This is a genomic window from Streptomyces sp. NPDC092369, assembly GCF_044755245.1.
Lineage (GTDB): Bacteria > Actinomycetota > Actinomycetes > Streptomycetales > Streptomycetaceae > Streptomyces.
In genome coordinates, this window is record NZ_JBIVQP010000009.1 from 109,931 (window position 1) to 223,260 (window position 113,330).

Below are 113,330 nucleotides of genomic sequence, written 5' to 3' on the forward strand. Positions count from 1 at the left end.
TTTTTGTATCGCTTTCGGGGGGGGGGGGGGGGGGGGGCCCCACGCTCATTTCCACGCGGCGCGCGGGCGGGCCGGGGCCGCGGCCCTCTCCGCGGGGGGGGGGGGGGGGGGGCCCCCCCCCCCCCCCCCACTTCTGGGCTGGTGTGAGGTCAGACGACTCGCTGAGTCTCGTAATAGCTGGCCACCTGCTCGTGGTAGCCGGCGTCGCCGATGTGCTTGTCCTTGTCGAACTCGGGTGACTCCCTGATCTGGTCCCTCGTGAGGCCGACGTAGATCTTGCGCTCAGCCTGGTCGATCGACTTCACGGTTCCGGCGGGTAGCAGGACGTGCATGCCGAAGATCCACACGCCGGTGTCGACGACGAGGTAGGAGGAGGCGACGTCGTCCGAGTGCTTGTCGACCTTGCCGATGCTGCCATCGGTCGCCTCGACCGTGTATCCGATCAGGTCGATGCCCGTGGTGTGGCCGGTGATCGGCTGATAGCCCCAGATGTTGTCACTCATAAAGAACGGCTCCCTCATCGAGATTCTTTGTTGCTCCCGCACGTGAACTGTGAATTTGGGCAGCCACCCGCAAATTCAGTGACGCCGCTTCAGGCCTTCGGAATCCCGGATGCCCTGGCCAGGTGGCCCCATACATCCCCATCGGGAGGAATGCGGATGGTCTGAGGTACCCCTCCAGAACATGATGGATGCCCGCCTACCAGCGGTACCAGCGGCCTCGCTTGCCGCCGCTCGCCGCGGGGCGGATCACAAAGCCGAGGACCCATACGATGAGCACGATGACGGCGATCCACCACAGGGCCTTGAGTGCGAAACCGGCACCGAAGAGGATCAGGGCAAGCAGAAGAACAAGAAGAACAGGAACCATTGTTATCAACCTCCGATCCCTCGCTTGCCCTGTCGAGCGATCTTCACTCCTGAGAGATTTTGTGTGTTTCTTAGGCAGCCCGGAGCTGCTGAGGGTAGGTGCGGTAACCGTCCGGTTTGGAGGTGGCGGCACTTGCCTCCCTCGATCACACCGATCCGCGCGTCTGACACTCAGTCGAACGCTCTTGCGAGCCCTGCACGTCACGACAAGCCCATCGGACGACAGCCTTAGCCTCGAAGTTTCATGACGGTCCGCCGACGAAGTCGGTGGGCCGCGTTCTCCAGCCAGATGCGGTTTTGGGCGGTGCTGTGCAGGGGCAGGTTGCGCAGGCCGGTGGCGCGGGCGCTTCGGCCCGGGCAGCACGGACGGCCGCCAGAGCCTTCTCGTCGGAGGAGGCGAGGGTGTCGATGAGGCGGGAGATTGTCGGGTCGGAGGCCACCGGCCCGAACACAGCCGGCTCCGCCCGCAGCATGCCGGCATCCGCGAGGCAGTCACCGCCCAAGGCGACCGCCAGGGCCACGTCCAGGAGGACCTTGCCCGGATCGTGGACGGCCCTCGGCTTCCGCCACGGCATCAGCGCCGCTGATATCGCGGTGTCCAAGCCGGCCTCGCGTGCGGTCTCGACCAGCAGCACGCCCCCGGCCTGCGAGACCACCGTCCGACCGCCGCTCTCGAGGCGGACACGCGGGTACGACCCGATACGTTTCTCCACCAGGAGTACCTCTTTCCGTGCAGCCAACAGGGCCCTAAGAAGAGTCCAAACGTTGCAGTTCAGGAGCGCTCTCTGCTTATTTGATCAAGCCTCGGTGCTCCAACTCGTGAGAGCGCGAGGCTCAACGTGTGCGCCCTGTCGTTCCAAGACTCCGCACCGCACTGACCGCCTCAGGTGACACGGAAGACCGGCCAGCCGATCTCGGTGCGCCACGCAGCGGGATCGCTCGTGTCACGGGGGCCGACAACGTAGACCTCCCGCACCGGCCCGGCCACCGACATCGCGTTCTCCACCACCCAAGTCCCGAGTTCGCCATACGTGACCTCGATGCCGTCGTGCTCGCCGACATGGGTGGTGACCGCAAGTTCCGCGGCCGGCAGACTCACGGGGTGCACGCGTCCGGTGCGAGGTGGCGCAGCTGACGGCAGGTAGACGAGCGCGTGACCGCGCTCCTGCTCGAAAAGGGCGTTGTCGTAGCTGCCGCCCGGCGGTCCGGTCACGTCGGCGCCGACGGCCGCCTCCAATTCGGCCATCGCGCCTGCGTACCAGGTCTCGATGTCGCGATGCCCGACTACGGCCTCCACCGCCGCGACCGTCCGTGCGGGCTCCGCACGTAGCTCGACGTCGATGGGCGCGGGATCGGGCCGCAGCAGGCGGCGCAGCGACACGACTGCGGCCCGGGTGCGGTCGAGCGCATCCTCGAGACGTTGCAGGTGCTCCGCGACCAGCGCCGCCCGGACACCAGGGTCGGGGGTCCGCAGGATCTGCTGCACATCGCTCAGGGGGACGTCGAGCGAGCGGAGCCGGTGGATGACCTGCGCGGTCGGGATTTGATCGACGCCGTAGTAGCGGTAACCGGTGGTCTCGTCCACTACGGCAGGTTCCAGCAGGGCCGCCTCGTGATACCGGCGCAGGGTCCGCACGCTCAAGTGGGTCAGCCGCGAAAACTCGCCAATGGTCAGCATCCCCTCATTCTGAACGTTCCCCCTGGGGGAGAGTCCACGGCTTGACCCTCCCGCATCGCGAGGTCACACGGTGGGCGCATGACACAGCACACCGATCTTCCGTCCGATCTGCTCCCGACCGCCGTGCGCCAGTTCCTGGTCGCCCACATCGTCCGCGACGCCGACACCGCCTCGTCGTACCTCGCCGAGGGTGCGGTGATCGTCGACCAGGACGAGACCTTCCGCGGCCGGGAGGAGACCTACGCGTTCCTGCGGGACGCCGGGTCCGAGTTCGAATACACGACCGAGCAGATCGGCGCTCACCGCGTCGATGACATCCACTGGGTGGTAACCGTGCGGCTCGAAGGCACCTTCCCGGGAGGCGTCGCCGAGCTCGACTACCGGTTCGCGCTGCGGGACGACCTCATCGCCGAACTCGTCATCGCCAGCCACCCGGCCTGACCGAACCCGCACCACCTCAATCTTCAGTGGAGAGAAAAATGTCTAGTTCAGACCGCGACCGTCTCAACGGCCGCCGGGCGCTGGTCACGGGCGGTTCGAAGGGCTCGGGCAAGGCCGTCGTAGAGAGACTGCGAGAGATGGGTGCCGACGTGTGGACCACGGCACGCACTATGCCCGGCGGCTACGAGCGCCCCGACCGGTTCATCGAGGCGGACACTTCCACGGCGGGCGGTGTAGAGGTTGTAGTGTCCAAGATCTCTGAGGGAGGTGCGCTGGACATCCTGGTGCACGTTGTCGGAGGATCCTCAACCCCGCCTGGCGGATTCGCTGCAGCGACTGAGGAGCACTGGCTGGCGGAGCTCAACCTGAACTTCTTGGGAGCTGTCCGACTGGATCGAGCACTGCTGCCGGCAATGGTGGGGGCGGGATCAGGAGTAGTTGTCCACGTCACGTCGATCCAGCGTCAGATGCCGTTGCACGACGCGACGTTGCCGTACGCGTCAGCGAAGGGTGCCCTGCGTACGTACAGCAAGGGTCTCGCTAACGAACTGGCCCCACGAGGAGTGCGAGTAAACACCGTCAGCCCCGGGGGGATTCAGACCGGAGCGTATGCGGGCTTCATCGACCAGCTCGCTAAGGGCAACGGAAGGACCCGCGAAGAGGCGGAGCAGAGCCTGATGGATTCCCTCGGAGGGGTTCCAATCGGAAGGTTTGCAACGACGGAGGAGGTCGCGGACCTGGTCGGCTTCCTCGTGTCGGACCGAGCCTCATCCATTGTGGGCGCGGAGTACGTCATCGACGGCGGCACTGTTCCCACCGTCTGAGCCTGACACCGGTTCCGAGTAGTCACTCGCGAACAGCTCGATCCGGTAGCGGAACCCCCTCCTTCACAAGGACCACGCGGGTACGACCCGATAGGCTTCTTCACCTGGAGAGCGCCTCTTTCCGTGCAGCCAGCAGGGCCCTAGAACAGTCCAATTGTTGCAGTTCAGGGGGTGCTCTCTGCTTATTTGATCAAGCCTCGACGCCCCAACTCGTGAAAGCGCGAGGTTAGGCGGCCCGGAGCTGCTGAGGGTAGGTGCGATAACCGTCCGGCTTGGAGGTGGCGGCACTTGCCTCCCTCGATCGCACCGACCCGCGCGTCTGACTCACGACAAGCACGTCGGACGACAGCCTTAGTTGTACCGCCGATCAGATGCAGGGCTCGCAAGAGCGTTCGGCTGAGTGGCTGCAAACAGAGTGAGATGCCGCCCAAGCGTGATCCGAAAGAGACGGCCTGGCCGAGGCTGCTGTGCAGTCGGTGCAAGTTGTACCAGCCCTCGATGAAGTCGAAGATCGCGGTGCGGGCGGTGGTGCGGCTGGTCCAGGCGGTGGTGCCGGGCAACTCTCGTTTGATGGTGGCGAAGAACGACTCGGCGAGCGCGTTGTCCCGTCTCTCTTGCCGCTGTCCCGGTCTGTGTCGCGATCGCACGGCGGCGCTAGGCTGAACTGCTCTTCGCCTGGCTGTTCGTCCTCATCTCACCTGGAAACAGGAGGCGCCGTGCAAGGTAGGGGTGTTGTCGCAGACCAGGTTGATCAGAGTCGTGCGACGGAGTGGGGTTGGTTCCTGGCATGGCTTGCGGTCGGGGGATGTCTGGCCTTCGGTCTGGCGGCCTTGCTGACAGCGGGCATCGCCCTCATCGCCGTGGCTGCGATAGCCGCGGTGTTCCTGCTCCGGAGAGGGTCCAGGGCCGCCATCGTCGGAGGTGTCGCGGGCTTGGCCCTGCCGGTCTTCTATCTCGCTTACCTGAACAGGGAAGGTCCCGGGACCGTATGTCACGCGACGGTTGGCGGGAGCACGTGCACCGAGGAGTACGCGCCGGTGCCGTTCCTTGTCGTCGGAGCAGTTCTGTTCGTCGCAGGCTTCCTGATCTTCCTGGTCCTCGAACGTCGACGCAGGGGCAACGGCTGACCGACCTGGCTCCTGGCGGAAAACCTGGGAACAGGTGGACTGCTTCAGCCGGAGCCCACTTCTCCGCGCCGTTCGGTGAGGTCTTTCGGTAAAGCTGCTGAGCGGGTGACGGAGTTGAGATGCGCACCGCATGAGGCTCCGGTGGTGTGGGGAGGTGCTGGAAGTCTCAACTCGCAGACCCAGGGTCACGTTGGCTTCGTACGCTGCCGCACCTGATGGAAGACCGCTGGGCATGACCACGGCCCACGGGATCAAAGGGGCGGGTTGACAGGCGGAGGACAGGACCGCGGACTGCTGGTCGTTCGCGCCGCCTGAGAAGCATCATTGACACGGTCAACGCCTTGTGCCTCGCGCTGTGACCGGAGTCCTCGACGCCTCACCCCGACCAAGCGCGAACTCGACAGGGGGTGTGGACAACGCTCACTTCCGGCTGCGCTCGTAGGGTTGATCATGACGACCGCCCGGACCGTCCCGACAGCCGGGCGCCGTTGGAACGCCCCTGTGAGGGTGCGAGATTCGGGCCGACCGGGCGAAAAGGATGACAAGTCGCAAAATGGGGCCCATCATGGCGGGGTGAGGGGGGCAACTTCGCGCGTTCGAGGTGTGCGCTGCCGTGGCCATGTGCCGCCTGTGGCGGTGATGGCGGCCGCCCGGGCGGGGATGTTTTCCCTGTTGGCAACCCTGGTCACGGCGTTCGTGCATGACCTGGCTTTTGAATCGAAGCCGTCTGGACTCGTGCAGGCGTTGACGGTTTGTTTCCTGTTCGCCGTAGCGCTGCCAGGTGCTGGGAGTGACAAGTCGCTGCGTACACGGGGGCTGTTGGCGTTCAGCGCTCAGGCCGTCATCGGGTACGGGTTTGTCCCTGCTGACAGTTCTGGCTGTTCTTGCGGGGTGGCACGTGATGATGGCCGCAGCGCGCCGGCCGTGCTCCGCGCTGGCCTGTTGCATGGGCTCGACGACGGTGCGTGGCGGGTTCTGTACGCAGCCGGGAAGGAGTGGTGCGCGCTGCGCGCGCTGCTGCGCAGGCTCCTGGTTGTTGGCTTTACTCCTTACGACGTGACAGACGTCGAGGCCGCTTGGCGCGTGGGTTCCGGGCCAACTCGGGCTCCTCCCTTATCAGTTATGCCGGACGCCGCGAAGGTGCGCCGCGGCCCGCCGCCTCTTCCGCTGCCGTACGCCGCCGCCTGATCTGCCACGGCGGTACCCGTACGGCCTCCGGTGAGCTCACTCGTCCCTGTCGGGGACGGTTCTGTCCGCTATTTCGGCACGTGGGCTCAGCGTGAGTCCTGTGCCAGGGGGAGTCCCATGAACCGCATGTCACATGAGACGCGAGCGCCTGCGCCCGTCGTCGCGGCGCGCCTTGCAGACCCGTCCACTGCAGCGCACTTGAAGGTCCGAGGTCATGTTGCTGCCCGGGGCCTCGCTGAGCGCGTCCGTGCTTCCTCAAGGAGTACGTACGAGTTGTGCACCGAGCGGGGCCGGGTGGCAAACGCCTGCCCCCGCTGGAACACCGGGTGGGGTTCCTCGGCCCCGAAATGCTCCTTCACCGGGTTCCGGGTGGCGGCACTGGCGGCCGGGGGAGGGGTGGACCGATGACGGCAGCAGACAGGGCGAAGTCCGCCGTGAAGTCCGGGTCGAAGCGGCTCCTGGAGCGCGCCGGCTTCCACCTTGTGCGCAGCACCACGCCCAGCGGTGGGGTCGATGATTTCATCCCGTTCGAGCCGACGATGCGGGCCGCGCGGGCGGCCGGTCTGTCGGTGGGGGACTACATCGACGAGGTCATGAACGGGACCCCGGGGGCCACCCAGTCCACCGTCGACGAACTTCGGGCCCTCGGTGTCTTCGCCGCGGCACCTGACACGGTGCTGGAAATCGGTCCCGGGTCCGGACGGTACCTGGAGAGGACGCTGAAGGAGTGCGTGCCGAGCCGCTACGAGATCTACGAGACGGCAGAGCCCTGGGCCGACTACCTGGTGGTCACCTTCGGAGTGATCGCCCAACCGGTGACAGGATTCAACCTCGACGCGACACCGGACAACAGCGTCGACCTCGTCCAGGCCCACAAGGTGTTCAACACTCTGACCTTCCTCGGTGCCTGCCGCTATTTCTTCGAGATGGCCCGCGTCACGAGGCCGGGCGGGCGGATCGTCTTCGACGTCATGACGGAGACGTGCCTCGACCCGGAGGCGATGCGTATCTGGGCGACCAAGGGCGGCGCGGGTCACGACTCGTTCCCGGCCGCCATGCCTCGCCGTACGTGCGTGGACCTCTTCACGACACTCGGCTTCAGCCTTGAGGCCGCCTTCCTGGCTCCCCTGGGCGTAGCGTTCACGGAGGTGCTTGTCTTCAAGCGCGACGCCTAAAGACACCACCCTTCTCCACAAATCCTCACCGTGAACGTCGGCCGGCGGCCTCGGCGGAGGCCTACGGCAGGGGTTGACTCGGCAATGCCTACTCTTTGATCAACACTTGACGGGTCAGTCCGCCCCTCCCCGAGGGTTGATCGCCGCTCGGCGATGCCCGAGATGAGTCGTCGCCTGTCAGTCCGGGTCCGGCATGGAGCGGCGCTCGTCAGCAGTGACGCACTGCGGAGACACACCTGGTGTGGATACGTCCCGCCGCGACCGCTCGTCCGGACGAGCTCGGACGTCGAGCCGCACCAGCGGTGGTCGTGACTCGTGTGGGATGGGCGTTCGTGAACACGGGCAGTGGTCCCGGGCATCTCCAACGCGTCGCTGGCAACGCCCAGTTCACGTGCGTGCTACGCCCTGGTCCGCCTACTCCAACTACCTCCTGTCCCGCGTCCGCTCCTTTGTTCTGCCGTTCGCCGACGAGCCCGGCCCGCCGTACAGGAGTGGGTGGGCCGAGCTCGTGCACTGTGCCACTCAGGTCCAGCGGTTGGTGCAGCCGGAGGACCAGCGATGGGAGCTGATGGCGTTGGAGGCGCGGACGCCGTTGTTGAAGACGTTGTCGCGCAGGTCGTCCACGTAGAGTTCCCCCCTCGCCAGACAGCCGGTGCCGCCTCCGTAGTTCGCGTTTTCGTAGAACTGGACGTTGTTGACGCCGCCGGAGTAGGTGCCGGTGTTGAGGATCGACCAGGCGAAGTCGTCGTCGGCTCCGGTGAAACTCCCCGACCCGTCGCCCCAGTTCGCGTCGTTGCCCGAGGCCGTGCCGAGTAGCGTGCTGCAGTCCGTCAGGAGGTAGGCGCGCATGTTGCCGTCTTCACGGTGCGCGTTGTACTGGGCGTCGCAGTTGGGTCCTTGGGCGCCGGTCGGCGCTGCCTGAGCCGTGCTGGGCAGTGCGGTGCCCAGTACGACCGCCATCGCGGCAGCCGTGAGGGCAGCATGGAGCTTTCGCATGATCTCTCCTTCGGGGTGATCTCTTCGTAGGGTGTGAATGGGCGTGAATGATCGCGAAAGGTCAGTTCGCGGTGATACGCAGGGTGTCGGCCTCGGCGAGCGCGGCCAGGCGCATGCGTTTGCCGGTGCGGATGTCGTCGGCGTACTGCCGGCGCACCGGGGCGCCGTATTCGACGTCCAGATGTCGTGCGGTGGTGGCCAGCGTGGACGTGCGCGCGCAGATGGCCTCCGCCACCGCCAACTTCCGCTCCAGGGCGTCCGCCTTCCGATCGCTCAGCCCCTCAGTCCGCCCGGGAAGATCGCTTTGCACGGCCTGCGGATCGGCGTAAGCTCGCCCGGCTCTACGGCCCATGCACTGCGACCAGGCATGCAGCGCCTGGGTGAAACGCCGGTCCTTCATGAGCCGGGGTGCGTACAGGGGAATGAGATTGGTGGCGATCTTGTCGGCGCGGAAGTACGCCTCGACATCTCCGTACAGCTTTTTCCTGGCTTCGAGTTCGCAGCCGCCGACCGCCGTCCGGATGGAGCCGGCGGCCGGCAGGCGGACGGAGAAACGGCGGGAGTCGGACCCGCCGTTCAGGGCCGTCAGGTAGCGGGCTCGAACCGTCGGAGTCAGGCTCTTGCGGTAGGCGATGTTCGGGTCCTTCTTCTTCGTCGCGAAGAAGGCGCGCTGAATTGCTCCCCCGTAACCGTGCGCCCGAGCCCAGCCGAGGTCGTCGCGCACGAAGGGATGCTCGAAGGCGCGAAGTCTCTCCGGGGCAAGCGGGGCGATGACCCAGTAGCGGAACCCCTGCCGTTCCATGCATCCCTTGATCAGGATCTGTTCCGCCTGGTCGATGCGGGTCTGCTCGGCCGTGGTCACTTCACGGACCGGGCCGGTGGGGCTTAAGCCGTTGGACGGCCCGGCGCCCAGTGCCGGGCCGTCGGTCATCAGCAGGCCGAGAGCAAGGGCGCCGGCCGCCACGGCGGTCATGGTGGTGGCGAAGACGGTGGTGCGTCGCTGCACGGGGTCCCCCTGTCCCGTCCGGTGGCTCACGGCTCTCTGACCCGCCCCCACAGGTTCCCGTCAGCGGCGCGGGGTGGCTACACGTGGAAGGTGTGCCTTAAGCGTCATGTCGAACCTGCCGGTGGGTGGGCGGCTCGTGGTTCCCTCGAGCAGGGCGAGACCAGCCGGGGTGATGGTGTGCAGCATGATCTTGCTGTGTCGAATGCTCAGCAGCAGACCGGCTTCCCGCAGGACGCTGGTGTGCTGGCTGACGGCGGGTCCGGAGATGCCCAGCTGCTGGGCCAGCTCGCCTGTCGTACGGCCGGACACGACGGCGCCGAGCACGGCGGCACGCGTACGCCCGATGAGTGCGCTGAGGGAACCGTCGCCCGCGCCGGAATCGGGCGCGCCGAGAACGTGATGGAGCGGATACGCGAGCACGGGTGTGCGGTCGGCGTCGACGAGCGTCGTCGGCCTGCGTACGCAGAAGTAGGAGGGCTGCAGCACCAGTCCGCGCCCGTTGAGGCGCAGTACGCGCTCCACCGGGTAGTCGGCCTCCAGCACGGGAGGCTTCCAGCGCAGGACGGGCTGGAAGCTTGCCAAAAGCCCTTCGGCGCCGCCCTCCAGTGCCGCCCGGCCGCGCAGCGCTCGATCGGCCTCGACGTGGGCGCGTATGTGCTCCCAGAAGGGTGCCAACGCGTGCTGGTGATATGCGCGCAGGGCGGCGCCGAGTCTGTCCAGGGCCCGGGGCTCGCCGTCGGCCAGGGCCCGGGCTTCGGCGGGCAGTGGTCGGGTGCGCTGCGCGGCCAGTCGGGACATGTCCGCCCGCAGCCAGGTTCGAGGAACGCTCAGCACCGTGTCGAGCGCGCTCTCCAGATCAAGGGACTTGGGCAGGTGGGGGGTGAGGAAGTCAGGTGTGTAGCCGCGCGGAGGGAGCAGCACGGCGAGGGACCCGCAGGCAGGGGGCAGATGTAATCGCGCCTGCTGCCGCCAGGCGCGAAAGGCAGGTGGGCCCTCCCGTGCGGAGGCGAGGAGCTGGAAACTGTTGGTGATCTCCCACAGCGGATCGGGAGCGGTGGCGACCCGGACCCGGGCGAGATCTTCATTGGTGAAGTGCACCCGCAGCATGAACTCTCCGATGGTGGTGGGTCATCGGTGGGCCGCAATACTGAACGTAGGGGACACGGTCAGACAAGGCGCCATTCGGCCACCTGTTCGACTTCGGTCATGGGTCAGTTTCCGGCGGTCACCGGGTCCACTCGGCTGGGGGCGTCCTCCTCGGGCGTTCGCGGGGCGGGCGAACCAGCAAGGTTCACCTCGCTGCCGACCGCAAGTGTCGTCCGCCGGCATTCGTCCTCACCGCCTGCCAGGCGGCCGACAGCCCGCAGTTCATCCCCGTCCTGAAGAAGATCCGGGTTCGCGCCCGTTGGCCGCCCCCGCACCCGGCCCGACGCCGTCGTGCGCGACAAGGTCTGTTCGTCCTGCGGCAACCGAGTGCACCTGCGCAGACGCGGCATGAAGTCCGTCATCCCGGAGAAAGCCGACTAGGTGTACTGACCCAAGAGGTTGGGGACATGGCTGGCGGGTGGTAGCCCCTTCAGGGCGGTGTGTCTCCGGTGGTGGTTGTAGCCATGCAGCCACACCGGGCACGCGTCGCGACGCTCCTGCTCACTGAGGTAGGGCTTGGCGTAGCCCCTTTGTCGAGGAGGGTGCGGTTGAAGCGTTCAACTTTCCCGTTGGTCTGTGAGCGGTAGGGGCGGGTGTAATCCCTGCGTCGGCCTGTGTGATGGCCCAGGTGCGCGAGCGGTAGCAGGAGCCGTTGTCGGTCAGGACTCGCTGGACGGTGATCCCGGCCCGGCTGAAGAAGCTTTGCGCCTTGGTCCAAAACGCGGACGCGGTTTCCTTCTTCTCGTCGGCGAGGATCTCGCTGCAGGCCAGGCGGGAATGGTCGTCGACAGCGTTGTGAATGTAGCTGTAACCTCCGCCGATCCGGTTCTTGCGACCGGTCTGACGGCCCAGCACCTGATGGCCGCCACCGTTGGGGATGTTGCCGAGCTTCTTGATGTCGACGTGTACCAAGTCGCCTGGTCCGGCGTGCTCGTAGCGTCGGATGACACGGCCGGTGGCACGGTCCAGATGCGACAGGCGGGCGATTCGATACCGGGTGAGTACTCGGTGCACCGTGGAGGGATTGAGGCCGAGCAGGTAGGCGATACGGGCTGGGCCCCAGCGTCGCAGGACGCGGACTTTGATGATGCGCCGTTCGGTGCGAGTCGGCGTCTGACGCGGGCTGAGGTGCGGGCGGCTGGAGCGATCCGTCATTGCAGCGGGTCCCTGCTCGCGGTAGCGGTCTGCCCACCGTTTCGCTGTGGTGGGCGAGACTTGGAACCGTTCGGCCGCGCGACGGAGCGGCCATTGGTCGTCGACCACACAATGCGCCAGGCGAAGGCGGCCGGTTTCGGTCAGGGGAGCGTTGCGGTGGACCATGCGGGTCTTGCTGGCTCGAAGGATGACGATGGCCGGATGCACGAGTGATGTCTCGTGCACCCGGCCGGTGAGGTTCAGCAGGCGCTGCCGAACCTTGGGTGGGCTCGTGTGGAACGCGTGCGCCATTCGCGGGTCGCCTGTTCCCTCAGTCGCGGCTCGCCGATCATGGTGAGCATGTCGGTGTGGTGCGCGGGGGCCACCCCAATTCCTGGCGGGCGCGTGACGCGCTGCTGCGGCTGGACGCGGCCATGATGAGCGCGCCGAACTCGGCCCAGACGCTGGTGCCTCGTCCACGGTGAGGCTTGCGGGTGTCGAGTCCCAGACCGCGGGCGGCTGCTTCAGCTACCCCACCGGTTGGGGATCTCTCCTGCGACCGGGTAGTGCGCACCCGTGGCGCCCTTGTCGAGTGTCGTGGTGAACAGGCGGGCGACGACGTCGACGTGCACACGGCTATTCCCGGCTCGATGGTGAGTCAGGTTGCGATGACGATCTTTCCGATCGTTCGCCCGCTTTCCACAAGTTCGTGGGCGGTGCGCATCGTCTTGGCTGTGAGCCCGTCGAGGACGCGCGTGACGATGGGGTGCAGACGTCCGGAAGCGGCGAGCTCGGCGGCCCTTGAGAGGGTCTGGCCCTGGGCTTTGGCATCGGCCCCGTCGAGGATCCGGCTGAAGACCATTTCCGTGTGCAGCGACAAGGACTTCGCCGCGAGGGCACCCACGTCCAGCGAGGGGATGCCGTCCACCACGGACAGATGCCCGAAGGGGCGGAGGATCTTTGGGATCCAGCTCAGGTGGTCGGCGCTCGCGGCGGTGGAGAGCACCATGTCCACGTGCGGAATGCTGGCTGCGGTCAGTTGAGCAGGGACGTCGCCTGCGTGGTTGAGCACCAGATCGGCTCCCATGTCCGTGCACCACTGTCGGGAGGCTTCTCGTGATGCGGTGCTGATAACGAAGGCGGAAGTCGTAGCTTTGAGGAGCTGGGTGGCCAGTGAGCCGACGGCGCCGGCGCCGCCGAGTACGAGGACGCGGTCCGCGCCCCTCGGCAGCGCGTTCTGATCGCGGAAGAGGGCTTCTGATGCGGTCAGGACGCCGATGGGCAGACTCGCGGCTTCGACGAAGGAGAGCTGATCCGGGATCTTGGCGAGGATCCGATGGTCGACGGCCAGTCGTTCCGCCCAGCTCCCATCGCGTCGGGTGTCCCCGGTCCCGAAGACGCGCTCGCCCACGGTGAAGCCCTGGACGTGATCTCCGACTGCGGTGACCACGCCGGCGAACTCCCAGCCGAGGAGGACCCGGCCGCCGGGCTCAGCGCTGCGTATCCGCCGGATGAAGGCTTCGCCGGGGTTGACGCCGATCGCGCGGATCTCGACCAGCACGTCCTGCTCGCGCACCGTCGGCTCGGAGACGTCAGCAAGTTCAAGGGCGAATTGGGTGATGTCGTGGGCCGTCTCGTACACGAGGGCTTTCATGTGGTGAACCTCCCGCCGAAGGTGAGGTTGATCCCGGCGAGGGGGCCGCCGAGTTGCTGCAGGCGTCCGCCGGTTGCCAGAGAGCCGAGGTCGACGCTTACCAGGCCGGCCTGCTCGATGAGCTCGCTGACCGGCTTCTTCGCCTCGCTGTCGTCACCGGAGATGAACAGGACGGTGCTCGGCTTGGCGGGGGTGAAGTCGGAGATCCAGGACATGGGAACGGAGTTGAACGCCTTGACGACGCTGGCTCCGGGGGCGAGGTCGGCGACGATCTCGCTGGAGGTGCGTCCTGAGAGGTCGCCGAGGGTGAACGGCTCGTAGCCCGCGACCCGGTTGGTCGCGTCGACCAGGACGCGGCCCGACCAGTCGGGAACCGAGAACAGCGCGTTCTGCACGTTGGGCCAGTTGACCGCGAGGACGACGATGTCCTGCTCGGCGGCCTGCTGCGGGGTGCCAGCTGAGGCGCCGGGGCCCAGCTCCGTGAGCAACGGCGTCAGGGAGTCAGGTCCCTTGGTGTTGCTGAGCACGACCTGGTGCCCCAGGGGCAGCATGTGTCGGGCGATGGTCTGGGCGACGACGCCTGCTCCGAGAAATCCGATTCTCATGGACTCACCTTTCTCAGGGTCTTCAGATCGGGAGCGCGGTCAGCGGGCGGCGTATTCGCTGCGCAGGAACTCGGAGGTCGTCGTCGGGCTGTGACCGATGAGCGTCTCCAGGTCGCTGCCTTTGGCTTCCCACTCGCCAGCGTTCATCCCGTGCACCCACGTGAGTACGAACTCGACGGCGAAGTCGGGGAAGCCCACTGCGCGCATGTTGTCGAGGTACTCCTCGTCGGATACGGGGACATAGGGGACCGGGCTGCCGTGGATGTCGGAGAGGATCTTCGCGATCTCAGCGAAGGAGACCGACGGCCCGCCGGTCAGGCGGTACGTCTTTCCCTCGTGTCCCTCCTCGGTGAGGATGGCGGCCTGCGCGGCTGCCAGGTCGTCGCGGGAGGCGGCGGCGAACCGTCCGTCGCCGACGGGGACCCGTACCCCGTTCTCGTACGGGGTCGCTCCCATGTAGGGGGTGATGACGTCGAGGAACGGCGGGTGCTCGGCCAGGGTGTAGGCCAGCCCGGACTCGGCCAGCTTCGCCTGCGTGAACTCGTCCTCGGCGGTGATCTCCTTCATCGAGAACGTCGAGCCGTGATCGCGAATGATGGGCGCGTAGACCAGGTGCCGGACACCGGCGTCGACCGCGGCATCGATCACGTTCGCGTGAGCGATCTTGCGCTCGGTGAAGGCGTGCGTGGGCACCAGCATCAGCTTGTCGACGCCCGTGAACGCCTTACGCAGCGACGCCGGATCCATGTAGTCGCCCGTACGCAGCTCGATGCCCAGCTCCGCCAGGTCCTGAGCCTTGGCGGGGTCGCGCACGAGTCCGACCAGGCCGCTCGCCGGGCGACGGTCCAGCAGGTGCCGGAGGGTCAGCTTTCCTAGCGAACCACTGGCGCCGGTCACAAGGATCTTATTCATGGCAGGTCTTTCTGAAGGGGGTGATGGGTGGTTCACATCGCCTGTAGCGGCGCGGCCGACCCGGATCGGGCCTATGCCGGCCGGGCGACGGCGGAGAAGCCGATCGCCGCGGCTCTCACTAGTAGCGGGGTTCAGTAACTACCCACGTGACAGTACACCCCGCCAAGCGGGATGCAACTCCCGAGCGATCCCGTGGCCACGAGATGCCGCTTTTGAGGCTACTTGCTGATGTATGTCGCACGGGTTGGGGGACGGATTTGAAGGCTTAGGGAATTACTGGCGGTGGTGAGTAACTGTTGGCGGTGTACAGCATTTGGTGGTACGACTGGATGCATGTACACACCTAACAAGCCCATCCCAGGCGAGTTCGCCGGCCGTCGTGCACTGGTGACCGGGGGATCCCGAGGTATCGGCGCGGCCATCGCGCAGCAGCTGCTCGACGAAGGCGCGCAGGTGGTGACCACCGCCCGTTCCCGTGCGGAGACGACCCCGGAAGGCTCGATCTTCATCCCGGCGGACCTGCGATCGGCCGACGCCATCACGAGCCTGGTCGCTGAAGCCGTGCAGGCACTCGGCGGCCTCGATCTGCTGGTGCACAACGCCGGGGCGGCCCGCGTTCACCTCGACGGCTTGGAGTCGATTCCGGAGGAGGAGTGGCAGGACTCCCTGGACATCCACTTCCTGTCCGCGGTGCGCCTGATCAACGCGGCTCTTCCGGCACTGCGCAAAGCCGAGAGCCCGGCGATCGTGAACATCTCCACCAACGGCACCGAGACGCCATCTGGCCCGCTCCTGCACTACGTCACCGCGAAAGCTGCCTTGGACACCTACACCAAGGGCATCGCCCAAGACCTCGCGAAGGAGGGAATCCGCGTCAACCTCGTCACCCCCGGCCCGGTCGATACCCCTGGAGGCTCCGCCATCCTTGAGACCATCGCCGAGGGGATCGGTGCCACCCGCGAAGCCCTGGTCGCCGGAGTCCCTCTCGGGCGCGCCGGTGAACCCGGCGACATCGCCGAGGCTGTCACCTTCCTGCTCTCCCCTCGCGCCCAGTGGATCACTGGCACGAACATCAAGGTCACGGGCGGATCCTGAGACGGCCCGCTGCCTGGCCGCTGACGCGGCCGGGCAGCGCTCCCACTCCGCTGCTTGCAAGATAAGGTCCCGACATGGCCCATCAGACCAGCCAATCGAGGTCCGAAGAACTCGTTGCGCTCTTCACCGAACTCGGCCCCGCCTGGGGGGCCTGGACAAAGGCCTGTACACCGGCCAGTTCGGTCAGCTACATCCGCATGCGGCTGCTGAATGCACTGCACACCGACGGGGCACAGACCATGTCCCAACTCGCCCACGCGCTCGGCGTCACACAGCGGCGTGTCACCGCTCTCGTCGATGCCCTCGACGACGATGGCCTGGTCGAGCGTCGCCCCAACCCCGCTGATGGCCGCAGCACAGTGGTCTCCCTCACGCGAGGCGGAACCGCTCTCCAGAAGTTGACGTGGGACGAATACCGGACAGATATCAGCAGGGCTTTCAACGACCTCAGTCCCGAACAGCAGGAACAGCTGATCGCGATCACCCCGGTCCTTACCGAAGCGCTCCGCCGCCACACCACGGAACGCCCTACGCCGCGCTGAACCCGGCCTGATGAGGTATTGATCTCGATCGCCTCTTACTGAGGTGGCTTGGCCGTACGCCCGGGGTGTGCGGCGGTGACGTAGCGCATGGCGGTCTGCTCGGTTACGCCGGATCACTCGTGTCGTCGACGGATTGGGCAAACGCGGGCTCGTCTGCAAGGAACGCCACAGTCAGGATCGCCGCGGCAATGAGGCGATACCCATCGAAGCCTGACCAAGCGCCATGCAATCGGCCCAGCCCGCACCCGTCCAGCGCCCGCTGTCCGCGTCCTCAGCCAGATTCACCCGGACCTGCTTTCGCCCCTCACCCAGATCTTCGCGGCCCTCACCGAAAATCTGTCCTCGCAGCAGCGCGACGTCGGAGCAGCACACCTATGCCGCCTTGCAGCCCGGGTGAGGGTGGCCGCGACGTGTGATTGATACAGCAGCAGGCACTTGGGCGAGGACTTGCGCGCGCTGGCGCTCATCAGCATTGGGTGTGCCCAGGGGTGGAACGGCCACCACAACCAGGCGGGCTACCTGGCGGAAGGGATCGCGCCGGCGCGCCGGATCGGTCGGCCATGTCGCGAGTTCCCGGGCCTGGCCCACGATCGAGCTGGCCGATCGGCACGGCTGGTCGGACGAGTCGGCGTCAGGCACCGGGTGCATGATCTTCGGCGCAGTTCTCACCAGGCAGGGAAGACCCGGAGGGGCTGAGCCCTGGGGCCAACGAGCTGAGCACACCGCCAGCGATGAGGCCGACCCCGCGGCCGGGCTGGGGGCTCCGCTAGGCCCGCGGGTTCCCAGAGTCTGAGTGTGTGAATCCACGTCGATGTCGCGCTTGCCGAGTTCGTCCCGACCCTCCCGGTCGGGAAGAACTGGCGCTGTGAGCTCAATTTAGCGACAGGGGTGTCCGTTGTCCCTTGTCCAACGCGGGCCGGCTGAGTCCCGGGGCGGGCTCACATCCGGACGGGCGCCTGATCCTCGGAGTGGCGGGAGCCGAAGCGCGCGGCCACCGGATCTCGTCGACCCTAGCGAGATCGGCTCCGGTCAAAGGGACGTTGACGGCGCCGGTGTTCTCCTCGATGCGCTGGGCGCTGCGGGTGCTCGGGTCGGCACGGCAGCCCACGGCCGCCCCCTCAAGCCGCTGAACAGCAGCGACGTACACCGCAAACCTGTCGACAGCCGCCCTACCAGGCCAACAGCCCAGCTCATGCATTCACGCCCCGAGGAATCGAGGTTGGTAAAAGGCTTGGGCCCCGCCCGATAACCCCTGCCGTCGGCACTGAGGGGTCTGCGGCCTTTGGCCGACCGGCCCGGCGTCGCATACGTGTGTGCCGGCGCGGTCAGTCTGTGGTGAAGCTGGACAGCAACGCAGCGGGGTAACGGCTGCCAGCCGAGCCGCGGGGGAGGATCTCGGCGATGCGGGCCAGATCGGCGGCCGAGAGCTGAACGTCGACGGCGCCGGAGTTCTCTTCAAGGCGCTTGGTGCTGCGGGTTCCGGGAATGGGTGCGATGTCCTCGCCCTGGGCGAGCAGCCAGGCCAGCGCGAGTTGGGCGGTGGTGATGCCCTTGGTGTCGGCCAGATTCCTGAGCTGTTCGATGGCGTGCACGTTGTAGGTGTAGTTCTCGCCCTGCCACCGCTCGTCCCAGCTGCGCATGTCGTCCGCGGGGTACTCGCTGGCGGGCTTGACCTGTCCGGCGAGGAAGCCGCGGCCGAGCGGGGAGTAGGGCACCAGGCCGATGCCGAGTTCCCGCAGAACGGGAAGGATCTTCTCCTCGACCTCCCGCTCGAAGAGCGAGTACTCGTACTGGAGCACGGAGACCGGAGTGACGGCGTGGGCGCGGCGGATGTACTGGGGGCCGACGTTGCTCAGGCCGAAGTACGTCACCTTGCCCTCGGCGATCAGTTCCCCGACCACACCGGCGACCTCCTCGACCGGAACGTCGGGGTCGGAGATGTGCTGGTAGAAGAGGTCGATGTGGTCGCTCTGCAGGTAGCGCAGGCTGTTCTCGGCGACCTTGCGGATGTTTTCCGGACGGCTGTTGTAGCCGGGGTTGTGCAGCGGGGCGGTCATGTCGAAGCCGAACTTGGTGGCGAGGACCACCTCGTCGCGGAAGTCCCTGACCGCCTTGCCCAGGAGGATCTCGTTGGCGCCGGTACCGGCGCCGTACAGCTCGGCGGTGTCGAAGAAGTCGATCCCGAGTTCGTGGGCGCGGCGGATGGTCGCGATGCCCTCGTCGTCGTTCGAGGCGCCGTAGGCCATGGACATCCCCATGGTCCCCAGGCCGAGTGCCGAGACGCGCAGACCCTGAGAGCCCAGATTGCGGTGCTGCATGAGTTCACTTCCTCAGTGGTTCATCGGCTTCACCCGCAGAGGTCAAACCGAACTGTTCCGTTTGACTCTACGCGCCGACCGCCCGGATGCCAAACCAATCGGTTCGGTGCTCTATTCTGGGGTCATGTCCCAGTCTCGCGACTCCGGCCGGACCGCAGCGCCCGCAGCAGCCGCCGGCGGCGACACCACGCGCGAGCGCATCCTTACCGCTGCCATGGAGGAGTTCGCCCGCCACGGCATCGCCGGCGCCCGCGTGGACCGCATCGCCAAACTCGCCAAGACGAGCAAAGAACGCGTCTACGCCTACTTCCGCAGCAAGGACGCGCTCTACGCAGCCGTCGCCGCCCAGGAGCACCTCGTCATTGCCGAGGCCACCCAGTTGGACCCCTCTGACCTCCCTGGCTATGCGGGCCGTCTGTTCGACTACTTCGTCGCCCGCCCGGACCACCACCGCCTGATCACCTGGGGGCGCCTCGAACTGCCGGGCACCGCAACCGCTGCCGATGATCACGCCCAGGCATTGATCGCCCGCAAAATCGACCAGCTCCGCCAGGCACAGCAGGCCGGACAGCTCGACTCTGCCTGGGACCCGGCCGACGTCCTGGCCCTGGTCAACCAGATCGCCACGACCTGGGCGGCACAGCCCGAACACGGCAAGGCCGCCGTCGCACACGCCGTGGACCCCACCACAGCCGCTCGCCGCGCCGTGGTAGTGACCGCTGTCGAACGGCTATTCCCCCGAGCGCGCTGAGGCCCCCGGACCGGCGGCAGCCCTGCTCGAACGTTCCCCAAGCGGCGCCGTCCGCCCTTGTCCCTCACCTTCGCCTACGAGCCCGTAGAGCGGCCCGCTCGTGCAGACGCTCGGGGATCCGGGCTTCGTAGCCGTTGCGGGTTGGTTCGTGGTACGTCTCGCGGCTCATGTTCTCGAAAGTGGTCGGCGCCAGAGAAGCTGTGAAAGGTATCGGGGTCGTACTGATAGCCCTTGCCGTAGCCGAGGTCCTTCATCAGCCGGGTCGGAGCGTTGAGGATGTGGGCGGGCGGCAGGAGCAAGCCTGTGCGTCGGGCGGCGTTGAAGCCGCGGTAGACGGCGATGGATTTGAGGGCGGTGGCGAGGTATACGACTGCGCCATCCACGATCTGGCAGCCACACCCAGGGGTCGAGGCTTCCTACCCCTGAGAGATTCATCATTTCTGTTACCGAATAGACTTATGGCATGGATTCCTCGACCGCTCAGCCGGCCAACCGCTTCGAACGCCGCAGGGCCCAAACGCGCCAGGCACTGATCGGCGCCGCTCGCCGCATTCTGGCCGAGCAGGGCGGAACCGAGGTGAGCATCCAGGTGATCGCAGAGCGCGCGGACGTCGGTTTCGGCACCTTCTACAACCACTTCGACACCAAGGACGCTCTCTTCGACGCGGCGGTGGCCGACGCGTTGGAGGAATACGGTCAGCTCCTGGATTCCGCCACCAAAGAGATCGACGATCCGGCGGAGGTGTTCGCCGCCAGCATCCGCCTGACCATGCTGCTGGCCGCCAGTCACCCGGAGATCACCGGCATCCTGCGCTTCCGCGGACTGCAGCACGTCCACAGCGCCAAGGGACTGGGGCCGAGGGCGCTGCGCGACCTGGAAATCGGAAAGGCGTCCGGCCGCTTCGACATCGTCGATGCCCGCGTGGCGCTCAGCGCCGTCGGGGGAGCCCTCCTCGGCCTCGTCCAGCTCGGAGCCACCGCCGAGCTCGACGCCGCAGCCGCAGAGCAGGCGGCCGAGATGATTTTGCGCATGCTCGGCTTGCCCTCCGCCGAGGCGCGGGAGCTGGCGACCAAGCCCTTGCCCGCCTTGGCCTAGAAATAATTCGCTGCTCCCGCCGTCACAGACACCCCCAGTCAGGCTCTCCGGCAGGCGTCCACGCCCTCGAGAGTGTCGACCCGAGGGCTCCGAGTGGGGCCTCCAGCCCGCCGCCGGAGCCGGCGCTCAGCCCCCAGCTTCCGCGTTACACAAAGAAGCTTCCGCACGGCGGCCGGATCGTACGCCGGCGGAGGCGACGGGCTCGCCGACGGAGACGGGATCAGGAGGGGCTCGGACGGGTGACGCTGAACGGCACCCAGAGAGTGCAAGGGAGAACGCGCCGCGCACCCGCCATGAGCCCCTGTGGGGCCGCGACCAGCACCCCAATACCCGTAACCTTCTCGTCGTTCGATCTCCGACAGCACCGCGGAACCGGAACCGATCGTGCGGCGCTGGCAGCATCCAGGCGCCTTCGCCCCCATTCCGCATAGCAGGCCAGGCCATGTGTGCCGGCCCTCCGCCTCGGCCAGGTCGCGGAGCGGACACCGCGGCGTAACACCCTCAACATTCTCACTTTACGATCCCTTGACCTTAAGGTGATGAAACCCTCAGGTACGATCCATTCATCATCAGGGGGTGGGTGTGACCCCCCTTCTCGCCAGGGATGGGTGCCAGCGACGAGCTGCGCTGCCGTGCCCTGCCATGACCCCAGGAGACGCATGTCCACGCGACGTCAGGCGCTCATCGGAATAGGCGGGTTGACTGCAGCCGGCCTAGGTATCGCTCAGGCCGCTCCTGCACAAGGAGCGACTCCCCAAGGTGCAGCCCTCGCGGCGCCCGGGACTGCTTCTTTCGCTCAGGCGATTGACGTGCACGCGCACTACATCACTCCCACCTACCGTCAGGCCCTGCTCGACGCCGGCGCCGGCCAGCCCGACGGGATGCCCGAGATACCGGCCTGGAGCGCCGACAAGGCTTTGCAGCTCATGGGGAGTTCGGGCATCTCGGTGGCCATGCTCTCCGTCTCATCGCCCGGATTCGCCTTGGTCGATCCCCTCAAGTCCCGCGCCCTCGTCAGGCGGGTCAATGAGGAGGGGGCGGAACTGGTGCGGGCCAACCAATCTCGCTTCGGCCTGTTCGCCTCACTTCCCCTGCCGGACGTCGACGCCGCAGTTGACGAGGTGGCGTACGCCTTCGACGCCCTGCACGCCGACGGCATCGCACTGGAAACGAACTACCAGGGCACCTACCTGGGCGACACCTCCTTCCGCCCTCTCTTCGCCGAGCTGAACAGGCGGAAAGCCGTAGTCCACCTGCACCCGACCTCGCCTGCCTGCTGGGCGTCCACGTCGCTCGGGGCCCCGCGCCCCATGATCGAATTCCTCTTCGACAGCACCCGCACCATCACCCAGCTGATCCTCGAGGGAGTGGTCGGCGACTACCCCGGTATCCGCTTCATCGTGCCTCACGCCGGCGCGGCTCTGCCCGTCCTGGCGGATCGGATCGCCGCCTTCTCGCTGCTGAGTCCGAAACCGGTCGATGTGATCGGCGCACTGAAGAGGCTGTACTACGACGTCGCCGGCTTCTCGCTGCCCCGGGCACTTCCGGCGCTGCTGAAGCTCGTCGATTCCCGCAGACTCCTCTACGGCAGCGACTACCCGTTCACGAATGCGGCGGTGGTCGAGGCGCTGGCCGCTCAACTGGCCTCCACCAGCGAACTTTCCGCGCAGGACAAGAAGCGGATGCTTACGGAGAACGCGCTCACCCTCTTCCCGCGCCTCCGTCGAATCTGAAGCGCCGCCGCCATAGTGCCTCCAGCAGGGTGTCGCGTCACTGCTGACGTCCGAGGCACGCGTCCTACCGGAGGGTCAAGGCGGTTGGCTCGGGGGCCCGAGCTGCGTGTCCTCGCAGACCTCAGTGCCCATCGCGGACACCGGGGATCGCCGGCGAATGTCAGCGACGACTGCCCTACGGCATGGTCCTGACCGGCACGGTCACGGGCATCCCGCGAGGCGCAGACTGTGCTGCAGTCGGCCGTTCGCGCCAGCGCGGTCGAGCTGCAGACTCGAGGCCGCCATCAGCAATCAGGGCAGGGACTCGTTCGCTTGACACCCTTCCCCTCCATGATGATGATTTCATCGAAGTTGATAAATCATTTCAGAGAGAGGTGAGGGACATGGCGAGGAACGGGTCGACAGGTGATCCTGTCCGTGCTGAAAGCGGCCTCGAACACGTGGACGTTCTGATCGTGGGTGCCGGACTGACCGGTATCGGGGCGGCGTGGCGTCTTCAGGAAGCGCTCCCGCACATGAGCTACGCGATCCTGGAGGCGCGGGAGGTCAGCGGCGGGACCTGGGACCTGTTCCGGTACCCCGGGATCCGCTCCGACTCCGACATGCAGACGTTCGGCTACGGGTTCCGGCCCTGGCGGGAACCACAGGCCATTGCGGACGGCGCTTCGATCCTGGACTACATTCGCGGCACCGCGGCCGAGGCCGGCATCGACCGGCACATCCGTTATCGGCACCGGATTGTCAAAGCTGAGTGGTCGTCCGCCGACGCCCGCTGGACAGTCACGGTGCGCCAGGGCGGGGACCCCGGCAGCATCACAACGATGACCTGCGGATTTCTGCACATGTGCACTGGCTACTACCGCTACGACCACGGGCACACGCCGTCCTTCGAGGGACAGGAGCACTTCACCGGCCAGATCGTCCACCCCCAGCAGTGGCCGGCAGACCTGGACTACCGCAACAAGCGGGTGATCGTCATCGGCAGCGGGGCAACAGCCATCACGCTCGTTCCCACACTCGCGCGCACCGCCGCCCACGTCACCATGCTTCAGCGGTCGCCGACGTACATTGTCTCGCTTCCGGCGAAGGATCCTCTCGCTAGCGGCCTTCAGAGGCTGATCGGAAAACGCGCCGCTTACCCGGTCGTCCGCTGGAAGAACATCGCGGTCAACGCCGCCTCCTACCAACTCGGACAACGCGCCCCCGGCGTCAGCAAGGCGATCATCCGCGGCCAGCTCAAGCGGCTCCTGCCCAAGGGCTACGACGTGGACACCCACTTCAAGCCCCGCTACAAGCCATGGGATCAGCGCCTGTGCGTCGTGCCGGACGCCGACCTGTTCAAGGCCATCAGCGACGGCCGTGCTTCGATGGCGACCGACCATATCGACGCCTTCACCAAGACCGGTGTGCGACTGGCGTCAGGGCAGGAGATCGCGGCGGACATCGTCGTGACTGCGACGGGCCTCGACCTGCTCGGTATGGGCGGTGCACAGCTCCTGGTCGACGGCACCGAAGTGACCCTCTCCCAGACCACGGCCTACCGAGGCATGATGCTCAGCGGCGTACCCAACCTCGCCTTCACCATGGGCTACACCAATGCCTCCTGGACCCTCAAGGCCGACCTGGTCAGCGGCTTCGTCTGCCGCGTGCTGGCCCACATGGAGCAGCACGGCTACCGCCAGGTCCTGCCCACCGAACCGGCCGGGACGGAGCACCGCCCGCTGCTGGACTTCTCCGCCGGCTACGTCCAGCGGTCCATCGACCGTTTCCCCCGGAGCGGGTCCAAAGAACCATGGCGCCCCGGCAACAACTACCTGCGCGATCTCATCACCTTCCGCCGCGCACGCCTCGACGATGAGGCGCTGCGCTACTCGAACCCCATCGCCGTGCCCCAGCAACCCGCCCGGACCGGCTCATGAGCGCAACCGGCGAGATGCCTCCCGTCTCCTTCCATCGCACCGACGTGACGTTCCCCTCCGAGGGCGGGAACTGCGCAGCCTGGCTGTATCGCCCCGCCGGCGCGCAAGGATCGGGGCCCTGTGTCGTCCTGGCCCACGGCCTGGGAGCCACTCGCGTCGGACGGCTGGACGCCTTCGCCGAGCGCTTCGCCGTGGCAGGCTTCCACGCTCTGGTCTTCGACTACCGCCACTTCGGCGACAGCTCCGGACATCCCCGCCACCTGGTCTCCATCAAGGAGCAGCTCCTGGACTGGAAGGCCGCCGTGGCGTTCGCCCGGACACTGCCAGGGGTCGACTCCGGCAAGATCGCCGTCTGGGGTACCTCCTTCAGTGGCGGGCACGTGGCCGTCACGGCCGCGCGCGACACCACGATCGCGGCCGCGATTTCCATGAATCCCTTCCTGGACGGCCGCACCGCGCTTCGGACCACGCCACCCGCACGTGCCCTGGCGCTCACAGCTGCCGGACTGCGTGATCTTGCCCGCGCCGTGCTTCGGCGCCCTCCCCACCTGATCGCGGCAGTGGGCGGCGCGGGCTCAGGCGCGGCCATGGCAAGCAGCGAAGCGCTGGCCGGCTTCCTGGCGATGTTCCCCGCCGACGATCCGCCCTCGACTGACATCGCCGCGAGGATCATGCTGCGCATGGGCTTCTACCGCCCCGTCACCCGCGCCCCAAAGATCACCTGCCCCTGGCTGCTCCAGGCCGGCACCACCGACGGCATCACTCCAGCCGGCCCCGCACGGCGGGCCGCGGCACAGGCACCACGGGCCCAGATGTCCATGTACCAGGGCGGTCACTTCGATCCGTACGTGGGCGCCGTGTTCGAGCAAGTCGTCGCCGAGCAGGTCCGCTTCCTGACCGCGCAGCTCCACTGACCGGCGGGTGCGTCGGTATCAACGTGCGTGGTCGATTGCCGCACCCGGTGCCATGGCGCGCGGGGCCGGGCACCGCGGAATGACGGTCGACACTATATTGATAACGACATCATTAATGATGTTCTAGTCCGATTGTGGTGCCTGCGTCTCCGGGACGAGACGCGGCCGCCTCCCTCGTAGCCGCAGGAGAGACATGGACTCCACCCCCAGCACGCCGCTGTCGCACACCCCGGACGCGATCGCACCCGTCCCCGATGGCCCCTCCGCACCGTTGAGCGGAGCGGTCGATGTGCACGCCCACTACATCACCCCGACGCTGCGAGAAGCCATGATCGCCGCAGGGTCTAACAGCCCCGACGGGATGCCGGCCATCCCCGACTGGAATGTGCCGGACGCGCTGGACCTCATGGACAGGACCGGCATCGCCGTCTCCATGCTCTCCGTGTCCTCACCCGGAGTGCACTTCGCGGATGCGCGCTCCACCCGGATTCTGGCCCGCACGGTCAACGAGGAAGGCGCCTCGATCGTGCGCGACCACCCCGACCGCTTCGGCCTCTTCGCCTCACTGCCCTTGCCCGACGTGGACGCGGCCGTATCCGAGGCGGGCTACGCCCTCGACGTTCTCCAGGCCGACGGAATCGCCCTGCTGACGAACTACGACAACGTCTACCTGGGAGACCCGGCCTTCGACCCGCTCATGGCCGAGCTGAACCGGCGCCAGGCCGTGGTGCTGCTCCACCCCACCTCACCCGCGGGCTGGCAAGACACCTGTGTCGGGCGACCCCGCCCCATGATCGAGTTCCTGTTCGACACTACGCGCGCTGTCGCCCAGCTCGCCCTGAACCGGGTGCTGGAGAACTATCCCGGCATTCGCTTCATCATCCCGCACGCGGGAGCGGCGCTGCCGGTACTTGCCGACCGGATCGCGGCCTTCGCCTTCCTGGAGTCCGAGCGCCCTGTCGACGTCGTCGCCGCACTGCGCGGGCTCTACTACGACGTGGCGGGCCTGTCTCTTCCCCGGGCGCTGCCGGCCTTGCTGAACCTCGTGGACCCCGACCGGCTGCTGTACGGGAGCGACTACCCCTTCACCGCCGGCTGGATCGTCGAAGGGCTCGCGTCCACCCTCGCCTCGCATGACTTCCCGTCGGCCGACGAGAAGCAGGCACTGCTGTCGGGGAACGCCGCACACTTGTTTCCCCGCCTGAAATTGTGACCACGCCGCCGGGCCGATGATCCCGCCGGACCTTGAAACGTCCGCGGTCCCCGCGTACCGGCGGGCGGGTACGGCTGAGGCGGACCTGGGGCCGGAGGTCACCCACCCCGGGGTCGTGCCGATGGTCGCCCTCCACCGTCTGGGTGAGGCCCACGGCGCTGGCGTCGCGAGCCTCTACCCCCGTCCGGCAGGGCCTGCTCCCCGGACTGTTCATCCGGCGCTTGATGTACTGCTCCCGAAACCGGATGAGCGAACGCGCGGGGCAGCACCTTCATGTGCTCCATGAGCAGCCGCTGTCCCTCGATGAGGGACAGCACCGCGCGGGCCGTCCTGGCCCCTGTGGTGCAGCGGCTGCCGCACGGTGGTCAGACCGGGGGAGTTCTGTGCTGTCTGCGGGAGGTCGTGGAAGCCGACGACGGAGAAGTTGGTGGGGACGTTCAAGCCGCGCGGGCGGCGTCGACCTCGCCGTCGTCCGGGCCCGTCACCGCGTCCGCTCCACGGCGGCGCACGGTCCGACCTCGGCGCTCGAACTCGACGACGAGGACGGGCGGTGCGTCGCGGTCATCTCGCAGTTCCGGATGGTGGGGGAGGACGTGCACGGGGCAGGGGAGTGCCTCGCGGCGTCACGCCCCGACGCCGGACCCGACGCTCGGGGGTCAGTCCGCGGCCGCCCCGCCCGGCCGGATCAGTCCGGTCTCGTAGGCGAGGATTGTCGCCTGCACCCGGTCCCGCAGTCCCAACTTGGTGAGCAGGGCGTTGACATGGGTTTTGACCGTGCCGGTGGTCACGCCCAGAGCGGCCGCGATCTCCGCGTTGGCGAGGCCCGAGGCGATGTGGAGGAGCACTTCCCGTTCGCGCGGGGTGAGCCCGTCGAGGGCGCCGGTGACGGCGGGCGGTGGGGGCGCGCCCTGGGCGAAGGTGTCGATCAGTCGGCGGGTGACGGCCGGCGCGAGGATGCCCTCGCCGGCGGCGACGACGCGTAGGGCGGTCAGGAGTTCGTCGGGGTGGGCGTCCTTGAGGAGGAAACCCGAGGCGCCAGCCCGCAGTGCCTCGTACACGTAGACGTCGAGGTCGAAGGTGGTGAGCACCAGGACCCGGGGCCGGGTCTCCAGCGCGGTGATGAACCGGGTCGCGGCCAGTCCGTCCATGCCCGGCATCCGGATGTCCATGAGGACTACGTCGGGCGCCTCGACAGTGGCGAGCTCCACGGCACTCGCACCGTCCCCGGCCTCGCCGACCACGGTCAGGTCGGGTTCGGCGTCGACTATGGCGGCGAACCCCGCGCGGACCACTGCCTGGTCGTCGACGACCATCACGCGTGTGGCGACGGGGACACCTCCTGGGCAGGGGCCGGCGCCTGACCCGGTCCGGCCGGCAACAGCAGCAACACCCTTACGGTACCGGTCGGTTCGAGAGCGACACGAGCATTGGCGGCGGCGGCCCGCACGCGCAGGCGTTCCGCGACAGGCCCGTTCACCGCCAGGCGTACGCCGGTGATCGTGAGTTGCAGCGCAGCCCGGCGCCGCCGCGGTCCCCTTCCCCGTCGCAGCCGTATTCGCACCGGTCCCCGGTCTCCCGCGCCGAGTGCCGCCTCCAGCATCCGGTACACCGTCAGGATCACCGGCTCCGGCAACCCCTCGGCGGATTCGGGGATTCCACGCACGGTCACCTTCCGCCCCGCACGGCCCGCCGTCCGGCACAGCGCGTCGAGGTCGGCCGCGGTCGGTCGGAGCGCGCGTGGATGTCGCTCGTCCTGCGCCTCGTTGATCTCGTGGAGCAGTTCCCGCATCGCCGCCAGCGCCGCGCGCGCTTCGTCGGCCACCTCGTCCAGCCGTCCCTGGCGGGCGACTTGGACCAGTGCCGAGGTGTGCTGGAGCACCGCGTCCCGCAACCGGGCGGCCAGCCGGTGCCGCTCGGCTCCCGCCGCGGTCCGCGCCTGCCACCGGAAGCTGCTGAGGGCGAAGTCGTCGCGGGCCACGGCGCGCACCCGCCGGCGCCGGACCAGCAGTCCCCCGCTCCAGGCCAGCACGTACACCAGGAACAGCAGCACGCCCAGGGGTACGAAGATCGCCAGGACGGGGAGCGGGGAGACCGCCTCGCCGACCAACTCGCCGTCGGCGGCGGCCGTCGCGACCAGCACACCGGCGTTCGCGCCCGCGGCGACGAACGGCGCGGGCCAGGTGGTCGCGGCGCCAGGGCCGTAGGCCCCCAGGGCGTACACGGCGAGCGTCTCGGTCATCAGACCCCCCGCCAGGAAGGGCGACACCTGCCCGGACAGCGGGGCCGACCCGCAGACCACCGGCCACAGCCACCCCGTGGCCAGCACCGCGGCGAACACCGCCCAGGGTGCGCGTCGCCGCCACAGCAGCGGCAGCGCGTGCAGGGTGAGCAGCGCGGACACCAGGCCGACGCTTAGAGCGCCGGCGGTGGCGTCGCGGTCTCGCCAGTCCTCCGCCGCCACCAGCAGGAAGACCAGAGGGAGCACGGTCGCGGTGAAGACGAGCGCGAGGTCCGTCAGTCGCTGCTCGCGCGGGAAGTCGCGCCGCCGGGGACGGACGGCCACGTGGCGAGGACCGGTGGTGTCGGGCAGTCGGGCGCGCACCCGCCAGCCTCCGTCCGGGTCGGGACCAGCGGTCAGTTCGCCGCCGAGGGCCACCGCGCGCTCCCGCATGCCCGTGATGCCCCGGCCGGATCCCATCCCGCCGTGCTCGACTCCGCCGCGCGGGGCGGTGTTGTCCACGGTCAGCTCCAGCATCCCGCCCCCACCGACGTCCCCTTCCCCGTTCCCGTCCGCCCGGCGTACGACGACTCGTACCGCCGCTCCGGGCGCGTACCGCAGTGCGTTGGTGAGGGCCTCGCGCACGATGCCGTGTGTCGCCTCGGCGGCGGGTCCGGCGAGGTCGGCCGGTAATTCGGTGGCGATCGGGCGGCCCAAGCGGCCGAATCCGGAGACGAGTTCCTGGATGCGCCCGGTCATCGGCCGGACCTCGGCCTGCCCCGTGTCCCGCATCACCGCGATCAACCGCTGGATCGCTGTCAGGGTCTCGCGCCCCGTCCGCTCGGCGAACTCCAGTGCTTCGGCGACGAGTTCCGGCTTGCGCTCGCCGAGTCTGCGGGCCACGTCCACCGTGACCACGACCGAGGTCAGATGGTGCGCGCCGACGTCGTGCAACTCGCGGGCCAGCCGGGCGCGTTCGTCCTCACCGGCCCGCTGCTGGCTCTCCTGTGTCCCGGCCAGCAGCCGGTCCGCCGCCAGCCTCCTGGCCGACCATTGGCGCCGCGCGAGGCCCAGGCCCACGCAGCCGACGCAGATGCCCGTCTGGATGGCCAGTTGGGTGACGAGCGCGGGGTGGAACCCGAACCGCAGGGCCGCTGCGGGCAGGGACGAGGCGACGGCCGCCACCAGCGCACGGGACGTGACCGCGGCGGGACAGCGGACGGCGACGGAATAGAGGGCGACCGACAGCCCGAGATCGGCGTAGTCGTCGTACGCCATCGCCTGGCCCAGCACCGACGCTCCCAGGGCACCCACCAGCGCCCGCACGGGTGCGCGGCGGCGCAGGCCCAGCGCCACGGTCTCCACCGCGACGGCGACGAGAACACCCACGACGCCCACCGGGCCCGGTGGGCGGTTGTCCAGGAGGCCGGCCCCGGGCCACAGCCACAGCAACTGGCCGGCGGCCAGCAGCCCCGGAAGCGCCCAGTTCCGTACCGTCTCCATGTCGGGCACGAGCGTAGGGCCCGGCGCGCACCCAGGACATCCGGCTCGCGGCGACACGAGCGCGGGGTGTCTCTATCCCGGGGTAGAGGAGCCGTTCGTCCGCTGCGCCGACGACTCGCCCGCCGACCGACGGAATGCTGAGGGGCATGGACATCACCTCACTCACCGTCATCCTGAGCGTGGTCGTGATCGTCACGGCCTCGATCCTCGTCGCCTCCAACGAGCCGCCGCTGTGGGTCTACGCACTGACCTGCGCGGGCACCGTGCCCCTGAGCCACGCCCTGCTCGACATGCCGGAGTTCAGCACCGCCGTCGGGCACAGCACTGTCGGCGAATGGGCCGTGCGGCTCGCCGTCACCTCCACCCTCACGGCCGTGTTGAGCTTCTTCGTCGGCAAGGACGGCCGCGAGGGCGTCGACGACGACGCCGACGATCCCGCGACCCCTCATTCGGCCACCTGAGCCCGGCAAAGGGCTGTCGGTTGGATCAGCTCGGTGTCGCGGGCCCTGGCACGCACATCTGGGGCGGCGTAGAAGGCGTTGTCGTCGGCCTTGCCGGAGCCGCGGAAGCCGCTTCCGCCGAGGGCGACCCGGCTGGATCCGTTCAAGCCGTGGATCGACGAGATGCTGCGGGCGGACCTGGACGCGCCCCGCAAGCAGCGGCACACGGTGAAGCGGATCTTCGAGCGGCTGCTGGACGAGCCCAGCGCGGACGAGATCTCGCACCAGATGGTCCGCGGCTACGTGGCCGCGCGCCGTGAAGAGATCCGGATCGAGGCCGGGCGAGGGGCGGTGGACGCGTTCGTCCCGCAGACCCACAGGCCCGGTGCCGAGGCGGAGGTCGACTTCGGGGATGTGACGGTGCGGTTGGCCGGCGAGCCGGTGACCAGCTACCTGTTCGCGTTCCGACTGTCCTACTCTGGCGATCACGTTCGAAGCCAGATGGTGAGGGCTGCCGCGGTGGCCGTGCCGAGGTAGACATAGCCGCGCTTGTCATAGCGGGGGGCCTCAGCCCGGTGCTGCTTCAGTCGGTTGATCTCCCGCTCGACGGTGTTGCGCTTCTTGTACCGCTCTTCGTCGAAGCCGGGGGGCCGTCCGCCGCGTGAGCCGCTGCTGCGGTGTCCTCGCCAGGCGGCGATCATCCTGAAGGCGCGTCCCGGGTCGACTTGCCCCGGGTGACCGCGAGCGCTGCCCCGACGATGGTGATGAGGGCGCCGGCGAGCTGGACCGCCGTGATGGACTCTCCGAGGAACAGTACGGAGGACACGGCCCCGAACACCGGTACGGCGAACATGCTGAGCGTGGCGGTGATCGGGCTCACCGAACGAAGGCCCTGGTTGTAGAAGAGGTAGGCGACCGCTGTGGGTCCCACGGCGAGAAAGCCGACATTGGTCCAGGTGGCCGCCGGCACGGCAGCCCAGTCCGTGCGAGGCACGGACGGGATCGCGGCGACGGTCAGGGCTAGGGCTCCGACACCGGTGGCATAGGCCGTTGCTCGCAGTGGCTCCATACCGCTCAGGACCTTCTTCGAGGTGATGCTGTAAGCCGCCCAGCAGCCGGCGGCGAGCAGGAAGACGAAATCGCCGGCCAGACGCGACCCGGTCACCCCCTTGCCGGTGCCGCCGATGCCGATGAAGAACACCACCGCCCCGGTGACGCCGAGGGCGAGGCCCGCCGCCTGGATCGTGGAGGTCTTCTCGTGTCCTGTCATCAGCAAGGTGATCGTCGTCAGCACCGGGCTCAGCACGGGCACGATGATGCTTCCGTCGATGGCGGGGGCGAGCGAAATCCCCCAGAAAAAGAAGAAGTTGTAGGCGAAGACGCCCATCAGGCCGACCGACCCGGCCCGCACCAGGTCCCGCCAGGCGAAGGTCACGGAGCCCGGTCGCAGCGACAACAACAGGAGGAGGACGAGGGCACCGCCACCGAACCTCAGGGCCGCGGCCACCTCGTGCGGTATCTGCCCGATCACGACCTTTGAACTGGTGAAGGCGGTTCCGAAGAGCGCCATGGTGATGAGGAGATACAGGTGGGCAGCGGTATCGGCGCGCCGCCTTTCAGCGGGTGGTCCGGGCACTGTGACAGTCCTCTGGTGTTGGGGCGAGCAGGGACGGCGGAGGCGAGCAACCGAGCACGGCATCCGCCCAGTTGTGAGGGGCGCACTCGCAGGGATCGATTACTCCCACAGATCCGTGGAGAGGTACTTCAGGCCGGAGTCGGGGATGAGTACGGCGACAGTGGCGCCCGACAGGCTGCCTCGCAGCAGGTGCAGGGCGGCGGCGACGTTGGCACCTGCGGAGAAGCCGGCGAAGATGCCTTCACGCGTGGCGAGCAGGCGCGATGCCGAGCGTGCCTGGTCGCCGCTGACCTGGATGTGCCCGTCGAGGGAGACGCCGCGCAGGTGGGTGAGGTCGAGACGGGAAAAGCCGCCGCCCTGGATCGGATGGCGGGGTTCGACGGCCTGCTGTCCCGCGAGTACCGCCGCTCCCTCGGGCTCGACGGCGAAGCACTTGACGGACGGCTTCCGTTCTTTGAGGGCGCGCGTCACGCCCGCCAGACTTCCGCCGGTCCCTACGAAGTCGACGAAGGCATCGACCTCGCCGCTTGTCTGTGACCAGATCTCGGGCCCTGTGCCGAGGAAGTGGGCGTCCGGATTGCTGCCGCTCTCGAACTGGTCCGAGCGGAAGGCGCCGCGTTGTTCGGCGATTCTCCTCGCTTCCCGCTCGACCAGCCGAAAATCGTCCCCCGTGACCTGGCCGGGCGCGGAGCCCGGCAGTTGGTCCACGAGAACGATCTCCGCGCCCAGCGCGGCGATCATACGGGCGCGTTCGGCGGAACTGCCCTTCGACAGCACCGCCACGAAGGGATGCCCGGTGACCGCGCAGGCGATGGCTAGTCCCGCGCCGGTGTTTCCGCTGGTGCACTCCACCACCGGCTGACCGGGGCGGAGGAGGCCGCTGCGCTCGGCGTCTTCGATGATGCGGGCGGCTACGCGGTCCTTCTTCGACCCGCCGGGGCTGAGGTACTCCAATTTCGCCACGATCGTTCCCCGCACACCTGCCGTGAGCCGGTCCAGTCTGACCATCGGAGTACAACCGATCGTGGCCAGCACCGACGGCAGCACCACGCGAGGAGCCGGTACTGACTGTACGTCGAAAGCGCTATCGTGTATTGTCACATCCTACTGTAGCAGTGAGGAAAAGGCGGTGTGCCGGACGGTGTACGGACCGAACGTTGCGGCAGTTCCTGCGCAGCCTTGAGGTCCGCTCACCTGCCGTGCCTGGCCCGGTACGACCCGCGCCGGCATCACAGCAGCCCATCGAACCGCGCGCGTACGGTTGAGGGTGCCGCGTACGCTCACCGTCGTGCCGCAGCGACGCCGGTACGCGTCGGCGAGGAAGATCCCCCCATCGACAGTGCGCTTTCCGGTCCACGTCGCCATCACCGACCGCCGCCTCACCGGGACCCCACTGCCGGTCCTTCCGGCGAAGTGCGGTGGACTGATGGGCGCGGCCCCCTCGGCCCCGGCCGTCACCCGCCGGCCGCAGAGCGAGGGGGTGGGGGCGCGAACTGCCGTGAAAAGCACTATCCTGAGTGGTGTGAAAAAGGGTAGCAGTTCTGAAAGCATCGCAGCGGCTCTGCGCCAAGAGCTCGGCAGTTACTCCCCGGGAGAAAAGCTGCCGTCCAGCCGCACCCTCGTCGAGCGCTTCGCGGCCAGCCCGGTCACGGTCTCGCGCGCGCTGGCTGCCCTGGCCGCCGAAGGACTGGTGATCACCCGGCCGGGGGCCGGCGCCTACCGCGCCCCCCACAGCGTCGGCGACACCAAGGCCGTCGACACGTCGTGGCAGCAGATCGCACTGACCGCCGAAGACCAGCAAAACGCCGAACCCGCCCCGCGGACCGTCGACGCCTCCAGCATTCTCGCCAGCCTCGCGCTTCCCCCTCCAGGTGTCATCGCCTTCAACGGCGGCTATCTGCACTCTTCGCTCCAGCCCCAGCAGGCTCTCAGCGCGGCCTTCGCCCGTGCCGCCCGCCGCCCGGACGCATGGGACCGGCCGCCCCTGGACGGCCTGACCGCGCTGCGCGCCTGGTTCGCCCGCGAGGTGGGCGGACCCAGCGGAGGCATCATCGCCGCCCAGGTGCTCATCACCGGAGGTGGCCAGGCCGCCCTGACCACGGCCCTGCACGCCCTGACCCCGCCAGGGGCCCCGGTACTCGTGGAGTCGCCCACCTATCCCGGCGTACTGGCCGCCGCGCGGGCCGCGGGCCTGCGCCCCGTGCCCGTGCCCGTGGACGACAACGGCGTGCGCACCGACCTCCTGGAGGACGCCTTCGCCGCCACCGGGGCCCGCGTCTTCTACTGCCAACCGCTCTTCCACAACCCCACCGGTGCGGTCCTCGCTCTCGACCGGCGCCGCCGTGTCACCGAGATCGCACGCGCGGCCGGCGCCTTCATCATCGAGGACGACTTCGCCCGCCGCCTCGGCCACGGCGGACATCTCCCGCCGCCCCTGGTGGCCGATGACGCCCACGGCACCGTTGTGCACGTCAGCTCGCTGACCAAGCCGGCCTCCCCCAATCTTCGCGTCGGCGCGCTCATCGCCCGCGGACCGGTCATGGAGCGACTGCGGGCCATCCAGATGGTCGACAGCTTCTTCGTACCGCGGCCACTGCAGGAGGCGACCCTGGAACTGGTCAGCACGCCTGTCTGGCCGCGTCATCTGCGCACCATTTCCTCGGCCCTGACGGAACGCCGCGAGGCCATGCTCGCTGCGCTGCACCACTACGTTCCGCGCCTGGCCGCCTCCATCCGCGCTCCTGCGGGCGGCTACCACCTGTGGCTCCGTCTGCCGGACGGCACCGACGAGAGCGCACTCACCGCCGCTGTTCTGCGCGCCGGCGTGGCAGTGTCCCGGGGCCGTCCCTACTTCGCCGCCGAAGCACCGGCCCCCTATCTGCGGCTCAGCTTCGCCGACATCGCCGGCACCGAGGAGATCGCCGAGGGCGTCCACCGCATCGCCACCGTATGCGCCGACTCCGGCATCGCCACCGGCGTCTGACGCAGGCGCCGGGAAGCAGACACCCGGCGCCTCAAGCCAGTGCTCCGACGTGCGCTCCCCGCAGGGTGTCGAGCGGCAGCGGCGTGACCTCACAGTGCCACCACGGCAGGCGTCGAAGGTGCGCGTCCGTGGCGAGCAGATGGCGAATTCAGCCGAGGCGCCGGACCTCGCGGATGGCGTCGGCGAATGCCTTGGGCTGCTCCTGGGGGAGGTTGTGTCCGGCGTGCGGGACTTGGTGGTGCACGCGGGGGCCTGTGAACAGTGCCGCCGTGCTCATCCCGTCGGTGGCCGGGAAACTGGCGTCGGCGAGGCCGTCGAGGGTGACTGCGGGTACCGGGATCGGTGGCATCGTGAGCATCCGTGCCACGATGTCGGCATAACGGGGGTCACCAGGCACTTGAAGGAGCCGGCGTCGGTAGTTGTGGATCACGACGTTCACGTAGTCCGGGTTGCTGAAGAACTGGGCCGCACGGTCGAGGTCGTCCTCGGAGTAGTGCCACTCCGGTGAGTTCCTCGTCCACACCGTGCGGGCGACCTCCTTGGGATTCTTCCCCAGGCCCGACTCGCCGTTCGGGGTGAGGAACCAGTAGAAGTAGAAGTGCACCGATTCGAGTTCAGGGGTGTTCGGCTGCACGACGGCGCTCGGATCGAGATTGGTGACCGGATAGCTGTTGACCGCGACGAGGCCGTCGCAGCGCTCCGGCCAGAGGGCCGCGACGATGGTGAGGGCTCCTCCGCCCCAGTCAAATCCGCCGAACACCGCCCGGCGGATTTTCAGAGCGTCCATGAAGGCGAGGACGTCGGCGCCAAGCGCGGCCTGCTCTCCCGACCGGAAGGTGTCGTCGCTCAGGAACCGCGTGGCGCCGAACCCGCGCAGATACGGGAGGTAGACGTGGAAGCCCTGGCGGACCAGGCGGGGAACCACCTCGCGGTAGGAGTCGGGGCTGTACGGCCAGCCATGGCACAGGATCACGGGTTGTCCGCGGGTCCGGCCGGCCTCGTGGTAGGCGATGTCCAGGACACCGGCGCGAACATGGTGAAGAGGTCCCAGCTCGGGCAGTGGGCTGACCGTCGTGTCATGCCCTGAAGCGTGATCACCGTCGGCTGCCGACGCCGGGACGGAAAGGGCCGGCAGTGAAGCTCCTGCTGCCCCTGTCGCGATGAACGCCGTCACGGATCGCCTACTGATCATTTCGGTTTCCCTGGTTGCTTGTTTGTCTGGAACGGTGCGTGCGCGGGCGGAACGCGCTCGCGCACCGGAGGGGGCTGAGGGGCCGTAAGCCTTCTTCGCTCAGGCGCCCACTCCGCTTGCCCTGGCGATGACGTCGGCAATCTGTTCGGGGAACTCCATCGGCAAGAAGGTCCGCCCGCCCGGGACCGCGGTCAGTGTCGCGTGGGGGAACGCCGCGGCGAGCCGCTCCGCCAAGCCGAACTCGAAAAACGGGTCCGCGTCTCCCCAGACCAGCTCAACGGGCTTGTCGAAGCGGCCGAAACGAGAGGAGACGTCGAGCAGCTCATCCGGCCGCATGGCACTCATCAGCTTCGCCGCGTCCCGGCGGATCCGGGCGTCACCCAGCGCGGGTGTGATCCAACTGCGAGTGGTGTCCGGGTCCGGCTCACCGGCGAACAGCGACCCGTAACCCCGGGAACTGTGGCGCACTGCCGTGGGCAGGAGGGCGGCGAACAGCAGTCTCAAGAGAACGGGGTGGCTCCCCGCCTTGATCAGTCCTTCAAAGGCCCGAGGCGGGAAGACCTCGAAGGCATCGCAGTTGGTGAGGACGAGGCGGCCGATTCGTTCGTGGCCGCTGTCGATGGCGAACTGGCACAGCGCGCCGCCGGTATCGCTACCGACGAGGGTGACGTCCGTGAGATCGAGGGCACGGAGAAACCCTTCGATGACCGCCGCCACTCCACGCGGGCTGAGGTCTGCGTCCGGACGCATCGGTACGCGGTGCGAGCCGAGCGGCCAGTCGGGGACGTAACTGTGGATGCCGTGTTCGGCGAGCGCGTCAGCAACCCCGGTCCAGAGCCTGCCGTTTACAAGCAGGCCGTGTACGAAGACCACCGGCGGAAACGAGGAGTCGGCCGGACCGACCACGCGATAGTGGACCGGGCCCTGGGACACCTCGACACGGCGCGGGGGCGGAACGGACACAGGAATGGAGGCCACCGCTGGTTCCTTCGGCTAGATGTGCACAATTCTTCTGGTTCATTCGGGACGCATGATGAGGCAACTGCTGTTTGCGGTCGCGTAAATCCGGTCGTGAGAGTCTGCGATGCGTCCTTCGGCCAGAGCCGTTCGGCGGCCCAGGTGAACAACGGTGGCCTCGGCGAACACGGGTCCTCTGTCGATCGTGACCGGTCTGAGGAACTTCACCGAGAGATCGAGACTGGTGTAGGCCACGCCGGCCGGAAGCCTCGTGTGGACCGCGAATCCGAAAGCCGCGTCGAGTAGGACACCGTAAACACCGCCCTGAACGGAGCCGAGTGGGTTGTAGTGACATTCCTGCGGATCGAGAGTGAGGCGGACACGCCCTTCGTCGAACGACAGATCTGAGATTCCGAGGGTGCTCATGACGGGCGGCAGTGGAAGCCTGCCCTCGGCCATGGCCTGGAACATTTCCATGCCGCTCAGGCCGGCACAGGCGCTGGCCAATGCCAGCGGATCCGCCCAGGTGAAGGTCCGCTCGCGGATCGGCTCTCCTATCGCGTCGCCGCCGTCCTGCGACAGATGCGCTTGATCGATGTGTGCAGCTTCGTAGGTCATCGAACGAACTCCCGTTTTCACGTACTTGATCGCGGCCGGCCCGGTTTTCTGACCGGACGTCAGAGCATTTGCTGGTCGGCGGGTGCGGCAGGAGGCTGTGGCGACAGCGCCGGGTCCCCGGCGGCCCCTGTGGTCTCCGTGACCTCGTCGACGCATGCTGCAAGCGTGTCCATCGCCGCTTCCCGGCCGGTGTCGACGGCCGCACGCAGCAGGTTGGGACGCCGCTCGGTACGGCCGACGGCCGCGCTGCCGAGCGGGGGCCGGATCTGCAGGGTCGCGGGATGCGATGCCAGAAGCAGTTCCTCCTGCGCCCGGACCGCCACGCCGTCCAGCCACGTCTCGAAGGCCCCCGGGGCATGTCGGGCGAACCACCGCGACATCAGCAGACGCACCCCCCGGGACGGGACCGACGTCGTCTCGTCCGTACGCCGTGTGCGCAGCGCGACGATGTGCGTCGCCTTCTGAGCCAGTGCCGTCCGGACGCAGACCGACTCGCTCACCCCGGCATCGACGAACCGGCGCCCCCCGATCTCGATCGGCTCGCCAGCCAGAAGCGGCATTGCCGTGGATGCTCGAAGCGCTGCCTGCAGACTGGCTTGGTCGCTGATCTGCTCATGCAGATCTACGGCCTGACCCGTCAGGGCGTCGGTGGCGATGGGGTGGAATTCGACGGGGCTGTGGAGGATCTCCTGGAACCCCATCGGCATGATCTCGGTGTACACGGTGTGGACGAGGAAACGCGTGTCCACCACCGGTTGCCGGCGCAGAGCCCGCCTCACGTCGATCGTCCCACGCATGATGGTCGCGTCCCACCATGCGTGAATGGTGCTCTCCGCGCGGCCGCACAGCAGCCAAGCGCCGTTCAGAGCTCCCGCCGAACTGCCGTACACGGCATCGAACATGGGCAACAGCCCCAGTCGCTCTATGGCGACTGTCATGCCGCTCGAATATGCACCACGTGAGCTGCCGCCTTCGATGAGCAGTACCAATCGCGCGTCATCGGTGCGGCGCCCGGGAGTGCTTCCCTGCCGTTGGCGGTCACGCAGGAGCTGAAGGACGGCGTCAGACACCTTTCCACCCGCTTTTCGTGTGCGCGGCCGCTTCTGGAGCGTTCCAGCGAAGCGCGGTGTCCAGAAAGGCACGCCCCGGCGGATTCCAGAGGCGCCGGGCGCTCACTCCGAGGCGACCGGGGAGGCGATTTCGTCGCCTTTTCAGTATCGCTACTGGCCGGTAGGGTGTAGCGCTATTCATTAGTCTCATGTTTTACGGTAGCAATCAGCCTTCGAGGGGCGCGAATCATCGAGAAGTGACGTCCGTCACAGTCGTGCCGATGCGGCGGTCACCGGAGACGGGGGCACCGTCGCCCGTCCGCCCCTTGCCGTCTTCTCGCGCGGCCGCGGCGGGGAGGGCGGGGAGTGGGGCGGCACGGCTCCGCGGCGGAAGCCGGTCAGGCCACAGGCTGCAACGTCCACAGCAGGTCGGGCGGGACACCGGCCGTTGTCACCGTCAAGTGGAGTGCGGCCATCGGCTCGTACAGGTATTCCTGGAGTCCGTCCCTGCTGTGCCCGTCCATGAACTCCTACGTCAACGGCCGCTTCTGGCTCAGCCGCCCCGACGGTTCCGGCCTGCTGACTGATCCCGCTGTGCTCGCCGCCGCATTCGGTACAGGCGGACGACTCCCCGGAGAGGCCGTCGGATGAGAACGGACATGAAACCGGCCCCGGCTCTCGGGCTCCCGTGGGATGAACCTGAACCCCCAGCCGGCTGCTACCTGGCCCACCTCGCGCAACAGGGCGTCAAGGCGACCGGTGTCGACCTGTCGCCGCGCATGGTGCAGCGGGCGGGAGAGAAGTGGGCGCATCTCGGTGTGCGGATCGAGCACGGCGAGATCCTCGACTGGCTCTGCGCCGACGAGGGCCGGTATGACGCGGTGTACTCCATCTTCGGCGCGGCCTGGTTCACCGACCCCTCCCGCCTCTTCCCCTCATCGGCGAGCGGCGGAGGCGCACGTCGTGGACGCTCCGACGGCAGGCCATATCGGCACCGTAATCGTGCACGCCCGCGCCTGAAGCCCCACAGCGGGTCAGCTCGGTGTGGGTTCCGCTCGGCGGCGGTTGGCGAGGGCGAGCAGCCCACCTGCGGCGAGGAGGACGGCCTGGGCCGCGTAGCTGTAGGCGGTGAGGGCAGCGAAGCCGAGAGGGGTGATCAGTCCGGTATAGGCGCCGATGAGGGCAGCGGCCAGCAGGACTCCGGGCAGACCCGGCACCATCGCCGCTGCGAGTCCCGCGGCCGTGATGAGAAGTCCGGTGAGCAGTCCGGTGCGGGTGGTCAGGCGTCCGGTGTCCAGGGCTCGGCCCGCCTTGGGCTGGATGATGGCGGCGGTGGCGGCGAGGACGGACACGGCGGCTCCGGTGGCCACGGTGCTCGGCGGCGAGGGAGGCGAGGTCGGGCCAGCCCGCCGCGCCCGCGGCACCACCTGCCAGCGTGGCGAGCGTGACGTCCGTGAGTTTCATTGGCCCGGAACGGCCGTCCGTGCTCGGCAAGGCGCCGTGACCGTCCCATCCCGACTTCTGGCAAAGCCCAGGTGGCCAGGGTCAGGATGTCTGGGCGCGGTAGAGGCCCCGGCCGGCCCGGCGGACACGGGACGTGCCGACCAGGCGGTCGAGCGTGCTGCGCACCGCGTTGATGCTCCCGTTGTCGGTGCCGCGTCCGAGCGCCGTGGCGACGTCGCGCGCGCGGACCTCCGTGTCACCGACCCCGGAGAAGTACTCCAGGATCTGCTCGGTGAGCGCACCGTAGCTGCGCAGCTCGTCGGTCTCTGTGCGCGACGGGGCCGCCGGTTTCTGCGCGGGAGCGCGTTCCGTCTGCCGCGGTGCGGGCCTCTTGTGCGCGGTGCGGGCTGGCGCGGCGTTCTGGGCGCCTGCCGGCACCGGTTTGGTTCGCTCCGCCGTGCGGGGGGCGCCTTCGCCGTCGGCGGCGCGGTCCCCGGCCGGCTCGGCCATGAGGACGGTCAGGGCTCTCAACGCGCGCTGGACGGAGTCGAGGTGAGCGGCGACGGCGGCCAGTTCCCGCTCCAGTGCGCGCTTCTGCACCTGGAGGCGGGAGAGGTCCTCTTGGAGGCGCTCCGTGGTGATCTCAATGTCATGTGCCGCGCGCGCTGCCGAGACCATGTGTTCCTCTCATCCTCAATCTCCGTGCCGCGACGCGTCGACGTCGGTTGCGGTGCCGCGCGGCTCGGACTCTGGGAATCAACGTCGGGTCGTATGCCAAAGCGTACGAGGTCCGAACGCGGAAGACACAAGGTAGTGACGCCGGATTCTGCCCAGGAACAAGGAATTGCCACTGTCTTTCGGTGGCGGATGTCCTGGCCCACCAGGCGCTCTGCTCAGCTCTCCTGCGCGTCCGCCCGGTTCCAGTGCCGAAGTTTGTCCGGGTTGAGGACCGCCCAGATCTGCACGACGTGGTCGCCCGCTACGTCCAGACTGATGACGGCGGCGACCTCGGCGCCGTAGCGCACCACAATTCCGGTGCGGGAGTTGACGGACTGGCAGTGGAGTGTGGTGTGGGGGCGGCCGGCCAGGAGGGTGAGCAGGCTGCGGGTGACACGCCGCGCACCGTGGACGGGCCGGATCAGGGTCCTGACCTTGCCGCCGCCGTCGAAGAACACGGTGGCGTCCGGTGCCAGCAGGGCCGTCAGGCGTGTGGGGTTCTCCGCCATGCAGGCTTGGTGGACGGCTCGTACCACACGGTCGTGCTGCTGTCGGGTGGTGGGGCGTGCCCATCTGGTTCGAAGGCTGTGCCGTGCTCTGGCGGCGAGTTCGACGCATTCGCGTTCCGTACGGCCGACGATGTCGGCGACCGCTCCCGGAGCCATCCGGAACACGTCGTTGAGGACGAACGCGGCGCGCTCGGCCGGTGAGAGGGTGTCGAGCGCCTGGAGAAGGGCCTGGCTCACCGCTCCGTCCAGGTCCCGAGGCGGTGCCGCGCCTACCAAGCCGGGGCCGGACGGTCCGGCCGGCGCCAAGCGCTCCAGGCAGATGCCGCCGACGGTCTTCACCAGCCAGGAGCGGGGTTCGGCGAGCCGCGCCCTGTGACCGTCGGGCAAGCCGTACCAGCGCCGATAGGCCTCCGCCACGACGTCGTCGGACTCCTGACTCCGGCCCAGCAGCCAGTAGGCCACGTCGAGCAGATGGCGGCGCTCGTCGAGCAGCTCCGCGATCGGCATCCCGTGGTCGTCCGGCTCCTGGTCCATATGGCATCACTCCTTCGCGCAGCACCCGACACGGCGGTGCCACCCCTGATGGCGCCAATCTCCGCCGCAGCCGCCCGGGAGGGTGCCCTCCTACGTCCAGCGGTTCGTCAGCAACTCATTGGTGACCGGACAGAGGCGCATCATGTGACACGGTCTTGCGGGCGTATGCCCCGGGCCCGACAGGGTGTTCCGGCGGTCGCGCCCGCTTTCTCACAGGCCGGCGGAGTCGATGTCGGGCCCGTTGCACACCTCCGGGCCCATCGACGCGGGACCCGCCGGCAGTGATGGGCCTACGCCGGCCGCCGCCGTTCCGGAGGTACCCGGTGGGCAACGAGGACCGCGCGTCCGTCCACGAGCGCCCCGTGAGCTGGTGTCGCGAACACGACGACGGCCTGCTGACGGGAGCGTGCCGCCCGTCGACACGCGCGCGCCGGAGGGAAGGCACAGCCCGCCGCCGCCCCACTCGCCGGCGCGGAGCACTAGCGATCAGTGCCCTCCGCCCAGTGCGTTTCCAGGGCGGCGGCGACCTCCGAGGGCCGCTCCAGCACGGTCCAGTGGTTGCAGTCGAGCCTGACGACGCCGTTGGCGTGCAGCGCCCCCCCGAGTGCGTCGCCGAACTCGACCTGGCAGGCCGGATCGCGAGCGCCCCAGAACACCAAGGACGGTGCGGTCACGTTCGACAGGGCCGGTTCCCACTCCGCTCCCATGGTCACGGCCGACCGGTACAGCCGCAGGATGCTGTCCTTCATCGTGTCGTCGACGTGCCGGATCATCTCCTCCACTGGCTCAACGGGCGCGTCGAAGCCGTCGACCAGGTCCTTCGCGAAGGACTCGGGCTCCAGCGCGGCCATGAACCGCTCCCCTTCGACCCTGTCCTGCCAGATCTTCGCCAGCGGATGCCAGACGTAGCGGGAGCTGATCGGCCCGTTGCCACCGGCCCAGGTACGCACCAGGTCGGGGCGGATCGAGGCGACGCGGGCGGTGAGGATGCAGCCCCAGTCATGACCGACCAGATCCACTGGCTCACCGACACGCTCAAGGCGTTCGACGAGCCAATCGACGTACTCCTGCTTGTCGGAGCCGAAGCCCGAGGGCCGGGGAGTCCCGAATCCGGGCAGGTCCCAGGCCTCGACGTCCGAGCGGGACAGATGGCGGCGCACGCCGTTCCACACGCGATGAGTGTCGGGAACGCCGTGAATCAGGATGGCGGGCATGGTGGGTACATCCCTCTCGGTAGGGCGGCGGCCGGAATCTGAGAAGACAGTGCGGCCGACAGTGGACCGGGGCGACGAGCACGGGGTGCCGCGCCGACTACGGACCACATAGTGGCACACCATGTTACGTGTGATCGCAGCACGGTCCCGGGAGAGCCGCGGGGAGGCAGAGATCCTGCGCCTCGGGTTCGTCCCGGGCGGTCCGCGTCCCGTCGTACCGTCACAGATTCAGCGCCGGATCTGTCACTTGGGCATGTACTCCCTTTCGTCCCGGTCGCCCGCGCATCCGACGGGCATGCCTTCAGGAGACGCGTACGCGGTCAGTGCCGAGTTCTACGACGTGCTGCAGGGCGAGGTCGATGCGGCACAGGTCCGGGATCTGTACGGAACGGCGGTGGGAAGCGCACGTCTCGGTGTGCTGGACATCGGCGCGGGCACCGGCCGTGTCACGCTGCTGGGCCTCGCCGCGTCCGAGGTGGCGGTGCACGCCGTCGAGCCGGCGCGTTCCATGCGCTCCGCGCTGATGACCCGCCTCGCCTCCCTGCCCGCCGACGTGCGCGGCCGGGTCACCGTGCACCCCTGTGGTCTCGACGAGGCGCGGCTGCGCGGTGTCGCGGATGTCGCCGTCTGCCACAACACCCTGGCGTGCCTCGACCCCTCCTCGCGACGCCGGCTCTACCCGGCGGTCGCCGAAGCACTCACCCCGGGCGGCGTCTTCCTGCTGCACCTTCCGCCCGCACACCTTCCGCGGATGCCCACCGTCCGCCCCCTGCCTCCCCAGAGACTCGGCCGGCACGAGTACGGCGGCCACATGGTGCTGTCGGCCGAAGCGGGACGTATCCGCACACGTTGTGACTACTGGGTGCGGGACGGGACCGGGGTCGTGCGCGAGCACACCGAGACCTTCTGGATGTGGCCGGCGTCCCGGGAGGACGTGATCGAGGAACTCGCCGAGCACGGATTGACCCGGGTGCCCGAAGCAGGCGACCTCGCGGTGCTGACCGTACGACGTGAGTGACAGCGGACTGACCACACGTCGATGCTCCGTACCGCGGAGCGTGCTCCCGGCCGTGCGGTCGGTGTCACAGGAGGCCTCCTTTTCCTGTCTTTCCTCCTGCGGACCTGGTTGTGCCGTCCTCGGCCGTGATCCGCCCCACCATCCCCAGCGATACGGCGACGGTTCGCAACGACCCGCTCGTCGTGATCAGCAACCGCAAGGACCCCCACATGTGGACCGACGCTCCGTACCCAGCTCTGACCGGCGTCTACACCATCGACCCGACGCACAGCACCATCGGCTTCTCCGTCCGGCACGCCATGATCGCGAACGTGCGCGGACGGTTCGGCTCGTTCGAGGGGCTGGTCAAACTGGACGGGTACCAGCCGGCCCGTTCCGAGGCCTACCTGAGTGTCCAGACCGGCAGTCTCGACACCGGGACTCGCGACAGGGACACCCACCTCATGGGACCGGACTTCTTCGACGCCGCCACGTATCCGCTGATGACGTTCCGTTCCCTCGCGCTCGAGGACTACGGCGACGGTCAGTTTCCGTATGACGGGCCAGCTGAGGATCAAGGACGTCGAACTCCCCCTCCACATCGACCTCGCCTTCGGTGGATCTGCGCGGGACGAGAAGGGTCGCCACCGTGTCGGTTTCTCCGGCACGACCACTGTGCGCCGCTCCGACTGGGGCCTCGGCTGGAACACGCCCATCGAGGCCGGAGGTGTCCTCATCAGTGACAGAGCGAAGGTCAGTCTCGACGTCTCCGCCATCCGCCTCTCCCGCGCGGACGCCTCATGACCGGCGCCCGCCCCACGGCGCCGGCCGCCCGGCACGGCCCCCGCCGGCGGCGATTCCCCTGACACAGATCGGCCCGCACCCGCGGCCGAACCGTACGCACGAAACCCAGGTGAGACCCCCATGAATCAGCAAGACCTCTCCGGCCAGCCCCAGTTCCGCCCGATCACGACGATCGAGGACCTGCGGGAGCACCTGCAATGGGCCATCGAACTGGAACACGCCACGCTGCCGCCCTACCTCACGGCCCTGTACTCGCTCGACCCCGAACGGAACGCCCAGGCCGTCGAGGTGATCAGCAGTGTGTTCGTCGAGGAGATGATCCACCTCGCGCTCGCGGCGAACCTCCTCAACGCAGTCGGCGGACGACCTCGCGTCGACACACCGCGGATACTGGCGCCCCACCCACGGGCCATGCCGCACGCCGATCCCTCCATCCAGTTGTCCCTGCTGCCGTTCGGACAGGAGGCGCTCACGATGTTCCTGCGCCTGGAGCAACCGGCCCAGCCGGGAGATCCGGCCGAGGACGACGGCTACCAGACCATCGGCCAGTTCTATGACGCCGTCAAGAGGGGATTGCGCGACCTCTGCGCCCGGCTCGGCGAGGAGCAGGTCTTCACCGGTGACCCCGCCCGGCAGGTGGCCGCGGGCCCCTTCGGTCACACCGGCGGGCAGCTGAGCCCGGTCACCGATCTCACCTCGGCGCTCGCCGCCCTGGAGGAGATCGTCGAGCAGGGCGAGGGGGCGGCACGCGTCGACGTGTGGGACGGGGACATGGACATGTTCCACGCACAGAGCAAGGCGGTCTCGCACTACTACCGCTTCCAGGAACTGTCCCAGGGCCGGCGATACCAGCCGGGCGACACACCGGAGACCGGCCCCACCGGTGAGACGATCACCGTCGACCCCGCCGGGGTGCGCCCGATGCGTCCCAACCCGCGGCTGGAGGACCATCCGGAGGGCAGCGCGATCCGCACGGCGCAGGAGGCGTTCAATGTCGCGTACGGCAAACTGCTCCAGCTCCTGGAGCAGGCGTTCAACGGCAATCCCGCGATGCTCGGGGTGTCGGTGGGCACGATGTACGCGCTCAAGGGACAGGCGCAGAGCCTGATGGCGATGCCCGACGGCGAGGACATGACCGCGGGCCCGACCTTCGACTACGTCGCCCCGGAGCAACGTTCCTGATCCGCACACGTCTCGGCCCTCTGGACCCGTTGTCCAGGGGGCCGAGACATGGGCCATGTAGATCGGCGACCGTGTGAGGAGACTTGGGGCCGTCGTCTCTGCCCCGTGCCGTCGTCATCCGTGATACCCGCCGGTGATCTCCTTGTACTCCTGCGCGGTGGGCTTGGGGATCTGGGTCCCCTTGCCGTAGAAGCCACGGCTGAGCCGCGCGCGGAACCGTTGCGTCCTGTCGGCTCGGGGCGTGCGGCCGTTCTCGTCGGGCCTTCCCGCTTCGAGGGGTTGGTACTGCTCGTGTGCGGTGAGGACGTGGAGTGCGCGCGCGTCGAGGGGCTGGTGCACCTCGACGTACTCGCCGTTCGGCAGGCGCTTGATGACACCTGTCTCGCGGCCGTGCAGAACCTTGTCGCGATCGCGGCGCTGAAGGCCCAGGGCCACGCGCTTCGTCACGAGGAAGAGGAGGACCGGTACGACGAACAGGGCGATGCGGACCGTCCAGGTCACCGCGTTGACCGACACGTGGAAGGTCAGGGCGATGACGTCGTTCGCGGCCCCGAGCAGCGCCACCAGGTACACACCGATCCACGCCACGCCGAACGCGGTACGCACGGGCCGGTTGCGTGGCCGCTCCAGCAGGTGGTGGTCGCGGTCGTCGTCGGTGACCCAGGCCTCCAGGAACGGATAGGCACCCATGACGAGGAAGAAGCCGAGGCCGGCCAGGAGGGGGATCAGGTTGTCGAGGGCCAGGGTGTGACCCCAGAAGGTCAACTCCCAGCCGGGCATGACGCGCAGCATCCCGTCGGCGATCCCCATGTACCAGTCGGGTTGTGATCCCGCGGAGACCTGATCGGCGCGGTACGGGCCGTACTCCCAGATGGGGTTGATCTGGGCGATCGAGGCGATGGTGCACACGACTCCGGCGACCAGACTGAAGTAGCCGGCCGCCTTGACGGCGTACACCCGCGTCGGCAGGCCGATCACGTTCTTCTCCGTCCGTCCTGGGCCAGGGCGCTGGGCGGGGCGGTGGCGCCGCACCAGGACGACGTGGACGGCGACCAGCGCCAGCATCAACGCCGGAATGATCAGGACGTGGATCACGTTGAAGCGCGGCACGAGATCATGTCCGGGGAACTCACCGCCGAACAGGAACATCGACAGGTACGTGCCGACGATCGGCACCGACAGCAGCGTCCCGTTCACCACGGAGAGCCCGGTTCCCGACAGGAGGTCACCGGGGAGGTCGTAGCCGGTCAGGCCGCCGAACATGCCGAGGACGAGCAGGACGAAGCCCACGACCCAGTTCAGCTCGCGCGGCTTGCGGAACGCGCCGGTGAAGAACACGCGCATCATGTGGGTGAGCACGGCGGCGACGAAGATCAGTGCCGCCCAGTGATGGGCCTGGCGGATGAGGAGCCCGCCGCGTACGTCGAAGGAGATGTGCATCGTCGAGTCGAACGCCTCGGACACCAACTGCCCGCGCAGAGGGGCGTAACCGCCGTCGTAGACGACCTGGTTCGTCGACGGGTGGAAGTAGAAGGTCAGATACACGCCGGTGACGAGGAGTATGAAGAAGCTGGAGGCACAGATCTGGCCCAGCAGGTACGACCAGTGGTCGGGACGGGCCTTGGGCCCACCGGCCCCGGCGGCGCGGCGGACACCCATCCGGGTCCTCATCCACTCGGCGATCCTCTCGCCGCTACGGTCGCCCGCTGCCGTGGTCGACTCGATTGCATCGCTCATGTCATTACCACCATCAACACGTCATCAGGAGCGCCTTGCGGCCGGATCCGCGCAACGAACGGGTGCGCGGCCAAGAGCTGCGGCCGGCGCATCGTTCGTCGCCCTCATCAGAGAGGACCGGCAAGGTGGTGAAGGTGTGACATGACATCGTGTGGCAGGATCGTGCCAGGGTGTCCTGGTCAGGACGCCTTCGCGCTGATCGGCTCGGTGTTCTGCCGTGCCGAGCGCAGTCGCGCCGCACGGCGCTCGTTCTCCGTCGTGCCGCCCCAGACACCCTCGACGTGACCGACGTCGAGCGCCCACTGCAGACACCGCTCCCGCACGGGACACCGGGCGCACACGGCCTTGGCCTCGCCGATCTGGAACAGTGTCAGGCCCCGGTCCCGATGGGGAAGAACAGATCGGGGTCGACATCCCTGCACTCCGCCTTCTCGCGCCAGCTCATGGCGGTACCTCCTCGCTCGTCACCGTTGCCCTTCACAGATCTGACCGCGGGGAGCGGGCTGCTGTGACGCGCAGTCGTCCGCGAGGCGATCCAGCTGGATCGCGGAACAGAACGGTGTGAAGGACAGTGTGACGAGAGACTCACTGTATTGAGTCGGTACGGGGTCCGCCGTCGACCAGCGCTACCACGTCGCCGGAACCGGCCCGGTGCCGTTGCCCACTTCGGGGGGCCGGGCATCGGCTGGGAGTACCTCCGCATGCCCGAGCCGGCGCGGCGGTGAGCGCGATCCTCAGGTCCTGCCGGCGCGGGCGCCCCAGCGGCCTGCTGGTGGCGGACCGACTCGGCCCAGCCCGTTCGCGAGGTCCCCGAGCCGAAGCTCTTCGGTGGAGCCTGTCGAGGGCGTGCTGCCGGTCGGTCGCGCCGGACCGGGTGCGGTCGCCGGCGGGGTGCGTCACGCGACCCACGCCTCCGTGTCATGAGCCGGTCTCGTGGGGATCGTCTCCGGGGGCATGCCGTCGTAGGTGCCCGTCCCCGCGTCGGAACGCGGGGCGTCCCGGCGGGTGAGCACGCGCTCCAGTTGGCCGAGGTTGCCTGTTCGGGCGGCAGTGAAGATCGCCTGTACTAGGCGCCGATGGGTGACCGCGTCCACGTGCTGCCGGTGCCGGCGGTTGTTGAGCCTGTCCTGCGCGCGGGAGACCTGCTGCCGCGCGTTCGCCACTGTCAGGTCCAGCAGGTCGCCGATCTCGTCGTAGGAGTAGCCGAAGGCCTCACGCAGCACGTACGCCGCGCGCTGGTTGGGCGTCAGGGTCTGCAGGAGCAGCGCGACGGCCTGTTCCACGGCGTTCTGGCGTTCGGCCAGCACCTCCGGTGTTGTATTGCCGTTCGTGGGTTCCGGGAGCCAGGGGGTGGCGCTGGACTCGCGGCGCCGGCGCGCCGACTGCAGCACGTTGATGGCCAGCCGGACGGTCGTGGTCCGGAGCAGCGCGCCGGGGTTGGCGACGACGGTGCGGTCCGTGCCCTGCCACCGCAGCCATGTCTCCTGGATGACGTCCTCGGCCTCGCCGGGGTCTCGGAGGATCCGGTTGGCGATCTTGAGCAGTCCCGGCCTGGCGCGGACGAACACGAAGGCTGCGTCGTGGAGTTCGACGGCCGCGGGTGTGGCGGTGACCGTCGCGGTCTGCGGATTCGTGCGGGTTGCGATCACAGATGTGTCCACGATCGGCTCCTCTGCTGGCTCGGGATCGGCGGCCTCCGTGGCCGCCGACACCAAGTTCGCTTCGGGAGGGCGGTTGCCGCGCCCTTGGTGGACCGTGGGGGACCCCGGGGTCGTACCGTGGCCGCCACGTGGCCACGGTCCACCACCCCCTTGTCACCCCCGGTCGGTGGACGGCCGCGGCCCCCCGGACGGCACGGGGGCCCCGGGGCCGTGGTCGGCGGAAGGGCCCGCGCGACACGTGCTGAGGAGGCGGCCGGCGGAGGGCGCACGGGTGTGCCCTCCGCCGCGGTCAAAGGCGCGCGGCCTTGTCGCGGGCGCTGCCCACAGGGTCAGGCGGAGGTCGCCGCGCCTCCAGGCAGCACGGCGCCCAACTGCCTGCGGGACTTGATCCCGAGCTTCGTGAACACCTTCCGCAGGTGCCATTCGATGGTGTGCGGGCTGAGGAAGAGCTGCGCTCCGATTTCGAGGTTCGTCAGCCCTTCCCCGGCCAGCCGTGCGATCTGGGCCTCCTGAGGGGTGAGCGCCTCGTCGGTGCCCGGCGTACGGCCGCGCACTGTCTCCCCGGTGGCCTCCAGCTCCCGGCGGGCGCGCTCGGCGAAGGCCTCCGCGCCCGCCCGGTCGAGGATCTCGTGGGCGCGGCCCAGCTGGTCCCGTGCCTCGGTGCGGCGGTCCTCGCGGCGCAGCCATTCGCCGTACAGCAGCCGGGTACGGGCGCACGCCGTCCGCACCTGTGTGCTCTCCAGCCGGGCGATCGCCTCCCGGTACAGTGCGTCGGCCGTCTCGCCCTCACTGACCAGGGCACGCGCGGCCGCGGCGGTCCCCGCTGCCCAGGCCGTGCCGCTGGCCTCGGCGATGGCGGACAGACGGTCGGCGGCATCGACGGCGAGGTCGCGCCGACCGCTGCGTGCCGCCGCTTCCACCAGCTCGGGCAGGGAGGAGAGGGCCAGCCCCAGCTCCTGCGGATACGTACAGCCCTTCACCGCGGCCACGCGCGCCTCCTCGTATCGCCCCAGGCCGTTGTACAGCACCGCCAGTGCCCACTGCGGCGCGGTCAGCGACTTCCCCTCGCCACTCAGGGTCCTGTCGCCGGTGATCGTCCCGATCGCCCGCAACGTCTCCGTCTCGCGCCCCCGCCAGGGTTCGATCACCAGCGCCCCGTAGTGCGCCAGGAAATGACTGCCGGTCGCTTCGCCGATCGTCACCGCTTCCGCGGCGAGCGAGGCGGCGTCGTCCAGATCGCCGGCGAAGACCCGGTTCGCCAGCCGGAGCAGGAGCGCTGAGGGCAGCACGGACAGCGTTCCGGTCTCGCGGGCCAGACGGACGAGTTTGGCGGACAGCGAGCTCCAGCTGTCGAAGTCCCACACGTTGTGGGCCATGCGGCAGGCGAACGGGAGCCAGCCCAGCGACTGTTCCGCCGTGAAGCCACCGCAGCGCAGGGTGCTCAGCGCGTGGCGCAGAATCGGGGCGCCCGCCGCGTAGCCGTCCGTGGTGGCCGTGGCCAGGCCGTCGAGCAGGAGGTCGGTGGGGCCGGGGTGGGATGTCTGCGGTGCGGTGCGCGCGGACCGGGCGACTTCCTCGAGCCCGGGCCCGCTGGTGATACGGCCCGCTGTGAGGGCCGCGTAGAAGGCGTCGCGGTAGGTCTCGCGTGCGACGCCCGCGTCGAGCGGCTCGAACTGTCGGGCCGCCGTGAGCAACAGCGGCACGGTGGCACCGGCACTGCGGGACCCGAAGGTGATCTGTCCGCGCAGCAGGCCGGCCTGGGCGTGTTGCAGGTCGTCGAGGGTGTCCATCTCGGCGATGTTCAGCAGTTCGAGCGCGGCGTCGAACGCTCCGGCGAGGTACTTGGCGCGAGCCGCTGCCAGCGCTCTGGTCCGGCGACGGGTGGCATCGGGCGTCAGTTCGACCGCTCGCGTCAGGAAGGCCGCCGACGCGGCGATGCCGCCGCGCGCCTGGGCGCGGTCGGCCGAGCGGACCAGTTCGTCCGCCACGGCCTCGTCAGGCTCCGCCGTCGCGCGGGCCAGATGCCAAGCGCGGCGGTCGGGATCGGACCGTGCGTCCGTCGCGTCGGCCAGGGCCCGGTGCACCTCGCGGCGTTCGGGAAGTCCCGCCGCGCGGTAGACGGCCGAACGCACCAACGGATGCCGGAACTGGACCCGTGTGCGCACTTCCAGCAGGCCCGCGGCCAGCGCGGGGGAGGCCTCGCTCATGGACAGGCCGAGGAGGTCGGCGGCGCGGTGGAGCAAGGAGACGTCGCCGACGGGCTCGGCCGCCGCGAGCAGCAGGAGCCGCCGTGTCTGCGCGGGCAGTTCCTGGACCCGCAGGGTGAAGTTGTGCTCAAGCCTGCCGGCCAGTGGCCGCATCGACGGCGAGGCGTACCCGCCGGCGAGTTCGGCCGCGCTGGAGCTGTGGGGCAGTTCCAGCAGGGCCAGCGGGTTGCCGCGGGCCTCGGCGAGGATGCGGCTGCGGACGGGCTCGTCGAACCGGCCGGGAAGGACCGAGGCCAGCAGCGCGCGGGCGTCGGGTTCGCTCAGGCCGCCGAGGGTGAGCTCGGGCAGCCCTTGCAGCGCGCGTTCCCCGTCGGCCTCGCGGACGCCGAAGATCAGCCCGACCCGCTCGGCCATCAGCCGACGGGCGACGAACCCGACGATCTGGGCGGAGACACGGTCGAGCCACTGCACGTCGTCGACGAGGCAGATGAGCGGCGTCTCCTGAGCGACGTCGGCGAGCAGGCTGAGGACCGCAAGTCCCACGAGGAACCGGTCCGGAGGAGTGCCCGCGCTGAGGCCGAAGGCGGTCTCCAGGGCCGTTCGCTGCGGATCGGGGAGGTGCCCGAGGTGATCGAGGAACGGCGCGCAGAGCTGGTGCAGACCCCCGAAGGCCAGCTCCATCTCGGCTTCGACTCCCGCCGCGCGCACCACTTTGCAGCCGTCCGCGCTGTGGGCCATGTACTCCAGCAGCGCGGACTTGCCGATGCCGGCCTCGCCCCGCAGCACCAGGACCGCGCTGTGGCCCTCCCGCACCTTGGCCAACTGCCGGTCCAGGACCGCGCGCTCGCTCTCCCGCCCCCACAGTGAGCCCGGATACTTGCCTTCCATGAACACCCCCGGCAGTGAGCGTATAGATGCGGTCTTCGGCCACACAACTCCATCGCGCCGCTGGTCACACGGTGGGTGAGTCCCAGGGCGGTGCCGTCGCGTCGGGCCGCGGGCGGACGAGGCGCCCGTCCCGTGGGATCGTCCGCAATCGTGTCCGGTGCTTCTCCGCAACGCGACCCGGTAGCGCTGGACGGTGCCGGTGTTGATTCCGGCGCCGACGACTGGGTGCGCCTCGTGTGCCCGAGCCGTGGCCGTGACGGACGGCGCCCCCGGCCGAGGGCTCGGCAAGCATGCGCTGGGTCACGGAAACCGTCATGACGTCGTACGACTCCTTCAGCCGTCCAGGCCGTAGCGGTTCCGCGCCTGGTCGACGGTCTGTGGGGCCAGTTGCCCGGTCCGCACCAGTCGGTCCAGAGCTGTCACAGCGATCGACTCGGCATCCAGGCCGAAGAAACGCCGGGCGTCCTCGCGGGTGTCGGACAGGCCGAATCCGTCCGCACCGAGCGAGTAGTAGTCCTGCTCGACCCACTGGCTGATCTGGTCGGGGACCTGACGCATCCAGTCGCTGACGGCCAGGACCGGGCCGGGCGCGCCGGAGAGCGCCTCGGTCACGAAGGGGACCCGTGTCTCGCCGCGCATGCGGGCGGCGTCGGTGTCCACCGCGTCGCGGCGCAGCTCCGTCCAGGACGTCACCGACCACACATCGGCGCGCACGTTCCAGTCGGCGGCGAGCAACTCCTGGGCGCGCAGCGCCCAGTGGACGGCGGTGCCGGAGGCAAGGAGCTGGAGCCGGGGTCCGGGCACGGCGGGGTCGCCCGGCCGGAGCCGGTACAGGCCGCGGACGATGCCCTCCTCGATACCGGGCAGTTGCGGCATGGGCGGTTGGCGCTTCGGTTCGTTGTAGACCGTGAGGTAGTAGAAGACGTTCTCGGGTCGTTCCCCGAACATCCGGCGCAGGCCGTCGCGGACGATGACCGCGATCTCGAAGGCGAAGGCCGGGTCGTAGCTGACGGCAGCCGGGTTGGTGGCGGCCAGCAGGTGCGAGTGGCCGTCACCGTGCTGGAGACCTTCGCCGGTCATGGTGGTGCGTCCGGCGGTCCCGCCCACGACGAACCCGCGGCCCATCTGGTCGGCGAGAGCCCAGAACTGGTCGCCGGTGCGCTGGAATCCGAACATGGCGTAGAAGATGTAGAAGGGGATCATCGGCTCGCCGTGGGAGGCGTACGAGGTCGCGGCGGCCGTGAACTCGGCCACGGAGCCCGCTTCGGTGATGCCCTCGATGATGAGCTGCCCGGTCTCGCTCTCCTTGTAGTGCAGCAACTGGTCGGCGTCGACGGGGTCGTAGGTCTGGCCCAGGGGCGAGTAGATGCCGGCGGTGGGGAACATCGACTCCATGCCGAAGGTGCGGGCCTCGTCGGGGACGATCGGCACCCAGCGGGCGCCGGTCCGGCCGTCCCGCATCAGGTCCTTGACCAGGCGGACCAGCGCCATGGTGGTGGCGACCTCCTGGTTGCCGAAGCCCTTGAGCAGCGCCTCGAACGGCTTGGCGGCGGGTTCCGGCAGCGGCCCGGCGACGACGCGCCGCGCCGGGGCGGGACCGCCCAGCGCGGCGCGCCGCTCGCGCAGGTACCGTACCTCGGGTGAGTTCGCTCCCGGGTGCCAGAAGGGGACCTCGTCACCGGCGAGGGCGCTGTCGGGGATGGGCAGTTCGAGCAGGTCGCGCATGTCGCGGAACTGCGGCATGGTCAGCTTCTTCATCTGGTGGTTGGCGTTGCGGGACTCGAACGCCGACCCGAGCGTGTACCCCTTGACCGTCTGGGCGAGGATCACCGTCGGCGCTCCCCGGTGCTCCAAGGCGGCCCGGTAGGCGGCGTACACCTTCAACGGCTCGTGTCCGCCACGGGAGTTCGCGAACAGCTCCACCACCTGGGCGTCGCTCAAGGAGGCGGAGACCGCGGACAGGGCGTCGCCGACGAAGAAGTTCTTACGGATGTAGGCGGCGTCCCGCGCGGCGAGGGTCTGCATCTGTGCGTCGGGCACCTCACCCAGGCGGTGCACCAGGTCGCCCGTGCGGTCCTGGGTCAGCAGCGGATCCCAGGCCTCGCCCCAGAGCGCCTTGACCACGTTCCAGCCGGCTCCGCGGAAACGCGCCTCCAGCTCCTGCACGATCTTGGAGTTGGACCGCACCGGTCCGTCCAGGCGCTGCAGGTTGCAGTTGACCACGAAGGTGAGGTTGTCCAGGCCCTCACGAGACGCCAGCGACAGAGCGGCCGTCGACTCCGGTTCGTCCGTCTCCCCGTCGCCGAGGAACGCCCACACGTGTGAGGCGGAGGTGTCCTTGATGCCGCGTGCCCGCAGATAGCGGTTGAAACGTGCCTGGTAGATCGCGCCGAGGGGGCCGAGGCCCATGGACACGGTCGGGAACTCCCACAGCCATGGCAGACGCCGGGGGTGTGGGTAGGACGGGAGGCCGTGACCGCCCGCCTCGCGCCGGAAGCCTTCCAACTGCCGCTCGGTCAGGCGGCCTTCGAGGAACACTCGGGCGTAAATGCCCGGCGAGGCGTGCCCCTGGAGGAACAACTGGTCGCCCGAGCCGTCCTGTTCCTTGCCCCGGAAGAAGTGGTTGAAGCCGATCTCGTACAGCCAGGCCGCCGAGGCGTAGGTGGAGATGTGGCCGCCCAGGCCCAGCCGGGAGGCGCGGGTGACCATCGCCGCCGCGTTCCAGCGGTTCAGCGCGGTGATCCTGGTTTCCATGGCGAGATCGCCGTCGAACGCGGGCTGCGCGGTCGCCGGCACGGTGTTGACGTAGTCCGACGTCAGCAGTTCCGGCACGGACAGGCCGGAGCGCGCCGCGTACTCGTGCACCCGCCGGATCAGGTACACCGCCCGCTCGGGTCCGGCGTTCCGTACGACGGCGTCCAGGGAGGCCCGCCACTCGGCGGTCTCCTCGCGGTCACGGTCGGGAAGCTGGTCGAGTTCGCTGCTCGTCAGGGACGCGGTGGGCCGGGACGGGTCACTCATGGCGGCCTTCCTGAAGGCATGGGGTGGAGGTCGAGGGACGGGGTCGCGATGGTGCGGTGCCGGCGGGGTGTGGCCTCGGGCCCTGCCGTACAGACCGGACGGAGGGTGTCGTTGTGACACGGGGGCGACCACCGGTGCCCGCCCCTGACGGCGGTTGTCCCGCGTCCGTGCGGGTGGGGAGGGCACGGACGCGGGCGCCTTGTGGGCGGACCTACTCCACGAAGTAGGAGTCGTGCCGGTCGAAGAAGGCGGAACGCTCCTCCTCGGAGGCGTGCGCCAGCGTCGACACCTGCTCGAAGTACTCCTCGCGCGGCGCTCCCGGTGTGAACAGCAGGAGCATGTCCGCGGGTGCGTCGGAATCGTTGCGGAAGGCGTGCAGCCCGCCCTGCGGCACGTGGAGGAAGTCCCCTTTGCGGGCGTCCACCCAGCGCGCACCGTCGAAGACGCGCACGGTGCCGTCGAGGATGTAGAACGACTCGGAGATCCGCTTGTGGTAGTGCGTCTTCGGTCCGCCCGCCCGCGGTCGCATCTCGACGCGGTAGAGCCCGAATTCACCCCGTGTGGTCGCGGTGGTGGCGAGGTAGTGGGTGGCGTCCTTCCCTGGTCCGTCCTCGCCGAGGTCGGGTGGCGTGGTGGCCGGCCGGAACACGGCGCTGACCTCACCGGCGTCTCCGAAGTACTTCTGTTCCGGATAGGGGTACGACATGGCTGTTCCTTTCCTGCAGTGGTCAGGGCCGCCGCGAGACTGCCCTCACCTGATGTGACCGGCGGGCACGGGCCGATGTGACGTCCGCACGGCGGTATGGCCTGGACGTCAGCGCGAGAGGCAGTCGCGGCGGGGGTGTCCGCGGCGAAGGGCCCGTACGTCCCGCACCGCCGCGGCGAACGCCTCGGGGCGCTCCTGCGGCAGGTTGTGGCCGGCGTCCGCCACCTGGAGGTGCAGGCGGGGACCGGTGAAGTGGTGGGCCGTGGACGCACCGTCCGTCGCCGGGAAGTTCCCGTCGGCGGTGCCGTCCAGGGTGACCGTGGGGACGGTCACCGGGGGCAGTCCGGCGAGGCGCGCTTCGAGGGCGGCGTACGCCTCCGCGCCCGGAGCCAGACCGAGCCGGTGCCGGTAGGAGTGGATCACGACGTCGACGTAGTCAGGATTGGTGAAGGCCTCCGCGGCCCGCTCCAGGTCGGCTTCGGAGAAGGCCCACACGGGGGAGTTCCGTTTCCAGATGACCCGGGCGACGCCTCGTGGATCGGCTGCCAGGCCGGCGCGGCCGCGCTCGGTGAGGAAGTAGTAGAAGTACCAGAAGCCCGCTTCCTGTTCGGGAGCGATCGGGTTCATGGCGGCGCCGATGTCCTGGATCAGGTAGCCGTTGACCGAGACCAGTCCGCTCACGCGCTGGGGCCACAGCGCCGCGGCGACCGTGGCCGCGCGACCGCCCCAGTCGTAGCCGGCGAGGAAGGCCCGCTCGATGTCGAGGGCGTCGAGGAGCGCGATGACGTCGGCTCCCAGGGCCGCCTGCTGACCGGAGCGGGGGAGGGAGTCGGACAGGAATCTGGTCGGGCCGTGTCCCCGCAGGTGAGGGACGACGACGTGGAACCCGTTCTCGGCCAGCAGGGGGGCCACGTCCACGTAACTGTGGATGTCGTAGGGGAAACCGTGCAGAAGGACGACGGTGTCACCGTCGGCGGAGCCCGTCTCGTAGTAGGCGACTTCGAGCACGTCGGTCGTGACGTGCCGGAGCGGAGTGAGCAGGGGGAGGGCGGACATGCTGATCCTCCGGCGAAGGACTGGGTGGGGGATGGGGCCGCGGCTCCGGGTGGGCGCGACCGGGGGCGTACCGGGTGGCTGGGCCGGCCCGCTACCGGGTCCGGCTGCCGCCGGGCTCGGCCCCCGAAGACAGTGTGATCGATGTGCATGTGCGGATCACAGTGTTGCCGTCAAGAGTGTTGTTGTCATAATGGGTACGCGCGTTCACGGTGTGATCTCCTCGTCATGGGGGCCGTCACCCTGCACAGACCGGCCTTCGCCGCCCGCTGTGACAGTGAAATAGGCCCTGCTCAGCGCCGTACCGCCCCCGGACACGACCCACCGCGGTCCGTCCCGGCAAGCGGCGTGACGGACCCAGGCCGACGTGGGTCTGCACGTCTTTCCGGCCGCCCCGAACGGGCACGAATCATCCGACCGACCTAGGTGATGACCATGGAAACCGAAAGTGTTCTGCATCCCAGCTTCCTCGTTCCCGTCGGGCACGTGGAGCCCGTGCCCCGCCGCATCAGGGGCGTGATCGACGGGCATACCGTCTTCGACACCCGACGGGCCCTGTACGTCTGGGAATGGCAGGCCTATCCGCAGTTCAGCATCCCGGTGCGGGACCTCGTCGACGGCGTCCTGGACGACGAGGGATTCGCCGAGCGGCACGGAAAGGGCACCGCCCACCGGCACACGCTGTCCGTGGGCGAGGACTCCCGGCCCGGTGCCGCCTGGGTGTGGGGGCAGGACGCCCCGGCGCCGCTCCGGGACACCGTGCGTTTCGAGTGGTCGGCGATCGACCACTGGTTCGAGGAGGACGAACCCGTCTTCGTGCACCCCAGGAGCCCCTACTCCCGTGTCGACGCCGTACGTTCCTCCAGCAGCGTCCGCGTCGAGGTGGAGGGCGTCGTCCTGGCGCAGGCTCCGTCCTGCGTCAAGCTGTTCGAGACCGGCCTGCCCACCCGCTACTACCTCGACCGCGCGCATGTGGACTGGACCCGGCTGCGGCACTCCGACACGGTGTCCCACTGCCCGTACAAGGGCACGACGAGCGGCTACTGGTCCTTCGACGGCGAGGCCGCCGCCCACGAGGACATCGTCTGGGCGTACGACTTCCCGACCATCCACGCCAACCGCATCGCGGGCCTGGCGGCCTTCTACAACGAGCATGTCGACCTCTACGTGGACGGAGAGCCGCTGCCGAAGCCCGGCGTGCCCTCTCCCTAGTCCCCGTCCCGCGGCCCGGCCCCAGACCGACACGATCGGTCTGGGGCCCTCGTGTGTCACAGGTGTGCTGTCGACCCGGTCCCATGGTGTGAAAGTGCCTCATCAACAGAGAAGGAACACACCATGGGCGACATCGTTCTCGAACCCGCCGCGCAGGATTTCGCCGACGCGACCGCCAAGCCGCCGCTGCTGTACGAGCTCGGGGTCGAGGGCGCGCGCAAACTGCTCGACGACGTACAGGCGCAGCCCGTCGACAAGCCCGACGTGGACGACAAGTGGCTCACTGTCCCGGCCGAGGTGGGCGACGTAAAGGTGCGCATCGTCAAGCCCGTCAGCAGCGCCGGCTCCCTTCCGGTGATCCTGTACGTGCACGGCGGCGGCTGGATCCTCGGCAACGCCGGCACGCACGACCGGCTCGTGCGCGAGCTGGCCGTCGGGGTGAACGCCGCGCTCGTCTTCGTCGAGTACGACCGCTCGCCGGAGGCCAAGTACCCCGTCGCCATCGAGCAGGCCTACGCCGCCGCCCGCTGGATCGCTACCGAGGGCGCCGGCGAAGGGCTCGACGCCTCCCGCCTGGCCGTCGCCGGTGACTCGGTCGGCGGCAACATGACCGCCGCCCTGACCCACATGGCGAAGCAGCGGGGCGACGTGACCTTCGTGCATCAGTCGCTGTACTACCCCGTCACCGACGCGGCCCAGGACACCGAGAGCTACCGGACCTTCGCCCACGGCCCTCACCTGACGGCCAAGGCCATGGAATGGTTCTGGGACGCCTACACCACCGACCCGGCCGCGCGTGCCCAGATCACCGCCTCGCCGCTGCGGGCCACGCTGGAGGACCTCCGGGGCCTGCCGCCGGCGTTCGTCGTCGTGGACGAGAACGACGTGCTGCGCGACGAGGGCGAGGCCTATGCCCGCAGGCTCGTCCAGGCCGGTGTACCGACGACCAGCATCCGCTACAACGCGTCCCTGCACGACTTCATGATGCTGAACCCGGTCCGCGGCACGCGGGCGTCGACCGCCGCGATCGAGCAGGCCATCCACGTCCTGCGCAAGGCCCTTGGAACCGACTGACACCGCTCACCCCGAACCCGAGCGCGTTATCCCCCGACAAGTCGAAAGGCCCTCCCATGAGCCGACCCAAGCCCACCATCGTCCTCGTGCACGGCGCGTTCGCGGACGCCTCCAGCTGGAACGGCGTCATCGACAAGCTGCTCGCGCACGACTATCCGGTGATCGCCGCCGCCAACCCACTGCGCGGACTCACCACCGACGCCGATTACGTGCGCCAGCTCGTGACATCCGTGGACGGTCCCGTCGTCCTGGTCGGCCATTCCTACGGCGGATCCGTCATCAGCTGCGCAGCCAAGGGGCTGCCGGAGGTCAAGGCGCTCGTCTTCGTGGCGGCGTTCCTGCCGGACGAGGGTGAGAGCGCCGTCACCCTGTCGGGCAAGTTCCCCGGCAGCACCCTCGGCGAGACGCTGCGGCCCGTTCCGGTGACACTGCCCGACGGCAGCAAGGTCACGGACCTGTACATCCAACGGGCCGGCTTCCACCAGCAGTTCGCCGCCGATGTCCCCGAGGAGATCACGGCCGTCATGGCCGCCACGCAGCGGCCGGTGACCGATGCCGCACTGGCGGAGGGCGCGTCCGCGCCCGCGTGGCGGGACATCCCGTCCTGGGTGCTTGTGGCGGACGAGGACCGCAACATCCCTCCGCAGGTGCAGGCCTACATGGCCGAGCGGGCCAAGGCCACCGTCATGGAGATCTCCGCCTCCCACGCCGTCAGCGTCTCGCGACCCGGTGACGTGGCCCGCCTGATCAACGAGGCCGCGCAGGCCACCGCCTGAGCGTCCGCGGGCAGTGCCCGGCAAGGACGGTCGGCCGATCCGTGCCCGGCACGGATCGGCCGAGCGACGTGGGGTGCGGCACCCGGTCTCGAAGCCGGGTGCCGCACCCCACGCCCGTGTCCACATGTCGCGTCACGGCAGCGGTTCGGGCTCCGCGAGCAGCGTGGGCACCGTGACGATCGTGACTTCCTTGGACAGAAGCCGATGCACGGGACATCGTCCGGAGACGGCGAGAAGCTGATCCCGCTGGGCGGAGGTCAACTCCCCGACCAGGCCGACGTTCTTGACCACCTGCCCCTGGGTATCGAACCGGACCGCGACGTCCACCCGCTCCAGCGGCCACGCGTGACGCTGCGCGGAGGCCCGTACCGCCATGGACGTGCACGATCCGAGCGCGGCCAGGAGGAGTTCGCCCGGGGTGGGGCCGGTGTCGGTGCCGACGGGCTCCGGCTCGTCGGCCGTCAGACGGTGCGGACCGATCGCCACGGAACGCGCGAGCCCTTTTCCTTCGGCCACGGTGACGATGCGCGAGTTCATGCTGTGCCTCTCAGCCGGGTGTGCTTCGGGAGGCACGGCTTGTGCCTCCCGAACTCAGACCGCGCGGGACGCCCTGCTGTGACGGCCGGTCGTGCGCACGGACCCGCCTTGAGGAGGGCGGGCGGGGCGGCGGCCGCCGCCCCGCGGGCGATCAGCGGGACTGGTCGGTGGGGCGTACGAGGATCTCGTTGACCGCGACGTGATCGGGCTGCGTGACGGCGTAGACCACCGCTGCCGCGACGTCCTCGGGTTGAAGCGTCCGCATCGACTCGGCCATGGTCCTGACCGCGGCACGTCCGGCGGGGTCCGTGATGTGGTCGGCCAGCTCGGTGGAGACGAATCCCGGCTCCACGACCACGACGCGCACCCCCTGCTCGGTGACCTCCTGGCGCAGCGCCTCGGCGAAGGCGTTGATCCCGAACTTGGTGGCGGAGTAGACCGAGGCGCCGGCCGAGGAGGTGCGGCCCGACGTCGAGGAGATCTGCACCACCGCCCCGTGGGAGCGCAGCAGATGGGGCAGCGCCGAATGCACCGTGTACATGGAGCCCAGCAGGTTGGTCTCCACCATGCGGGTCCATTCCGCCGGGTCCGCGCCCAGGACCGGTCCGGTGAGCATGATGCCGGCGTTGTTCACGACGATGTCCAGGGCGCCGAACCGTTCGACGGTCGCGTCGACGGCCTCGCGCACCGACTCGGGGTCGCTGACGTCCATGTCCAGGACGAGCATCTCGCCGGGAGCGTCCTGAGCCAGCGCTTCGAGCCGGTCGGTCCTGCGGCCACCGACGGCGACGGTGGCTCCCGCCTTGGACAGTGCCAGTGCGGTCGCCCTGCCGATGCCGGACGAGGCGCCGGTGACGAGGGCGACCTTGGGGTCGAGAGTGGAAGACATGTCAGCTCCTGAGAGTGGTGCCGCGAAGGAGATGGGCGAGGCCGTCGTGCGGAAGCGCAGGACAGGGCGGCCCGGGAAAGTGACCGGAGGGTCATGTTGTGACAGCGTAACACTGAAGCTGACCATCAAGTCATCTTCAGTGTTAACGTTGTGGTCCATGCAGACAGGTGACAGAGCAGTGGCAGAGCCGGGCCGGGCGGACGGTGTCCGCAACCGGCGGCTGCTCCTGCGGGCGGCGACCGAGGCCTTCGCCGAGTGCGGGGTGGACGTGCCGATGAGCGAGATCGCCCAGCGGGCCGGCGTCGCCAAAGGCACCGTCTTCCGCCACTTCCCGACGAAGGACGACCTGCTGGCGGCCATCATGATGCAACTGCTCGACCGGTTGCTCGGCACGGCCGACCGGCTCCTGCGCGCCGCCGACGCCGGCCGTGCGCTGCGGGACTTCATGGCTCACGGGATCGGCCTGCTCGCCGCCGACCGCGCGTTCTGCGAGGTCATCGGGCGGCCCTCGCTCCAGCACGCCGAAGTACGGGAGGCGATCGACCGGCTCTGCGACAGCGTCGAGGACCTCACGGCACGGGCGAGACACCAGGGCGCCGTCCGCGGCGACATCACCGGAACGGACATCGTGCTGCTTCTCGGCGGTATCCATCAGACCGCCCAGCCGCTGCTGGACCGGGAACCGCGGGCGTGGCAGCGCTTCCTGGAGATCGCGTTCGACGGACTGTGTGCCCGGGACTCCGCGGCGCTGCCGTACCCGCCTCCCGCCCGGCTGCGGATGCCGGACCCCTCGAGTGCCTCTCACCCGGTCACCGCGTGACACTGAGTGGCACACCGTCCAAGGGGTGTGAAATCATTCCGCAGCTTCTGTCTCGGTCACCCGGTCGACCAGCCTGGTCGGGACGGGTGCGGGTAACGTCTGGGGCAGGCCGTTGTGACGGCTGCGGCTCCGAACTCTCGTCGGCGTGGGGGTCGCTGTATGGATCATGTCGTTGGCGCGGTACCGCTCGCCGAGTCACTCGACGAGCGGCACCATCTGCTGGACCTCGCCTGCCGCGCCCTCGGCAGCCGCGTCGCGGCCGAACGCGTCGTCGACGAGGCCTACCGGCGGTGGTACCGCCTCACCGATCCGGAGCGCGTCCGGATGACGGCCCCCCGGGCCTGGCTCACCCAGGTCGTGGACGAGGCGTGCCTGACGCTCCCGGCTCCGCCCTGGGCCGGGGAGGAGGAGTGGGAGAACCGGACACCCAGGGTGCCGTACGGCGAAGACGCCGAGCCGGTCGAGTGGGCCCGGCTGAGCATACGTGCGCTGCGTGCGCGGCCCACGTCGGAGGGCAGGCAGCAGGAGATCACCGCTGCCGTCAGGCAGGCCTGCACCGATCAGGACGGCCCTCGACTGAAGGCCCTGCTGGCCTCCGACGCCACGGCCTTCTTCGACAGCGGCGGCAAGATCCGGGCCCTGACCCGGCCCGTCCGCGGCGACGAGCAGGTCGCCCGCAGCCTGCTGGTCCTGCTGGCCGGGCAGCGGCGCGTGACCCTGCGCACCGGATCGGTCAACGGACGTACGGGCCTCGTCGCCCGGTGTGACGACCGGGTCGCCGCGGTCCTCGCCCTCGACATCGCCGATTCGCTGGTCCTTCAGGTCTGGGCGATCCTCAACCCGGACAAACTGCGTAGCTGGAACGGCCCGTCTCCCGGGTGAGTCCACCCGGCACGGTGGCCCCGGCGTCCGCGGACAGCGGGACGCAGCGGGTGCGGGATGCGAGGAAGGCGGAGATCTTGCGGGGGTTGAACAGCCACAGGACCTGGTGCACCCCCCGGCGCGTGGCCGCGATCGTCATGAAGACGTCGGGCCGGCCGTCCCTGCACAGCAGGACCCCGCCGCGCCCGTTGGCCTGCACGGACGCGACCTCGACCCCCGGCCAGAACCGTGGGGAGGCGGTCGCCAGGTTCGCCACCCGGGCGCGGCCGACCACGGGTACGCGTGCGGCGCCGCGCAGCCCGTTGCCGTCGGAGAGGCTGACCGCGTCGGGCGTCAGCAGCGCCTCCAGCGAGGCCACGTCCCCTTCCTGGGCCGCGGCGACGAAGGTGTCGAGCAGCCGGCGGTGCTCCTGAGCGTCCACGCTGTCGCACCCGTCGCCCGCGAGGTGTTGGCGCGCCCTGCTGACGACCTTCCTCGCGTTGACCGGGGTCAGGCACAAGATCTGCGCGATCTCGGCGTAGCCGTAGTCGAAGGCCTCCCTCAGCACGTAGGCGGCCCGCTCGGTCGGTGTGAGCTTCTGCAGGACGAGGAGCAGGGCCAGTTCCAGCGCCTCGGCGCGCTCGGCGCCGGCCACCGGATCGATGCTGGTGTCGATGGGCTCGGGCAGCCAGGGACCGATGTAGGTCTCACGGCGCACCCGGGCGGACTGCGCCACGTTGATGGCCAGCCTTGTCGTCGTGCTCGACAGGAACGCCGCTGGGCTGACCACCACGGAACGGTCGGTTCTCTGCCAGCGCAGCCACGCCTCCTGCACCACGTCCTCGGCCTCCGCCGCGCTGCCCAGGACGCGGTAGGCGATACCGAAGAGGCGAGGCCTCAGGTTCACGAAGGTGGACAGGGCCTCCCCGAGATCCGTGTCCGTGGGGGATGCCTGCGGATACATGTCGACTCCATTCCTCCGGGTACCGGATCGTCGGAATACGACCACGCGGCCCTCAAGGACCCGGTGGTCGTCTCGCTGTCAACGACCGAAAGAACCGGGGCGCTGTGACAGGGATTTCGGAGCCTGTTCATCGGCAGTGCTGCGAAAAGGGTCCTGTCGTGATCGTGGATGCACGGCTCCGGACAAGAAGATGGGCCTGTCGTCCACGCGACGCGGAACGACAGGCCCAGGACGGTGCTCCTACTGCTGCTGGGCGAGCCAGTCGCCGAAACGTGTTTCGCCGATGCGAGCGTCCGGGCCCGGAAGCAGCGTGGCCTCCTTCAACTCGGCGCCGAAATAAGGCGCGTGCGGGTCGGTGACGACCGTGCGCGGGTCGTTCTTGGCGGCCAGACCCTTGCGGATCAGCTCGTCCAACTGGAAGGTGTCGGGGCCGGCCACCTCGACCACACCGCTGACCGGCGCGCCCACGGCGGTGCGGCCCACGACGGCGGCGACGTCGTCCGAGTGGACGGGCCGGATCTTCACCGGGGCCAGCTTGACGGTGTCTCCCTCGGTCGCCGACTCCGCGATGCCCTTCATGAACTCGAAGAACTGCGTGGCGTGGACGAGTGACCAGGGAATCCCGGAGTCCTTGATCAGTTGCTCCTGCGCCTGCTTGGCACGGAAGTAGCCGCTGTCCTGCAGGCGTTCCGTGCCCACCACCGAGAGGGCCACGTGGTGGGTGACACCGGCGTTCGCCTCGGCCTTGAGGAGGTTGGTGGTGGAGGTACGGAAGAAGTCCATGACGGCGTCGTCCGCGAAGGAGGGGGAGTTGGAGACGTCCACCACGACGGCCGCGCCCTCCAGGACCTCGGCCAGGCCCTCGCCCGTCAGGGTGTTGACTCCGGTGTTCGGGGCGGCGGCCACCGCCTCATGGCCGTGTTCGTTGAGCCTGCTGACGACCTTCGAACCGATCAGTCCGGTGCCGCCGATCACTACGACCTTCATAAGGATGTTCCTCTCACTGCTTCTCATGCGATGTCTGCACCAGATAGGACCGGGAGCCGAAGGGGGCTGTGACACCTTTTGGGCCTGCGGAATATGCTCGGCGGCCCGAAAAGGCAGGGCTGCTATTCGACGAGTTTTCCGTCCGTCGAGACGTCCTCCATCAACGCCGCGATCTCGTCGGGAACAGGACCGATCGGCTCGTGGGTGATCCCGCCGGCCGGGGACCAGACGAGGTTGACCCGCAGCGCGGGGTCCATGTCGGGGTAGTCGCTGCGGTTGTGGCACCCGCGTGTCTCGCGCCGCTCCAGAGCCGCTTCCAGCGTGGCGCGGGCCGCCAGTGCGGCCGACTTGAGGTCGAAGGCGTGGGCGAGGTCCTGGAAACCTGCGATGTCGGGGTGAACGCCCACGTTCTCCATGCGTTTGTCGATGGCGTCCAGCTCGGTGAGCCCGGTGCGCAACCCCTCCTCGTCACGGACCACGCCCGCGTACTCGGTCATGGTGTTGCGCAGGGCGCGCTGGAGCGCGCGCACGTTCTCGGGCCCATCTGCGGCGAGCAGGCCGTCGACCTCGCCGCGGGCCTCGGCCACCGCGGCGGCCGACCGCGGCTGTGCGGTCAGGGAGGCCGAGTAGGCGGCGGCGGCCTGTCCGGTGATCCGGCCGTACACCAGCAGCTCGATGAGGCTGTTGCCGCCGAGTCGGTTGGCGCCGTGCAGTCCGCTGGCGGCCTCACCGATGGCGTACAGGCCCCGCACGTCCGTGCTGTGGTCCTCGGGACGGACCCACACACCGCCCATCGAGTAGTGCGCCGTGGGCGCGACCTCGATCGGATCCCGGGTGATGTCGAGCATCTGAAGGTCCATGAGCGTCTGGTAGACGCGGGGGAGGCGGCTCATGATGGTCTGCCGGGGCAGATGCGAGACATCGAGCCACACACCGCCGTTGGGTGTGCCGCGGCCCTCCTTGATCTCGGTGTAGGAGGCGAGGGCGACTCGGTCGCGGGTGGACAGTTCCATGCGTACGGGGTCGTAGCGCGTCATGTAGCGCTCACCGAGCGCGTTGCGCAGGATGCCGCCCTCACCGCGGGCGGCCTCGCTCACCAGGGTCCCCGCGGCGTTCTCCGGCTCGATGATGCCGGAGGGGTGGAACTGGACGAGTTCCGGGTCGCGCAGCCGGGCTCCGGCCTCCGCGGCCAGCCGGAAGGAGTCACCGGTGTTCTCGTCGCGCCGTGACGAGGTGCGCCGCCAGATCCGGGTGTGGCCGCCTGCCGCGAGGATGACGGCGTCCGCGTGCACGAGGTAGCGCTTGCCGTCGGTCAGCCCGAAGCCGTAGGCGCCGAAGACCGCGCCGTCGTGGACCAGGAGACGGGTGATGTAGACGCTGTCGAGCACCGGGATGTCCAGCTGGATCGCGCGCCGGACGAGCGTGCGTTGGATCTCCAGGCCTGTGTAGTCGCCGGCGAAGGCGGTGCGGCGGAACTTGTGGGCGCCGAAGAAGCGCTGAGAGATACGGCCGTCCTCCTCCCGGGCGAAGGCCATGCCGTACCGCTCCAGATCGTCGATGCCGAGGGCGGCGCCGCGGGTGACGATCTCGGCGGTGCGGGGATCTCCGAGGAGGTAGCTCTCCTTGAGCGTGTCGGCGGCGTGTTGCTGCCAGCTGTCCTCAGGGTCCATCGTGGCCAGGGCGGCGTTGATGCCGCCGGCGGCGAGAGAGGTGTGGGTGTCCTCCTTGGGGCGCTTGCCGACGGCGAGGACATCGACGCCGGCCTCGGCCAGTTCGATGGCTGCCCGCAGGCCTGCTCCGCCGGTGCCGATCACCAGCACCGCGGTGGAAAGACGTTGTTCGGTGGCAACCACGATTGCTCCCATCGCTCGGGGTGGTCACCAGGAACGACCGGGTGGAGCGCCGGGTTGTGACACCGACGCGCACATCCGGTCCGGCGCCGCCAGCCCGCACGGAGGAGCCGGTTCCTGCGAACTGCGCTGAACCTGCGGGTTAGGCTCCGAGGGACAGCACGTAGGGGGTCAGCTTCGCCGGGTTCATGACCCACATGATCCGGTCGATGCCCGCCTCGGACGTGTCCAGGCACAACAGGGCCACCGGGGCTTCGTCCCGTGCGACGAGCACGGCCGCCCGGCCGTTGGCCTGGACGAACCGGATCTGCGTGTCCGGCCAGAAGCGCGGGGCGAAGGCGGCCAGGTACCGGGAGACGTGTTCGCGGCCGACGACGGGGATCCTGGACGCGCCGCGGATGCCGCCGCCGTCCGAGTAGCTGACGACGTCCGAGGTCAGGAGGTCTTCCAAAGTGGAGAGATCTCCCGTGCGCGCGGCGGAGAGGAAGCCTTCGAGCAGCCGCCGGTGGGCCGCCGGGCTGACGCGCTCCTTGCGCTCGGCCGCCAAGTGCTTGCGCGCCCGGCTGACCAGTTGTCGGGCGTTCGCGTCGCTGGTCTCCAGGATGTCGGCGACCCGCTTGTAGGGGTAGTCGAACGCCTCCCGCAGTACGTAGGCGGCGCGTTCGACGGGGTTGAGCTTCTCCATCAGCAGCAGGACCGCCATCTCGACGGCCTCGGCGCGTTCCGCTCCTAGGTGCGGGTCCTGGGTGGTGTCGACCGGCTCGGGGAGCCACGGTCCGACGTAGGACTCCCGGCGTACCCGCGCGGACTGGGCCAGGTTGATCGCGAGCCTGGTGGTGGCCGTGGTCAGGAAGGCGACCGGTTCGTGGATCTGCGCGCGGTCGGTGTTCTGCCAGCGCAGCCAGGCGTCCTGGACGATGTCCTCGGCCTCCACGGCGCTGCCGAGGATGCGGTACGCGATGCCGAACAGCCGCGGTCGTGCCGAGAGGAACTCCTGGAGTCCGCCGTCCCCGGTGTCGGGGTGGGCGCCAGCGCGCATGGGTCGTCCCTTCTGGCTCTGCGCCCATCATGCTACGCGCGAGGGAAGGCACGCGCTGTGGGCCGCATCTGCTCACGCTATCTCTTCCACGTTCCATCTTCACACGGTGGTAATCACTGTTCCCGGACCCCTCCGTGTCCCTCTCTCGGTTCCCGTGCCGTCCGATGCGCCGAAGAGCCGCAGTTGACGAGGGGAAGGGCCGGTCCAAGACGGAGGCCTGCAGGTGTCACAGATGCGCTCGTCCTCCGGTCAGAGGTGTCGAACAATGTTCACGCCTACGGAAGGTGCAACACCGTGTCGGACAACACGACAGCACATGACCATTCCGGCCACGGCCACGGCCACGGTGATCAGGAAGGGACCGCCGGCTGGATGACGGCGGCGAAGGTGCTCCAGGACGCCGCGCCGCTCACCATCGCGGAGGGCGCGTCGGCCATGACCATCCTCGTCGAGTGGGAGCCGGGCGACCCGGGCACGCCCCCGCACCGCCACTCCGGCCCCGCCTTCGGCTACGTCGTCGAGGGCGCGGTCCGTTTCGAGCTCGAAGGCGAGCCCGAGCGCGTGGTGGAGGCGGGCGGCACCTTCTGGGAGCCCGGTGGCGACTCCATCCACTACCAGGACGGCAACGCGCTGCCGGACGCGCGGACCCGGTTCGTGGTGACCATGATGTGCGCTCCGGGCAAGCCCATGCTGGAACTGGTCGACGAGAAGGAACTGGCGGAGCGCGCCCACCTGCGGGCACCGCGCCCCACCAGCTGACCGGGCACGGACCCGGCATGAGCACCCCTCTCGTCCTGGTGCACTGCATGCTGACGCTGCTCTTCGTCGGGGTCCTTCTCCACGGGCTGGCGCAGGACGTGGGGATGAGAGCGACCGGGTTCCGTGTCCGGGTGGACCAACTGCTGCGGGCCGCCATGGCCGTGTCCATGGCGGCGATGCCGTGGGTCGCTCTCGGCGCGGGGCCGGCCGCTGCCGCGAGCGGTGTCCTCACTGCCGGTGCGCTGTGGTTCCTGCTGCCGCTCGGCCGCCGTGTCGGCGGGGGAACGGCAGCAGTGGCCCACCGGCTGCCCCACGCGGCCGGGATGGCCGCGATGGCCTGGATGCTGCGCGTGCCGCACACGGGATCGGCACCCGACCATCTCGGGGCGGCGGCCCCGCACCTCGCCGGGCCCGACGGCCTGGGGGCAGCCCCACTTAACGGCGGTGCCGCGGGCACGCTGTCGCTGGCATGCGGTCTGCTGGCGTACGCGCTCTGGTCGCTGAGCCGTCCCATGCCCGCGCTGCGGTCGGCGGTGAGCGCCGCGCGGCGGGCCGCGGCGGCGACGCCGGCGCGGCACGTGGGGGAGGGGGCGATGGCGCTCGGGACGGCCGTGATGCTGGTGCTGCCCCACTGAGCCCGCACGGCCGGGGCGACGACCATCGCCCCGGCCGTGCCTGGCCGAACCCGTCGCGAAGGAGAGCGCCGGGCACCGTTCACGACGGGCCTTCGGAGACCCCCTTGCTTCGCATGAGGAAGTCCGACAGATAGCTGTCGTGGGGCACACCCGGAGCCATCCAGTGGGTCGGCTGATCGCCGAAGTAGACATTGGCGATCGAGGGCTCCGCCGTGAGGGCCTCCCGCAGGTCCCGGTCACGGGTCAGGGCCGACAGCGCGAGCGTGTCGCGCAGTGGCGCCAAGCCGTCCGCCCGCGTCCAAGGGGCGATCCATACGCAGGGGAAGGGCAGTTCGGCACGTAGCTGGGCGGCTCGGGCACTCGTGGCCTGGTGCACACCGGGGCGCAGCACGGCGCTGCCGTCTCCCAGGTCGTCGGCGATGCCCTCACCTCCCAGCCAGGGGTGCGTCCCGGCCGCCACCGTCTTCAGATAGGCGCTGAGGGCTCGTGCCCGCTCGCGCGGACAGACCGGCAGACGCGCCCTCTCATCCTGCGGGGGAAGACTGGGCAGGACGGCCAGCCGGGCCGCGACCGCTTCGGCGAGCGGGGCCGGATCGCCTTCGACCAGGATCGCGGTGGCGTTGACGCACGCGGTTCCGCCCTCACCTGCGACGGACGAGACCAGCGTGTCGAGATGGTCACGCCAGTCGGTGTCCGCGGTGATCAGGATCTTCGACCGTCCCGGCCCCTGCGACAGAATTCGCGCGTCCTGCGCGTACCGGGCCACCACGTCGTCGCCGCCGTAGACCACGGCCCGGTCCGCACCGTGGACGAGGGTGTCGGCGGTCGGGTGGTCGGTGGGCAGCAGCATCAACTGGTCGTCCCGGACCCCGGCCTGACGCAGTGCGGCGACGAGCCGGTAGGGGGTGAAGGGTTCGCGTCGGGACGGGCGGACGGCCACGCGGTAGCCCAGCGCCAGTGCCTCCAGCCACCCACGGTGCACGCCGGGGTGGTTGCCGGACGCGTTGACGGCGAACACGTCGCCCTGGCGTGCCCAGACCGTGTGCGTCTCGTGCCGGACGGGATCTCCGAGGCCGCGCGCGGCACCACGCGGCCTGCCGCGGTCCGCGGACGAGGGAGCATGCCGTACGAACTGCGCTGTGCCCCGGGTCGCGGCGCGCACCACTGTGAGAGGCGTGCCCGACGTCCGGCTCACCAGGCGTTCGTACTCCCGGACGCTCAAGCCTCCCACTGTCCCCGAGGCGAACACCTCGCCGGCGGTGGCGAACACCGCGTCGAGGTCGGCGGCGGCGATCGGCGGGGCCTCACGCAGGGCGTCGATCGCCCGCGACACGTACAGCGGCGGGACCAGGCTCAGCCGCGCGATCGCGGCGCCGGTCACGTCCGTCACCGTGTCCGGGACGCGCGTGCGGTAGGGGCCGCGAGGGCCCAAGGCGTCGAGGTACAGCGGATCGGTCGTACGCGCGGAGGGCATCAGTAGACCCCCTCGATCACGGTCTCGCCCGCGACCGCGGGAACCGGCGCGACATCGGCGACGGCGTCTCCGGCCTGCCCCTCGGCCGGCCGGATGCGCAGTGCGGTGTCCCGCTCCCTGTTGTTGGGGATCAGCATGGACTTGCTGACATGGCTCACCACCACCTGGCCCCGCTCCCCCCGAGCCACCTGGTCGCCGGTGTCGGGATCGACGACCCGCAGGAAGACGTAGGGGGAGACCGGGTCGAAGACACAGGGTTCGGACGCAGTGAGCCCGGGCCTCTCCAGGAGTGCGGTGAGCATCATGGTGTTGCCGTACATGCCGATCACCGGCACGTCGGGAAACACCTCGCTCCTGTACAGGTCCCGAGTGTCGGGGTCCATGTGGGTGCCGCCCCAGATGATCGCTTCGACGTTGCCGTTGATGACCTCGACGAGATCTCTGTCCCGGGCGAGGCGCTCCAGGAGCGGGGTGGTGGCGGCGATGACACCGATGTCCTGGCCGAGCAGGACGCGCCGGCACTGATCGACGAGATGGTCGGTGTAGGCGTCGACCTCGTCACGGCGGCCGGCGGCGACGAGCTTCCTGACCCACCTGGGGTCCATGTCGACGCCCAGTACGGGGCCTTGGAGGCCGGCTGCGGCCCGTTGCAGCACATCGCCTACGAGGTGCGGACCCGTGGGCGCCACGGTCAGCCACAACGCGCCGACGGGCAGGCCGTGGTCCTGGAGCCGGCGGGTCACCTGGTGGGTACTGTGCCGAGCCCAGTCGGCCATCTGCACGACGCGTTTGGGTGCCCCGGTCGTGCCGCCGCTGTCGAACACGTTCAGCGGCCGGGCCCGGGGCCCATAGCCGCGGGGGACCAGGTCGGACACCCGTACGTCCCGCAGCTCGTCCGTCAGATCGGGGAAGAGCGCCAGGTCCGCGACCCCCCGCACGTCGTGGAGAGGGTCGAAACCGAGCCGCTCGGCCCGTTCCAGCCAGTACCGGGAACCGGTTTCGGGAGTGAAGTGCCATCGCATGGCCGCCCTGACGAACTCGTCGGGGTCCACCCCGTCGAAGGGGCCGGCGTCCAGGATGGTGCATGAGCCGAACGGCATGCAGCCGCCTTTCTCGAAGTCGCTGGGGCGCACGCGCGAGAACCGCGCGTCGAGGGTCGTCCCGCGCGGCCGACCCTCCCCGCAGACAAGACCGAGGGCTGCCGCCGCTTGTGACAGCGTGGTGAGAAGACCGCCGGAGCCACGGGACGAACATCGTGTGGCCCAGGATCTCGGCCGGCTCACCACCCCACTCAAAACATGTGACAACATGGGATGAGATAGTGTTTCGGTCGTCGTCTCGCGACGGCGGGTGGTTCGTCCCCGCTGCTCGATGGGGGCGGCCACGAGTGAGGGGATTGCCATGGCGGAGCTGTTCTACGACGCCGACGCCGACCTGGCCGTCATCCAGGGCCGCAAGGTCGCGGTCATCGGATACGGCAGCCAGGGCCACGCCCACGCGCTGTCGCTGCGTGACTCGGGTGTCGACGTCCGAGTCGGCCTGCACGAGGGCTCCACATCCAAGGCCAAGGCCGAGCAGCAGGGTCTGACCGTGCTCAACCCAGCAGAAGGACGCCGAGTCCCTGCTGGATCCCACCGGCAAGCAGCTCCGCAAGCTGATGAGCTGGGTCGACGAAGAGGAGCGGTCATGACGGTCCGGGCCGGCACGGAAACGAACCAAGGATGACCTCATGACGACACTGCGTCTCAACCTGCTCGGCGCGCTCCGCGAGATGGCCGCCGTCCGCATGCCTGCCGCGCGGTCCGCGCACGGCTCCCGACCCCTGCGCCGCTTCGACCTGGAGCTCCACGTGCCGCACGAACGGCACGAGGAACTGGACGCCGAACTGCGAGCCGCCGCCGCGCCGGACGGAACCTATCTGAAGGGCACCGACGCGGAGTGGCGCGTGGTGGAGGGCTGGACCGTCGTCACCCACGGATCGAGGGCCGGCATCGACTTGTACCGGGTGGAGATCGAGGAGGTCGAGGACCCCGCACCGGCCGACACACCCGTGGGTGCGAGTGCCGGTGTCATGGAGCTCAAGCTGGGCGTCCTCGTGCTGCCCGTCTCGGACGTCGACCGGGCCAAGGAGTTCTACGAGGCGGTCGGATTCCGCCTGGACGGCGACCACACCATCGACGCGTCCTATCGCGTGGTCCACATGACGCCCCCGGGTTCCGCGTGCTCGGTCCTGTTCGGGACCGGAGTCACCACAGCCGTTCCGGGTTCGGTCCGGGGCCTTCACCTCGTCGTCTCCGACATCGAGCGGGCCTGCCGGGAACTCGGCGCAAGGGGCGTGGCGACCGGCGGAATCTTCCATGACACGAGCGGCATGTTCCACCGAAGCACCGACGAGAAGCGGGTCGGCGGACCCGACCCGCAGCGTCGTGACTATCACTCCTACGCCGAGTTCAGCGATCCCGACGGCAACGGATGGGTGCTGCAGGAGGTGCCGGATCGGTCCTGAGGAGGCTCGCCCGGCGATGTACCGCGGGGAGGGCGTCGTCCATGGGGCCGGGGCGACGCTCGCCTCCGCCCTGTGCCGCGGTGGTGCGGCGCATGGTGTGGATGGTCTCGGCGATCGACGCGATATGCGCGTTCACGGCGTGCACTTCTTCATGGAGCTGTCGTAGCCGCCCTTCCAGCGCGGTCGCCTCCGCCGTGAGTGACGCGGCGACGGTGGCGGGGTCCACCTGAAGGTCAGTGCCTTGGGACATCTTCCCGGTCCTCCTCGGATCGTGTCGGACATCAGTCGCCGTACTGACCAAGTGGGCGGCACGATTGTGACAGCCGGAGGCGTTGGCACCGCCGTGCTGTGGACCGGAGCCTGGTCGGCCGCGCAGGGCACGGCGATGAGGTCAGCAGGCTTCCAGGACGACATCGCCCAGGACGTGCCGGCGGATGCGCCGGATCTCGGCATGATCGGGTTCGACGGGCACCTGGCCGCGGGCGTTACGCTCCGGTCCGCTGTTGGCCCGGAGCAACGCCTCGCACACGGCGCCGGCGCTGTCGGGCGCCTCGCCCACGAGGTAGTACAGCCAGACGATCCGGGAGCCGTCCGAATGGAACGGCAGGCCCACCAGCCAGGTGAGTGAGTCGATCGGGGTACCGGACATGAGGTCTCATCTCCGTTCTCCGCCGGTGCGGGCGGTGAGGCGGGGCCACCGTGCGAGGAGCGCGGCGAAGAGGTTGTGTGCTCTCCCTTTTGACTGGACAGCGGCCCGGTTCGTGACAGCGGGACGGCCCCTGCCCGGTGTCGCCCCTCAACTGCCGTGCCGTACCTCACAGATGGGCGGAGCGATGTCACACATCCACTTTCGCCCCTGTCTCATGGTCGAACAGATCGGGCCGGGTACGACGAAGAGGGGTGCGCGCTTTTGGCGCCCCCGACATTCGTGCGTGGAGCCGCCGATTCCCTCGCCGTAGGAAAGACCACACATGAGCAGCCCCATTCCGCAGTCGGATGAGCCGACCGGCGATCGCTGCGGAGGACATCGGGCCCAGGAGATCCGACCCCGTGGGGGTGCGATCTTCCGGAGTCCGCCTCTGGACCGGCCGGCCTGCGGGCGTGGTGCGGCGAGGGCGGAGGGCGAGGGGCGCGGGGAGGGCGTGGCGCGGGACAACACCGTGCTGGAGCGCGGCCTGTTGCCCGATCTCGCCTTGCGCGGGGAGGGTTTCACGACCGCCTTCCACTACGCGCCAGGTCGCGCGCACACGCTGCTGGGCGGTGACTTCTGCGACGTGGTGCGCGGCGAGGACGGCAGCGTCCACGTGGTGATGGGCGACGTGTCCGGCCACGGTGCCGCCGAGGCCGCCCTCGGTGTCCACCTGCGCCTGGCCTGGCACACCGCCGTGCTGTGCGGGCAGAGCCAGCTGGAGCAACTGCGTCTGCTCGAAAGGATCCTGACGGACGAACGGGCGCGGGAGGAGACCTACGCGACCGTGGTGTCCCTGGTCGTGCCGCCCCACCGGCGGTCCCTGCGGATGGTCAGCGCGGGCCATCCGGGCTTTCTGCACCGGCACCGGGGGCAGGTGCGTTGGGCGGAGCCGCAACCAGGTCTTCCGCTGGGTCTCTTTCCCGGGCAGGGGGGCTGGTGCGAGAGCGAGATGGCGTTGTCGGACGGCGACGGTGTGGTGCTGTTCACCGACGGTCTCTACGAAGGCCGCACGCCCCAGGGACGGCTCGGGGAGGAGGGTCTGCTGAGGCTCGCGGCCCGCCTCGCGCACCTGGAGACGCAGGCGTTCGTCGATGCCCTGGTTCACGGTGCGTCGCTGCTGGCCGCTCCGTTCGGCGGGCTCCGCGACGACGTGGCCGTGCTGCACCTGGCCTGTGACGAAGGGACCGGAGCTTGAGGAGTCTGGGGTTTCGGAGGGGTGAACGCCCAGGGCGTTGTGGGCAGTTCGTGGACCCACGCGAAGCGGTTTGCGTGCATGGTTCGGCTCATTCGACCGGTGCCGGGTTCGTGGTCGGCCGGCTTCCGATCTCTGCGGATGTGGGGCTCGCTCCGGGCCGGCGGCACGACCAGCGCCCCCGTGGGCGCGGCCAGTTGTCCTCCGGGCGGTAACAGATACCAGCTGACGCCTTGTCACCCGGTCCGGGACACAGCCCGACCCGACACATGCCGATCGCGAGCAGCGGCGTGTGGTGGGCGATGCGGGCGCTCCGCCCACCACCTTCCCGGACTTCGGCGGGGCCAAGAGCACGCACCGGACGCCGCGCGACCCGTTCTTTCGGGCGGACGGCGCCTGTGCGGACATGCCCTAGTCGAGGGCTCGATGATGGGCGAAGCGTGACACCAGCGGTGGTTCCATCAGCCAGCCGTGTGCCCGGCCCTGCCCTGGTTGAGCGGGGCTCGTGGTCCGGCGCGGCAGGGCGAGGGCCACCGCCGCGCCGACGGCCAGCAGGCCCGCGCAGAGCGGCATGGCCCGGCCGAACGCCGTGTCGAAGGAGGCGGGGGAACGGTAGGCGTCAGGGCTCATGCCCACCAGCAGCGGCAGCGCCGCCACGGCGACCAGCCCGGCCGCGCGCGCCGCCGCGTTGTTGATACCGCTGGCCAGTCCCGCGTCGGCGGCCTCGACCGACGTCAGCAGCGTCACGGTCAGCGGAGCGACCATGATGACCATGCCCGTACCCATCACCAGCAGGGCGGGCAGGACGTCGGACGAGTAGGAGGCGTGCGTGCCGACCCGCGCTGTCATCAGCATCCCCGCCCCGCACACCAGCGGCCCGACGGTGAGAGGGATGCGCGGTCCCAGCCTCTGGGCGAGCATGCCCGAGCGTGAGGAGAACAGGAGCATCAGCACCGTGCTCGGAAGCATGGCGGCGCCTGCCGCCAGCGCCGAGTAACCGGCGACGATCTGGAGTTGCAGGGCCGTCAGGAAGAAGAACCCGCCCAGCCCCGCATAGACGCACAGGGTGATCACGTTGATGGCCGTGAATTGCCGTGACGAAAAGATCGACAGGGGCATCATGGGGTCGCCGCTGCGCCGCTCCACCAGCACGAAGGCGGCCCCGGCCGCGATGCTGCCCGCCGCCGCGACGAGTACGACCGTCCCGCCCGTGCGGGCCTCGGTCAGCGCGTAGGTGGCCAGGGCGAGGGTCAGCGCGCCGAGCGCGGCACCGGCGATGTCGAAGCCCCGCCGGGAACCGGTGCCGGTATCGGTGGCGACGGTGGGTTGCGCGGGTCTGCCGACGGACTCCGGGACATGGCGCAGAGCTATGGGAACGCACAGCAGCGCCGGCGGGACTGTCAGCAGAAAGGTCCAGCGCCAACCGGGCCCGTCGACCAGCCACCCCCCGAGGAAGGGTCCCAGTGCCGCGCCGATGCCGCCGAAGCCGGACCACAGGCCAATGGCTCGAGGCCGGTCGTCCGGGTGGAAGGAGGCTTCGATGATCGCCAGTGAGCCGGGGGTGAGCAACGCTCCGCCGACGCCTTGGAGCGCGCGGGCGGCGATGAGGGTGGTGGTGTCGGGAGCCAGCCCACACAGCAGGGACGCCGTGGCGAACCAGACGATCCCCAGCACAAAGATCCGGCGTCGGCCGAAACGGTCGCCCAAGGAACCTCCCAGCAGGATGAGACCTGCCAGGGTCAGCATGTAGGCGTTCACCGTCCACTGGAGTGCGTCGAGGTCGGCGTCGAAGTCGTCGCCGATGTGCGGCAGCGCGACATTGGTGACGGTCGACCCGAGGAGCACCACGCTGGAGCCCAACACGGTGGCGAGAAGCGTCCACCGGCCGCGGGCGCTGGCGATGCGGAGAAGAGCCGCGTCGTCGGCGGGCGGGGAGAGGCGCATGGTGTCTCCTTGGGGCAACGGGCGAGGAGGCGACCGGTGGAGCGGCGCCGAGGGAGCGGGTGCGTCAGCCGAACATGCCCGGCTGGTAGTCGCCGGCCGGCTGCTGGTTGATGACGTTGATCCGGTTGTAGGCGTTGATGATCGCGATCAGCGAGATCAGCGCGGCGAGTTGGTCCTCGTCGTAGTGCTTCGCGGCGTCGGTCCAGGCCTCGTCCGACACACCGCCGGCTGCGTCGGCGATCCGGGTGCCTTCCTCGGTGACCTTGAGCGCCGCACGCTCGGCGTCGGTGAAGACGTTGGCCTCGTGCCAGGTCGCGACCAGGTTCAGCCGCTGCTGGTCCTCGCCCGCGGCGAGAGCGTCCTTGGTGTGCATGTCGGTGCAGAACCCACAGCCGTTGATCTGGCTGGCCCGGATCTTCACCAGTTCCTGGGTGGCGACGGGGAGCGCCGAGTGCACGGCGGCCCCGGCCGAGTTCAGGTGTTTCATGACCTTGCCCGCGAGGGCGTTGTTGAAGTAGTTGATGCGTGCGTTCATGTGGGAATCCCTGGTGTGGTGCGATTGAGAACGAACTGACATGGTGTTCCTGTGAGTTCGGGGCCGCGGCCCCGAACGCGCCGCTACTGCTGGCCGCTCCAGTCGGCGAAGTGCGTCTCACCGAGCTGAGCGTCGGGGCCGGGCAGCAGGTCGGCCTCCTTGAGGGCGGCGCCCCAGTAGAGGGCCTTGGGGTCCGTCACGACCGTGCGCGGGTCGTCGTGGACCGCGAGGCCCTTGCGGATGAACTCCTCAAGCGTGAACGTGTCGGGGCCGCCGACCTCCACGATTCCGTTGACCGGAGTGCCGACCGCCGTACGGCCGACGGCCGCCGCCACGTCGCCGGAGAAAATGGGCTGGATCTTGATAGGGGCGACGGAGACCGTGTCACCGCTGGTCGCCGAGTCCGCGAGGGTCTTGGCGAACTCGAAGAACTGCGTGGCGTGCACGATCGAGTACGGCACTCCGGAGTTCCGGATCATGTCCTCCTGCGCCTGCTTGGCACGGAAGTAGCCGGCCTGCTGGAGGCGGTTGGTGCCTACGACGGACAGCGCCACGTGGTGGGCCACACCGGCGTCGACCTCCGCGGCGAGCAGGTTGGTGGTGGAGGCACGGAAGAACTCCGCGACGGCGTCGTCCTCGAACGAGGGGGAGTTGGAGACGTCGACGACGACGGAGGCGCCCTTCAGCGCGTCGGCCAGGCCTTCGCCCGTGACGGCATTGACTCCGGTGTTCGGGGAGGCAGCCACTGCCTCGTGGCCGTGTTCGTTGAGCTTGGAGACGACCTTGGATCCGATGAGTCCGGTTCCGCCGATCACTACGACCTTCATGAGTTTCCCCTTCACTGTTCTCGCCCGGTGCCCGGTGGGGCTGCGATGGCGCGGCCATGGGCACCGGCCGCGATGGCTCGTACCTTCCTGACCGGGCGGCGGCGCCAGGTGTGACAGGACGGTGCACGGAGATTTCCCGCCAACCGTCGCCTCAGCCGGTGGGCCTGGTACCGGACGGTCGCTCTGCGACGGAGGTGTGAAAGGACGGCAGGGGTACGTCGGTGCGCGCCCGTCGCGGGGGACCACACCGTGGTGACCAGCGGGGCGAGGGCGGCGCCGGGGTAGCCGGACCGGTGGTGGCAGCGCCGGGTCTCGCGCTGCTCCAGAGCGCACTGGAAGGTCGCGCAGTGTGTCGACCGCGTGGCCTTCCCGCGTGTCGCGGGTGGGCACAGGTACCCAATCGGCCGCCTCGTACCATTCGACGGCGGGGCCTCGTCGGAGGACCGTTGGGTGACCGCTACGACCGCGACACCGGCTTCGGCGACTTCGAGGCCGCTCGACGGGCGGGATCATCGGTTGAGAACGACCGGACAGGCACCCGATCTGTGACAACATCAGCGCGATTTCGGGCGTGCAAGTAGTCACAGTGTCCGCCCCCACCGTGTGAGAGAAGTCCCGGGTATCGTGGCGACGATCCCTCCGACCACCGCTGTGGGAGCTCTGTCCTCCCGGATTCCACCGAGGAGCCGTGTCGCATGATCGCCGGTCCGCTTCCCGATCTGTTCGGCCGGCAGCGTGAGTGCGAGGCGCTGGACGACCTGCTGGCCGGCCTGCGGGACGGCGGGTCGCGGGTCCTGGTCGTCCGGGGCGAGGCAGGCATTGGCAAGTCGGTGCTTCTGGAGTACGCGGCCGCACAGGCGGCTGGCGTGGAGGTCACCTGGGCGCGCGGTGTCGAGGCCGACATGGAACTGCCCTACGCGAGCCTGCACCAGGTGTGCGCGCCGTTCCTGGACGGCATCGAGGAACTGCCGCAACCCCAGCGTGACGCGCTGCGCGTGGCGTTCGGGACGGCGGTCGGCGATCCGCCCGACCGCTTCCTGGTGGGTCTCGCCGTCCTCACCCTGCTCACCCGGGCCTCGGAGACCCGACCGGTCCTCGTGCTCGTCGACGACGCCCAGTGGCTGGACCAAGTGTCCTTGCAGACACTGGAGTTCGTGGCTCGGCGACTTCTCGCGGAACGGGTCGCGATGGCTTTCGCGGTCCGCGACCCCGAAGGACGGTCCGCGCTCGGGGGCTTGCCGGCGCTGCAGATCAAGGGCCTTGAACCCGCCGCGGCCGGGGAACTGCTGGCGAGCGCCGTCGGGGGAGGGCTGGAGGAGCGGGTCAGGGACAGGTTCGTGGCCGAGATGCACGGCAATCCGCTGGCGCTGCTGGAGTTCTCCCGTGGCCGCAGCGCAGCCGAACTGGCCTACGGGGTCGACGCGTCGAGTTCCCTGGGCGTTCAGGGGCCGGTGGCCGGCCGCGTCGAGCGGGACTTCGCCGGCCGGCTCGGTGCACTGCCGGCCGCGACCCGTACGCTGCTGCTGACCGCCGCGGCGGAACCGGTCGGCGATGCGCGCCTGTTGATCCGTGCGGCCGCGTCCCTCGACATCACCCCGGATGCCGCACCGGCCAAGGCGGCAGGCCTGATCGAGTTCGGCGAGCCCGTCCGGTTCCGGCACCCGCTGGTCCGGTCGGCTGTCTATCACGGGGCTGAGCCTGAGGACCGGCGCGCGGTGCACCGGGCCCTGGCCGAGGCCACCGACCCCCTCCGGGACCCCGACCGGCGTGCCTGGCACGCCGCGCAGGCGGCCGACGGGCCGGACGAGGACGTCGCCGCAGGGCTGGAACAGGCCGCCGACCGTGCTCGACAGCGCGGCGGTATCGCCGCCGAGGCGGTCCTGCTGGAACGCGCGGTGGAGGTGACACCCGATCCCTGGCCACGGGGGCGCCGCGCGCTCGCGGCGGCCGAGGCGCACTTCTCGGCCGCGGCACCGGAACGGGCCACCGAACTGGCCGCGGTGGCCGACCTGTATCCCCTCAGCCCTTTGGACCGTGCGCGGCTGGCGCGGCTGCGGGCCAGGATCCTCTTCGCCCGCAGCCGCAGCGACGAAGCGGCACCGTTGTTTCTGGACGCGGCCGCACAGTTCACTGCGGCGGGCTCATCCCTGGCACGGGAGACGTACTTGGAGGCGATCAGCGCCACCATCTTCGCGGGCCGCGTCCACGGCCCGGCAGGCGCTAGGGCCGCGGCCGTCGCGGCCCGCGCGTCCGGTGCGCCTTCGTCAGGTTCCAAGGCGGCCGACGCCCTGTTGGACGGCGTGGCGGCCCTGCTCGCGGACGGCTGCGAGACGGGCGTGCCGGCCTTGTGCGAGGCGCTCGACCTGCTCGAACACGAGGAACTCCACACCCGGGAGGCGACCGTCCGGTGGCTGCTGCTGGCCCCGGTCGCGCTGGAGGCGTTCATCCACTACGCCTGGGACCTGCACGCCTGGGACACACTGGCGACCCGCGCGGTGCGCCTGGCCCGCGACATCGGGGCGCTCGGCACCCTGCCCCCAGCGCTGATCTACGCGGGCGGAGTGCACATCCACTACGGCGACTTCGCCGAGGCGGCCCGCATGATCGACGAGGCCAACGCGATCGCCGCCGCGACCGGCCACGCCCCGCACAAGTACGCCGCGCTCGTGCTGGCGGCGTGGCGGGGAGAGGCGGATGTCGCCGCCGGCATCGTCGAGGAGGCCAGGGAGAGCGCCGTACGCCGGGGCGAGGTGTCCCTGCTCGGCGCTATGGGCTACATCCAGGGTGTGCTCTTCAACGGGCTGGCCCGTTACGAGGAGGCGATGGAGGCGGCCCGTACCGGCATCGAGCATGACGGATTCAACTTCACCGGTCTGTCCCTGGTCGAACATATCGAGGCCGCGGTGCGCTGCGGCGAACTCGATCAAGCGCGCGTCTCGTTGGCCCGGCTGACCGAACTCACCCGTGCCGCCGGCTCCGGATGGGCGCGCGGCGCGAGCGCCCGAAGTGAGGCGCTTCTCGCAGAGGGGGACGAGGCCGACGGTCTGTACCGGACGGCCATCGAGGAATTCGGCCGTGGCGGGGTCGTGGTGGAGGTGGCGCGCACACATCTGCTCTACGGCGAGTGGCTACGACGCGGGCAACGGCGGGCGCAGGCCCGCGAACACCTGCGCACGGCCCACGAGATGTTCGACGGCATGCGGGCCCAGGCGTTCGCCGAACGGGCGCGCCGTGAACTCCTCGCCACCGGCGAGCACGTGACCGTGCGTGAGCCCGGACCGGCAAGCGCCCTCACCCCACAGGAGTCCCAGGTCGCCTCCCTCGCCGCCGACGGCATGACGAACGCGAGGATCGGCGCGGAACTCTTCATCAGCCCACACACCGTGGAGTGGCATCTCCGAAAGGTCTACACGAAGCTCGGCATCAGCTCACGTCGCGCACTCCCCGAGGTACTGAGCGGCACAGGGCCTCGATGAGATCTGACCGACGTCCTGCTGTACGACAAACTTGCGACGCCCCTGGTAGGTGGGTCCCGTTGATGGGTTCCCTTCGCGAAAACCCATGTACCAGGGGCTTCGCCCCCGTGTCAGGCCAACTGGCAGGCTGTTGAGGCAGGTTGAGCCCCGGGTCGACCGCTGGTCTGACACCTGCGGACTCCGGACATCATGTGGTCAGCTGGTTGCCCTGACAGATGGGTTGCTGCGTCCGCGAGGTTGACCGCTCAGCTCGGCAGATAGTGGTTGTCGGCAGGGGCGCTAGGCAGCAACTAGGTGTTGCGAGCTATGACGTTGTTTACAGGTCTCGCGGGCAACGCCTTCGGTGTGAGGCAACGGCGGTCCCCGTTACCGGATGTCGTGGTCGGGGTGGGTCTGGTCGTACTGGTGCCGTGCCTCAGCAATGACGGCCCGATGGGTGAGAGACCAGTCGGCAAGTGCTTTGACCAGATGAGTCAGGCTGGCCCCGGTCTCAGTCAGGCGGTAGTCGACCTGGGCCGGGACGGTCGGGTACACGGTGCGGAGGACGAGTCCGTCGCGTTCCAGCCTGCGCACGGTGAGGGTGAGCATGCGCTGGGAGATGCCGTCGATGGCGCGTTGCAGTTCCCGGAAGCGGCGCGGCCCACTGGCTAGTTCGACGATCACGAGTACCGACCACTTGTCGCCGATGCGGTCCAGGACATCGCGGATCCCGCAGTCCGGGTGATCTTCGTGGCCGCAGGGATCGAGGTCCGCGGGTGCGGCGGTTACCTCAGTGTGCGCGGGTGACATCGAACTGCCTCCTTGTGGCCGGTACGTGCGCGGATCAGGATCAAGCCTAGTTACCGAAGAGAACCACAACGGAAGAGTATGACTGACATGATCTTGGTGACCGGAGCGAACGGGAACCTCGGCTCGGCCACTCTGGCGGCGCTGCGTGCCCGCGGTGTGATCGCGGCAGGCGGCAGCCGCACCCCTGGTGACGGGATGCGACGGCTCGATTTCGACGACCGCTCCGGCATTGACCTTGCCGGTGTGTCGACCCTGGTGCTGATCTCCGCCGGCTATGCCGAGGACGACCAGGTCATCAGGCGGCATGCGGCCGTCTTGGACGCTGCCTCCCGCGACGGCGTCCGCCATGTCATCTACACGAGTCTGACCGGTGCCGGCGACCACCTCGGCTTCGCACTGGCGCACCGTGCGACCGAACGGCTCGTGCGCGCTTGCGGCCTGCCGTGGACGATCCTCCGCAACGGTCTGTATGCCGAACTCTTCGGCGGTCTGCTGATGTGGGCCGACAACGGGGTGGAGTCCGCATTCGGCGACGGCGTCCTGGCCGCGGTCGCCCGTGCGGACCTTGGCGAAGCCGCGGCGATCATCGCAGCAGATCCTGCACCACACAGCGGGCACATCTACGATCTGACCGGCGCGCCAATCAGGGCAGCGGACGTAGCCGACCGGCTCGGAGTCCCGCACCTGACCATCGGCCTGGGCGAGTACCGGCGCAGGCTCCAGAGCGAGATGCCGGATCTGCTGCCGTTCCAGCCGCCCATGCTCGCCTCGATTGCGACCGGCATCCGGCACGGTTTCCTGGACGGCACCAGCCCCGACCTCACTGACATCCTCGGCCGCCCAGTCAGCGACCCACTGGCTACGGCTGTCGCTGCCGCGTCTGCCACGAGACCGGGGCGCAGCCAGGTAACGGCGGGCAGCGCGCGGCCTGCAACGGCATGAGTGCTTCCATGACTACGAAAACCGTCGGGGTGTCGTGATGCTCGCGCCGATCGCGGCCTTCATGGTCTTCGTCGATATCCTTGCCGAAGAGTTCCTCTACGCGCATGTCTGGCTGTCCAAAGCGCAACGCCGCGAGTCCCTCGAGGTCTGGAACATCGACCGGCACGCGCCACCCCCTCGTCCCCAGAGCACCGGTCTCCACGGGCATCACCCTGCCCGGCCGCCCGGTATGCCGTTCGCGCCGCCGTTCCGCAGGTAGCCGAGCAGAGTCTGGTCGCATCCCTCGTCGGCGAGTGCCTCGACCGTGTGCCGGACGGTCTCGTGGACCAACGGGATCCCGCGGCGCAACGTCTCCCGGGCCACGGGAGTGAGCTGTACGTCGACGCTGCGCCGGTCATGGGCCGCAGTCGAGACGGTGATCAGCGCGCGGCTTTGCAGCCGGGCCACCAGTCGGCTCGTGGCCGACTGGCTCAACCCGATCTCGGTGGCGAGGTCTTGCAGGTACAGCCAGCCGTGCGCGGTGTCGATGTGCTCCTGCAGCATCGTCAACGCCCGGAACTCGCGAAGGCTCAGCCCGAAGTCCTCATGGAGCCGTCGCTCCATGGTGTTCTCGATCCGTCCGTGGAGGCGGTCCAGTGCTCTCCAGCGGGTGATCAACGTCGAGCCCTGGCCTGTCATCGCCGTGGGCTTCCTCACCGGCCCGGCACATCGGTGGACTGCTCACCGCGACGGGGGTTTCCATGAGCCACGAAGGCGTCGCGTGGCCGCTGCACCGAGGTCAGGGAGACGATGTCCCTGCCGAACGGTACGGCGGTGATCCATACGGCGAGCACCCTGACCTTCCGCTCCCACGTGGGTATGGCCAGCACGTGGTAGCTGCGGTGCATGAGCCAGGCCGGGAAGCCCTTGACGACCAGACGCCGGTACTGAAATATCCCGCGCCCCAGGCCCAGGGTGGCGACCACTCCTAGGCTGTGGTGCACGTAGTCCTTGACGGTTCGCCCCCGGAGCGTGGCCAGGATGTTCTTCGCGAGCAACTTGCCCTGGCGCACCGCGTGCTGGGCGTTGGGAACCGTATGAGCTCCTGGGCGGTGTGCCGCGAGGTCGGGAACGGCGGCGTCGTCGCCGGCGGCCCACACGCCTTCCAGCGGGGCTTCCTCGGTTCCCACGCGCAGATCGGCCCGCACGGTCAGCAGCCCGCGCTCGTCGACGGGAAGGTCCGTGTGATTGTGCACGATGGGGTTGGCCGCGTTGCCGGCGGCCCACACGAGCAGGCAGGAGTCGAATTCCTCGCCGTTCGACAGCACGATGTGCCCGTCCTGCGCGGAGACGAGCTGGGTGTTCAGGTGCACCTCGGCTCCGCGCTCACGCAGCGTCCGCACTACCCATGTGCCGGGTCCGTCCCCGACCTCCGGCAGGATGCGGTCGCGTGCCTCGACCAGATGGAACCGCAGGTCGTCCGCCGAGAGTTCGGGATAGTGCCGGAGCAGGGCGGTCGCCAGAGAGAGAAGTTCCCCGAACCCCTCCACACCGGAGAAGCCACCGCCGACGAAGGTGAAGGTGAGGAGCCTGCGACGGTCGGGACCCGGAGGCAGCATCGCCGCGCGGTCGAAAGAGGTGAGCAGTCGGTCGCGGATGGCGACGGCTTCCTCGACGTGCTTGAGGCCGATGGCTTCCTCTTCGACACCGGGTATCGCGAACGTACGGGTCACGGCTCCGGCCGTCACCACCAGGATGTCGTACGACAGCTCATGATCCGGACCACTGTCCGGGCGGACGGTGACGGTGTGGTCGTGATGGCTGATGCCCGTCACCGTTCCAGCGATCAGCCGTGTGCGATGCAGGTGCCGCCGTAGGGACACCGCTGCGTGGCGTGCCTCGATCGAGCCCGCCACGACCTCGGGGAGAAAGGGCTGATAGGTCATGTAGGGACGAGGGTCGACGACAGTGACCCGTGCCTCGCCCCGGCGCAGCTTCTTCTCCAGGCCCCACGCGGCGTAGAAGCCCGCGTAACCGCCACCCACGATCAGGATCTCCTGCACGGCGTCCTCTGTTCTCTCGGTTTCGTCATCAAGACCGGACGGGCGCCGCAGTTGTGACCTCGGCCGTGGCGCCTGTGTCGCCACGGGGAAGCCGGCAGCCGATCGCGGCAGTGAGCCGGTAGGGCGGTGTCACAACAGACATGCGCAGGCTGTCTCCTACCGGTGAGCGCCGCCGCTGCCTGGTCGGCCGCCCGTCCGAGAAGAACCGGCGACCGAGCGTCAGGCGTACCGGTGTCCGGAGCGGGCAGCGGATGGAAGCCCTGTTGTCGATCACCAGCAAGACCGCAATCCGAGCCCTGATGGATCGGAAAAGCCCACAACCGGCATTGACCGCAACGTTGCACGTGTCCGAGTTGCCTCGCTCCTGAAGGCTCTCGGCCGGCGCCGTTGTCGGTGGCCCGAGGAGTACACGTGACCAGCACCGCTGAGGCCCCCAAGTCAGGAGCCGGACCGGCTCATCCCGAGCATCTCGGGCATGTCATCTTCATCGCAGCGGCGGCCGCGATGGGCGGTTTCCTGTTCGGCTACGACAGTTCCGTGATCAACGGCGCGGTCGAGGCGATCCGGGACCGCTACGACATCGGCTCAGCGGCCCTGGCGCAGGTCATCGCCGTCGCCCTGATCGGCTGTGCCATCGGCGCGGCGACCGCGGGCCGCATCGCCGACCGCATCGGCCGCATCCGCTGCATGCAGATCTCCGCCGTGCTGTTCACCATCAGCGCCGTCGGCTCCGCACTGCCCTTCGCGCTGTGGGACCTCGCCTTCTGGCGGATCATCGGCGGCTTCGCCATCGGCATGGCCTCCGTCATCGGCCCCGCCTACATCGCGGAGGTCTCCCCGCCCGCCTACCGCGGCCGGCTCGGCTCCTTCCAGCAGGCCGCGATCGTCATCGGCATCGCCATCTCGCAGCTGGTCAACTGGGGTCTGCTCAACGCCGCCGACGGCGACCAGCGCGGCACGCTCATGGGCCTTGAGGCCTGGCAGGTCATGCTCGGCGTCATGGTGATCCCGGCCGTCCTGTACGGGCTGCTCTCCTTCGCCATCCCCGAGTCCCCGCGCTTTTTGATCTCCGCGGGCAGGATCGACCGCGCGCACACCGTGCTGCGCGAGGTCGAGGGCGACGAGGTCGACCTGGACGCCCGGGTCGCCGAGATCGAGCACGCGATGAGGAGCGAGCACAAGTCGACCTTCACGGACCTGCTGGGCGGGGGCGGGTTCTTCTTCAAGCCGATCGTCTGGGTCGGCATCGGCCTCTCAGCCTTCCAGCAGCTCGTCGGCATCAACGTCGCGTTCTACTACTCCTCGACGCTGTGGCAGTCGGTCGGCGTCGACCCCACGGAGTCGTTCTTCTACTCCTTCACCACGTCGATCGTGAACATCGTCGGCACCGTGATCGCCATGATCTTCGTGGACCGCATCGGCCGCAGGCCGCTGGCCCTCATCGGATCGGTCGGCATGGTCGTCGGTCTCGCGCTGGAGGCCTGGGCCTTCTCCTACGACCTCGTCGACGGCAAACTGCCCAGCGCCCAGGGCTGGACCGCCCTGATCGCCGCCCACGTCTTCGTCCTCTTCTTCGCCCTGTCCTGGGGTGTCGTGGTCTGGGTCTTCCTCGGCGAGATGTTCCCCAGCCGGATCCGCGCCGCCGCCCTGGGCGTCGCCGCCTCCGCGCAGTGGATCGCCAACTGGGCCATCACCGCCAGCTTCCCGTCGCTGGCCGACTGGAACCTCTCCGCGACCTACGTGATCTACACGGTCTTCGCCGCGCTCTCCATCCCCTTCGTCCTGAAGTTCGTCAAGGAGACAAAGGGCAAGAAGCTGGAGGACATGGGCTGACGCATTCCCGCAGATCTCCCGGGACGGTGTCACACCGTTGCTACTGGCGTGGTCCTACTCCTGTCGGGACGGAGCGCTCGTCGTGGATACCGCGATGCGCGCCCCGTCATTCGGCGCCTTGTCGAGCCGACGCATCGCCGAGGCGTCGACACGTCGGGCCTGCTCCACGAGGCGCAGCAGGCCCCAGGGAGAGGTAGTGCTATGAAGATGGTTGTCTTCGACGACGGCCGGCCCACCACGGTGGAGACCGCGCAGCGAGTGAGGGACCACGGTCACGATGTCGCCGTGGTCTCCGCGTTCACCGGTGGCGAGAACCTCACCGAGGCCGACCTGGTGGAGATGCTGACCGGCTCCTCAGTTGTGATCGATCTTTCGGGCCCGCCGTCCCTCGACGACGGCACTCTGACCGAAGACGACGGGCTGGTGATCGACGAGGACGCCCTCCTGGCGCGGACGCGCCGCACCACGGCCGATCTCCTCGCTGCCGAAGCAGCGGCCGGCGTCGAGCACCATGTCTCGCTGTCCGTGGTGGGCGTGGACCGGGTGCGGGCGGAGGGCGCCTTCCGGGCACTGCGGGCCCAGGAAGAGATGATCCGGCGTTCCGGGATTCCCTACTCGATCGTCCGCGCCACGCAACTGTTCGAGTCGGCGGAGGAGATCGCGGCCGCGACCACAGAAGACTGGATCGTGTGGGTGCCGCCCGTCGAGATACGTCCGGTCGCCTGCGCCGAAGTGGCCGCGCTGCTTGCCCACACCGCGGCGTTCAAACCGTCGAACGGTGTTCAGGAGATCGCCGGCCCCGAGCAGTTCAGGTTGGACACCTTCGTCCGCGCGGCATTGACCGCGGACCCGGACCACCGCCGCGTCTTCGCCGACAACCGCAGCACCGTCTTCGGCACCCGGATCCGGCACACGGATCTCCTGCCCGGCCCTGGGGCCCACATCGCCCAGCAACGCTACGGAGACTGGCTGGCCAACCAACCCGTGCCCGAAGCGGCGAAGCCCTGACAGGCCGGGCGGCTCTCCCTCGCCGAGGTCCCGGCCGCCGGACTTCAGGGAACTCGGGCCGTCCATTCCGCTGTGGTGAACTTCGTGCGCACGAGTTCTTGCGCACGCTCCATCTCGGCGTGCGTCACGGTGCCCACGGCGAGTCCATAACGGGTCCTGAAGGATCGGATCAATCCTGCGATGACGGCCTCCCGTTCCAGGCCGGTCTGCCGGCGCAGCGGATCCACTCGCTTCCTCGCGCTCTTCGTGCCCTTGTCCGACAGCTTCTCCCGCCCAGTGCGCAGGACACTGAGCATCTTGTCGGCATCGATGTCGTAGGCCATGGTGACGTGATGCAGTACGGCGCCGGGTCCTCCGCCCGGCCCCACGACGCGCTTCTGGGCCGCGCCGGCGATCTTTCCTTGGTCGGTCGAGATGTCGTTCAGCGGCTGGTACCAGGCCTTGATCCCCATCTCGCCGAGCGCGTCGAGCACCCAGTCGTCGAGATAGGCGTAGCTGTCCTGGAAGGAGAGCCCCTGCACCAGCGCTTCGGGCACCGACAGAGAGTAGGTGATGGTGTTGCCGGGCTCGACGAACATCGCCCCTCCGCCGGAGATACGGCGCACAACCTCGAAGCTGTGCTCGCGGGCGCTGTCGAGATCGACTTCGTTGCGCAGGGACTGGAAGCTGCCGATGATCACGGCCGGGTTCGCCCATTCCCACACCCTGAGCGTCGGCGGCCGCCGTCCGGCGGCGACCTCAGCCGTGAGGACCTCGTCCAACGCCATGTGGAGCGCCGGGCTCTGCGGGCCGTCGTGGATCAGCTGCCAGTCGTAGTCGGTCCAGTCGCTGGCGTGCGCCAATGCCCGGCGTACGGCGATGCCCACACCTTCGGACGTCAGGCCGTACATGACCGTACCGTCGGGCAGCGCTCGGTCGATGCGCGCCGCCAGACCGGCTGCGTCGGTGTCGGCCGGGGCGCCGTCCAGAGCGCGATTCACCGCGTCGAGGGCCTCGTCCGGTTCGAGGAAGAAGTCGCCCGCGACCTGGGAGCGCCGCAGCAGGCCGTCCTCCACCTCGATGTCTACGACGATCAGCTTGCCGCCAGGAACTTTGTACTCACCATGCACGGTCTCGCCCGCCCTTCCGCTCAGCCGTGCAACCGTGTGAGAGCCGTGAGTGTTCCCGAGACCATCGGCGGCTGAGCGCGCGATGTCTGCGGGGTGCACCGCGCTTGATCAGGCCGTTGAGCTGATGCCCTAGGGGTTGCCCTAGGGGAGCTCTGGCCGGTGCCACCGTCCAGATCGAAGAGCGTCAAACACTGGCAGGCTGATCACAGTGTTCTGGGAGACTGCGGGATGGATATCCGCGGCTGTTCCGGAAGGCGTCCGCGCCGGCCTCGGGCGCTGTCCGAACCCCGGCGGATCGCGCCCGAGGCATGACGTACGCGCATCACAGGGACCGGTAAAGTCCCCGGCCGGCCCGCTGGATCCGGGAAGCGCCGACCAGGCGGTCGAGCGTGCTGCGGATGGCGTTGATGCTCCCGCTGTCGGTGTCACGACCGAGCGCTGCGGCCACGTCACGAGCCCGGACGTCCTTGTCGGCCGCGTGCGTGAAGAACTCCATGATCTGTTCGGTGAGCTGTCCGTACTGCTGCTGGTCGGTCGTCCTGGACCGAGACGTGGTGTCCACCTGCGGCTCCTCGACGAGTGAAGGGCCGGCTTCCTGTACCGCCTCCACACGATGGGACCGCTCGGCATCACCGGTGGACGTGGACCCTGCCGCGTCGGCGGGGTCGGACATCAGGACCGACAGGGCGCTCAGAGCACGCTGTACGGAGTCGAGGTGCGCGGCGACGGCGGCCAATTCCCTCTCAAGTGACCCCTTCTGCAGCTCCAGCCGAGCCAGATCCGCCTGGAGGCTCTCAGCGGTGTTCTCGATGTTGTGCGCCGCGCGAGTTGCCGGGACCATGGCTTCCTCTCATCCTCACCCCCACGCGCCGGGCTCTGCCCAGCGAGGCTCTGGGGCCGCTCGGCTCGGACTCCGGCGTGGGATACCTCATGACATCGTATGCGGGATCATACTCTTCACCGCAGACGCACCAGTGCGAGTCGAAAGATGCAAACGAGCGTCCCACTGTCCTGTACGGACCGCTACGGAGACCCGACGGGTGCCGAACGGTCAGGAGGGGTGTCAGGACTGGCAGGGAGCGGAACGCCGACGCAGTTTGTCGGCGGTCTCCTGGATGCGCGCATCGACATCGGCCAGCTGCTCACGGAGCATGCGAACCCGCTCCGTGAGCAGAGCCGCTTCCGCTGCCAGGAACACGGTGGTGGCCGAGGACCGATCGTCGTGATCGAAGTCGTGGCTCATGGGGTGTCCTTCCTCGCGGGCCGGGTCGGCTGGAGCATCGCGCGACCGCCCAGAAGCGCTGGGCGTGCGGCCCGGCCGCACGATCCGTCAGTTCACACGTCGGACCGGGCCGGCTCCGGCAGGTCCGCCCTTGTGCGGGTGAGCGAAGGGCCCGTCCGGCGCCTCCGGATGTGCCCGCTGCTTTGACCGAGCAACGGGTGTCTCTGTGACAAGCGCGGTGGAGGCGGCCGTTTCTGACGGTCGTGCAGTGGTGTGCCGGGTGTGAGTCCGGCGCGGGCATCTGCGCACTCCGGAGAGAGGTCCCCGTTCGCCCGATGCGAGGGAGTCCAGCACGCCGGGGGCACCGGGCTCGACTCTTCCTGCTGAGTGTCGTAGAGCCGCACGGTGGCCCAGAACGGTCATGCCTAGTGATCAACCGTGTATTGGATGTGGTGACACCGGCGCTTTCGCGGACTCAGGGTGTCCCGAGCTTGGCCGGTGCCTTGGAGAACTCCCCGATGAGGCGTGTGCCGCTGCCCAGAAGTACGGGGACGCGGTCGACGTGGACCTCGTCAGGCAGTCCGGAATCCAGAGCCCGCCGATCGAGAGCGCAGGCGGTGACACCGGCGTGTTTCGTCGCCGCAGCGTCCTTGGCCTTGAGTACGGCGCTGAGTAGGCCGCCTGCTGAATTCGGAGTGTGCCGGGGCTCATCAATTTCATCCGCCGTGCCCCGGCACAGACTCCACCATCCTGATCGCGGCACTGAGAGGCAGATCGTGCGTCGCACGTGTGACAACCCTCGACATGCCGGGCCGCGGCACCGGCCCGCCCGGCTCGTTCAGTGGATCCGCCGAGGTGATCTCCTGCGCCGTCGGTACGGATTGGACACACGTCACACCGTGAGTCACTCAACTCCGCTCGTTAGGGCCCACGGGCCTCGCGACCGACTTTCTTCTTCTTGGAGCTCATGGAGTGTCACTGTTCGACAAGCTCTTCGGTCATACGGAGAGATCGCGGCAATTGGGAGATCGCCGCAATGAGCACGCACGGCGTCCGATCGGCCGCCGCTGTGACTCTGCGACCTGTTTCTCGACGCGGGCACATCCATGGCGGTTATGACGTCCCTCGGACGCCCATGGGGTAGCGCCGATAGCACCCCACCCGTCTCCGCAACGCGACTCGACCATCACATCTTCGAAAGGCATCACTCATGAACCCTTCGTCCCGCATGCACCGTGCCCGGACTCCGCTCACCGTCCTGGCCGGATCTTGCATCGTCGCAGCCCTCACCGCCACGACCATCGCGCCGGCGTCCGCGCACAAGGACACCGCCACTCAGCGGACGAAGCCCACGGTGGTACTTGTCCACGGCGCGTTCGCCGACTCCACCAGCTGGAACGGGGTCATCAGAGAGCTTCGCCACGACGGTTATCCCGTGGTCGCCGTCGCCAACCCTCTGCGCTCCCTCAAGGGCGACTCCGCCTACCTCAAGGACGTCCTGGCGAGCATCGACGGCCCGGTCGTGCTCGCAGGCCATTCCTACGGCGGCTCCGTCATCAGCAATGCCGCCACGGGGGACAAGGACGTCAAGGCGCTGGTGTATGTCGCCGCCTTCCTTCCGGAAAAGGGCGAGAGCGCGGTCGACCTGTCGGGAAAATTCCCCGGCAGCACCCTCGGTGACGCCCTGCGTCCCGTGCCGTTCACCAACCCCGACGGCTCCCAGGGCACTGACCTCTACATCCAGAATGACAAGTTCCGGCACCAGTTCGCCGCCGATGTGCCCCGTGACCAGGCCGAGTTGATGGCCGTCACGCAGCGACCGGTGACCAACGCCGCCCTGGCCGAGGGCGCGGCCGAGCCCGCGTGGAAGACCATTCCGTCCTGGGTGCTGATCGCCACACAGGACCTCAACATCCCCCCGAAGACACAGGAGTTCATGGCCCAGCGGGCGGGCGCACACATCACGAAGGTCCGTGCGTCCCACGCGGTGAGTGTCTCCCAACCCGGGAGGGTCACCGACGTCATCGAGGACGCCGCTCGATCGGTGCGATGACATAGAGGGGGCCCGGAGCGCTCACCGCTCCGGGCCCCTTCACGGGCGCTTCCGGCTGGTCGATCAGGTCCAGGACACCAGCTGCACCGGTTTCCACCGCGTCGTGCGGTATCCGCCGCACGTGCGGCCGTCCTCAGCGTCTTGCACGACGTAGTAGAGCCACACCGCACGGGCCGAGAAGTCGAATGGCAACCCGACCAGCCATGGGGCATGCGAAGTGGTGCCCGAGCGGGTTGAAGCCCCAAGCGCGGTAGTCGTGTTGATCGGCATGGCGGTTCGTCTCCTTCCCGGCTCGGACTGCCTCGGTGACGTTGTGTGTCCGGATCTGAGGGGGAACTCGTACGTCCCTTTGCTCTCCATCACTGGACAGACCCCCGATAGGTGACAGATCACGTCGGCGCACGGGCCACACCCGCGCCAGGAGGAGCCGATGAACCATCCACGGCACATCACCTCGGCAGGCCCCAGCGATCTCGATGCCGCCGTGGCCTTGCACCGGCGATGCTCTTCACAGACTTTGTGGAGCCGTTACCACCGAGCCATGCCCGACGCGCGCAGCTACCTGCCCGCGCTGCTGGGCCGCCATGGATCGGTCCACCTGGCCGCCTGGGACGGCTTCGGCCGCATCGTCGCCCTGGGACACCTCATGCCGGACCGCTCATCCGCCGAAGCCGCCCTTCTCGTGGAGGACTCCTGGCAGAACCGCGGACTCGGGACCCGGTTGCTGCGGTGCCTGGGCAGCCATGTCACCGACGGCGGCTGGAAGACGGTCTACGGTCTCGTCCTCCCCGGTGACGAACGGATCGACGCCGTCCTACGCCATGTGCCTGTTCCGGTGCACCGCCGTGACGAGGGTGGCGTCATCAGAGCCTGGACGCGTACCCGCGACCTGGAAGCCCTCCACCTCGCCCCGCGCCCGCTGCGCGCTCGATGGCGTACACCAGGACTGAGACAGGGAGCGTGACGTAACCCGGTCTCGTACAGTCAGCTGGATACTTCGGGGGCCGGGCGTCGACGCCGTCAACTACCACGACGGCAACGCCCGGAGCGATCCCGAGACCGAGTTCCTGGCCACCAAGATGTGCGCTCGGGGCAACCTCATGCACGAGCTGGTCGGTGAGACACCTGCTCGAAGTACCCCTCGCGGGACGCACCGGGAGAACCGCGCGCCTGTCGGCCGATGCATCGGAGTCGGTGTGGAGGTGATGAGGATAGTTCCTCCGGCGACGGGCCTCTCCGCGCGCCGGTATGCGGAGGGTCAGCCGAACATGCCGACCTGGTAGTCGCCCGCCGGCCGACGGTTGATGACGTTGACGCGGTTGTAGACGTTGATGAGTGTGATCGGCGAGATCAGCGCGGCACCGGTCGAACTGTCCGCGATGCGCCTGCCCTGTTCGGTCAGTTCCAGCACCGCACGCTCGGCATCGATGAAGACGGTGGCCTCGCGCCAGGTGGCCAGCAGGTCCAGACGCAGCTGCGTCTCTCCGGCCGCCGCAGCGTCCTTTGGCATACGGTCCAATGTGTGGACATGGTGGTCCGGTCGACTGCACCGTGGACCCCGGCCCCTGCAGATCTGGGGCAGTCCTGACGGAAGCTCCCGAGATTCACGGCAATCGCATCACGTGAATGATCGCGTTGCACCACGAACATGTGGATCTCTACGTCGACGGTACGTCGCTGTCCAGTGCTTCCGACGCCCATGGTGTGGCACTTGCATTGCGACCCAGACCGAAAATCCCGGATTTATTCTTTCGGCCCGCCGTGTCACACACCAGCTCTCGTCCCGGTCTCATGAGGTGAGAATCCCAGCCTCGCCTCTGCCGAAGGAGCATGCCGTGAGCGCCGTCATTCTCGAACCACGCCCAGGTTTTCGCCGATGTGCCCGCCAAGCCGCCGCTGCTGCTGCACGTACTCGGAGTGGAGGGGGTGCGAAGGCTCGTCGTTGTCGGCGACTCCGCCGGCGGCACCATGACCGCCGCCCAGACGCAGTGACCGACGTGCCCCAGGAGACGCCGAGAGCGACCAGACCTTCGCCCACGGCCACCTGGCGACCCAGGTCAAGGAGTGGTTCTGAGACGCGTACACGAAGGGCTCCGCCCAGCGCGCGCAGAAGCACCTTCAAACACGTGTGGCTTTCCGGCACGTTGAAAGGCCGATTCCATCCGTTGAGATGCCACATCCGGGCCGGGGTTTGAGTCTGCGGAGGGTGGGCGCATCCACGGCGGTCCTGGCAGTAGCACGTTCATCTTCGGAGTACACAAATGGACACGAACAAGCAGACAGCAGCTCGCGGCCTGATCGACATCGAGGCCCATCTGTACCGGGAGGCCCACCTCGGCGCGGCCCGTCGACGGCTGGCCGAATTCACCGCGCGGGCAACGGACTTCAGCTCCAGTCAGAAGCGCGATCTGGAGCGTTGGTACCTCGACGAGCAGCAATACGTGGCGCGGATGGTCACCGATCACATAGCCGACAGCATCAATGTGGTGGAGGAAGCGCACCGCCTTCGATTCGGACGGTGGCTGCGCGGAACACTGATCGCCATGACACTGATCAGTGTGGTGCTGTTCGCGTGCGTGGCCCTGGTGGCGTGCTCGGTGGCCTGAGCAGCAGAACACGGGCCGACGTAAACGTATCCATTTGCATCCCAGCTTGGCCACCGCTCAGGGGAACCGCACGCCAGAGGTGAGGCCGTGGCCAGCTACACCACGACAAGGGACACGATCGGAACCCGTACGCCTCCTGAGGGGGCTCACTACCGGCCTACACCAGGCTCCGCGGCCTACGAGGACCTGTACGTCCACTCAGTGTGGGCCCTGCTGACCTCCCACCGATAGCTGCCTCCGTCCAGATCGGCCATGATCGAGGGCTGTTGCCGCTGCCGTAATCTCGGACGCCGTCGTAGTCCGTGATGGGTGCGGCGGTCGCCTTGGCGAGGTTGTCGTAGCCGCCCGGTGCCGGGTCCGAGGGCCCGCCCGAGGGCGCCGGTGAGCGGTTGCGTCCTGACTGGTCGTAGATCACGGTGATCAGGCAGGTCGTGCCGCGCGGAACGGGTCCTGCGTGGCGGCGTTGGCGACTCCGCCCTGGCTCAGGACGCCGAAGCTGTGGATGGCGTTGACCCTGGCGCGGCAGACGCGGGTGAGGGGGGCGGTGTAGGAGGCGTTCAAGGCGCAGGTGGTGCGGTGGGCCGCCACGCAGGGGTGCCACCGACGGCGTACGGGTCGCAGGGAAGCGAGGTGGCGGCGGGGGTGGCCGGCGCGGCCGGTGCCGTGCCGTTGAGCAGGCCGACGCTCAGGAAGCCTGTACGGCCGATACGGCGGTCACGGTCACGGTGTCGTCGCACTCGGCGAACTGTCCGTCGTCCAGGGCCACTTGGTGCGCTCCGGACCCCGGCAGCCGGACGACCATCGTGGGATACAGCACGGGTGCCGAACCGGACACGCAGTACCCGTCGGCCTCTCCCTGCACCTGTACGAACGTCAGCTTCACCCACGCTTTGCCGCCGGGGGTGACCTTCACTGACGTTGCGGCTCCGGTCGGCTTGACGGTGAGCGGCACGTTCATCTCGGGAGAGCCGTTCGCGGCGCCGGCCACCGTGGGGTGGCCCTTGAGGACGCACGTCTGTGCGGACACGTTGGTGAATTCGACGACGGCCGCCCCTGTCCCCGTACCGGCCGGCCGCACGGCGGCCTGACGGGCGGTTGCCTTCAGACTGCCGGCGGAACAGGTTGGCGCCGAACCGCCCGGAGCGGGGGTGGTCGACGCCGGCGCGGAGGCGGCGGGCGCGGGCTTGGAGGTGGTGCTGCCGGGTTGTGGAGCGCTGGGAGTGGGGGAGGAGGCCGCGGAGCTGGCGGCCCCGGACGGAGTGACGCCGCCGTCTGCTCCGTCTGCGCTGCCGTCACTGGGCTGACATCCTGCCACCGCCAGCGCAGCCGAAGCTACGAGGACCGCCATCGCCGAACCGCGCATTCCGTTGACGTACCGCATGCTGTTCCCCCGAGTTCGAGTTGTCCGGAGCGCGGTGTCTCGTCGCCCCCCGTCGAACCAGACACACCCCTGGAGTTGGTAGTTCTCCCGCGCTCTGACCTGTGACCCGCCGGTGACGAAACGCGTGTCGAATGCGAAGACGCCCGTGCGAAACAGAACCTCTCGGTCTTCTCCATCGTCTTGAGGGAGAAGCGGAGCCGAGACGCGAGGCGCCTGTTGGTTCTGTCGTTGCATTTGAGGTTTCAGCGAAAGGCTGTCGATGTGGTGTTAGTGGATCAGAGGGCGAGACGGGTCGGTGCGATCGCGGGAGCTGCCGTCGCGGCGATCGTGGGTCTGTCCGGCTGCTCGGATGACCCGGAGTCCGGCGAGGGCCAGAAGCAGCCCGTAAGCAGTTCCCCGGTCAACGACAAGAGCAAGTCGCCCGAGGCAGGTTCGGCAGCGGCGTCGGGCGTGGACCGGTCCTCTGCCGAGAAGGCGATCACCGGCCGGGTCGCGGCGCTCATCAAGGGCGATGTCGAGGAGGCGTGCCTGCTGATGGCGGAGCCGGCGGACGGTTCCCGGCCCGCGCAGGTCGGCAGTGCGAAGACATGCGGCGACGATGCGCCCGAGCGTGGGCGGATGAAGGCGACGCTCGGACAGCTCAAGGAGTCGTTCACTTCCGACCCGCCTTCGACCGATCCGAAGGTGGAGGTCACACAGGCCCTCGGCGCAGCTGACAAGGTCACGGTCCCCGCAGCCGAGATCAACGTAGACGGCCAGGCCCTCGACAAGATCGTCCTGTCCCACTCAACCGGCGTGACGCAGGACCAATTGGACATCAAGGTCGAGTCCAGCAAGATCGAGGACTCCTGGTACGTGACCAACCTCGACTTCAACGTCGGCTGAGGCCGTTGCGCCGTACGCCGTGATCGCACTGACCGGCATCGCGAGTCGGAGGCCGAGCGGACAGCCGCGCGGGGACACCGACCGGTGGGCGGCATCACCGTGGACGCAGCCTCCCGGCGGCAGCCGGACAGGCACTGCCGCCCTGTCCCCCTGCCGGACCCTGAGGTCCGACGGGAGGGGCAGGTCTCTGCCGACGCTGGTTCGGCTGGAGCCCGGCGGTCACCGGACCTCGGATTTCGACCAACCGTCTCAACCGCCGTAGGGGCGCCCCAGCCACTGGATCAGGCGGCGATGCACGGAGGAACTCTTCTGGAGGCGCCCACACTCTGAATCGTGGACGGCGTCACGAGAAGTGCGAGCGGAATGGTCATCGGGGCAAGTCAGAGGCTAGGGCACTTTGTATCCGGCGGTGCGGAACAATTCGTACCATTCGGATCGGCTGAGAGGGATATCGGAACCGAGCGCGGCGGCCGTGACGCGTTCCGGCGTGGTCGTGCCGAGCACGACCTGCATCTGTGCGGGGTGGCGCGTGATCCAGGCGACCGCGATCGCCTCGGCCGGTACGCCGTATTTGTCGCTCAGCCGGTCGATGACTGCGTTCAGCTCGGGGAAGCGTTCGGAACCAAGGAAGGGGCCGTCGAAGAATCCGGCCTGGAAGGGCGACCACGCTTGGATGGTGATGTCGTGCAGACGGCAGTAGTCGACGACTCCGTCATCACGTACGACCGACTGATCGAGGTCCTGCATATTCGCTGCGACACCCTGCGCGATCATCGGGGCGTGAGTGATCGACAGCTGAAGCTGGTTCGCCACGATCGGTTGCGTCACGTGCTTGCGCAGCAGGTCGAGCTGTCGGGGGGTCTGGTTGGAGACGCCGAAGGCCCGTACCTTGCCTGCCGCCGACAACTCGTCGAAGGCGCGGGCCACCTCCTCCGGCTCGACGAGAGCATCGGGACGGTGCAGCAGCAGGATGTCGAGATAGTCCGTGTTGAGTGCCTGGAGTGAACCGTTCACCGACTCGATGATGTGGTCGTAAGAGAAGTCGAAGTACGGCCCGTCCTTGACGATGCCGGCCTTCGTCTGAATGACGAACTGCTCACGCTCCGACGAGCTGAGTTTCATGGCTTCAGCAAACCGACGCTCGCAACCGTGGTCGTCCGAGCCGTACACGTCGGCGTGATCGAGGAAGGTGATACCGGCGTCGCGCGCAGTGTTCACAAGTGTGCGCACCGCCTCGTCGGTCATGTCCTGGATACGCATCAGTCCAAGGACGACGTTGGGCACCACAATGCCGGTGCCGGGCAGGGTGAAGGTCTTCATGTGGCTCTTTCGCTGTGCGGGGACGTTTTGGACGGAACGAAGTGTGAACTGGTCAGTCGTGAGGTCGACGACCGTTCCTCCTCCCGGACGCCTTGGCGAGTGCGTGGTGCGGTGCGACGTCGCGTGCTCACTGTAGGAATCACCGATCCAGAAATCCAACAACTCGTGGTTCTGGAATTAAGAATCGTGGGATGTGAATCAATTCGTCGGAGCGAGGGCGGAGGGTACGGGGCGGACCGCGGCCAGCCATGCGGTTGATCGTGGCGAGGTGCGTCATGGCTTCACGCCGGCAGCGAACTTCGCCGTCGACGGTTCCCAGGGGCAGCACCACAACGCCATCACCGACCACCACGACTTCATCAACGTGATGACCAATCAGCTCATGAAACAGGCGGTCTCCTGCATCAACCAGGGCGCCGCTGCGGCATTCTCGTGCATCGCGAAGAGCACGGCGGTGACCACTCGGGTCGGTGTCACCGGCGTGTTCGGCGATGCTCCAACAGTTCTTGCGGGGCAGCTCAGCGAGCAGCCCGAGCGGCCTGTCGGTCTCTGCCTGCCAGCGGTCGGACTCTCCGCTGTGACCCCCGGCCACTGCTTGATCATCTGATGTCGACACAACGGATGAGGATCAGGCGGTGACCGTGCCATGTCCGGGACTGCCACGCCGGCAAGATCACGGCCTAGGGCTGGAGTATCAGGAACGGACCCGGTTCGTGGGCGCGGTCCAGCCGGTGGAGCGGATCCACTCGGCCAGGTCCCAGGTGGTCGGCTCGATCGCCCGCACGGCTGCGAGGTCCGACGGGTACTCGGACGCCTTGGCGAACTCGCGGAACATCGCCTTGTCGAGGTCGTTGCCAAGGACGCTCAGTGGCAGGGCCTCGTAGCGCGACGGTAGCCCGGCGCGCGCGCCGAACGCGGCGGCGATCTGGGAGCCCGTCGGCTCGTCGCCGATGACCTCGATGGCTCCGGCGGGCACGTCCGCGGTGTCGAGCAGGATCGCGGCGGCCACGTGGCCGATGTCCTTGATCGAGATCATCTTGAGGGCGATGTCGTCCGGCAGCGGCAGCCTCAGCACGATCGTTCCGTCCTCCAGGCTCGGCGCCATCACGGTCGCGAAGTTCTCCATGAAGGCGGTCGGGCGGACCATAGTGGCCCTCAGGCCGGAACGCTTGAGGTATTCCTCGATCCGGTGCTTCGAGTCGTGGTGCGGCACGCCCGTTTCGCGGTCCGCTCCGGAGACCGAGTTGAACACGACGTGTGGCACGCGCGCCGCGGCCGCCGCATCGACGAGCGCGGTGCCCACTCGGACCTCCTCCTCGACCTCCTCGAGGCTGTTCGCCTCCGGGGTCATGAAGTAGAACGCATCGACCGCTTCCAGCGCGGTGACCGTTGACGCGGGGTCGTCGATCCGGACAGTCGCCAGATCGACGCCTCGGGCGGCCAGCGCCCGCGCCCGGTCGGACTCGGGGGTGCGGACAAGGGCCCGCACCCGCGCGCCTCGGGCCAGGAGCGCGTCGACGACCGCCCCGCCCTGCTGCCCCGTCGCACCGAAGACCGCGATCGCGCCGTTTTCCCGCGTGACCATGTCGTCACCTCTCGTTAGGGCATGCCATGAACCTCGACTAGTTCATGTCGTGAACCAAACTAGTTCATGCCGTGAACTTACGCTAGGCATGGGGGTGCCGAGGAGGGCTGCGCGGTAGGTCAGGACGAGGTGGACGCCGAGACGCCTGACGCGTCCACGATGGCGGTGGCGAGGCGTTCGAACTCGCGCTGGCCGTCGGCGTCGAGGTTCCCCGCGACATCGGGCAGGCGCTTGACGGTCTCGGCGAACACCGCCTCGGCGAGCACCTTCCCCGCCGGCGTCACGCCGAGCATGATGACCCGCCGGTCCTGCTCTGAAGTCGCCCGGCTGACCAGGCCGCGCCGCTCGGTGCGGTCGACGAGTTGGCTCAGCGCGTTCTTGGTCATGCCGAGCGCGGCGGCGAGGTACGCCATCTGCCGCGGCTCGTCCCTGACTGCGCACAGCAGCGTGGCCTGTGAGGGCGTCAGGTCGCACTCGACGCAGATCTGCGCGTACCTGCGCTGGATCAGGACCGAGAGCCAGAAGAGCTTGTCGCCGTAATCCACGCCCGCCGCCCCTCGTCTGGTGCCCAACACCTAGTCTACCGACGCCGACCAGCTTGCCCGACTGTCCAACCGACAGTGAAATCCGCCTTGCCTTGCCTGGCCTGGAGCGCCGCGACCCCTCCGCGAAGTCCCCGGCGCCTGGCAAATCCTGGTCTGACTCGACGAGCACTAGGTCCGCCGCTGGACCTCCTGGCGACGTTGGCCGGTGTTCGCGGTGCTCGCCTCTGTCGTGCGGATGCTCTGGTAGAGACGCTGGCTGTGGATTCGGGCGCGGATGGTGTTGACGATGGCGCGGTCGCGCGAACATGGCCGGCCGTCAAGCTCCGGCGGGCATGACGGTGGTCGTGGAGCTGAGCGTGGGCGCTCCGGTTGACGGGCAGCGACCAACCCTCCTGGACCGCCGAGACCGTGAACGCCGACGGCCAGAAGGCCGGGGTGGGCAGGCCCCGTTCGGGAGCCGCCCACCCCGGCCTTCGGCCAGTCCTGCCTACTTTCTCTTGAGGGTGAAGTTCTTGATGACGGTGGACTTCTTCTTGATCGTCACCGTCGCGACGGTCGGCTGGAAGCCGTCCTTGGCGGCTATGACGGTGAGCGGGTTGTTGCGGACGTCAAGCCACAGGGCGTAGCCGCCGGCGGTGTCCGTCGTCAGCGTGTAGCTCGTGGCCCAGGTGTCGATCTGGACGGTGGCCCCGGCGATGGGCGCGGTGCCGCCGTCGGCGGTCACCCCCAGCACCGTTCCGGTGATCTTGCCCCAGGTGCTGGGCGGGGCGACGTGCATCTCCACGGGGAGCCTGGGCACGGAGTAGGGGGTGTCGGTGCTGAAGGTCAGCTGGGCGGTGAAGACTCCCGGCTGGGTCACCTCGGCCACGGAGGCGTCCAGGGTGATGGTCACCTTCGAGCTCTTGCCGGGCTTGAGAGTGAGCTGCTGCTCGCTTTCGCTCAGCCAGCTCACCTCCCTCGTCTCTCCCTGGTCGTAACCCGGCAGTACCTCCACGGTCGTTGCGGGAGTCGCCTGCGCAACGCCGCCACCGACCTTGAAGAAGCCAAGGCCGCCTCCACCGCGGTAGGTGGCGGTGTCGGCGTTGGGGAGGGCGGTCCAGGTGCCGGCCTTCGGGTCGAAGGAGAAGCCCTGGTTGGTGATGCTGTTCCCGGTGATGCCACCCGCGGTGACGAGCAGGCCGTTGGCGGAGGTGTAGGCGGCGCCCCAGAGGGTGATCGGAAGGTCGGCGACCTGGGACCAGGTGTTGGCGGCGGGGTCGTAGACGTAGGAGTGCTTGACCTCGCTGCTGCCGTTGTATCCGCCGGCGCAGTACAGCTGGCCGCCGATACCGGCGCAGGAACTCCAGGAGATCTGCTCCGGGTAGGCGGCCAGTGTGGACCAGCTGTCGGCGGCCGCGTCGTAGACGGTGACATCCGTCGAGCCGCAGGAGTCCGCCCCGCAGCCGCCGACCACGTAGAGCTTGCCGTCGAGCACGGCGCTGCCGGAGCCCGCGTAGGGCTTGGGCGAGGCGGCGCCCGTGGTCCAGGTGTCACTTCCCGGGTCGTAGATCTCCAGCTTGGAGTCGGGGGCGCCGCCGGGTCCCCAGCCGCCGACGGCATAGAACTTGCCGTCGATGAAGCCGTGGGCGGGATCCTCCCGGGGGTCCGCCGCAGCGGCCCGCTTGGTCCAGGTCCCGGCGACCGGATCGAGGACGTACATGTCCTTGGTGTCGGCGCCGCCGTTGAAGCCGAAGGCGGAGTAGACCTTCCCGTCGTTGGTGGCGACGGCGTTGTCCATCAGCTTCACCGGCAGGTCGGCAGCCGTCTGCCAGGCGTCACCGGCGGCTCCCGGGACCACCTTGGCGGTGGTGCCCGCGGCGGACGCGGCGGCCTTGCTCGACAGCGGGGAGTACGTGCCCTTGACCAGCTTCAGCGGGGCGCCGCCCGCGGCCGCCATCGTGAACCCGCCGGGCTGTTCCCCGAGTTTCACGGTGGCGGGTGCCGAGCCGGTGTTCTTGACGGTCAGGGTCTTGGTGGTCTGCTCGCCCCACCCGACCGACGCGGTGATGGAGGTCTTGTCCAGCGTCAACTGCCCGGCGCCGAGCGCGAAGTCCGCGCCGACCGCGCTGTCCGCCCGCACCTTCACCGTCTTGTCGAGCCCGGTGTAGTGCGGCTTCGCCGAGCTGAAGCCGTGGCTGCCGAGGGAGGAGAACAGGGTGTAGAGGCCGTCGCCCACGGCGGGGTCGTCGGGGGTGGCGAACGTGACGGCGCTCTGCTTGCTGTCGTCCTTGCTGGTCACGGTGGCGCCGACCAGACCCGTGGAGGTGTTGGCATCCGTCACGGTGCCGGTGAGCAGACCGCCAGGGAGGGGCGTGACGTGGCGATCCCCGACGAAAACGTTGTCAACCTTCCACCACCAGCCGAAGGAGCCGGTGAAGTGGAAGCGGAGTTGCACGGATGCCTTGCCGGCGTAGTCGGTCAGCGGGAGCTCGACCTTCTGCGCTCCGAAGGTGGTGCCGGTCGCGGACCAGAGTGTGGTCCAGGTCGCGCCGCCGTCGGTGGTCGCGTCGACGTCCGCGCTCTGGCCCCCGCTGGCCCAGTAGTCGTTGGCGAAGGCGATCTCGGGTGCGGAGTCGTCGGTGAAGTCGTATACGGGGCTGAGCAGTTGCGAGTCCTGGTGCACCCCGCCGCCGTAGTGGTCGCTGTCGACGATGGCGAACCCGCCGTCGCCGCCGGTGGTGTTGGATCGCGAGCCCGGGTCGTCGAAGGTCCAGCCGCCGGTCGTCCCGTCGGCGTCGACCACGCTCCAGCCCTTCGGGGCGGAGTCGGTCGAGTCGAACGGCTCGGTGGTGCCCTCGTCCTGTACCGAGTAGCCGGCGGGCGCGGTGGCCGCCCACGGGTCGACCGGCACCGCGACGTTCAGACTCTGGTCGGAGGCCGCGACGGTGATCTTCTTGGTGGGCGATGTGTAGCCGGGATAGGCGCTGACCACGTGCAGGGTGTAGTCGTGGCCCTGGGGCAGCTTCAGGTCGAAGGCGCCGGTGAGCGGGTCGGTCCACACCGGGCCGCCGGGGACGCCGTCCGCGGTGATCTTGGCGTAGAGCGGCCAGCCGTGGCCGGAGCCGTCGGTGACCTTGCCGGAGACCGTCCGGCTCGGGACCGGGGTCAAAGCGAAGTTCTTGGTGAGGGCGTCGCCATCACCGAGGGAGACACCCGAGGCAGTGCGGGTGGCGTAGCCGTACGCTTCGACGGTGATGTCGTAGCTGCCCACTGGCAGGACGAGCGAGTAGGTCCCGTCGGCAGCGGTGTGTGCGGTGCCGCCGCCCTGGGTGGTGACGGTGGCTCCGGCGACCGGCTTGCCGGTGGAGTCGTCGGTGACGGTGCCGGAGAGCTTCCCGTGCGGGCCGCTGCGGAACGCGGCCAGCCCGTCGGGGGTGCCCAGGCCGGTCGGGCCGTCGTAGCCGGCACCGGCGGTGCACAAGTACGCGGGGGTGCAGGTGCCGTTGTCGCCGGCGGTCACGTCATTGAGACCGGTTCCCGAGGCGTACGGGTAGGAGTTGGGGTAGGTGCCCGCGACGGGGGTTCCGGCGGCCGCGTACACACCGGCGATGATCGGTGAGGAGGCGCTGGTGCCGCCGTACACCTGCCAGCCGCCACCGCCGTAGGTCTGGTAGACCGCGACACCGGTGGCCGGGTCGGCCACGGCGGAGACGTCGGCGACGGTGCGCTTGTCGCATCCGGTGTCCGTCTGGAAGGCCGGCTTGGGCTCATAGAGCGAGCAGCCGGATCCCGGGCCCAGGCCGTTCCGGTTCCAGACCGACTCGGACCAGCCGCGTGCGGTGCCGGAGTCCCGGACCAGCGAGGTGCCGCCGACGGAGGTCACGTAGGGGGAGACGGCGGGGTAGGCCACCCCGTAGTCGCTGTCACCCGAGGAGGCGACCACGGCGACACCGGGGTGGTTGTAATGGGCGTCGTACGTGGTCTCTTCCGGGAGTTCACCGCTGCCCGGGGTGCTGCTGTAGTTGGTGCCGTAGGAGTTGGAGACGTACTTGGCGCCGAGCGCGACCGCCTGGTCGACGGCTGCCCCGAGGTCCTCGAAGCTCGGCTGGTCCGCCTCGACGAGCAGGATGTGCGCGTTCGGCGCGGCCGCGGAGACCATGTCCAGATCGAGCGAGATCTCGCCGGCCCAACCGGCGTCGGGCGCGGGGTAGTCGGTGCCACCGCGCTGGTCGACCTTGGTGAAGCAGCCGTTCGCCGTGGTGCAGGCCGGCAGCCCGTACTGCTCGCGGTAGACGGCCAGGTCGGCCTCGGCGGTGGGGTCGTCATAGGCGTCGACGATGGCGATCGTCTGCCCCGCACCGCCGTCGGCGGGAAGGCTGTAGGCGCTCTGCAGATCGGCGGCGCCGTAGCCGCTGGGGGTGACGGAGGCGGACAGCAGGCCCTTGACGGCCTTGGTGTCGGTGCGCCGCAGGGCGAAGCATGCGGCCTCGCCCTTCTTGGGGGTGGCGCAGGACGGTTCGAGGTCGAGTTTCTTCTTGGCCGACGAGGCAGATGAGGCCGATGAAGGGGGCGGCGCCACCGCGTGGGCCGGTATCTGTATGCCCAGGACCGTCATTGCGGCGGCACTGAACAGGGTCAGGCAGGCGACGGCTCTTCGACGTAAAACCGAACCGGTTCTCGGTGAGGTGCGCAAAAGATTACTCCTCGGTTCGCCTTGCTGGGTCGACTCGTACGTGGTTCCCGGTCGACAGCGAATGCGGGCGGTTCACATTCGCCGCAATCAATTGGCGTACCTCGAAGCGTAATTGACAATAGACCGCGTGTTACATGTACATTTCATGCTCCTGTTTCATGCAAAAAGGGACCTGAGTCTGAGTCGGAAACAAATCCCTACGCCAAGAGGGCCCCCCGCTCAAAAAGCGCGTAGGGCCGTATTCCGCACGGCAATTGAATTTCGGTCGGCAACAGGCAGTCGGGTATCGGGTGACCTCCGATCATCCTGTCCTCGGCGGCCCGCCCTGACAAGATCCACCCTCTGCGGGCCCGCGCAGTTGCGCACTTGCGTAGCATCAGCGTGCACCTCGTTCCGATCTTCCGAGGAGTCGCTGATGGACGTGTCCTCCTCAGACGCGTTGTGGGCAGGCACCGGCCTGGGCTCTGTCGCCCGGCAGGCACTGGAGTACCTGGTCAGCCATCCGGGCGCGGACGAGGACGCGGTCGCGGCAGGGACCGGCGTCTCAACCGCGGCGGCCCGGACGGCCTTACGATCCCTGGAGGCCGAACTCCTGGCCGTACGCATCGAGGGACAGCCCGCGCGCTGGAGCGCCGGTCCACCCCGCTCCTCGCTGGGCGCCCTTCTGGCCCGCAAACGACAGGAGTTGGCCAGAGCCGAGCTGTACGCGGAACAACTCGACGAGGTATATCGCACGGTCCCCGGACGCCAGATCGCCTCGGATCTCTTCGAGGTCGTCGAGAGCGACGAACAGGTCGGCGCCCGCTACGCCCACCTTCTGAGAAGCAGTCGGCACGAGGTGCTGCATTTCGCGAGACCGCCCTACGTGACCCGGCGGATCGCCCCCACCGACACGTCCACCGCTGCAGGCGCAACGGTCCGTCCCGGAGTCCGGCTCCGGTCCGTTTACGACAGCGACGGAATCGCCGACGACGGATGCCTGGAAACAGCTCTCCGGGGCGCCCCGACCGAAGGGGAGCTGCGGCTGCTGCCCGGACTCCCCATGAAACTCGTCATCTTTGACCACGTCGCGGCAATCATGCCGCTACGCAAAGACGATCCCGCCGCAGGCTCACTCGTGGTGCACTCCTCAACGCTGCTCGAAGTACTGACCGCCCTCTTCGAGAGCGTATGGGAGCGTGCGGTGCCCCTCTCGCTGGAAAGCCGCCCCGCTTCGCACGCCGCAAGCCCCGAAAGACAAGAGCCCGCTCTGCACACTCGGACGCGGGACATCCTTCGTCTGATGTCCGCCGGCATGAAGGACGACGCCATCGCACGCGCCTTGCGCCTCAGCCGCCGGACCGTGCAGACCCATATCAGCGATCTGGGCAGACAACTGGGCGCACGGACGCGGTTCCAGATAGCCCTACTGGCCCAGGAACGCGGCCTGTTCGGGGATACGGAGGGGTGAGCGCGGCCGTCACGCCGGCGCAGCTGCCCGTCGGCGTCCAGCGGCAGTGGATCCGGACGACCGCGACCGGTTCACGGAGCACGAGCGTTGAAGGCGTAGGCCGGGTCGGCCCCCGTCACCCGCGCGTCAGGGAAGGAACGCTACGTCGGGCGCCGCCGCTTGACCCTTAGGGCTTGCAGAAGTACAACCCGTCGACGGAAAACGCGCTGTCCTGAGAGGGCAGGTCTTCAAACCCGCAAGTTGTTGTTCTGCAAGCCCTTGTTCAGGGGTGTTCGGCATAGGGGCGGGTCAACAGGCAGAAGGCAGGACCGCGGACTGCTGGTCGTTCGCGCCGCCCGAGAAGTAGACGAGTGGGACCCAGCCCCAGCGGCCGTTGTCCGCCAGGGTGTACGCCCACCAGCTGTTGTAGTACGGGCCGTCCCGGAAGTAGGCGGGAGTTCCGTTGTCGTTGACCGATTGGCACTGCCCGATGAACCAGTTGGCTCGTCCGCCCTGGTTGAGGTGGCCGACGATCGGCTGGTCGGCGAACGGCCAGGAGTACACCGGTACGTTGCCCTTCCACAGGCCGCACACGTACTCCGGGCCCTGCGAACTGGTCCGGCCGTTGGGCGCGCAGGCGCCGGGGTCGCCAGCGGGTGCTGCCGACGCTGTGGAGACCGGGCCGACGCACACCAATGCGGTGCCCATGGCCAGGGCTGCGACGCTTGTGCGGAGGAAACTGCCGAGCAAGTGGATCACCTCTTCTTTCGCGCCCTGGTCACAAACAGGACGGTATCGGGTTGGTCTCGCTGCTGATGGCGGTGTCCTTCATCCAGCCCCTCGCCCCGTTGTCGGCCACCGTCCACTCCCAGCGGTAGGGATGCGGTCCGCCCACGTAGTACTCCGACCCGCTGCCCTCCCAACGACAGGTGAACCAGCTGGGGTTGGAGTACATGTAGCCCACGATCCGGGAGGGGTCGGGGTAGAGGAAGGCCAGATCCTTGTAACCGTAGACCGGCGCGCCCACACGGTTGTAGCACCACCATGAGCCCGCGCTCTGCCAGCACCCACTCGCCGCGGAAGCGGGCGGCGCGGCGAGCGTGCCGAGCCCGCCCGTCAGCGCGGCGGCGCTGCAGAGGACGGCGAGTGACTTTCTCATATGCATCGGATCGCACTCCAGTCAAATGCGGTCGAGGAGGTGAGGGCGTGGTGGACATGGACAACCCCCGTTGTCGTGGGCTGAAGCGGTCCCTGAGCCGACGCTAGGGGGCCGGACTCAAAGAAAACTGCGGAGATTCTGTGGCTCGGCCGCCAAGGGCGTTGGCACCGGTGTGGAGGTCCCCGGCACTTCGGCTGCGGGAGACGCCGTGACGTCCGGTACGGGGAAGGGTTCGTCTGCCTCCCTGCTTCCGAAGCGGCGGAACGTGGCCCTGGCCTCGTCGCGCGCCTCAGCCGCCTCGCTCCTCCGCTTCAGCAGCCACAGGGCCTGGGCCAGGTCACGCAGGGTGCGAGCGCGCCACAGCGGGAGACCCAGCGAGTCCCACCACTCCAAGGCCCGGCTCAGGGACCGGCAGGCGTCCTCCGGCCGGCCGGCGGCGAGTTCGCTCTCTCCCCAGGTGCGCAGCACGAGCGCTTGGCCGAAGCCGTCGTCCATCTCGCTGCACACCTGCAGCGCGTCCCGAAGCAGATCCTGGGCGTCGGTCACCCGCCCCTGGCGGATCCGGGTCTTGGCCAAAGCCTGTGCGGCGTATGCGGTCATCAACCGGTCACCTGACCCACGCAGCGAGGCAAGTGCCCGGGCAGCGTCGTGGGCCGCGCCCTCCCAGTCGTTGGCCGCGCGCCGGGCGATGCCAAGGGAGCGCAGCACGAGGCCGACACCGTGCTCGTCTCCCGCCGCACGGAACTCGCGTCGGGCCGCGGCGAGTTCGTCGCGGGCCTCCCTCAGGCGGCCGGTCTCCGTCAGGATCCTGCCGCGGCTGTGCCGGGCCCCCGCCGAGGCGCCGGTGTCCGGGTGGGTGTGCAGCAGTGGGTGGATCCGGTCCAGGGCGGCCAGTGCCGCCACGAACTCTCCCTTTTCCGCGAGAACCCCGCTCAGCTTCAGCAGGGTCACCACGAGGCCGGCGGTGTCTCCCGTGTCCTCGTACAGCGCCACGGCCTGACCGTAGTAGTCGACGGCCTCGTCCAGGCGGTCCTGTTCGCCGCGCAGCCAGCCCAGACCGGCCAGCAGGAGCGCCTCCGCTGCACGGTCTCCGTCCCGGCGTGCGGCTTTGAGGGCCACGGAGTGGGTGCGCCACCACGCGTGGAACCGGTTGTGCACCGCGAACGAGGAGGCGCACAGGGTGGCCGCCAGCTCGGTGGCGAGCGGGCCGAGCCCCACTTCGGTGGCGCGCTCGACCATGCGCACGAGAGCCGACTGCTCCGCCTCGAACCACGCCGCCGGCGCAGCAAGTACCGTCTCCCGAACCCGAGCAGCGACCGCCGTCGCCCCGCGATGCTCCGACGGGCCCGGGCGCAACAGTCGTACGGGGGTGCGGCTGGACGCCTCCTCGATCAGCGTCAGCCAGCCGCCACCCGCACGCTCGGCCGCAGCGCGCAGGACGTGTGGCTCGTCCTCGGCTACGGCACGTTCATAGGCGAACAGTCGGGTCAGGTCGTGCAGGCGGTAGCGGACGGTGCCGGTGCCGTCGGTGTCCGCGATCTGTAGCAGTTGCGCGCGGACCAGTTCGTCGACGACGTCTTCTGCGTCCTCGGCGCCCTTGTCCAGCAGGATGGCGACGAGCCACGCCGGGAAGTCGGGCAGTCCGAGCCAGCCGATCCTTCGCAGACCAGCCCGCGCCAGGGGCGAGACACCGGCGTAACTGAGCGCGAGGCTGCCTCGCACCTCCAGATCACCGATGGCCAGTTCGTTCAGCCGCCGGTGCTCCTCGCGCAGCCGGCCCGTGAACCTGTGCAGCGTCAGGTCGGGGCGGGCGGACAGCTTGGCTCCGGCGATCCGGACCGCGAGCGGCAGGTGCCCGCACAGTTCGACGATGTCCCGAGCCAGGCCGCGCTCGGCCTCAATCCGGGCGGAACCGGCGACGCGCTCCAGCAGCCGCAGGGAGTCCGTGTCCTCCAGTTCGGGCAGGTCCAGCCGCCGGGCCCCTTCCAGCGCCGCGAGTTGCCACCGGCTGGTGACAAGGCAGGCACAGCGCGCTCCGCTGGGCAGCAGCGGACGTACCTGGCGTTCGTCGGCCGCGTCGTCGAGGACGACGAGCACACGGCGGTCGGCGAGCAGGGTGCGGTAGAGGTCGACGCGTTCGCCAGTACGTCGCGGCAGGCTGGCCTCGGCAACGCCAAGGGCGAGCAGGAACCGGCCCAGCACCTCGTCGGAGTTCCCGGGCCGGTCCCGGGTGCCGTGCAGTTCGGCGAACAACTGACCGTCGGGGAAGCGGCGACGCAGCAGGTGGGCGGCGTGCACCATCAGGGCCGTCTTGCCCACGCCGGGGGCGCCGGCGATCGTCAGCACCGGATCCCGGACCTCGAGCAGGTGTTGGAGAACAGCCGCGCGGCCGGTGAAGTCCGGGGTGTCCGGTGGGAGTTGACGGGGCGTCGGGAGAGTTGCGGGATAGCTTCGGCGGGCGGGCGGCTCAACGAGTCGGGTAGGTGACCCCTGAAGCCGGTCGCCGGGTCGTGGTCCGCCGTCTGCGCCCGCGAGGACCCGGCGATGGATCTCCCGCAGCTCGAGACCGGGTTCGATGCCGAGTTCCTCGACGAGGACCCGCCGCCCCTCCTCATACTGGATCAGCGCGTCCGATTGCCTGCCCTGCCGGGCGAGCGCGAGCATGAGGTGCCCACGCAGCCGCTCCCGCAGCGGATGACGTGTGATCACGGCCGCCAACTCGTCCACCGGTACGACGTCCCGGCCGAGCGCAACGGCAGCGTCCAGCAGGTCTTCCTGGACGTCCAGGCGCAGCTCGGTCAGCCGACTGCTCTCTCCGACCGCCCAGGCGCCCGAGGTTCCGCCCAGTGCCGCACCGCGCCACCGACGTAACGCCCGGACGTACGCATCCACGGCGTCCTCGTGTCGGCACTCGGCGGCCGCACGGCGGGCGGCCGCCACGTCGTCGGTGAAGGTGCGCACGTCGACCCGGTATGCCGGGAGGTCGATCCGGTATGCGTCGCCCTCCCGAACCAGCACTCCCGGGCCAAGAATCCTGCGCAGGGCCGAAATGTGCGTGTGCAGAGACCGCCGGGGGTCTCCGGGCAGTCGTTCACCCCACAGCGCGTCGACGATCCGGTCGTTCGGCACCGCCCGGCCGCCCTCGCACGCCAACAGGGCCAGAAGTGTGCGCTGCTTGGGCCCCCCGAGCGTGATCACGCCGAGCTTGGTGTCCCGTAACCGGACAGGGCCCAGCACTTCGATGTCCATGGATCATGCCCCCGATTCACGCCGTTCCCTGGTGGTCGGTCAGGGCGAGCGCAGCAGAACAGTTTATCTCCGGTCGGTCTGCCGGTTCGGGTCCGCCGGTGATCACCGGCCGAAAGCCGGTGGGGCACTGAGTCGATCGCGGCAGAGCCTCGCTGGGGCGGGTCGGCTCGAGGATGTCGACCGGATCGGCGGCGGTCCCAGCGTACGTTTTGAGCACTACCAGGTCTGACTTGTACTGCTGGCGCAACAGGTCGAAGCGGGCGAGCAGGCTCAGGCCGAGAGCGCCTCCCGCGTGAGCGCCGTGTGCCCGTTCTCTCTCTTGGCTGCGAACCCGCCGTCGTCACCATGAACGAGGACACCGCCAGTGAGCTGGACGCAGCACCTCGCTGGGGCAACCGCGGTTCCGAACGAGGCGAAGGGCCCGCCAGCAAGCTGACGGGCCCTCAGCCACCATTGCGCTGACGGGGGTGGGTTACGGGAAGCTCCCCGTCCCGCCGCAGCAGGCGACGGTCTCGGTCTGGCCGGCGTTGGCGCCGGCGAGCGGTACTACGGCAAGCAGAGCCGCTAGTGTCACGAACAATCCGAGTGCGGCTTTACGCACCTTCTCCTCCTGATCGCCGGAATCCGGTGCCGCTTGAAGCGGTCACTGGTTCATACCCGCGAAGGAAGAGGTTTGGTTGCACGGGAGTTGGTATCGCCTCTTGGGCGAAGCGCACGAGCGCCTGATGGGCCGCAGCGGGAACTCCGGTGCTGCATCGGTCTCCGGGAGGTCTGCCCTCCCGGGACTCCGGACGTCGTGGACTCTCCAGCGGGCGAGGTTGTTTACCTATATCGCCCAGTCCAGACCG

The 113,330-nt window shown here is 68.9% G+C and carries 93 protein-coding genes and 10 pseudogenes; 40 read left to right on the plus strand and 63 right to left on the minus strand.

Features of this window, described 5'->3' with window-relative positions:
* Window positions 1-149: 149 nt before the first annotated feature.
* The 4 genes and pseudogenes from ACIQI8_RS41340 to ACIQI8_RS41355 form a co-directional block, all read right to left on the minus strand.
* Window positions 150-503 (minus strand): PRC-barrel domain containing protein, encoded by a 354-nt coding sequence (locus ACIQI8_RS41340; protein ID WP_402363123.1) that lies wholly within the window; start codon window positions 501-503, stop codon window positions 150-152.
* 196 nt (window positions 504-699) lie between these two features.
* Window positions 700-870, minus strand: coding sequence for a hypothetical protein (locus ACIQI8_RS41345; protein ID WP_054240969.1), 171 nt, complete (start codon window positions 868-870; stop codon window positions 700-702).
* A gap of 346 nt (window positions 871-1,216) precedes the next feature.
* Window positions 1,217-1,582 (minus strand): annotated as a pseudogene (locus tag ACIQI8_RS41350) (transposase); the annotation flags it as partial.
* Between the two features lie 170 nt (window positions 1,583-1,752).
* Window positions 1,753-2,547, minus strand: coding sequence for a MerR family transcriptional regulator (locus ACIQI8_RS41355; protein ID WP_402363127.1), 795 nt, complete (start codon window positions 2,545-2,547; stop codon window positions 1,753-1,755).
* Between the two features lie 78 nt (window positions 2,548-2,625).
* Between ACIQI8_RS41355 and ACIQI8_RS41360 the strand changes: the two genes are divergently transcribed.
* Window positions 2,626-2,988: a nuclear transport factor 2 family protein gene (locus tag ACIQI8_RS41360; protein ID WP_402363129.1), complete on the plus strand. Its 363-nt coding sequence runs from the start codon at window positions 2,626-2,628 to the stop codon at window positions 2,986-2,988.
* Between the two features lie 38 nt (window positions 2,989-3,026).
* Complete coding sequence (locus tag ACIQI8_RS41365) at window positions 3,027-3,812, plus strand: SDR family oxidoreductase (protein WP_402363132.1); 786 nt, start codon at window positions 3,027-3,029, stop codon at window positions 3,810-3,812.
* A 455-nt stretch (window positions 3,813-4,267) separates the two neighbouring features.
* Here ACIQI8_RS41365 and ACIQI8_RS41370 read toward each other — a convergent pair.
* Window positions 4,268-4,417 (minus strand): annotated as a pseudogene (locus ACIQI8_RS41370) (integrase core domain-containing protein); the annotation flags it as partial.
* A gap of 111 nt (window positions 4,418-4,528) precedes the next feature.
* On the opposite strand from ACIQI8_RS41370, the gene ACIQI8_RS41375 reads away from it, so the two are divergent.
* Window positions 4,529-4,939 carry a hypothetical protein gene (locus tag ACIQI8_RS41375; protein WP_402363135.1) on the plus strand — a complete coding sequence of 137 codons (411 nt, stop codon included), beginning with the start codon at window positions 4,529-4,531 and terminating at the stop codon, window positions 4,937-4,939.
* A gap of 1,592 nt (window positions 4,940-6,531) precedes the next feature.
* Complete coding sequence (locus ACIQI8_RS41380; RefSeq protein WP_402363138.1) at window positions 6,532-7,302, plus strand: methyltransferase domain-containing protein; 771 nt, start codon at window positions 6,532-6,534, stop codon at window positions 7,300-7,302.
* 522 nt (window positions 7,303-7,824) lie between these two features.
* Here the strand turns inward: ACIQI8_RS41380 and ACIQI8_RS41385 are convergent.
* The 3 genes from ACIQI8_RS41385 to ACIQI8_RS41395 form a co-directional block, all read right to left on the minus strand.
* On the minus strand, window positions 7,825-8,298 hold the full coding sequence (locus ACIQI8_RS41385) for a hypothetical protein (protein ID WP_402363141.1): 474 nt from the start codon (window positions 8,296-8,298) through the stop codon (window positions 7,825-7,827).
* A 61-nt stretch (window positions 8,299-8,359) separates the two neighbouring features.
* Window positions 8,360-9,271, minus strand: a complete 912-nt coding sequence (locus tag ACIQI8_RS41390) for a hypothetical protein (protein WP_402363143.1) — start codon at window positions 9,269-9,271, stop codon at window positions 8,360-8,362.
* Window positions 9,272-9,364: 93 nt separating this feature from the next.
* Window positions 9,365-10,411, minus strand: a complete 1,047-nt coding sequence (locus ACIQI8_RS41395) for an ArsR/SmtB family transcription factor (protein WP_402363145.1) — start codon at window positions 10,409-10,411, stop codon at window positions 9,365-9,367.
* A gap of 146 nt (window positions 10,412-10,557) precedes the next feature.
* Between ACIQI8_RS41395 and ACIQI8_RS41400 the strand changes: the two are divergent.
* A pseudogene (locus ACIQI8_RS41400) lies at window positions 10,558-10,828 on the plus strand (IS5/IS1182 family transposase); the annotation flags it as partial.
* On the opposite strand, the pseudogene ACIQI8_RS41405 reads toward ACIQI8_RS41400, so the two are convergent.
* The 4 genes and pseudogenes from ACIQI8_RS41405 to ACIQI8_RS41420 all read right to left on the minus strand — a co-directional run bounded on the left by ACIQI8_RS41405 (window position 10,828) and on the right by ACIQI8_RS41420 (window position 14,755).
* Window positions 10,828-11,770: pseudogene (locus ACIQI8_RS41405) on the minus strand (IS481 family transposase). The pseudogenes ACIQI8_RS41400 and ACIQI8_RS41405 sit on opposite strands and share 1 nt — an antisense overlap.
* Before the next feature lie 472 nt (window positions 11,771-12,242).
* Entirely contained in the window at window positions 12,243-13,238 is a 996-nt protein-coding gene (locus tag ACIQI8_RS41410) for a zinc-binding alcohol dehydrogenase family protein (RefSeq protein ID WP_402363148.1), read from the minus strand.
* Complete coding sequence (locus ACIQI8_RS41415) at window positions 13,235-13,843, minus strand: NADPH-dependent F420 reductase (RefSeq protein ID WP_402363150.1); 609 nt, start codon at window positions 13,841-13,843, stop codon at window positions 13,235-13,237. Before ACIQI8_RS41415 ends, ACIQI8_RS41410 begins: the two co-directional genes overlap by 4 nt.
* A gap of 39 nt (window positions 13,844-13,882) precedes the next feature.
* Entirely contained in the window at window positions 13,883-14,755 is an 873-nt protein-coding gene (locus ACIQI8_RS41420) for an SDR family oxidoreductase (protein WP_402363152.1), read from the minus strand.
* A 333-nt stretch (window positions 14,756-15,088) separates the two neighbouring features.
* Here ACIQI8_RS41420 and ACIQI8_RS41425 point away from each other — a divergent pair, with 333 nt between their 5' ends.
* Both ACIQI8_RS41425 and ACIQI8_RS41430 read left to right on the plus strand, forming a co-directional pair.
* Window positions 15,089-15,850, plus strand: a complete 762-nt coding sequence (locus ACIQI8_RS41425) for an oxidoreductase (RefSeq protein WP_402363155.1) — start codon at window positions 15,089-15,091, stop codon at window positions 15,848-15,850.
* A 74-nt stretch (window positions 15,851-15,924) separates the two neighbouring features.
* The gene (locus ACIQI8_RS41430) at window positions 15,925-16,392 is read left to right on the plus strand and encodes a MarR family winged helix-turn-helix transcriptional regulator (protein ID WP_402363158.1); all 468 of its coding nucleotides are present in this window, start codon (window positions 15,925-15,927) and stop codon (window positions 16,390-16,392) included.
* Between the two features lie 1,325 nt (window positions 16,393-17,717).
* Here the strand turns inward: ACIQI8_RS41430 and ACIQI8_RS41435 are convergent.
* On the minus strand, window positions 17,718-18,710 hold the full coding sequence (locus ACIQI8_RS41435; RefSeq protein ID WP_402363161.1) for an aldo/keto reductase: 993 nt from the start codon (window positions 18,708-18,710) through the stop codon (window positions 17,718-17,720).
* A 124-nt stretch (window positions 18,711-18,834) separates the two neighbouring features.
* Here ACIQI8_RS41435 and ACIQI8_RS41440 point away from each other — a divergent pair, with 124 nt between their 5' ends.
* Entirely contained in the window at window positions 18,835-19,461 is a 627-nt protein-coding gene (locus tag ACIQI8_RS41440; RefSeq protein ID WP_402363165.1) for a TetR family transcriptional regulator, read from the plus strand.
* 74 nt (window positions 19,462-19,535) lie between these two features.
* Here ACIQI8_RS41440 and ACIQI8_RS41445 read toward each other — a convergent pair whose 3' ends face one another.
* Window positions 19,536-19,844, minus strand: a complete 309-nt coding sequence (locus tag ACIQI8_RS41445) for a hypothetical protein (protein ID WP_402363168.1) — start codon at window positions 19,842-19,844, stop codon at window positions 19,536-19,538.
* An 80-nt stretch (window positions 19,845-19,924) separates the two neighbouring features.
* Between ACIQI8_RS41445 and ACIQI8_RS41450 the strand changes: the two genes are divergently transcribed.
* From ACIQI8_RS41450 to ACIQI8_RS41470, 5 genes are all read left to right on the plus strand, one after another.
* A complete protein-coding gene (locus ACIQI8_RS41450; protein WP_402363171.1) occupies window positions 19,925-20,557 on the plus strand; it encodes a TetR/AcrR family transcriptional regulator in 633 nt (210 codons plus the stop codon).
* A 659-nt stretch (window positions 20,558-21,216) separates the two neighbouring features.
* Complete coding sequence (locus ACIQI8_RS41455) at window positions 21,217-22,290, plus strand: amidohydrolase family protein (RefSeq protein WP_402363173.1); 1,074 nt, start codon at window positions 21,217-21,219, stop codon at window positions 22,288-22,290.
* Window positions 22,291-22,673: 383 nt separating this feature from the next.
* A complete protein-coding gene (locus tag ACIQI8_RS41460; protein ID WP_402363176.1) occupies window positions 22,674-24,209 on the plus strand; it encodes a flavin-containing monooxygenase in 1,536 nt (511 codons plus the stop codon).
* A complete protein-coding gene (locus ACIQI8_RS41465; RefSeq protein WP_402363179.1) occupies window positions 24,206-25,123 on the plus strand; it encodes an alpha/beta hydrolase in 918 nt (305 codons plus the stop codon). Before ACIQI8_RS41460 ends, ACIQI8_RS41465 begins: the two co-directional genes overlap by 4 nt.
* 193 nt (window positions 25,124-25,316) lie before the next feature.
* Window positions 25,317-26,336, plus strand: a complete 1,020-nt coding sequence (locus tag ACIQI8_RS41470) for an amidohydrolase family protein (RefSeq protein ID WP_402363181.1) — start codon at window positions 25,317-25,319, stop codon at window positions 26,334-26,336.
* A 656-nt stretch (window positions 26,337-26,992) separates the two neighbouring features.
* On the opposite strand, the gene ACIQI8_RS41475 is transcribed toward ACIQI8_RS41470, so the two are convergent.
* On the minus strand, window positions 26,993-27,649 hold the full coding sequence (locus ACIQI8_RS41475; RefSeq protein ID WP_402363184.1) for a response regulator: 657 nt from the start codon (window positions 27,647-27,649) through the stop codon (window positions 26,993-26,995).
* On the minus strand, window positions 27,649-30,057 hold the full coding sequence (locus ACIQI8_RS41480) for a histidine kinase (RefSeq protein ID WP_402363187.1): 2,409 nt from the start codon (window positions 30,055-30,057) through the stop codon (window positions 27,649-27,651). The genes ACIQI8_RS41475 and ACIQI8_RS41480 overlap by 1 nt, the downstream gene beginning before the upstream one ends.
* A 146-nt stretch (window positions 30,058-30,203) precedes the next feature.
* Here ACIQI8_RS41480 and ACIQI8_RS41485 point away from each other — a divergent pair, with 146 nt between their 5' ends.
* Both ACIQI8_RS41485 and ACIQI8_RS41490 read left to right on the plus strand, forming a co-directional pair.
* Window positions 30,204-30,518 (plus strand): hypothetical protein, encoded by a 315-nt coding sequence (locus tag ACIQI8_RS41485; RefSeq protein WP_402363190.1) that lies wholly within the window; start codon window positions 30,204-30,206, stop codon window positions 30,516-30,518.
* 90 nt (window positions 30,519-30,608) lie between these two features.
* Window positions 30,609-31,034 carry a hypothetical protein gene (locus ACIQI8_RS41490; RefSeq protein WP_402363193.1) on the plus strand — a complete coding sequence of 142 codons (426 nt, stop codon included), beginning with the start codon at window positions 30,609-30,611 and terminating at the stop codon, window positions 31,032-31,034.
* Between the two features lie 160 nt (window positions 31,035-31,194).
* On the opposite strand, the gene ACIQI8_RS41495 is transcribed toward ACIQI8_RS41490, so the two are convergent.
* The gene (locus ACIQI8_RS41495; protein WP_402363196.1) at window positions 31,195-32,067 is read right to left on the minus strand and encodes a DMT family transporter; all 873 of its coding nucleotides are present in this window, start codon (window positions 32,065-32,067) and stop codon (window positions 31,195-31,197) included.
* Between the two features lie 165 nt (window positions 32,068-32,232).
* On the minus strand, window positions 32,233-33,234 hold the full coding sequence (locus ACIQI8_RS41500) for a PLP-dependent cysteine synthase family protein (protein ID WP_402363199.1): 1,002 nt from the start codon (window positions 33,232-33,234) through the stop codon (window positions 32,233-32,235).
* Window positions 33,235-33,655: 421 nt separating this feature from the next.
* Here ACIQI8_RS41500 and ACIQI8_RS41505 point away from each other — a divergent pair, with 421 nt between their 5' ends.
* On the plus strand, window positions 33,656-35,116 hold the full coding sequence (locus ACIQI8_RS41505; protein WP_402363202.1) for a PLP-dependent aminotransferase family protein: 1,461 nt from the start codon (window positions 33,656-33,658) through the stop codon (window positions 35,114-35,116).
* A gap of 148 nt (window positions 35,117-35,264) precedes the next feature.
* Here the strand turns inward: ACIQI8_RS41505 and ACIQI8_RS41510 are convergent, their stop codons facing one another.
* The 5 genes from ACIQI8_RS41510 to ACIQI8_RS41530 all read right to left on the minus strand — a co-directional run bounded on the left by ACIQI8_RS41510 (window position 35,265) and on the right by ACIQI8_RS41530 (window position 39,456).
* Entirely contained in the window at window positions 35,265-36,089 is an 825-nt protein-coding gene (locus tag ACIQI8_RS41510; RefSeq protein ID WP_402363205.1) for an alpha/beta fold hydrolase, read from the minus strand.
* 318 nt (window positions 36,090-36,407) lie between these two features.
* Window positions 36,408-37,241: an alpha/beta fold hydrolase gene (locus ACIQI8_RS41515; RefSeq protein ID WP_402363208.1), complete on the minus strand. Its 834-nt coding sequence runs from the start codon at window positions 37,239-37,241 to the stop codon at window positions 36,408-36,410.
* 84 nt (window positions 37,242-37,325) lie between these two features.
* A complete protein-coding gene (locus tag ACIQI8_RS41520; protein WP_402363211.1) occupies window positions 37,326-37,883 on the minus strand; it encodes a PaaI family thioesterase in 558 nt (185 codons plus the stop codon).
* A gap of 59 nt (window positions 37,884-37,942) precedes the next feature.
* Window positions 37,943-39,025, minus strand: a complete 1,083-nt coding sequence (locus tag ACIQI8_RS41525) for a patatin family protein (protein ID WP_402363214.1) — start codon at window positions 39,023-39,025, stop codon at window positions 37,943-37,945.
* Window positions 39,026-39,330: 305 nt separating this feature from the next.
* The gene (locus ACIQI8_RS41530; RefSeq protein ID WP_402363217.1) at window positions 39,331-39,456 is read right to left on the minus strand and encodes a hypothetical protein; all 126 of its coding nucleotides are present in this window, start codon (window positions 39,454-39,456) and stop codon (window positions 39,331-39,333) included.
* 135 nt (window positions 39,457-39,591) lie between these two features.
* Here ACIQI8_RS41530 and ACIQI8_RS41535 point away from each other — a divergent pair.
* Window positions 39,592-39,852: pseudogene (locus ACIQI8_RS41535) on the plus strand (class I SAM-dependent methyltransferase); the annotation flags it as partial.
* 114 nt (window positions 39,853-39,966) lie between these two features.
* Here the strand turns inward: ACIQI8_RS41535 and ACIQI8_RS41540 are convergent.
* From ACIQI8_RS41540 to ACIQI8_RS41555, 4 genes are all read right to left on the minus strand, one after another.
* Entirely contained in the window at window positions 39,967-40,284 is a 318-nt protein-coding gene (locus tag ACIQI8_RS41540) for a hypothetical protein (protein WP_402363444.1), read from the minus strand.
* Window positions 40,285-40,477: 193 nt separating this feature from the next.
* The gene (locus ACIQI8_RS41545; protein WP_402363220.1) at window positions 40,478-41,053 is read right to left on the minus strand and encodes a hypothetical protein; all 576 of its coding nucleotides are present in this window, start codon (window positions 41,051-41,053) and stop codon (window positions 40,478-40,480) included.
* Between the two features lie 215 nt (window positions 41,054-41,268).
* The gene (locus ACIQI8_RS41550) at window positions 41,269-42,135 is read right to left on the minus strand and encodes a sigma factor (protein ID WP_402363223.1); all 867 of its coding nucleotides are present in this window, start codon (window positions 42,133-42,135) and stop codon (window positions 41,269-41,271) included.
* Between the two features lie 479 nt (window positions 42,136-42,614).
* Window positions 42,615-43,349, minus strand: coding sequence for an alpha/beta fold hydrolase (locus ACIQI8_RS41555; protein WP_402363226.1), 735 nt, complete (start codon window positions 43,347-43,349; stop codon window positions 42,615-42,617).
* A 295-nt stretch (window positions 43,350-43,644) separates the two neighbouring features.
* On the opposite strand from ACIQI8_RS41555, the gene ACIQI8_RS41560 reads away from it, so the two are divergent.
* From ACIQI8_RS41560 to ACIQI8_RS41570, 3 genes and pseudogenes are all read left to right on the plus strand, one after another.
* Window positions 43,645-44,367, plus strand: coding sequence for a class I SAM-dependent methyltransferase (locus tag ACIQI8_RS41560; protein WP_402363229.1), 723 nt, complete (start codon window positions 43,645-43,647; stop codon window positions 44,365-44,367).
* Window positions 44,368-44,576: 209 nt separating this feature from the next.
* A pseudogene (locus ACIQI8_RS41565) lies at window positions 44,577-45,150 on the plus strand (YceI family protein).
* A gap of 120 nt (window positions 45,151-45,270) precedes the next feature.
* A complete protein-coding gene (locus tag ACIQI8_RS41570; RefSeq protein WP_402363232.1) occupies window positions 45,271-46,332 on the plus strand; it encodes a ferritin-like protein in 1,062 nt (353 codons plus the stop codon).
* A gap of 114 nt (window positions 46,333-46,446) precedes the next feature.
* Here ACIQI8_RS41570 and ACIQI8_RS41575 read toward each other — a convergent pair whose 3' ends face one another.
* The 7 genes and pseudogenes from ACIQI8_RS41575 to ACIQI8_RS41605 form a co-directional block, all read right to left on the minus strand.
* Window positions 46,447-48,069 (minus strand): cytochrome bc complex cytochrome b subunit, encoded by a 1,623-nt coding sequence (locus ACIQI8_RS41575; protein ID WP_402363235.1) that lies wholly within the window; start codon window positions 48,067-48,069, stop codon window positions 46,447-46,449.
* 179 nt (window positions 48,070-48,248) lie between these two features.
* Window positions 48,249-48,514, minus strand: a pseudogene (locus ACIQI8_RS41580) (WhiB family transcriptional regulator).
* A gap of 451 nt (window positions 48,515-48,965) precedes the next feature.
* On the minus strand, window positions 48,966-49,730 hold the full coding sequence (locus ACIQI8_RS41585) for a sigma-70 family RNA polymerase sigma factor (RefSeq protein ID WP_402363238.1): 765 nt from the start codon (window positions 49,728-49,730) through the stop codon (window positions 48,966-48,968).
* 329 nt (window positions 49,731-50,059) lie between these two features.
* Window positions 50,060-52,825, minus strand: coding sequence for an ATP-binding protein (locus ACIQI8_RS41590; RefSeq protein WP_402363241.1), 2,766 nt, complete (start codon window positions 52,823-52,825; stop codon window positions 50,060-50,062).
* Between the two features lie 333 nt (window positions 52,826-53,158).
* Complete coding sequence (gene aceE, locus ACIQI8_RS41595) at window positions 53,159-55,846, minus strand: pyruvate dehydrogenase (acetyl-transferring), homodimeric type (RefSeq protein WP_402363244.1); 2,688 nt, start codon at window positions 55,844-55,846, stop codon at window positions 53,159-53,161.
* Window positions 55,847-56,057: 211 nt separating this feature from the next.
* Complete coding sequence (locus ACIQI8_RS41600; protein ID WP_402363247.1) at window positions 56,058-56,552, minus strand: cupin domain-containing protein; 495 nt, start codon at window positions 56,550-56,552, stop codon at window positions 56,058-56,060.
* Between the two features lie 108 nt (window positions 56,553-56,660).
* Entirely contained in the window at window positions 56,661-57,608 is a 948-nt protein-coding gene (locus ACIQI8_RS41605) for an alpha/beta fold hydrolase (protein WP_402363250.1), read from the minus strand.
* 432 nt (window positions 57,609-58,040) lie between these two features.
* Here ACIQI8_RS41605 and ACIQI8_RS41610 point away from each other — a divergent pair, with 432 nt between their 5' ends.
* From ACIQI8_RS41610 to ACIQI8_RS41620, 3 genes are all read left to right on the plus strand, one after another.
* Entirely contained in the window at window positions 58,041-58,817 is a 777-nt protein-coding gene (locus ACIQI8_RS41610) for a DUF427 domain-containing protein (RefSeq protein ID WP_402363253.1), read from the plus strand.
* A 123-nt stretch (window positions 58,818-58,940) separates the two neighbouring features.
* A complete protein-coding gene (locus tag ACIQI8_RS41615) occupies window positions 58,941-59,891 on the plus strand; it encodes an alpha/beta hydrolase (RefSeq protein ID WP_402363256.1) in 951 nt (316 codons plus the stop codon).
* Window positions 59,892-59,947: 56 nt separating this feature from the next.
* Window positions 59,948-60,667: an alpha/beta fold hydrolase gene (locus ACIQI8_RS41620; RefSeq protein ID WP_402363259.1), complete on the plus strand. Its 720-nt coding sequence runs from the start codon at window positions 59,948-59,950 to the stop codon at window positions 60,665-60,667.
* A 132-nt stretch (window positions 60,668-60,799) separates the two neighbouring features.
* On the opposite strand, the gene ACIQI8_RS41625 is transcribed toward ACIQI8_RS41620, so the two are convergent.
* Both ACIQI8_RS41625 and ACIQI8_RS41630 read right to left on the minus strand, forming a co-directional pair.
* Entirely contained in the window at window positions 60,800-61,204 is a 405-nt protein-coding gene (locus ACIQI8_RS41625; RefSeq protein WP_402363261.1) for an OsmC family protein, read from the minus strand.
* A gap of 151 nt (window positions 61,205-61,355) precedes the next feature.
* Window positions 61,356-62,093 carry an SDR family NAD(P)-dependent oxidoreductase gene (locus ACIQI8_RS41630; protein WP_402363264.1) on the minus strand — a complete coding sequence of 246 codons (738 nt, stop codon included), beginning with the start codon at window positions 62,091-62,093 and terminating at the stop codon, window positions 61,356-61,358.
* Window positions 62,094-62,271: 178 nt separating this feature from the next.
* Between ACIQI8_RS41630 and ACIQI8_RS41635 the strand changes: the two genes are divergently transcribed.
* Together ACIQI8_RS41635 and ACIQI8_RS41640 are read left to right on the plus strand one after the other, a co-directional pair.
* Window positions 62,272-62,913: a TetR/AcrR family transcriptional regulator gene (locus tag ACIQI8_RS41635; protein WP_402363267.1), complete on the plus strand. Its 642-nt coding sequence runs from the start codon at window positions 62,272-62,274 to the stop codon at window positions 62,911-62,913.
* 159 nt (window positions 62,914-63,072) lie between these two features.
* Window positions 63,073-63,795 carry an RNA polymerase subunit sigma gene (locus tag ACIQI8_RS41640; RefSeq protein WP_402363270.1) on the plus strand — a complete coding sequence of 241 codons (723 nt, stop codon included), beginning with the start codon at window positions 63,073-63,075 and terminating at the stop codon, window positions 63,793-63,795.
* Here ACIQI8_RS41640 and ACIQI8_RS41645 read toward each other — a convergent pair.
* The 4 genes from ACIQI8_RS41645 to ACIQI8_RS41660 all read right to left on the minus strand — a co-directional run bounded on the left by ACIQI8_RS41645 (window position 63,749) and on the right by ACIQI8_RS41660 (window position 68,614).
* Window positions 63,749-64,738 carry a sigma-70 family RNA polymerase sigma factor gene (locus ACIQI8_RS41645; protein ID WP_402363272.1) on the minus strand — a complete coding sequence of 330 codons (990 nt, stop codon included), beginning with the start codon at window positions 64,736-64,738 and terminating at the stop codon, window positions 63,749-63,751. The two genes, ACIQI8_RS41640 and ACIQI8_RS41645, sit on opposite strands and share 47 nt — an antisense overlap.
* A 240-nt stretch (window positions 64,739-64,978) precedes the next feature.
* Window positions 64,979-65,725, minus strand: coding sequence for an SDR family oxidoreductase (locus tag ACIQI8_RS41650; protein ID WP_402363275.1), 747 nt, complete (start codon window positions 65,723-65,725; stop codon window positions 64,979-64,981).
* A 122-nt stretch (window positions 65,726-65,847) separates the two neighbouring features.
* Window positions 65,848-67,578, minus strand: a complete 1,731-nt coding sequence (locus tag ACIQI8_RS41655) for an L-aspartate oxidase (RefSeq protein WP_402363278.1) — start codon at window positions 67,576-67,578, stop codon at window positions 65,848-65,850.
* A gap of 139 nt (window positions 67,579-67,717) precedes the next feature.
* Window positions 67,718-68,614, minus strand: coding sequence for an RNA polymerase sigma-70 factor (locus tag ACIQI8_RS41660; protein WP_402363281.1), 897 nt, complete (start codon window positions 68,612-68,614; stop codon window positions 67,718-67,720).
* Window positions 68,615-68,986: 372 nt separating this feature from the next.
* On the opposite strand from ACIQI8_RS41660, the gene ACIQI8_RS41665 reads away from it, so the two are divergent.
* Both ACIQI8_RS41665 and ACIQI8_RS41670 read left to right on the plus strand, forming a co-directional pair.
* A complete protein-coding gene (locus tag ACIQI8_RS41665; RefSeq protein ID WP_352181818.1) occupies window positions 68,987-69,373 on the plus strand; it encodes a cupin domain-containing protein in 387 nt (128 codons plus the stop codon).
* A 17-nt stretch (window positions 69,374-69,390) separates the two neighbouring features.
* Window positions 69,391-70,008: a DUF5134 domain-containing protein gene (locus tag ACIQI8_RS41670; protein WP_402363284.1), complete on the plus strand. Its 618-nt coding sequence runs from the start codon at window positions 69,391-69,393 to the stop codon at window positions 70,006-70,008.
* Window positions 70,009-70,087: 79 nt separating this feature from the next.
* On the opposite strand, the gene ACIQI8_RS41675 is transcribed toward ACIQI8_RS41670, so the two are convergent.
* Window positions 70,088-71,482 carry an aldehyde dehydrogenase family protein gene (locus tag ACIQI8_RS41675; protein ID WP_402363287.1) on the minus strand — a complete coding sequence of 465 codons (1,395 nt, stop codon included), beginning with the start codon at window positions 71,480-71,482 and terminating at the stop codon, window positions 70,088-70,090.
* On the minus strand, window positions 71,482-72,582 hold the full coding sequence (locus ACIQI8_RS41680; RefSeq protein ID WP_402363290.1) for a phenazine antibiotic biosynthesis protein: 1,101 nt from the start codon (window positions 72,580-72,582) through the stop codon (window positions 71,482-71,484). The genes ACIQI8_RS41675 and ACIQI8_RS41680 overlap by 1 nt, the downstream gene beginning before the upstream one ends.
* Window positions 72,583-72,883: 301 nt before the next feature.
* Between ACIQI8_RS41680 and ACIQI8_RS41685 the strand changes: the two are divergent.
* A pseudogene (locus tag ACIQI8_RS41685) lies at window positions 72,884-73,090 on the plus strand (ketol-acid reductoisomerase); the annotation flags it as partial.
* Between the two features lie 463 nt (window positions 73,091-73,553).
* Window positions 73,554-73,988, plus strand: coding sequence for a VOC family protein (locus tag ACIQI8_RS41690; protein ID WP_402363435.1), 435 nt, complete (start codon window positions 73,554-73,556; stop codon window positions 73,986-73,988).
* Between the two features lie 391 nt (window positions 73,989-74,379).
* On the opposite strand, the gene ACIQI8_RS41695 is transcribed toward ACIQI8_RS41690, so the two are convergent.
* Window positions 74,380-74,637 (minus strand): hypothetical protein, encoded by a 258-nt coding sequence (locus ACIQI8_RS41695; protein WP_402363293.1) that lies wholly within the window; start codon window positions 74,635-74,637, stop codon window positions 74,380-74,382.
* A gap of 493 nt (window positions 74,638-75,130) precedes the next feature.
* On the opposite strand from ACIQI8_RS41695, the gene ACIQI8_RS41700 reads away from it, so the two are divergent.
* Complete coding sequence (locus tag ACIQI8_RS41700) at window positions 75,131-75,874, plus strand: PP2C family protein-serine/threonine phosphatase (protein ID WP_402363296.1); 744 nt, start codon at window positions 75,131-75,133, stop codon at window positions 75,872-75,874.
* Between the two features lie 408 nt (window positions 75,875-76,282).
* Here the strand turns inward: ACIQI8_RS41700 and ACIQI8_RS41705 are convergent, their stop codons facing one another.
* The 3 genes from ACIQI8_RS41705 to ACIQI8_RS41715 all read right to left on the minus strand — a co-directional run bounded on the left by ACIQI8_RS41705 (window position 76,283) and on the right by ACIQI8_RS41715 (window position 79,177).
* Window positions 76,283-77,815, minus strand: coding sequence for an MFS transporter (locus ACIQI8_RS41705; RefSeq protein ID WP_402363299.1), 1,533 nt, complete (start codon window positions 77,813-77,815; stop codon window positions 76,283-76,285).
* Window positions 77,816-77,879: 64 nt separating this feature from the next.
* The gene (locus ACIQI8_RS41710) at window positions 77,880-78,350 is read right to left on the minus strand and encodes a carboxymuconolactone decarboxylase family protein (RefSeq protein WP_402363302.1); all 471 of its coding nucleotides are present in this window, start codon (window positions 78,348-78,350) and stop codon (window positions 77,880-77,882) included.
* A gap of 83 nt (window positions 78,351-78,433) precedes the next feature.
* Window positions 78,434-79,177 (minus strand): SDR family oxidoreductase, encoded by a 744-nt coding sequence (locus tag ACIQI8_RS41715; protein ID WP_402363304.1) that lies wholly within the window; start codon window positions 79,175-79,177, stop codon window positions 78,434-78,436.
* Window positions 79,178-79,872: 695 nt separating this feature from the next.
* Here ACIQI8_RS41715 and ACIQI8_RS41720 point away from each other — a divergent pair.
* On the plus strand, window positions 79,873-82,653 hold the full coding sequence (locus tag ACIQI8_RS41720; protein WP_402363307.1) for an AAA family ATPase: 2,781 nt from the start codon (window positions 79,873-79,875) through the stop codon (window positions 82,651-82,653).
* Between the two features lie 366 nt (window positions 82,654-83,019).
* Here the strand turns inward: ACIQI8_RS41720 and ACIQI8_RS41725 are convergent, their stop codons facing one another.
* Window positions 83,020-83,442, minus strand: a complete 423-nt coding sequence (locus ACIQI8_RS41725; protein WP_399092425.1) for a winged helix-turn-helix transcriptional regulator — start codon at window positions 83,440-83,442, stop codon at window positions 83,020-83,022.
* An 87-nt stretch (window positions 83,443-83,529) separates the two neighbouring features.
* Here ACIQI8_RS41725 and ACIQI8_RS41730 point away from each other — a divergent pair, with 87 nt between their 5' ends.
* Window positions 83,530-84,384 carry an NmrA family NAD(P)-binding protein gene (locus ACIQI8_RS41730; protein ID WP_402363438.1) on the plus strand — a complete coding sequence of 285 codons (855 nt, stop codon included), beginning with the start codon at window positions 83,530-83,532 and terminating at the stop codon, window positions 84,382-84,384.
* 207 nt (window positions 84,385-84,591) lie between these two features.
* Here ACIQI8_RS41730 and ACIQI8_RS41735 read toward each other — a convergent pair whose 3' ends face one another.
* The gene (locus ACIQI8_RS41735; protein WP_402363310.1) at window positions 84,592-85,062 is read right to left on the minus strand and encodes a MarR family winged helix-turn-helix transcriptional regulator; all 471 of its coding nucleotides are present in this window, start codon (window positions 85,060-85,062) and stop codon (window positions 84,592-84,594) included.
* 14 nt (window positions 85,063-85,076) lie between these two features.
* Window positions 85,077-86,426, minus strand: coding sequence for an NAD(P)/FAD-dependent oxidoreductase (locus ACIQI8_RS41740; protein WP_402363313.1), 1,350 nt, complete (start codon window positions 86,424-86,426; stop codon window positions 85,077-85,079).
* Between the two features lie 411 nt (window positions 86,427-86,837).
* Between ACIQI8_RS41740 and ACIQI8_RS41745 the strand changes: the two genes are divergently transcribed.
* Both ACIQI8_RS41745 and ACIQI8_RS41750 read left to right on the plus strand, forming a co-directional pair.
* Window positions 86,838-88,259 carry a sugar porter family MFS transporter gene (locus ACIQI8_RS41745; protein ID WP_402363316.1) on the plus strand — a complete coding sequence of 474 codons (1,422 nt, stop codon included), beginning with the start codon at window positions 86,838-86,840 and terminating at the stop codon, window positions 88,257-88,259.
* 201 nt (window positions 88,260-88,460) lie between these two features.
* The gene (locus ACIQI8_RS41750) at window positions 88,461-89,267 is read left to right on the plus strand and encodes an SDR family oxidoreductase (protein ID WP_402363319.1); all 807 of its coding nucleotides are present in this window, start codon (window positions 88,461-88,463) and stop codon (window positions 89,265-89,267) included.
* 44 nt (window positions 89,268-89,311) lie between these two features.
* Here the strand turns inward: ACIQI8_RS41750 and ACIQI8_RS41755 are convergent, their stop codons facing one another.
* The 3 genes from ACIQI8_RS41755 to ACIQI8_RS41765 form a co-directional block, all read right to left on the minus strand.
* A complete protein-coding gene (locus ACIQI8_RS41755; protein WP_402363322.1) occupies window positions 89,312-90,376 on the minus strand; it encodes a biotin/lipoate A/B protein ligase family protein in 1,065 nt (354 codons plus the stop codon).
* 322 nt (window positions 90,377-90,698) lie between these two features.
* The gene (locus tag ACIQI8_RS41760) at window positions 90,699-91,217 is read right to left on the minus strand and encodes a hypothetical protein (RefSeq protein WP_402363325.1); all 519 of its coding nucleotides are present in this window, start codon (window positions 91,215-91,217) and stop codon (window positions 90,699-90,701) included.
* Between the two features lie 222 nt (window positions 91,218-91,439).
* A complete protein-coding gene (locus ACIQI8_RS41765; protein WP_402363328.1) occupies window positions 91,440-91,619 on the minus strand; it encodes a hypothetical protein in 180 nt (59 codons plus the stop codon).
* Window positions 91,620-92,808: 1,189 nt separating this feature from the next.
* Here ACIQI8_RS41765 and ACIQI8_RS41770 point away from each other — a divergent pair.
* Window positions 92,809-93,651, plus strand: coding sequence for an alpha/beta fold hydrolase (locus ACIQI8_RS41770; RefSeq protein ID WP_402363331.1), 843 nt, complete (start codon window positions 92,809-92,811; stop codon window positions 93,649-93,651).
* A 63-nt stretch (window positions 93,652-93,714) separates the two neighbouring features.
* Here the strand turns inward: ACIQI8_RS41770 and ACIQI8_RS41775 are convergent, their stop codons facing one another.
* Window positions 93,715-93,921 carry a hypothetical protein gene (locus ACIQI8_RS41775; RefSeq protein WP_402363334.1) on the minus strand — a complete coding sequence of 69 codons (207 nt, stop codon included), beginning with the start codon at window positions 93,919-93,921 and terminating at the stop codon, window positions 93,715-93,717.
* Window positions 93,922-94,192: 271 nt separating this feature from the next.
* On the opposite strand from ACIQI8_RS41775, the gene ACIQI8_RS41780 reads away from it, so the two are divergent.
* Complete coding sequence (locus ACIQI8_RS41780; RefSeq protein WP_402363337.1) at window positions 94,193-94,615, plus strand: N-acetyltransferase; 423 nt, start codon at window positions 94,193-94,195, stop codon at window positions 94,613-94,615.
* Between the two features lie 294 nt (window positions 94,616-94,909).
* On the opposite strand, the pseudogene ACIQI8_RS41785 reads toward ACIQI8_RS41780, so the two are convergent.
* Window positions 94,910-95,167, minus strand: a pseudogene (locus ACIQI8_RS41785) (carboxymuconolactone decarboxylase family protein); the annotation flags it as partial.
* A 745-nt stretch (window positions 95,168-95,912) separates the two neighbouring features.
* Between ACIQI8_RS41785 and ACIQI8_RS41790 the strand changes: the two are divergent.
* Window positions 95,913-96,257 carry a hypothetical protein gene (locus ACIQI8_RS41790; protein ID WP_402363340.1) on the plus strand — a complete coding sequence of 115 codons (345 nt, stop codon included), beginning with the start codon at window positions 95,913-95,915 and terminating at the stop codon, window positions 96,255-96,257.
* Between the two features lie 157 nt (window positions 96,258-96,414).
* Here the strand turns inward: ACIQI8_RS41790 and ACIQI8_RS41795 are convergent.
* Together ACIQI8_RS41795 and ACIQI8_RS41800 are read right to left on the minus strand one after the other, a co-directional pair.
* A pseudogene (locus ACIQI8_RS41795) lies at window positions 96,415-96,845 on the minus strand (arabinofuranosidase catalytic domain-containing protein).
* Window positions 96,846-96,942: 97 nt separating this feature from the next.
* Window positions 96,943-97,638 carry a DUF4232 domain-containing protein gene (locus ACIQI8_RS41800; RefSeq protein WP_402363343.1) on the minus strand — a complete coding sequence of 232 codons (696 nt, stop codon included), beginning with the start codon at window positions 97,636-97,638 and terminating at the stop codon, window positions 96,943-96,945.
* Between the two features lie 216 nt (window positions 97,639-97,854).
* Between ACIQI8_RS41800 and ACIQI8_RS41805 the strand changes: the two genes are divergently transcribed.
* Window positions 97,855-98,523, plus strand: coding sequence for a hypothetical protein (locus ACIQI8_RS41805; RefSeq protein ID WP_402363346.1), 669 nt, complete (start codon window positions 97,855-97,857; stop codon window positions 98,521-98,523).
* A gap of 387 nt (window positions 98,524-98,910) precedes the next feature.
* On the opposite strand, the gene ACIQI8_RS41810 is transcribed toward ACIQI8_RS41805, so the two are convergent.
* The gene (locus ACIQI8_RS41810; protein WP_402363349.1) at window positions 98,911-99,843 is read right to left on the minus strand and encodes an aldo/keto reductase family oxidoreductase; all 933 of its coding nucleotides are present in this window, start codon (window positions 99,841-99,843) and stop codon (window positions 98,911-98,913) included.
* A gap of 193 nt (window positions 99,844-100,036) precedes the next feature.
* On the opposite strand from ACIQI8_RS41810, the gene ACIQI8_RS41815 reads away from it, so the two are divergent.
* A complete protein-coding gene (locus ACIQI8_RS41815) occupies window positions 100,037-100,450 on the plus strand; it encodes a hypothetical protein (RefSeq protein WP_402363352.1) in 414 nt (137 codons plus the stop codon).
* 87 nt (window positions 100,451-100,537) lie between these two features.
* On the opposite strand, the gene ACIQI8_RS41820 is transcribed toward ACIQI8_RS41815, so the two are convergent.
* From ACIQI8_RS41820 to ACIQI8_RS41830, 3 genes are all read right to left on the minus strand, one after another.
* On the minus strand, window positions 100,538-101,428 hold the full coding sequence (locus ACIQI8_RS41820) for an NmrA/HSCARG family protein (protein ID WP_402363355.1): 891 nt from the start codon (window positions 101,426-101,428) through the stop codon (window positions 100,538-100,540).
* Between the two features lie 119 nt (window positions 101,429-101,547).
* Window positions 101,548-101,973 (minus strand): MarR family winged helix-turn-helix transcriptional regulator, encoded by a 426-nt coding sequence (locus ACIQI8_RS41825; RefSeq protein WP_402363358.1) that lies wholly within the window; start codon window positions 101,971-101,973, stop codon window positions 101,548-101,550.
* Between the two features lie 487 nt (window positions 101,974-102,460).
* A complete protein-coding gene (locus ACIQI8_RS41830; protein ID WP_402363361.1) occupies window positions 102,461-106,567 on the minus strand; it encodes a carboxypeptidase regulatory-like domain-containing protein in 4,107 nt (1,368 codons plus the stop codon).
* A 493-nt stretch (window positions 106,568-107,060) separates the two neighbouring features.
* Here ACIQI8_RS41830 and ACIQI8_RS41835 point away from each other — a divergent pair, with 493 nt between their 5' ends.
* Window positions 107,061-108,095 (plus strand): LuxR C-terminal-related transcriptional regulator, encoded by a 1,035-nt coding sequence (locus ACIQI8_RS41835; protein WP_402363364.1) that lies wholly within the window; start codon window positions 107,061-107,063, stop codon window positions 108,093-108,095.
* A 288-nt stretch (window positions 108,096-108,383) separates the two neighbouring features.
* Here ACIQI8_RS41835 and ACIQI8_RS41840 read toward each other — a convergent pair whose 3' ends face one another.
* From ACIQI8_RS41840 to ACIQI8_RS41850, 3 genes are all read right to left on the minus strand, one after another.
* Window positions 108,384-108,824, minus strand: coding sequence for a hypothetical protein (locus tag ACIQI8_RS41840; RefSeq protein ID WP_402363367.1), 441 nt, complete (start codon window positions 108,822-108,824; stop codon window positions 108,384-108,386).
* Between the two features lie 28 nt (window positions 108,825-108,852).
* On the minus strand, window positions 108,853-109,233 hold the full coding sequence (locus ACIQI8_RS41845; RefSeq protein ID WP_402363370.1) for a hypothetical protein: 381 nt from the start codon (window positions 109,231-109,233) through the stop codon (window positions 108,853-108,855).
* Window positions 109,234-109,350: 117 nt separating this feature from the next.
* Window positions 109,351-112,482 carry an AfsR/SARP family transcriptional regulator gene (locus tag ACIQI8_RS41850; RefSeq protein ID WP_402363373.1) on the minus strand — a complete coding sequence of 1,044 codons (3,132 nt, stop codon included), beginning with the start codon at window positions 112,480-112,482 and terminating at the stop codon, window positions 109,351-109,353.
* Window positions 112,483-113,330: the final 848 nt, after the last annotated feature.

Bases quoted from the DNA above. Each gene is read 5' to 3' on its own strand.
- ACIQI8_RS41340 (WP_402363123.1), bottom strand. From the start codon at position 503: ATGAGTGACAACATCTGGGGCTATCAGCCGATCACCGGCCACACCACG.
- ACIQI8_RS41345 (WP_054240969.1), bottom strand. From the start codon at position 870: ATGGTTCCTGTTCTTCTTGTTCTTCTGCTTGCCCTGATCCTCTTCGGT.
- ACIQI8_RS41355 (WP_402363127.1), bottom strand. From the start codon at position 2,547: ATGCTGACCATTGGCGAGTTTTCGCGGCTGACCCACTTGAGCGTGCGG.
- ACIQI8_RS41360 (WP_402363129.1), top strand. From the start codon at position 2,626: ATGACACAGCACACCGATCTTCCGTCCGATCTGCTCCCGACCGCCGTG.
- ACIQI8_RS41365 (WP_402363132.1), top strand. From the start codon at position 3,027: ATGTCTAGTTCAGACCGCGACCGTCTCAACGGCCGCCGGGCGCTGGTC.
- ACIQI8_RS41380 (WP_402363138.1), top strand. From the start codon at position 6,532: ATGACGGCAGCAGACAGGGCGAAGTCCGCCGTGAAGTCCGGGTCGAAG.
- ACIQI8_RS41385 (WP_402363141.1), bottom strand. From the start codon at position 8,298: ATGCGAAAGCTCCATGCTGCCCTCACGGCTGCCGCGATGGCGGTCGTA.
- ACIQI8_RS41390 (WP_402363143.1), bottom strand. From the start codon at position 9,271: ATGACCGCCGTGGCGGCCGGCGCCCTTGCTCTCGGCCTGCTGATGACC.
- ACIQI8_RS41395 (WP_402363145.1), bottom strand. From the start codon at position 10,411: ATGCTGCGGGTGCACTTCACCAATGAAGATCTCGCCCGGGTCCGGGTC.
- ACIQI8_RS41410 (WP_402363148.1), bottom strand. From the start codon at position 13,238: ATGAAAGCCCTCGTGTACGAGACGGCCCACGACATCACCCAATTCGCC.
- ACIQI8_RS41415 (WP_402363150.1), bottom strand. From the start codon at position 13,843: ATGAGAATCGGATTTCTCGGAGCAGGCGTCGTCGCCCAGACCATCGCC.
- ACIQI8_RS41420 (WP_402363152.1), bottom strand. From the start codon at position 14,755: ATGAATAAGATCCTTGTGACCGGCGCCAGTGGTTCGCTAGGAAAGCTG.
- ACIQI8_RS41425 (WP_402363155.1), top strand. From the start codon at position 15,089: ATGTACACACCTAACAAGCCCATCCCAGGCGAGTTCGCCGGCCGTCGT.
- ACIQI8_RS41430 (WP_402363158.1), top strand. From the start codon at position 15,925: ATGGCCCATCAGACCAGCCAATCGAGGTCCGAAGAACTCGTTGCGCTC.
- ACIQI8_RS41435 (WP_402363161.1), bottom strand. From the start codon at position 18,710: ATGCAGCACCGCAATCTGGGCTCTCAGGGTCTGCGCGTCTCGGCACTC.
- ACIQI8_RS41440 (WP_402363165.1), top strand. From the start codon at position 18,835: ATGTCCCAGTCTCGCGACTCCGGCCGGACCGCAGCGCCCGCAGCAGCC.
- ACIQI8_RS41450 (WP_402363171.1), top strand. From the start codon at position 19,925: ATGGATTCCTCGACCGCTCAGCCGGCCAACCGCTTCGAACGCCGCAGG.
- ACIQI8_RS41455 (WP_402363173.1), top strand. From the start codon at position 21,217: ATGTCCACGCGACGTCAGGCGCTCATCGGAATAGGCGGGTTGACTGCA.
- ACIQI8_RS41460 (WP_402363176.1), top strand. From the start codon at position 22,674: ATGGCGAGGAACGGGTCGACAGGTGATCCTGTCCGTGCTGAAAGCGGC.
- ACIQI8_RS41465 (WP_402363179.1), top strand. From the start codon at position 24,206: ATGAGCGCAACCGGCGAGATGCCTCCCGTCTCCTTCCATCGCACCGAC.
- ACIQI8_RS41470 (WP_402363181.1), top strand. From the start codon at position 25,317: ATGGACTCCACCCCCAGCACGCCGCTGTCGCACACCCCGGACGCGATC.
- ACIQI8_RS41475 (WP_402363184.1), bottom strand. From the start codon at position 27,649: ATGGTCGTCGACGACCAGGCAGTGGTCCGCGCGGGGTTCGCCGCCATA.
- ACIQI8_RS41480 (WP_402363187.1), bottom strand. From the start codon at position 30,057: ATGGAGACGGTACGGAACTGGGCGCTTCCGGGGCTGCTGGCCGCCGGC.
- ACIQI8_RS41485 (WP_402363190.1), top strand. From the start codon at position 30,204: ATGGACATCACCTCACTCACCGTCATCCTGAGCGTGGTCGTGATCGTC.
- ACIQI8_RS41495 (WP_402363196.1), bottom strand. From the start codon at position 32,067: ATGGCGCTCTTCGGAACCGCCTTCACCAGTTCAAAGGTCGTGATCGGG.
- ACIQI8_RS41520 (WP_402363211.1), bottom strand. From the start codon at position 37,883: ATGACCTACGAAGCTGCACACATCGATCAAGCGCATCTGTCGCAGGAC.
- ACIQI8_RS41530 (WP_402363217.1), bottom strand. From the start codon at position 39,456: ATGGACGGGCACAGCAGGGACGGACTCCAGGAATACCTGTACGAGCCG.
- ACIQI8_RS41545 (WP_402363220.1), bottom strand. From the start codon at position 41,053: ATGGTCTCGGCAGCGCGCGCGGCACATGACATTGAGATCACCACGGAG.
- ACIQI8_RS41550 (WP_402363223.1), bottom strand. From the start codon at position 42,135: ATGGACCAGGAGCCGGACGACCACGGGATGCCGATCGCGGAGCTGCTC.
- ACIQI8_RS41555 (WP_402363226.1), bottom strand. From the start codon at position 43,349: ATGCCCGCCATCCTGATTCACGGCGTTCCCGACACTCATCGCGTGTGG.
- ACIQI8_RS41560 (WP_402363229.1), top strand. From the start codon at position 43,645: ATGCCTTCAGGAGACGCGTACGCGGTCAGTGCCGAGTTCTACGACGTG.
- ACIQI8_RS41570 (WP_402363232.1), top strand. From the start codon at position 45,271: ATGAATCAGCAAGACCTCTCCGGCCAGCCCCAGTTCCGCCCGATCACG.
- ACIQI8_RS41575 (WP_402363235.1), bottom strand. From the start codon at position 48,069: ATGAGCGATGCAATCGAGTCGACCACGGCAGCGGGCGACCGTAGCGGC.
- ACIQI8_RS41590 (WP_402363241.1), bottom strand. From the start codon at position 52,825: ATGGAAGGCAAGTATCCGGGCTCACTGTGGGGGCGGGAGAGCGAGCGC.
- aceE (WP_402363244.1), bottom strand. From the start codon at position 55,846: ATGAGTGACCCGTCCCGGCCCACCGCGTCCCTGACGAGCAGCGAACTC.
- ACIQI8_RS41600 (WP_402363247.1), bottom strand. From the start codon at position 56,552: ATGTCGTACCCCTATCCGGAACAGAAGTACTTCGGAGACGCCGGTGAG.
- ACIQI8_RS41605 (WP_402363250.1), bottom strand. From the start codon at position 57,608: ATGTCCGCCCTCCCCCTGCTCACTCCGCTCCGGCACGTCACGACCGAC.
- ACIQI8_RS41610 (WP_402363253.1), top strand. From the start codon at position 58,041: ATGGAAACCGAAAGTGTTCTGCATCCCAGCTTCCTCGTTCCCGTCGGG.
- ACIQI8_RS41615 (WP_402363256.1), top strand. From the start codon at position 58,941: ATGGGCGACATCGTTCTCGAACCCGCCGCGCAGGATTTCGCCGACGCG.
- ACIQI8_RS41620 (WP_402363259.1), top strand. From the start codon at position 59,948: ATGAGCCGACCCAAGCCCACCATCGTCCTCGTGCACGGCGCGTTCGCG.
- ACIQI8_RS41625 (WP_402363261.1), bottom strand. From the start codon at position 61,204: ATGAACTCGCGCATCGTCACCGTGGCCGAAGGAAAAGGGCTCGCGCGT.
- ACIQI8_RS41630 (WP_402363264.1), bottom strand. From the start codon at position 62,093: ATGTCTTCCACTCTCGACCCCAAGGTCGCCCTCGTCACCGGCGCCTCG.
- ACIQI8_RS41640 (WP_402363270.1), top strand. From the start codon at position 63,073: ATGGATCATGTCGTTGGCGCGGTACCGCTCGCCGAGTCACTCGACGAG.
- ACIQI8_RS41645 (WP_402363272.1), bottom strand. From the start codon at position 64,738: ATGTATCCGCAGGCATCCCCCACGGACACGGATCTCGGGGAGGCCCTG.
- ACIQI8_RS41650 (WP_402363275.1), bottom strand. From the start codon at position 65,725: ATGAAGGTCGTAGTGATCGGCGGCACCGGACTGATCGGTTCGAAGGTC.
- ACIQI8_RS41660 (WP_402363281.1), bottom strand. From the start codon at position 68,614: ATGCGCGCTGGCGCCCACCCCGACACCGGGGACGGCGGACTCCAGGAG.
- ACIQI8_RS41665 (WP_352181818.1), top strand. From the start codon at position 68,987: ATGACGGCGGCGAAGGTGCTCCAGGACGCCGCGCCGCTCACCATCGCG.
- ACIQI8_RS41670 (WP_402363284.1), top strand. From the start codon at position 69,391: ATGAGCACCCCTCTCGTCCTGGTGCACTGCATGCTGACGCTGCTCTTC.
- ACIQI8_RS41675 (WP_402363287.1), bottom strand. From the start codon at position 71,482: ATGCCCTCCGCGCGTACGACCGATCCGCTGTACCTCGACGCCTTGGGC.
- ACIQI8_RS41680 (WP_402363290.1), bottom strand. From the start codon at position 72,582: ATGCCGTTCGGCTCATGCACCATCCTGGACGCCGGCCCCTTCGACGGG.
- ACIQI8_RS41690 (WP_402363435.1), top strand. From the start codon at position 73,554: ATGGAGCTCAAGCTGGGCGTCCTCGTGCTGCCCGTCTCGGACGTCGAC.
- ACIQI8_RS41695 (WP_402363293.1), bottom strand. From the start codon at position 74,637: ATGTCCGGTACCCCGATCGACTCACTCACCTGGCTGGTGGGCCTGCCG.
- ACIQI8_RS41705 (WP_402363299.1), bottom strand. From the start codon at position 77,815: ATGCGCCTCTCCCCGCCCGCCGACGACGCGGCTCTTCTCCGCATCGCC.
- ACIQI8_RS41710 (WP_402363302.1), bottom strand. From the start codon at position 78,350: ATGAACGCACGCATCAACTACTTCAACAACGCCCTCGCGGGCAAGGTC.
- ACIQI8_RS41715 (WP_402363304.1), bottom strand. From the start codon at position 79,177: ATGAAGGTCGTAGTGATCGGCGGAACCGGACTCATCGGATCCAAGGTC.
- ACIQI8_RS41720 (WP_402363307.1), top strand. From the start codon at position 79,873: ATGATCGCCGGTCCGCTTCCCGATCTGTTCGGCCGGCAGCGTGAGTGC.
- ACIQI8_RS41725 (WP_399092425.1), bottom strand. From the start codon at position 83,442: ATGTCACCCGCGCACACTGAGGTAACCGCCGCACCCGCGGACCTCGAT.
- ACIQI8_RS41730 (WP_402363438.1), top strand. From the start codon at position 83,530: ATGATCTTGGTGACCGGAGCGAACGGGAACCTCGGCTCGGCCACTCTG.
- ACIQI8_RS41735 (WP_402363310.1), bottom strand. From the start codon at position 85,062: ATGACAGGCCAGGGCTCGACGTTGATCACCCGCTGGAGAGCACTGGAC.
- ACIQI8_RS41750 (WP_402363319.1), top strand. From the start codon at position 88,461: ATGAAGATGGTTGTCTTCGACGACGGCCGGCCCACCACGGTGGAGACC.
- ACIQI8_RS41760 (WP_402363325.1), bottom strand. From the start codon at position 91,217: ATGGTCCCGGCAACTCGCGCGGCGCACAACATCGAGAACACCGCTGAG.
- ACIQI8_RS41765 (WP_402363328.1), bottom strand. From the start codon at position 91,619: ATGAGCCACGACTTCGATCACGACGATCGGTCCTCGGCCACCACCGTG.
- ACIQI8_RS41770 (WP_402363331.1), top strand. From the start codon at position 92,809: ATGAACCCTTCGTCCCGCATGCACCGTGCCCGGACTCCGCTCACCGTC.
- ACIQI8_RS41775 (WP_402363334.1), bottom strand. From the start codon at position 93,921: ATGCCGATCAACACGACTACCGCGCTTGGGGCTTCAACCCGCTCGGGC.
- ACIQI8_RS41780 (WP_402363337.1), top strand. From the start codon at position 94,193: ATGCCCGACGCGCGCAGCTACCTGCCCGCGCTGCTGGGCCGCCATGGA.
- ACIQI8_RS41790 (WP_402363340.1), top strand. From the start codon at position 95,913: ATGGACACGAACAAGCAGACAGCAGCTCGCGGCCTGATCGACATCGAG.
- ACIQI8_RS41800 (WP_402363343.1), bottom strand. From the start codon at position 97,638: ATGCGGTACGTCAACGGAATGCGCGGTTCGGCGATGGCGGTCCTCGTA.
- ACIQI8_RS41810 (WP_402363349.1), bottom strand. From the start codon at position 99,843: ATGAAGACCTTCACCCTGCCCGGCACCGGCATTGTGGTGCCCAACGTC.
- ACIQI8_RS41820 (WP_402363355.1), bottom strand. From the start codon at position 101,428: ATGGTCACGCGGGAAAACGGCGCGATCGCGGTCTTCGGTGCGACGGGG.
- ACIQI8_RS41830 (WP_402363361.1), bottom strand. From the start codon at position 106,567: ATGACGGTCCTGGGCATACAGATACCGGCCCACGCGGTGGCGCCGCCC.
- ACIQI8_RS41835 (WP_402363364.1), top strand. From the start codon at position 107,061: ATGGACGTGTCCTCCTCAGACGCGTTGTGGGCAGGCACCGGCCTGGGC.
- ACIQI8_RS41845 (WP_402363370.1), bottom strand. From the start codon at position 109,233: ATGAGAAAGTCACTCGCCGTCCTCTGCAGCGCCGCCGCGCTGACGGGC.
- ACIQI8_RS41850 (WP_402363373.1), bottom strand. From the start codon at position 112,482: ATGGACATCGAAGTGCTGGGCCCTGTCCGGTTACGGGACACCAAGCTC.